The organism is Mesorhizobium sp. WSM4847 (genome assembly GCF_055811335.1).
In genome coordinates this window covers 1-113,672 of record NZ_JBVVPY010000003.1, presented here as the reverse complement: position 1 = coordinate 113,672, position 113,672 = coordinate 1, and the positions used below count along the sequence as shown (strand labels likewise).

General features: G+C 63.8%; 103 protein-coding genes, 2 tRNA genes and 1 pseudogene (1 of these 106 running past the window's edge). 57 read left to right on the top strand and 49 right to left on the bottom strand.

Features of this window, described 5'->3' with window-relative positions:
- From dapF to AC0L28_RS05070, 6 genes are all read left to right on the top strand, one after another.
- A protein-coding gene (dapF, locus tag AC0L28_RS05095; RefSeq protein WP_287067359.1) for a diaminopimelate epimerase crosses the window boundary here: on the top strand, positions 1–206 show its final stretch. Its footprint begins 679 nt before the window's first position; 206 of the gene's 885 nt are visible here — the last part of the coding sequence; its start codon lies beyond the left edge, outside the window; the stop codon is at positions 204–206.
- Positions 206–1,525: a tRNA (N(6)-L-threonylcarbamoyladenosine(37)-C(2))-methylthiotransferase MtaB gene (mtaB, locus tag AC0L28_RS05090; protein WP_287067361.1), complete on the top strand. Its 1,320-nt coding sequence runs from the start codon at positions 206–208 to the stop codon at positions 1,523–1,525. Before dapF ends, mtaB begins: the two co-directional genes overlap by 1 nt.
- 11 nt (positions 1,526–1,536) lie before the next feature.
- Positions 1,537–3,390 (top strand): signal recognition particle-docking protein FtsY, encoded by a 1,854-nt coding sequence (gene ftsY / locus AC0L28_RS05085; protein ID WP_473475993.1) that lies wholly within the window; start codon positions 1,537–1,539, stop codon positions 3,388–3,390.
- 62 nt (positions 3,391–3,452) lie between these two features.
- Positions 3,453–4,127 (top strand): septation protein A, encoded by a 675-nt coding sequence (locus tag AC0L28_RS05080; RefSeq protein ID WP_023803351.1) that lies wholly within the window; start codon positions 3,453–3,455, stop codon positions 4,125–4,127.
- An 18-nt stretch (positions 4,128–4,145) separates the two neighbouring features.
- Positions 4,146–4,766 carry a pyridoxamine 5'-phosphate oxidase family protein gene (locus tag AC0L28_RS05075; protein WP_128175362.1) on the top strand — a complete coding sequence of 207 codons (621 nt, stop codon included), beginning with the start codon at positions 4,146–4,148 and terminating at the stop codon, positions 4,764–4,766.
- Between the two features lie 39 nt (positions 4,767–4,805).
- Positions 4,806–5,339, top strand: coding sequence for an NADPH-dependent FMN reductase (locus tag AC0L28_RS05070; protein WP_287225060.1), 534 nt, complete (start codon positions 4,806–4,808; stop codon positions 5,337–5,339).
- A gap of 213 nt (positions 5,340–5,552) precedes the next feature.
- Here the strand turns inward: AC0L28_RS05070 and AC0L28_RS05065 are convergent, their stop codons facing one another.
- The gene (locus tag AC0L28_RS05065) at positions 5,553–6,467 is read right to left on the bottom strand and encodes an SMP-30/gluconolactonase/LRE family protein (RefSeq protein ID WP_128175358.1); all 915 of its coding nucleotides are present in this window, start codon (positions 6,465–6,467) and stop codon (positions 5,553–5,555) included.
- 273 nt (positions 6,468–6,740) lie between these two features.
- Here AC0L28_RS05065 and AC0L28_RS05060 point away from each other — a divergent pair, with 273 nt between their 5' ends.
- Positions 6,741–6,908 carry a hypothetical protein gene (locus tag AC0L28_RS05060; protein WP_023803346.1) on the top strand — a complete coding sequence of 56 codons (168 nt, stop codon included), beginning with the start codon at positions 6,741–6,743 and terminating at the stop codon, positions 6,906–6,908.
- Positions 6,909–6,997: 89 nt separating this feature from the next.
- On the opposite strand, the gene AC0L28_RS05055 is transcribed toward AC0L28_RS05060, so the two are convergent.
- The 4 genes from AC0L28_RS05055 to ccmA all read right to left on the bottom strand — a co-directional run bounded on the left by AC0L28_RS05055 (position 6,998) and on the right by ccmA (position 9,211).
- Positions 6,998–7,576, bottom strand: coding sequence for a DsbE family thiol:disulfide interchange protein (locus tag AC0L28_RS05055; protein ID WP_023803345.1), 579 nt, complete (start codon positions 7,574–7,576; stop codon positions 6,998–7,000).
- The gene (ccmD, locus tag AC0L28_RS05050; protein ID WP_023803344.1) at positions 7,573–7,740 is read right to left on the bottom strand and encodes a heme exporter protein CcmD; all 168 of its coding nucleotides are present in this window, start codon (positions 7,738–7,740) and stop codon (positions 7,573–7,575) included. The genes AC0L28_RS05055 and ccmD overlap by 4 nt, the downstream gene beginning before the upstream one ends.
- Before the next feature lie 150 nt (positions 7,741–7,890).
- Positions 7,891–8,556: a heme exporter protein CcmB gene (gene ccmB / locus AC0L28_RS05045; RefSeq protein ID WP_128175354.1), complete on the bottom strand. Its 666-nt coding sequence runs from the start codon at positions 8,554–8,556 to the stop codon at positions 7,891–7,893.
- 46 nt (positions 8,557–8,602) lie between these two features.
- Positions 8,603–9,211, bottom strand: coding sequence for a heme ABC exporter ATP-binding protein CcmA (gene ccmA / locus AC0L28_RS05040; RefSeq protein ID WP_128175352.1), 609 nt, complete (start codon positions 9,209–9,211; stop codon positions 8,603–8,605).
- A gap of 285 nt (positions 9,212–9,496) precedes the next feature.
- On the opposite strand from ccmA, the gene acnA reads away from it, so the two are divergent.
- Positions 9,497–12,187: an aconitate hydratase AcnA gene (acnA, locus tag AC0L28_RS05035; RefSeq protein WP_287068040.1), complete on the top strand. Its 2,691-nt coding sequence runs from the start codon at positions 9,497–9,499 to the stop codon at positions 12,185–12,187.
- A gap of 63 nt (positions 12,188–12,250) precedes the next feature.
- On the opposite strand, the gene AC0L28_RS05030 is transcribed toward acnA, so the two are convergent.
- Entirely contained in the window at positions 12,251–12,946 is a 696-nt protein-coding gene (locus tag AC0L28_RS05030; protein ID WP_473475988.1) for a ceramidase domain-containing protein, read from the bottom strand.
- Positions 12,947–13,124: 178 nt separating this feature from the next.
- On the opposite strand from AC0L28_RS05030, the gene AC0L28_RS05025 reads away from it, so the two are divergent.
- The 3 genes from AC0L28_RS05025 to AC0L28_RS05015 all read left to right on the top strand — a co-directional run bounded on the left by AC0L28_RS05025 (position 13,125) and on the right by AC0L28_RS05015 (position 14,913).
- Positions 13,125–13,919, top strand: a complete 795-nt coding sequence (locus AC0L28_RS05025) for a DUF1223 domain-containing protein (protein WP_128175346.1) — start codon at positions 13,125–13,127, stop codon at positions 13,917–13,919.
- A 198-nt stretch (positions 13,920–14,117) separates the two neighbouring features.
- Positions 14,118–14,498, top strand: a complete 381-nt coding sequence (locus AC0L28_RS05020) for a hypothetical protein (RefSeq protein WP_473475986.1) — start codon at positions 14,118–14,120, stop codon at positions 14,496–14,498.
- A gap of 28 nt (positions 14,499–14,526) precedes the next feature.
- Positions 14,527–14,913, top strand: coding sequence for a DUF2794 domain-containing protein (locus AC0L28_RS05015; RefSeq protein ID WP_023803338.1), 387 nt, complete (start codon positions 14,527–14,529; stop codon positions 14,911–14,913).
- Here AC0L28_RS05015 and AC0L28_RS05010 read toward each other — a convergent pair whose 3' ends face one another.
- The 4 genes from AC0L28_RS05010 to AC0L28_RS04995 form a co-directional block, all read right to left on the bottom strand.
- Entirely contained in the window at positions 14,914–15,486 is a 573-nt protein-coding gene (locus AC0L28_RS05010) for a GNAT family N-acetyltransferase (protein ID WP_473475984.1), read from the bottom strand.
- 117 nt (positions 15,487–15,603) lie between these two features.
- The gene (locus tag AC0L28_RS05005) at positions 15,604–16,383 is read right to left on the bottom strand and encodes a Bax inhibitor-1/YccA family protein (RefSeq protein WP_128175340.1); all 780 of its coding nucleotides are present in this window, start codon (positions 16,381–16,383) and stop codon (positions 15,604–15,606) included.
- 241 nt (positions 16,384–16,624) lie between these two features.
- A complete protein-coding gene (locus AC0L28_RS05000) occupies positions 16,625–19,174 on the bottom strand; it encodes an ABC transporter permease (RefSeq protein ID WP_287068034.1) in 2,550 nt (849 codons plus the stop codon).
- The gene (locus AC0L28_RS04995) at positions 19,174–19,884 is read right to left on the bottom strand and encodes an ABC transporter ATP-binding protein (protein ID WP_287068033.1); all 711 of its coding nucleotides are present in this window, start codon (positions 19,882–19,884) and stop codon (positions 19,174–19,176) included. The genes AC0L28_RS05000 and AC0L28_RS04995 overlap by 1 nt, the downstream gene beginning before the upstream one ends.
- Positions 19,885–19,969: 85 nt before the next feature.
- Between AC0L28_RS04995 and AC0L28_RS04990 the strand changes: the two genes are divergently transcribed.
- Both AC0L28_RS04990 and thpR read left to right on the top strand, forming a co-directional pair.
- On the top strand, positions 19,970–20,614 hold the full coding sequence (locus AC0L28_RS04990; RefSeq protein WP_473475981.1) for an arylesterase: 645 nt from the start codon (positions 19,970–19,972) through the stop codon (positions 20,612–20,614).
- A gap of 138 nt (positions 20,615–20,752) precedes the next feature.
- On the top strand, positions 20,753–21,349 hold the full coding sequence (thpR, locus tag AC0L28_RS04985) for an RNA 2',3'-cyclic phosphodiesterase (RefSeq protein ID WP_027153691.1): 597 nt from the start codon (positions 20,753–20,755) through the stop codon (positions 21,347–21,349).
- Here thpR and AC0L28_RS04980 read toward each other — a convergent pair.
- Positions 21,253–21,771 carry a low molecular weight protein-tyrosine-phosphatase gene (locus tag AC0L28_RS04980; RefSeq protein ID WP_128175331.1) on the bottom strand — a complete coding sequence of 173 codons (519 nt, stop codon included), beginning with the start codon at positions 21,769–21,771 and terminating at the stop codon, positions 21,253–21,255. The two genes, thpR and AC0L28_RS04980, sit on opposite strands and share 97 nt — an antisense overlap.
- Before the next feature lie 52 nt (positions 21,772–21,823).
- Between AC0L28_RS04980 and AC0L28_RS04975 the strand changes: the two genes are divergently transcribed.
- The 5 genes from AC0L28_RS04975 to AC0L28_RS04955 all read left to right on the top strand — a co-directional run bounded on the left by AC0L28_RS04975 (position 21,824) and on the right by AC0L28_RS04955 (position 25,202).
- Positions 21,824–22,144 (top strand): 4a-hydroxytetrahydrobiopterin dehydratase, encoded by a 321-nt coding sequence (locus AC0L28_RS04975; protein ID WP_287225069.1) that lies wholly within the window; start codon positions 21,824–21,826, stop codon positions 22,142–22,144.
- Between the two features lie 116 nt (positions 22,145–22,260).
- On the top strand, positions 22,261–22,623 hold the full coding sequence (locus AC0L28_RS04970; protein ID WP_023803329.1) for a YkvA family protein: 363 nt from the start codon (positions 22,261–22,263) through the stop codon (positions 22,621–22,623).
- Positions 22,624–22,857: 234 nt separating this feature from the next.
- Positions 22,858–23,361 (top strand): invasion associated locus B family protein, encoded by a 504-nt coding sequence (locus AC0L28_RS04965; protein WP_023803328.1) that lies wholly within the window; start codon positions 22,858–22,860, stop codon positions 23,359–23,361.
- Between the two features lie 174 nt (positions 23,362–23,535).
- Complete coding sequence (rlmN, locus tag AC0L28_RS04960; protein ID WP_473475975.1) at positions 23,536–24,771, top strand: dual-specificity RNA methyltransferase RlmN; 1,236 nt, start codon at positions 23,536–23,538, stop codon at positions 24,769–24,771.
- Positions 24,768–25,202, top strand: coding sequence for a hypothetical protein (locus tag AC0L28_RS04955; RefSeq protein WP_287225071.1), 435 nt, complete (start codon positions 24,768–24,770; stop codon positions 25,200–25,202). Before rlmN ends, AC0L28_RS04955 begins: the two co-directional genes overlap by 4 nt.
- Before the next feature lie 16 nt (positions 25,203–25,218).
- Here AC0L28_RS04955 and AC0L28_RS04950 read toward each other — a convergent pair whose 3' ends face one another.
- Positions 25,219–25,860 carry a LysE family translocator gene (locus AC0L28_RS04950; RefSeq protein ID WP_023803325.1) on the bottom strand — a complete coding sequence of 214 codons (642 nt, stop codon included), beginning with the start codon at positions 25,858–25,860 and terminating at the stop codon, positions 25,219–25,221.
- 182 nt (positions 25,861–26,042) lie between these two features.
- Between AC0L28_RS04950 and AC0L28_RS04945 the strand changes: the two genes are divergently transcribed.
- The 3 genes from AC0L28_RS04945 to leuB all read left to right on the top strand — a co-directional run bounded on the left by AC0L28_RS04945 (position 26,043) and on the right by leuB (position 29,108).
- Positions 26,043–27,266, top strand: a complete 1,224-nt coding sequence (locus AC0L28_RS04945) for an argininosuccinate synthase (protein ID WP_473475974.1) — start codon at positions 26,043–26,045, stop codon at positions 27,264–27,266.
- 118 nt (positions 27,267–27,384) lie between these two features.
- Positions 27,385–27,768 (top strand): RidA family protein, encoded by a 384-nt coding sequence (locus AC0L28_RS04940; protein ID WP_128175319.1) that lies wholly within the window; start codon positions 27,385–27,387, stop codon positions 27,766–27,768.
- Positions 27,769–28,004: 236 nt separating this feature from the next.
- Complete coding sequence (gene leuB / locus AC0L28_RS04935; RefSeq protein ID WP_473475972.1) at positions 28,005–29,108, top strand: 3-isopropylmalate dehydrogenase; 1,104 nt, start codon at positions 28,005–28,007, stop codon at positions 29,106–29,108.
- Positions 29,109–29,168: 60 nt separating this feature from the next.
- On the opposite strand, the gene AC0L28_RS04930 is transcribed toward leuB, so the two are convergent.
- Positions 29,169–29,852 (bottom strand): DUF805 domain-containing protein, encoded by a 684-nt coding sequence (locus AC0L28_RS04930; RefSeq protein WP_473475971.1) that lies wholly within the window; start codon positions 29,850–29,852, stop codon positions 29,169–29,171.
- Between the two features lie 378 nt (positions 29,853–30,230).
- On the bottom strand, positions 30,231–32,087 hold the full coding sequence (locus AC0L28_RS04925) for a DEAD/DEAH box helicase (RefSeq protein ID WP_473475969.1): 1,857 nt from the start codon (positions 32,085–32,087) through the stop codon (positions 30,231–30,233).
- Between the two features lie 455 nt (positions 32,088–32,542).
- Here AC0L28_RS04925 and AC0L28_RS04920 point away from each other — a divergent pair, with 455 nt between their 5' ends.
- The 4 genes from AC0L28_RS04920 (at position 32,543) to AC0L28_RS04905 (ending at position 35,836) form a co-directional block, all read left to right on the top strand.
- Positions 32,543–33,577 (top strand): aspartate-semialdehyde dehydrogenase, encoded by a 1,035-nt coding sequence (locus tag AC0L28_RS04920; protein WP_091592145.1) that lies wholly within the window; start codon positions 32,543–32,545, stop codon positions 33,575–33,577.
- Between the two features lie 402 nt (positions 33,578–33,979).
- Positions 33,980–34,885, top strand: coding sequence for a bestrophin family protein (locus AC0L28_RS04915; protein ID WP_023803762.1), 906 nt, complete (start codon positions 33,980–33,982; stop codon positions 34,883–34,885).
- A gap of 124 nt (positions 34,886–35,009) precedes the next feature.
- On the top strand, positions 35,010–35,420 hold the full coding sequence (locus AC0L28_RS04910; RefSeq protein ID WP_473475966.1) for a DoxX family protein: 411 nt from the start codon (positions 35,010–35,012) through the stop codon (positions 35,418–35,420).
- Positions 35,421–35,572: 152 nt separating this feature from the next.
- Positions 35,573–35,836 (top strand): YMGG-like glycine zipper-containing protein, encoded by a 264-nt coding sequence (locus AC0L28_RS04905; protein ID WP_287173062.1) that lies wholly within the window; start codon positions 35,573–35,575, stop codon positions 35,834–35,836.
- A gap of 76 nt (positions 35,837–35,912) precedes the next feature.
- On the opposite strand, the gene rpsP is transcribed toward AC0L28_RS04905, so the two are convergent.
- From rpsP to AC0L28_RS04870, 7 genes are all read right to left on the bottom strand, one after another.
- On the bottom strand, positions 35,913–36,314 hold the full coding sequence (gene rpsP / locus AC0L28_RS04900) for a 30S ribosomal protein S16 (protein ID WP_027153676.1): 402 nt from the start codon (positions 36,312–36,314) through the stop codon (positions 35,913–35,915).
- A 45-nt stretch (positions 36,315–36,359) separates the two neighbouring features.
- Positions 36,360–36,686: a chorismate mutase gene (locus tag AC0L28_RS04895; protein WP_023803766.1), complete on the bottom strand. Its 327-nt coding sequence runs from the start codon at positions 36,684–36,686 to the stop codon at positions 36,360–36,362.
- A 7-nt stretch (positions 36,687–36,693) separates the two neighbouring features.
- On the bottom strand, positions 36,694–38,322 hold the full coding sequence (gene ffh, locus AC0L28_RS04890; protein WP_473475962.1) for a signal recognition particle protein: 1,629 nt from the start codon (positions 38,320–38,322) through the stop codon (positions 36,694–36,696).
- Between the two features lie 324 nt (positions 38,323–38,646).
- The gene (locus AC0L28_RS04885; protein ID WP_473475959.1) at positions 38,647–39,609 is read right to left on the bottom strand and encodes a lysostaphin resistance A-like protein; all 963 of its coding nucleotides are present in this window, start codon (positions 39,607–39,609) and stop codon (positions 38,647–38,649) included.
- A 291-nt stretch (positions 39,610–39,900) separates the two neighbouring features.
- On the bottom strand, positions 39,901–40,500 hold the full coding sequence (locus AC0L28_RS04880; protein ID WP_473475956.1) for a DUF1236 domain-containing protein: 600 nt from the start codon (positions 40,498–40,500) through the stop codon (positions 39,901–39,903).
- A 63-nt stretch (positions 40,501–40,563) separates the two neighbouring features.
- Positions 40,564–41,658 carry a zinc-binding metallopeptidase family protein gene (locus tag AC0L28_RS04875; RefSeq protein ID WP_023803770.1) on the bottom strand — a complete coding sequence of 365 codons (1,095 nt, stop codon included), beginning with the start codon at positions 41,656–41,658 and terminating at the stop codon, positions 40,564–40,566.
- Between the two features lie 100 nt (positions 41,659–41,758).
- Positions 41,759–43,006 (bottom strand): flavin monoamine oxidase family protein, encoded by a 1,248-nt coding sequence (locus AC0L28_RS04870; protein WP_473475954.1) that lies wholly within the window; start codon positions 43,004–43,006, stop codon positions 41,759–41,761.
- 266 nt (positions 43,007–43,272) lie between these two features.
- On the opposite strand from AC0L28_RS04870, the gene AC0L28_RS04865 reads away from it, so the two are divergent.
- Positions 43,273–44,067, top strand: a complete 795-nt coding sequence (locus tag AC0L28_RS04865) for a lytic murein transglycosylase (RefSeq protein WP_023803772.1) — start codon at positions 43,273–43,275, stop codon at positions 44,065–44,067.
- Positions 44,068–44,183: 116 nt separating this feature from the next.
- Here the strand turns inward: AC0L28_RS04865 and AC0L28_RS04860 are convergent, their stop codons facing one another.
- Together AC0L28_RS04860 and leuD are read right to left on the bottom strand one after the other, a co-directional pair.
- Positions 44,184–45,113 (bottom strand): hypothetical protein, encoded by a 930-nt coding sequence (locus tag AC0L28_RS04860; RefSeq protein ID WP_023803773.1) that lies wholly within the window; start codon positions 45,111–45,113, stop codon positions 44,184–44,186.
- A 41-nt stretch (positions 45,114–45,154) separates the two neighbouring features.
- On the bottom strand, positions 45,155–45,760 hold the full coding sequence (leuD, locus tag AC0L28_RS04855; protein WP_473475952.1) for a 3-isopropylmalate dehydratase small subunit: 606 nt from the start codon (positions 45,758–45,760) through the stop codon (positions 45,155–45,157).
- A 152-nt stretch (positions 45,761–45,912) separates the two neighbouring features.
- Here leuD and AC0L28_RS04850 point away from each other — a divergent pair, with 152 nt between their 5' ends.
- The gene (locus AC0L28_RS04850) at positions 45,913–46,338 is read left to right on the top strand and encodes a GNAT family N-acetyltransferase (protein WP_473475949.1); all 426 of its coding nucleotides are present in this window, start codon (positions 45,913–45,915) and stop codon (positions 46,336–46,338) included.
- Between the two features lie 77 nt (positions 46,339–46,415).
- Here the strand turns inward: AC0L28_RS04850 and AC0L28_RS04845 are convergent, their stop codons facing one another.
- The 4 genes from AC0L28_RS04845 to AC0L28_RS04830 form a co-directional block, all read right to left on the bottom strand.
- Positions 46,416–47,582 (bottom strand): NAD(P)/FAD-dependent oxidoreductase, encoded by a 1,167-nt coding sequence (locus AC0L28_RS04845; RefSeq protein WP_473475946.1) that lies wholly within the window; start codon positions 47,580–47,582, stop codon positions 46,416–46,418.
- Positions 47,583–47,644: 62 nt separating this feature from the next.
- On the bottom strand, positions 47,645–49,141 hold the full coding sequence (locus AC0L28_RS04840) for an ATP-binding protein (RefSeq protein WP_473476271.1): 1,497 nt from the start codon (positions 49,139–49,141) through the stop codon (positions 47,645–47,647).
- Between the two features lie 59 nt (positions 49,142–49,200).
- On the bottom strand, positions 49,201–49,896 hold the full coding sequence (locus AC0L28_RS04835) for a response regulator (protein ID WP_473475944.1): 696 nt from the start codon (positions 49,894–49,896) through the stop codon (positions 49,201–49,203).
- Positions 49,897–49,899: 3 nt separating this feature from the next.
- Positions 49,900–51,456 (bottom strand): DUF4153 domain-containing protein, encoded by a 1,557-nt coding sequence (locus tag AC0L28_RS04830; RefSeq protein ID WP_473475942.1) that lies wholly within the window; start codon positions 51,454–51,456, stop codon positions 49,900–49,902.
- 562 nt (positions 51,457–52,018) lie between these two features.
- Here AC0L28_RS04830 and AC0L28_RS04825 point away from each other — a divergent pair.
- Complete coding sequence (locus AC0L28_RS04825) at positions 52,019–52,897, top strand: HpcH/HpaI aldolase/citrate lyase family protein (RefSeq protein WP_287225081.1); 879 nt, start codon at positions 52,019–52,021, stop codon at positions 52,895–52,897.
- 26 nt (positions 52,898–52,923) lie between these two features.
- Entirely contained in the window at positions 52,924–53,130 is a 207-nt protein-coding gene (locus AC0L28_RS04820) for a DUF1737 domain-containing protein (protein ID WP_023804277.1), read from the top strand.
- Between the two features lie 226 nt (positions 53,131–53,356).
- Here the strand turns inward: AC0L28_RS04820 and AC0L28_RS04815 are convergent, their stop codons facing one another.
- Positions 53,357–53,779: a metallopeptidase family protein gene (locus AC0L28_RS04815; protein WP_023802719.1), complete on the bottom strand. Its 423-nt coding sequence runs from the start codon at positions 53,777–53,779 to the stop codon at positions 53,357–53,359.
- Positions 53,780–53,952: 173 nt separating this feature from the next.
- On the opposite strand from AC0L28_RS04815, the gene AC0L28_RS04810 reads away from it, so the two are divergent.
- Genes AC0L28_RS04810 through AC0L28_RS04800 form a run of 3 tightly spaced genes read left to right on the top strand, consistent with a single transcriptional unit; the run spans position 53,953 to position 59,715 of the window.
- Positions 53,953–55,020, top strand: a complete 1,068-nt coding sequence (locus tag AC0L28_RS04810; RefSeq protein ID WP_473475939.1) for an ImuA family protein — start codon at positions 53,953–53,955, stop codon at positions 55,018–55,020.
- Positions 54,962–56,443 (top strand): DUF6504 family protein, encoded by a 1,482-nt coding sequence (locus AC0L28_RS04805; protein WP_473475937.1) that lies wholly within the window; start codon positions 54,962–54,964, stop codon positions 56,441–56,443. Before AC0L28_RS04810 ends, AC0L28_RS04805 begins: the two co-directional genes overlap by 59 nt.
- Positions 56,440–59,715, top strand: a complete 3,276-nt coding sequence (locus tag AC0L28_RS04800; RefSeq protein ID WP_473475936.1) for an error-prone DNA polymerase — start codon at positions 56,440–56,442, stop codon at positions 59,713–59,715. The genes AC0L28_RS04805 and AC0L28_RS04800 overlap by 4 nt, the downstream gene beginning before the upstream one ends.
- Before the next feature lie 37 nt (positions 59,716–59,752).
- On the opposite strand, the gene AC0L28_RS04795 is transcribed toward AC0L28_RS04800, so the two are convergent.
- From AC0L28_RS04795 to AC0L28_RS04780, 4 genes are all read right to left on the bottom strand, one after another.
- Positions 59,753–59,992 carry a Trm112 family protein gene (locus tag AC0L28_RS04795; protein ID WP_023802715.1) on the bottom strand — a complete coding sequence of 80 codons (240 nt, stop codon included), beginning with the start codon at positions 59,990–59,992 and terminating at the stop codon, positions 59,753–59,755.
- A 265-nt stretch (positions 59,993–60,257) separates the two neighbouring features.
- On the bottom strand, positions 60,258–60,929 hold the full coding sequence (locus AC0L28_RS04790; RefSeq protein ID WP_023802714.1) for an LON peptidase substrate-binding domain-containing protein: 672 nt from the start codon (positions 60,927–60,929) through the stop codon (positions 60,258–60,260).
- A gap of 166 nt (positions 60,930–61,095) precedes the next feature.
- Positions 61,096–62,094: a thioredoxin gene (gene trxA, locus AC0L28_RS04785; protein ID WP_473475934.1), complete on the bottom strand. Its 999-nt coding sequence runs from the start codon at positions 62,092–62,094 to the stop codon at positions 61,096–61,098.
- A gap of 92 nt (positions 62,095–62,186) precedes the next feature.
- Complete coding sequence (locus AC0L28_RS04780) at positions 62,187–62,684, bottom strand: prolyl-tRNA synthetase associated domain-containing protein (protein WP_473475932.1); 498 nt, start codon at positions 62,682–62,684, stop codon at positions 62,187–62,189.
- A gap of 250 nt (positions 62,685–62,934) precedes the next feature.
- Here AC0L28_RS04780 and AC0L28_RS04775 point away from each other — a divergent pair.
- Positions 62,935–63,009, top strand: a tRNA-Gly gene (locus AC0L28_RS04775).
- A gap of 374 nt (positions 63,010–63,383) precedes the next feature.
- Here AC0L28_RS04775 and AC0L28_RS04770 read toward each other — a convergent pair.
- Complete coding sequence (locus AC0L28_RS04770) at positions 63,384–64,253, bottom strand: helix-turn-helix domain-containing protein (RefSeq protein ID WP_023802711.1); 870 nt, start codon at positions 64,251–64,253, stop codon at positions 63,384–63,386.
- A gap of 106 nt (positions 64,254–64,359) precedes the next feature.
- Between AC0L28_RS04770 and AC0L28_RS04765 the strand changes: the two genes are divergently transcribed.
- From AC0L28_RS04765 to AC0L28_RS04735, 7 genes are all read left to right on the top strand, one after another.
- Positions 64,360–65,631, top strand: coding sequence for an ABC transporter substrate-binding protein (locus AC0L28_RS04765; RefSeq protein ID WP_473475929.1), 1,272 nt, complete (start codon positions 64,360–64,362; stop codon positions 65,629–65,631).
- Between the two features lie 208 nt (positions 65,632–65,839).
- On the top strand, positions 65,840–66,700 hold the full coding sequence (locus AC0L28_RS04760; RefSeq protein WP_023802709.1) for a carbohydrate ABC transporter permease: 861 nt from the start codon (positions 65,840–65,842) through the stop codon (positions 66,698–66,700).
- Positions 66,697–67,563 carry a carbohydrate ABC transporter permease gene (locus AC0L28_RS04755; RefSeq protein ID WP_023802708.1) on the top strand — a complete coding sequence of 289 codons (867 nt, stop codon included), beginning with the start codon at positions 66,697–66,699 and terminating at the stop codon, positions 67,561–67,563. Before AC0L28_RS04760 ends, AC0L28_RS04755 begins: the two co-directional genes overlap by 4 nt.
- A 7-nt stretch (positions 67,564–67,570) precedes the next feature.
- Positions 67,571–68,656: an ABC transporter ATP-binding protein gene (locus tag AC0L28_RS04750; protein ID WP_473475927.1), complete on the top strand. Its 1,086-nt coding sequence runs from the start codon at positions 67,571–67,573 to the stop codon at positions 68,654–68,656.
- Between the two features lie 124 nt (positions 68,657–68,780).
- On the top strand, positions 68,781–70,814 hold the full coding sequence (locus AC0L28_RS04745) for an aldo/keto reductase (protein ID WP_473475925.1): 2,034 nt from the start codon (positions 68,781–68,783) through the stop codon (positions 70,812–70,814).
- Positions 70,815–71,058: 244 nt separating this feature from the next.
- Positions 71,059–72,003: a MurR/RpiR family transcriptional regulator gene (locus tag AC0L28_RS04740; protein WP_473475922.1), complete on the top strand. Its 945-nt coding sequence runs from the start codon at positions 71,059–71,061 to the stop codon at positions 72,001–72,003.
- A 200-nt stretch (positions 72,004–72,203) separates the two neighbouring features.
- Positions 72,204–73,973, top strand: coding sequence for a flavin-containing monooxygenase (locus tag AC0L28_RS04735; protein ID WP_473475920.1), 1,770 nt, complete (start codon positions 72,204–72,206; stop codon positions 73,971–73,973).
- 174 nt (positions 73,974–74,147) lie between these two features.
- Here AC0L28_RS04735 and AC0L28_RS04730 read toward each other — a convergent pair whose 3' ends face one another.
- Positions 74,148–75,377 (bottom strand): amidohydrolase/deacetylase family metallohydrolase, encoded by a 1,230-nt coding sequence (locus AC0L28_RS04730; RefSeq protein ID WP_473475917.1) that lies wholly within the window; start codon positions 75,375–75,377, stop codon positions 74,148–74,150.
- 290 nt (positions 75,378–75,667) lie between these two features.
- A complete protein-coding gene (locus AC0L28_RS04725) occupies positions 75,668–76,096 on the bottom strand; it encodes an Lrp/AsnC family transcriptional regulator (RefSeq protein WP_128175259.1) in 429 nt (142 codons plus the stop codon).
- A 124-nt stretch (positions 76,097–76,220) separates the two neighbouring features.
- On the opposite strand from AC0L28_RS04725, the gene AC0L28_RS04720 reads away from it, so the two are divergent.
- A complete protein-coding gene (locus AC0L28_RS04720) occupies positions 76,221–77,324 on the top strand; it encodes a saccharopine dehydrogenase family protein (RefSeq protein ID WP_473475915.1) in 1,104 nt (367 codons plus the stop codon).
- Between the two features lie 54 nt (positions 77,325–77,378).
- Here the strand turns inward: AC0L28_RS04720 and lpdA are convergent, their stop codons facing one another.
- Together lpdA and AC0L28_RS04710 are read right to left on the bottom strand one after the other, a co-directional pair.
- Positions 77,379–78,776 (bottom strand): dihydrolipoyl dehydrogenase, encoded by a 1,398-nt coding sequence (gene lpdA / locus AC0L28_RS04715; protein WP_473476269.1) that lies wholly within the window; start codon positions 78,774–78,776, stop codon positions 77,379–77,381.
- Between the two features lie 111 nt (positions 78,777–78,887).
- Positions 78,888–79,781: pseudogene (locus tag AC0L28_RS04710) on the bottom strand (dihydrolipoamide acetyltransferase family protein); the annotation flags it as partial.
- A 345-nt stretch (positions 79,782–80,126) separates the two neighbouring features.
- On the opposite strand from AC0L28_RS04710, the gene AC0L28_RS04705 reads away from it, so the two are divergent.
- The 10 genes from AC0L28_RS04705 (at position 80,127) to AC0L28_RS04660 (ending at position 92,081) form a co-directional block, all read left to right on the top strand.
- Entirely contained in the window at positions 80,127–81,014 is an 888-nt protein-coding gene (locus AC0L28_RS04705) for a D-alanyl-D-alanine carboxypeptidase family protein (RefSeq protein ID WP_473475913.1), read from the top strand.
- A 211-nt stretch (positions 81,015–81,225) separates the two neighbouring features.
- A tRNA-Arg gene (locus AC0L28_RS04700) sits at positions 81,226–81,302 on the top strand.
- Positions 81,303–81,712: 410 nt separating this feature from the next.
- Positions 81,713–82,147, top strand: coding sequence for a hypothetical protein (locus AC0L28_RS04695; protein WP_473475911.1), 435 nt, complete (start codon positions 81,713–81,715; stop codon positions 82,145–82,147).
- Positions 82,096–86,814, top strand: a complete 4,719-nt coding sequence (locus AC0L28_RS04690) for a RecQ family ATP-dependent DNA helicase (RefSeq protein WP_473475908.1) — start codon at positions 82,096–82,098, stop codon at positions 86,812–86,814. The genes AC0L28_RS04695 and AC0L28_RS04690 overlap by 52 nt, the downstream gene beginning before the upstream one ends.
- Positions 86,815–86,884: 70 nt before the next feature.
- A complete protein-coding gene (locus AC0L28_RS04685) occupies positions 86,885–88,318 on the top strand; it encodes a DEAD/DEAH box helicase family protein (protein ID WP_473475905.1) in 1,434 nt (477 codons plus the stop codon).
- Positions 88,315–90,471 (top strand): DUF3427 domain-containing protein, encoded by a 2,157-nt coding sequence (locus AC0L28_RS04680; RefSeq protein ID WP_473475903.1) that lies wholly within the window; start codon positions 88,315–88,317, stop codon positions 90,469–90,471. The genes AC0L28_RS04685 and AC0L28_RS04680 overlap by 4 nt, the downstream gene beginning before the upstream one ends.
- 19 nt (positions 90,472–90,490) lie before the next feature.
- Positions 90,491–90,802 (top strand): hypothetical protein, encoded by a 312-nt coding sequence (locus AC0L28_RS04675; RefSeq protein ID WP_473475901.1) that lies wholly within the window; start codon positions 90,491–90,493, stop codon positions 90,800–90,802.
- A gap of 18 nt (positions 90,803–90,820) precedes the next feature.
- Positions 90,821–91,246: a hypothetical protein gene (locus AC0L28_RS04670; protein ID WP_473475899.1), complete on the top strand. Its 426-nt coding sequence runs from the start codon at positions 90,821–90,823 to the stop codon at positions 91,244–91,246.
- Positions 91,215–91,658: an HNH endonuclease gene (locus AC0L28_RS04665; protein ID WP_473475897.1), complete on the top strand. Its 444-nt coding sequence runs from the start codon at positions 91,215–91,217 to the stop codon at positions 91,656–91,658. The genes AC0L28_RS04670 and AC0L28_RS04665 overlap by 32 nt, the downstream gene beginning before the upstream one ends.
- 189 nt (positions 91,659–91,847) lie before the next feature.
- Positions 91,848–92,081 (top strand): hypothetical protein, encoded by a 234-nt coding sequence (locus AC0L28_RS04660; protein WP_473475894.1) that lies wholly within the window; start codon positions 91,848–91,850, stop codon positions 92,079–92,081.
- Between the two features lie 73 nt (positions 92,082–92,154).
- On the opposite strand, the gene AC0L28_RS04655 is transcribed toward AC0L28_RS04660, so the two are convergent.
- Entirely contained in the window at positions 92,155–92,514 is a 360-nt protein-coding gene (locus AC0L28_RS04655; protein ID WP_473475892.1) for a hypothetical protein, read from the bottom strand.
- A gap of 94 nt (positions 92,515–92,608) precedes the next feature.
- Positions 92,609–93,112 (bottom strand): MarR family winged helix-turn-helix transcriptional regulator, encoded by a 504-nt coding sequence (locus tag AC0L28_RS04650; RefSeq protein ID WP_473475890.1) that lies wholly within the window; start codon positions 93,110–93,112, stop codon positions 92,609–92,611.
- 131 nt (positions 93,113–93,243) lie between these two features.
- On the opposite strand from AC0L28_RS04650, the gene AC0L28_RS04645 reads away from it, so the two are divergent.
- A complete protein-coding gene (locus tag AC0L28_RS04645) occupies positions 93,244–93,738 on the top strand; it encodes a methyltransferase family protein (RefSeq protein WP_473475888.1) in 495 nt (164 codons plus the stop codon).
- 30 nt (positions 93,739–93,768) lie between these two features.
- On the opposite strand, the gene AC0L28_RS04640 is transcribed toward AC0L28_RS04645, so the two are convergent.
- The 10 genes from AC0L28_RS04640 to AC0L28_RS04595 all read right to left on the bottom strand — a co-directional run bounded on the left by AC0L28_RS04640 (position 93,769) and on the right by AC0L28_RS04595 (position 106,877).
- Entirely contained in the window at positions 93,769–95,601 is a 1,833-nt protein-coding gene (locus tag AC0L28_RS04640; RefSeq protein WP_473475886.1) for an ABC transporter ATP-binding protein, read from the bottom strand.
- Positions 95,598–96,542, bottom strand: coding sequence for an acetamidase/formamidase family protein (locus tag AC0L28_RS04635; RefSeq protein ID WP_473475883.1), 945 nt, complete (start codon positions 96,540–96,542; stop codon positions 95,598–95,600). Before AC0L28_RS04635 ends, AC0L28_RS04640 begins: the two co-directional genes overlap by 4 nt.
- Positions 96,532–98,175 (bottom strand): ABC transporter substrate-binding protein, encoded by a 1,644-nt coding sequence (locus tag AC0L28_RS04630; protein WP_473475881.1) that lies wholly within the window; start codon positions 98,173–98,175, stop codon positions 96,532–96,534. Before AC0L28_RS04630 ends, AC0L28_RS04635 begins: the two co-directional genes overlap by 11 nt.
- A 42-nt stretch (positions 98,176–98,217) precedes the next feature.
- A complete protein-coding gene (locus tag AC0L28_RS04625; RefSeq protein ID WP_287065098.1) occupies positions 98,218–99,138 on the bottom strand; it encodes an ABC transporter permease in 921 nt (306 codons plus the stop codon).
- Entirely contained in the window at positions 99,135–100,043 is a 909-nt protein-coding gene (locus tag AC0L28_RS04620; protein WP_473475878.1) for an ABC transporter permease, read from the bottom strand. The genes AC0L28_RS04625 and AC0L28_RS04620 overlap by 4 nt, the downstream gene beginning before the upstream one ends.
- Complete coding sequence (locus tag AC0L28_RS04615) at positions 100,021–100,620, bottom strand: ANTAR domain-containing response regulator (protein WP_473475876.1); 600 nt, start codon at positions 100,618–100,620, stop codon at positions 100,021–100,023. Before AC0L28_RS04615 ends, AC0L28_RS04620 begins: the two co-directional genes overlap by 23 nt.
- The gene (locus AC0L28_RS04610; protein WP_473475873.1) at positions 100,617–101,744 is read right to left on the bottom strand and encodes a transporter substrate-binding protein; all 1,128 of its coding nucleotides are present in this window, start codon (positions 101,742–101,744) and stop codon (positions 100,617–100,619) included. The genes AC0L28_RS04615 and AC0L28_RS04610 overlap by 4 nt, the downstream gene beginning before the upstream one ends.
- Before the next feature lie 398 nt (positions 101,745–102,142).
- Entirely contained in the window at positions 102,143–102,919 is a 777-nt protein-coding gene (locus AC0L28_RS04605; RefSeq protein WP_473475870.1) for an ABC transporter substrate-binding protein, read from the bottom strand.
- A gap of 117 nt (positions 102,920–103,036) precedes the next feature.
- Positions 103,037–104,782, bottom strand: coding sequence for a hydantoinase B/oxoprolinase family protein (locus AC0L28_RS04600; RefSeq protein WP_473475867.1), 1,746 nt, complete (start codon positions 104,780–104,782; stop codon positions 103,037–103,039).
- Position 104,783: 1 nt separating this feature from the next.
- Positions 104,784–106,877, bottom strand: a complete 2,094-nt coding sequence (locus AC0L28_RS04595; protein ID WP_473475865.1) for a hydantoinase/oxoprolinase family protein — start codon at positions 106,875–106,877, stop codon at positions 104,784–104,786.
- A gap of 233 nt (positions 106,878–107,110) precedes the next feature.
- Between AC0L28_RS04595 and AC0L28_RS04590 the strand changes: the two genes are divergently transcribed.
- From AC0L28_RS04590 to AC0L28_RS04570, 5 genes are all read left to right on the top strand, one after another.
- A complete protein-coding gene (locus tag AC0L28_RS04590) occupies positions 107,111–107,938 on the top strand; it encodes a ferredoxin--NADP reductase (protein WP_091591868.1) in 828 nt (275 codons plus the stop codon).
- A gap of 358 nt (positions 107,939–108,296) precedes the next feature.
- The gene (gene deoC, locus AC0L28_RS04585; RefSeq protein ID WP_473475862.1) at positions 108,297–109,346 is read left to right on the top strand and encodes a deoxyribose-phosphate aldolase; all 1,050 of its coding nucleotides are present in this window, start codon (positions 108,297–108,299) and stop codon (positions 109,344–109,346) included.
- Positions 109,347–109,362: 16 nt separating this feature from the next.
- On the top strand, positions 109,363–111,735 hold the full coding sequence (locus AC0L28_RS04580) for an aldehyde dehydrogenase family protein (RefSeq protein ID WP_473475860.1): 2,373 nt from the start codon (positions 109,363–109,365) through the stop codon (positions 111,733–111,735).
- 198 nt (positions 111,736–111,933) lie between these two features.
- A complete protein-coding gene (locus tag AC0L28_RS04575) occupies positions 111,934–112,665 on the top strand; it encodes an SDR family oxidoreductase (protein ID WP_473475858.1) in 732 nt (243 codons plus the stop codon).
- A gap of 31 nt (positions 112,666–112,696) precedes the next feature.
- Positions 112,697–113,542: a fumarylacetoacetate hydrolase family protein gene (locus tag AC0L28_RS04570; RefSeq protein ID WP_287176408.1), complete on the top strand. Its 846-nt coding sequence runs from the start codon at positions 112,697–112,699 to the stop codon at positions 113,540–113,542.
- The last annotated feature ends 130 nt before the right edge of the window (positions 113,543–113,672 follow it).

Sequence of the window (113,672 nt, the reverse complement as noted above, 5' to 3'; positions counted from 1 at the left end):
CGGCTTGTGCCGCCGCCGTCGCTGCCGCGCGCACCAGGCGGACCGGACGCAGCGTCTCCCTGGTGACGCCCGGAGGTGGCTCCTTGCATGTCGAGTGGCGCGGCGACGACCACGTCATCCTCACCGGCGCCGCCGAATGGGAATTTTCCGGCAGCTTCGACCCGGCGACCGGCGTGTGGGCCCGCGACACCGAAAGCGCCGCCTGATGGCTCCCCTTGCCAAGAAGGGTCCCGCTCTTCCCAAAAGCGTTGACGTCGTCACCTTCGGCTGCCGGCTGAACACCTATGAATCCGAAGTGATGCGGCGAGAGGCGGAAAGCGCCGGCCTTGGCGCGCTGGAAGGCGGCGCCATCATCTTCAACACCTGCGCCGTCACCGGCGAGGCGGTGCGCCAGGCAAAACAGTCGATCCGCAAGGCCCGCCGCGAGAATCCGGCCGCCCGCATCATCGTCACCGGCTGCGCCGCGCAGACCGAGCCGCAGAATTTCGTCGCCATGGACGAGGTCGATCTCGTCCTTGGCAACGAGGAAAAGCTGAAGGCGCATTCCTATCGCGCGCTGCCGGATTTCGGCGTCAACGACACCGAGAAGGCTCGCGTCAACGATATCTTTTCGGTGCGCGAGACGGCCGGCCACATGGTCGACGCCATCGAAGGCCGGGCGCGGGCGTTCGTCCAGGTTCAGAACGGCTGCGACCACCGCTGCACCTTCTGCATCATCCCCTATGGCCGCGGCAATTCGCGCTCGGTGCCGATGGGCGCCGTGGTCGAGCAGGTCAAGCGGCTGAGCGGCAATGGCTATGCCGAGATCGTGCTGACCGGCGTCGACATGACCAGTTTCGGCGCCGACCTGCCGGGTAGCCCGAAACTCGGCAAATTGGTCAAGACAATCCTGAAGCAGGTGCCTGACGTGAAACGCCTGCGCCTTTCCTCGATCGATTCGATCGAGGCTGACGACGATCTGCTCGACGCCATCGCCACCGAGCCCCGGCTGATGCCGCATCTGCATCTGTCGCTGCAGTCCGGTGACGACATGATCCTGAAGCGGATGAAGCGCCGGCACAACCGGGATCAGTCGATCCGTTTTTGCCAGGATTTGCGCAAATTGCGTCCCGGCATCGTCTTCGGCGCCGACATCATCGCCGGCTTCCCGACCGAGACGGAGGCCATGTTCGAAAAATCGCTGGAGATCGTCGAGGAATGCGGCCTGACGCATCTCCACGTCTTTCCGTTTTCGCCGCGCGAAGGCACCCCCGCCGCGCGCATGCCGCAGCTTCGCCGCGAACTGGTCAAGCAGCGTGCGGCACGGCTGCGCGCCGCCGGTGACGCCGCCTATCGCAGCCACCTTTCCTCGCTCGCCGGAACACGCCAGTCGATCCTGGTCGAGCGCGACGGGCTCGGCCGCACCGAAGGGTTTACGCTCGCTGCGGTCTCCGACGGTGCGGCGGGCGAAATCGTCGAGGCCGCTATCGCCGGCGATGACGGCTCGCGGCTGATCGCGGCGCCGCTTGCCGCCCGCGCCGCCTGAGACGCAAGAACATGGCTGGTTTTCTCAAGAAGATATTTTCGTTCGGCAAGAAGGAAGTGGTCGAGGAGCGGATCGACGAGACCGCACCGCTGCCGCCGATCAAATGGGACGCGCTCGAGGCACTGAAACCGGCGGCCGAGCAAGCCGTTCCGGAATTTTTGAAACGCGAAGAGCCTTGGCCCGAAGCAGAAGCTGCGCCTCCGGCACAGCCGGTGCCTGTTGAAGAGGCCGAGCCTGCTCAGCCGGAGCCTGATCCGGTCGAAGAGCCAGAGCAGATTCCGGCTGCTCCCGTCATTCCCGAGCCAACTCCGGAGCCGCAGGACGTTCCTGAGCCCGAGCAGCCGGAAATCGCCCCGAAGAAACAACCCGAACCTGCGTCCGTCGAAGCGTCCACTCAGCTTCCATCATCAGCGGCTGCCGCCCCTCATCCGCCTGCCGGCACCTTCTCCCCGTATAGGGACGGGGAGAAGGGTGCTGATCGCGCCGCCGGAACCACTCCCGCAGAGGCCGAGGAAGAAGCGGCTGCGCTGACGCCCCCCTCTCCCCGTCCTTCACGGGGAGAGGGTAAGGGTGAGGGGCAGCGCGGACCTGCGCAAGATGCCGGACCGACGGCCGAAATCCCGCCCCCCATTCGCCAGCCAGCACCGATCGAGGCGAAGCCGGTCCTTACCGAGATCGCGCCCGAACCTGAAGCCATTCCAGCGCCCCACCCTCGCCTCGATGGGGAGGGTCGCCGCGAAGCGGCGGGGTGGGGTGACAGCGCCGGCGCCAGCGCCAGTCACCCCCACCCCCGAGCTTCGCTCGGGACCTCGGCCATCGAGGCGGAGGTAAAGCGCGAGCCCGTTCCACAACCGCCGCCGGAGCCAAAGCCGGCTGCCGGCAAGGTCACCGTCGCCAAGAAGGTCGAGCAGAGAGCCGAGCCGCAGAAGGCGCCGGAAGCGGCACCGAAACGCTCGTGGTTCCAGCGCATGAAGGAGGGGCTCGCCCGCTCTTCCCGGGAACTGTCAGGCAACATCGCCGGCGTCTTCACCAAGCGCAAGCTCGACGAGGACACGCTGCAGGATCTGGAGGACGTGCTGATCCGCGCCGATCTCGGCATGGAGACGGCTTTGCGCATCACCGATTCGCTGGCTGCCAGCCGCTACGGCAAGGACGTCTCCGAGACGGAAGTCCGCGCCATCATGGCGACCGAGGTGGAGAAGGTGCTGACCCATGTCGCCTTGCCGCTGGAGCTCGACCTCAGCCACAAGCCGCATGTCATCCTTATCGTCGGCGTCAACGGCACCGGCAAGACCACGACCATCGGCAAGCTGGCGGCAAAGCTGACCGACGGCGGCCTGTCGGTGATGCTCGCCGCCGGCGACACGTTCCGTGCCGCCGCGATCGAGCAATTGAAGATCTGGGGCGAGCGCACCAGGTCGCCGGTCATCGCCTCGAAGCTTGGCGCCGACGCCGCCGGCCTCGCCTACGATGCCTTCGAACAGGCCAGGCAAGCCGGCTCCGACGTGCTGATCATCGACACCGCCGGGCGGCTGCAGAACAAGACCGAGCTGATGGCGGAACTCGAAAAGATCGTCCGGGTGCTGGGCAAGCTCGATCCGGAGGCGCCGCACACCGTGCTGCAGACGGTCGACGCCACCACCGGCCAGAACGCGCTCAACCAGGTCGAGATCTTCCGCAATGTCGCCGGCGTCAACGGCCTGGTGATGACCAAGCTGGACGGCACGGCACGCGGCGGTATTCTGGTGGCGATTGCGGCAAAGCATAAATTGCCGGTTTATTTCATCGGCGTCGGCGAACAGGTCGACGACCTCGAACCATTCTCCGCAAGCGAGTTCGCCAGGGCGATCGCTGGAGTGGCATAACAAGCTTGATCTCAGGAAGTTGCAGACTTTTTGGACAGGATCATGCGCAAGAAGGAAAGCCTATGAACCCGCGCATCCTCGAACGCGACCCGTCCGACCCGCAGAAACAGAAGAAGGAAGGCGTCAATCCGCTGCTCAAGCTGGTGCTGGAGCTCGGCCCGTTGATGGTGTTCTTCTTCGCCAACGCCCGTGGCGCATGGCTGTCGCAGAAATTTCCGGTGCTGGCCGAATTCGGCGGACCGATCTTCGTCGCCACCGGCCTGTTCATGGCCGCGACCGCGATCGCGCTGGCCGCGTCCTGGCTGCTCACCCGCACCTTGCCGATCATGCCGATGGTGTCGGGCGTCGTCGTCTTCGTCTTCGGCGCGCTGACGCTCTACCTGCAGGACGACATCTTCATCAAGATGAAGCCGACAATCGTCAACATGCTGTTCGGCGGCGTGCTGCTCGGCGGCCTGTTCTTCGGCAAGTCGCTGCTCGGCTACGTCTTCGATTCGGCCTTCAGCCTCGATGCCGAGGGCTGGAAGAAACTCACCTTCCGCTGGGGCCTGTTTTTCCTGTTCCTGGCCCTTGTCAACGAAGTGGTCTGGCGGAATTTTTCCACCGACGCCTGGGTTACCTTCAAGGTCTGGGGCATCATGCCGATCACCCTTCTTTTCACCTTCAGCCAGATGCCGCTGATCATGCGCCATTCGCTTGAAGGCAAGACCGGAACGGAAGGGAAGCCCGGCAAGTAACGATTTTAAGGAGAGGGCATGGAATTCGTCACCACGCGCGAAGAGCTGAGAACGATCTACAAGACGCCTCGGCCGACCGACGGCTCGATCCGCAAGGAACTGAAGGCGCTGGATGGCCACGGCCGTTCCTTCATCGGCAAAAGCCCCTTCGTGCTGATTGGCTCCTCGGACGGCGCCGGCAATGCCGATGTGACGCCGAAGGGCGATAGGCCGGGCTTTGCCGCCGTGCTCGACGAGAAGACCATCGCCATCCCCGACCGGCCCGGCAACAACCGGCTCGACACGCTGGAGAACATTCTTCTCAACCCTTCGGTCGGGCTGCTCTTCCTCATCCCGGGCATGAACGAGACGCTGCGCGTCAACGGCGACGCCCGCATCACCGTCGATGCGGCTTTGCGCGAGCGGCTCGCCGTCGACGGCAAGGAACCGCAAAGCGTCGTCCTGGTGACGGTCAAGGCCGCCTACATGCATTGCGCCAAGGCCTTCATGCGCTCCGATCTGTGGAAGCCGGAAACCTGGTACGACCGCGCGACGCTGCCGACGCTCGGCCAGATCCTGCGCGACCAGCTGGCGCTCGCCGATTCGGCCGAGGCGACCGACCGCTGGCTGGACGAAGAATACGAACACACCATGTGGTAGTGTGCCCGACCACGAATCGCCGAGCCCGCCTCTAAGCCTTTGCTGAACATCCTCGCCATTTCCGGCAGCCTGCGCGCCGCCTCGACCAATTCGGCCCTGGTCGCGGCGCTCGCGCAAAACGCGCCGCCGGACTGTCACGTATCCGTCTATGACGGGCTTGGCCGGCTGCCGATTTTCAATCCGGATGACGAAGGCGAGCGGACGCCACCGCAAGCATCCGCGCTGATCGACGCGGTCACCGCCGCTGACGGCGTGATCGTCTCCTGCCCTGAGTATGCCCATGGCGTACCGGGCGGGCTGAAGAACGCGCTCGACTGGCTGGTGTCGCGCGATGCAGCTGTCGGCAAGCCGGCCATGCTGGTGCACGCCTCGCCGCGCTCGCTGTTTGCCCGCGCGGCTCTGGCCGAGATCATGCGCACCATGTCTTTCGCGCTTGTTGAAGACACCGCGCTCGAAATCGCCCTGCTCGGCAAGAGGCCACCGGAGGTGGACAAAATCCTGTCGGAGCCGGCAAGCCAACTGGCAATGCACAACCCCATTTCGGCATTCGCCGATTTCATCCGGTCGCGTTAAGCGGCGGCCACCGTGCTTTCGTTATCCCGGGCGGAGCGAACGCGAAGCAAGCGTCGGCGACGAAGCCCCCAAGTGGGGGAGATGCCCGGCAGGGCAGAGCGGGGCGCTGTCCCGCAGCCTCTCGCAAATTTCCCTTCGGTCTCAACGCCGCGACATTGGTCTCGCCGACGAACCAGTCACGCGCAGCGACCTCTTCGAAGGCCCCAGGGCCGCTCAAAATGTCTTTGCGCCGTTGACCATCAGCCGGACCATGTAGAGCGACGTCGTGCCGGCGATGTAGAGGCAGTTCAGCTTGTTGCCGCCGAACACGCAATTGGCGACGACTTCCGGCACCTTGATCTTGCCGATCAGCGTCCCGTCCGGATCGTAGCAATGGATGCCGTCGGCGGCACTGGTCCAGATCCGGCCCTGGTCGTCGAGCCTGAAACCATCGAACAGGCCGGCCGTGCAATCGGCGAAGACCTTCCCGCCGGAGACCTTCTTGCCGGCCTCGTCGACATCGAACACCCGCATATGCGCCGGATTCTGCGCGCCATGCGTGCGGCCGGTATCGACGACGTAGAGCTTGCTCTCGTCGAGCGAGAAGGCAAGCCCGTTGGGCCTGATCATGTCGGTGATCACCGCTTCGATCTCGCCGGTGCCGGGGTCGGCCCGGTAGACATGGCAGGCGCCGATCTCGCTCTCGGCCTTGTCGCCCTCATAATCCGTATCGATGCCGTAGGTCGGGTCGGTGAACCAGATCGAACCATCGGACTTGACCACCGCATCGTTGGGCGAGTTCAGCCGCTTGCCGCGCCATTTGTCGGCGATGGTGGTGATCGAGCCGTCATGCTCGGTGCGGCTGACCCGGCGGCCCGAATGCTCGCAAGTGACCAGCCGGCCCTGCCGGTCGACGGTGTTGCCGTTGGAATTGCCCGACGGCTGCCGGAACACGCTGACGCTGCCGTCGGTCTCGTCGTAGCGCAGCATGCGGTTGTTGGGAATGTCGGACCAGACCACATAACGGCCGGCCGCAAACCAGGCCGGCCCTTCGGCCCACCGGCATCCGGTGAACAGCTTGTCCACCTGTGCGTTGCCGTTGAACAGCCGCGCAAAGCGTGGATCGAGAATTTCGTAGTCTTCGGCCATGGTTTTCTCCCGGGTCATGCAAATCGTTGGTGCCGGCGCGATCAAGCCAGCCGGCGATCGATATGGCAAGATCGTGTATCGGGACAGGCAATGCGGCCCTTGCTCGACTGACGGATGGAAGGGCGGGCCCATGCGCCGTTAACCGGCTATGCGCCCAGCGCAATGGTGCATTGCAACATCTTCTTTTTGCGATGCACCATAACTATGTCATGCTGCGTATCGATCAGGGAGGAACAACCTGCCGCAACAAAGCGGCACAGAAGGAACCTCGCTATGATTCTCGACAGCCTAATGAGCCGCGCTCGCACCAGCATCGCCAAGCGCCGGCAATACAACCGCCTCATCGCCGAAATCGATTCGTTTTCCAGCCGCGATCTGGCCGACATGCGCGCCGACCGCAGCGAAATGCTCTACCAGGTCCACAAGCAGGTCTACGGCTGAATCTTCGGTCGACCTATCACGTTCGTAATCCTTGGGCGTAACGACGCAAAGCGGAGTGAAGACCCAAGGATGACGAAACGGCGGGGCCATCAGCCGGGTGCTGCCAGCGCCTTCTCGATCTCCGGCAACAGCAGCGCTTGTGCTGAGCCCGGCGTCAGCGGGCCGACGTGCTTGTAGGCGATCTTGCCGTCCTTGCCGACGACGAAGGTTTCCGGCACGCCGTAGACCCCCCAGTCGATCGCCGCGCGCCCTGCCGTGTCGACGCCGATCGCCTGGAACGGGTTGCCGAGATCGCCGAGAAACCGGCGGGCGTTTTCCGGCTGGTCCTTGTAGTTGAGGGCGGCGATGACGAAGCGCTTGTCCTGCGACAGCGCCAGCAGCAGCGGATGTTCGTCGCGGCACGGCCCGCACCACGACGCGAAGACGTTGACGAGCGTGACCTTGCCGGCGAACTGCCTGGAATCGAGCCCCGGCAAATTCATGCCCTCCAGCGCCGGCAGATTGGTCTGCGGCGCCGGGAGGCCGATCAGCGCCGATGGCACTTCCGAAGTGTCGCGGCCGGACAGCAGCTGCGTCAGGAACAGCCCCGCCAGCCCGAGGAAAATCAGCAGCGGCAACAGCACGATCAGGCGGCGTGAGCGCGCCGGCGTTTCCGTCTCCATGCTCATGATTTCCCCGCCTTGTCGGAGCGCCGCCGCACGCCGGACGCTTCCAGCTCGGCGAGGTCTCGTCTGCGTGCACGCTGGTCGAGCAGGATCCAGCCGATCAGCCCGGCCAGCACCACGGCCGTGATGGCATAGGCAGCGGTCACATAGAGCGCATGCGCGCTCATAGGGGTCGCTCCTCCGGTGCAAAACCTTTCAGCCGGACCATTTCGCTTCGTTCCAACATGCCTTCCTTTAACCCTGCGCCATCGGCTTCGCAATCGACAGCAGCGCCGCAGCCTTCGACGCCCTGTAATCACCAACGATGGCCGGCCAAATCAGTCGATTCCATGGCGCAGAGCCAACGCTGCCGCAACCGGCCCCAGCACGGCAAGAAACAAGGTCAGCGCGGCAAGAATGAGGAAAGGCTGCAGAAACGGATCAGGGTTCGCCACCGCGCCATAGCTTGCCGAGACGCCGAAGATCAGCACCGGGATGGTCAGCGGCAGCACCAGCACCGAGATCAGCAGCCCGCCGCGCGGCAGTGCCACCGCCACCGCCGCACCGGCAGCGCCGATGAAGGTAATCGCCGGCGTGCCGACCAGAAGGGTCAGCGCCGTGGCGCCGATGCCGATCGGCTCCATGTTCATGAACAGGCCGAGCAGGGGTGCCGCGATGACCAGCGGCAGCACGCTTCCTGCCCAATGCGCCAGGCATTTTGTCAGCACGGTCAGCGCCAGCATCTGCCGGTCGTCGCCGAGCACCAGCAGATCGAGCGAGCCGTCTTCCCGGTCGGCCTGGAACAATCGGTCGAGACCGAGCAGGCAAGCCAGCAAGGCGCCGATCCACAGGATCGCCGGGCCGATGCGGGCAAGCAGATTGAGGTCCGGCCCGACGCCGAACGGGATCGTGGCGATCACCGCGAGAAAGAAGATCACGCCGGTCAGCGCCCCGCCGCCGGCCCGGATACTCAGGCGGATATCGCGCAGGAAGAGGGCTAGCATGGTTTTAGATGCCCTTGCCCAGGCAACCCCCTCTGTCCTGCCGACATTACCGAGTTTCCCCCATCCTCAATTCTTGTGCCCCCTCCAACCCCAGTGGCAGATGCGTCGCCGCAATAATGATTCCGCCCTCCGAACAGTGCTCCCGCATCAGCCGGCCGAATCGCTCTTCCGAAGCCTTGTCCAATCCGGCCGTCGGCTCGTCGAGCAGCCACAGCGGCCGCCGGCTGACCAGCAGTTTTGTGATCGCCGCGCGGCGGCGTTGTCCGGTGGAGAGATAGCCGAACGGCAGATGGCCGATACCGTCAAGCCCGACCATTGCCAGCGCCTCTTCGGCGCTCAAGAAATCCGCGCCCGAAAAATCGCGCCAGAAGCGCAGATTTTCCGCCACGCTCAGCGCCGTCTTCATCGCGTTCTGGTGGCCGAGATAGTGGCAGGCCGAGGCGACCGACGGAAAATCCTCACCGCCACCTTCGAGAAGCAAACGGCCTGCCACCACCGGCAGCAACCCGGCAACGACCCTGAGCAGTGTCGATTTTCCCGCGCCGTTCGGCCCGGTGACGATCAGCGCCTGGCCTTTGCCAAGGGCAAAGTCGAGGCCGGAAAAAACCGCCTCGCCGCCGCGTTCGCCGCCCAGATTTTCGGCGATCAGCCGCATTCCATGCCCGTCCCGAAAACATCGCGCCACGGCAGCTGCCGCATCGCACAAAATAGCCGTTCGACTGTCTAGAACTATTCCAGGAAATTCTCTATATGCGGGGCATCCGTGCCAGCGGTCGGCACGGGAAGCGAATTAGCGCCGAACCAGCGCACGCGCCGCCTTGAACGGCTCGGGTTGGCTGGGAACGGACAGCGGAAATGGCCGTACCCGCACCTTTGCGCGTGATTGCATGCCATCGGCGTCCGTTCCCTTTCAGGCTGAACAGACAAGGACGGATCGCACGTGTCAAAATCCCTCGATAGTTTCAATTGCCGTCGCACGCTGACCGCGGGCGGCTCCGATTATGTTTACTACGACCTCGTCGAGGCCGAGAAGAACGGCCTCACCGGCATCGCCCAACTGCCCTATTCGATGAAGGTGCTGCTGGAGAACCTATTGCGCAACGAGGACGGCCGTTCCGTCACCAAGGAGAGCATCCAGGCGGTCGCCGGCTGGCTGACCGACAGGGGCACCGCCGGGGTCGAGATCGCCTATCGCCCGGCCCGCGTGCTGATGCAGGATTTCACTGGCGTTCCGGCCGTGGTCGACCTGGCCGCCATGCGCGATGCCATGGCCTCGCTCGGCGGCGACCCGCAAAAGATCAATCCGCTGGTGCCGGTCGACCTGGTCATCGACCACTCGGTCATCGTCGATGAGTTCGGCACGCCGCTGGCTTTCGCCCGGAATGTCGAGCTTGAATACGAGCGCAACGAGGAACGCTACAAATTCTTGAAATGGGGCCAGCAGGCCTTCCGCAACTTCCGCGTCGTGCCGCCCGGCACTGGCATCTGCCACCAGGTCAATCTCGAATATCTCGGCCAGGTCGTGTGGACCAACACTGAAGGCGGCGAAACCACCGCCTATCCCGACACCTGCGTCGGCACCGATTCGCACACCACCATGATCAACGGCCTTGGCGTGCTCGGCTGGGGCGTCGGCGGCATCGAGGCCGAGGCCGCGATGCTTGGCCAGCCCGTCTCCATGCTGCTGCCCGAAGTCATCGGCTTCCGGCTCACCGGCAGGCTCAGGGAAGGCGTCACCGCCACCGATCTCGTGCTCACCGTCACGCAGATGCTGCGCAAGAAGGGCGTCGTCGGCAAGTTCGTCGAATTCTTCGGTCCTGGTCTGTCCAACATGACGCTGGCCGACCGCGCCACCATCGGCAACATGGCGCCCGAATATGGCGCGACCTGCGGCTTCTTTCCGGTCGATGGCGAAACCATCCGCTACCTCACCATGTCCGGCCGCGAGGAAAACCGCATCGCGCTGGTCGAGGCATACGCCAAGGCGCAAGGCATGTGGCGCGATACCGGGTCGGCCGATCCGGTCTTCACCGACCTGCTCGAGCTCGATCTCGGCAGTGTCGTGCCGTCGATGGCCGGACCCAAGCGTCCAGAAGGCCGGGTCGCGCTCGAAGGCATTCCGGCCGGCTTTGTCAAGGCGATGGAAACCGAATACAGGAAGGCGGTCGAAATCGACAAGCGCTATGCCGTCGAGGGCAACGACTACGACCTTGGCCATGGCGACGTCGTCATTGCCGCCATCACCTCCTGCACCAACACCTCGAACCCGAGCGTGCTGATCGGCGCCGGGTTGCTGGCACGCAACGCCAACCGGCTCGGACTCAAGCAGAAGCCGTGGGTCAAGACATCGCTGGCGCCGGGCAGCCAGGTCGTCGCCGAATATCTGGAGAAATCCGGCCTGCAGAAGGAACTGGACCAGATCGGCTTCAATCTGGTCGGCTTCGGCTGCACCACCTGCATCGGCAATTCCGGCCCGTTGCCGGCGCCGATCTCCAGAACCATCAACGACAAGGGCTTGATTGCTGCCGCGGTGCTTTCCGGCAACCGCAATTTCGAAGGCCGCGTCTCGCCCGACGTGCAGGCGAACTACCTCGCTTCGCCGCCGCTGGTCGTCGCCCACGCACTGGCCGGGACCGTGACCAAAGATCTGACCACCGAACCGCTCGGCGAGGACCGCGACGGCAACCCGGTCTACCTCAGGGACATCTGGCCGAGCTCGGTCGAGATCCAGGAGTTCATCGAGAAGAACGTGACGCGCGAACTGTTCGCCCGCAAATATGCCGACGTCTTCAAGGGCGACGAATACTGGCAGAACGTCAAGGCGCCGGAAGGCCAGACCTATTCCTGGGACAACAATTCGACCTATGTGCAGAACCCGCCCTACTTCGCTGGCATGACATCGGGCTTCGGCACGATCGGCGACATCAAGGGCGCCCGCGTGCTCGGCCTGTTCGGCGACAAGATTACCACCGACCACATCTCACCGGCCGGCTCGATCAAGGCGGCCTCGCCGGCCGGCAAGTACCTCATCGATCATGGCGTCGGCGTTGCCGACTTCAATCAATACGGCACACGGCGCGGCAATCACGAGGTGATGATGCGCGGCACCTTCGCCAATATCCGCATCCGCAACCACATGCTGGGCGAGAACGGCCGCGAGGGCGGCTACACAATCCACTATCCGTCGAAGGAAGAGAAATCGATCTACGACGCCGCCATGGAGTACAAGAAGGAAGGCGTGCCGCTGGTCATCTTCGCCGGTGTCGAATACGGCAACGGCTCGTCGCGCGACTGGGCGGCCAAAGGCACCAACCTGTTGGGTGTTCGCGCCGTCATCGCTCAGTCCTTCGAGCGCATCCACCGCTCGAACCTGGTCGGCATGGGGGTCATCCCCTTCGTCTTCGAGGAAGGCACCTCATGGGCCTCGCTCAACCTCAAGGGCGACGAACTGGTCGAAATCGACGGACTGAGCGCCATCAAGCCGCGTCAGAAGATGATCGCGAAGATCACTTATGGCGACGGCACGGTGAAGAACATTCCGATCATCTGCCGCATCGATACGCTGGACGAACTCGACTACTTCAAGAACGGCGGCATCCTGCAATATGTGCTGCGCGATCTGGCCGCATAATGTGAAGGGAATAGGGGAGTAAGGCAGTAGGGGAAAGGTCGCCTCCGCTGCCTCGTCCTACTCCTACTGCCTTACTGCCCTACTGCCATACTGCCCTAATTTCGGCCCTCCGAACCGCGCCGCCGCCGCCAGCAGCACGCCGAGCATCAGCCCGTTGAGGATGTGCCACAGGAAATGCGTGCCGAGCGGGAAGCTGCCGCAGACCAGCGGATCGATCGTCCTGAAGATGACCGACACGACGAAGATCGCCGAGCCCGCCAGATTGTACCAGCCGGCGCGGTTGCCGCTCGCCGCCACCCAGGCGCCGAAGAAGGCGAGCGCCAGGAAGGGCGGCAGGTAGCCGGTCGTGCCGTTCGATGCCTGGCGCAGCCAGTCCGGCACGGCCCAGGTCAACAACCCGGTGACGGCATAGAAGGCTAAGAAGATGGCGATCGCCTTGCCCCATTTCATAGCGAGGAAACGGCGCAGGTTGAACAGCGTGTAGGCCAGCGTGAACCCGGCGATCGGCAGCACGTCGGCCCAGACCATGGCATGGTTGGCAAAGGTGTGGAACAGCGCCGAGCCGATGCCGATCGCCACCACCCACCAGGCCAGAATTTCGGCGAAGATGCCTGTGCCGCGCCGGCGCACCTCCCGGACACCCCATAGCCCGGCGACAAGAAAAGCCATATTGGTCAGTGCGTTCACCGGTTCGGCCCAGAACTGTGGCCCGACCCGCTCGCAGTACAGGTCGACCGGCGTCAGGAGAGTTTGCCACATGCTGATTGTCGCCCGAATCGGTATCTACCTTGAAGTGTAGCCCATCCTGTTGCGCCCTTGCAGTTTGTCGCAACGGTAGAATTTCACCGCAACGTGACTTCCCGTTGACTGCCGCTTCTGCCACATATTTCGCCAACCAGAACAAAGCCGGCCATCACCGGCGGGAGTCGAAACGGCCATGACACCTCGAAGACCATTGCGGCTTGCGGCGTTTGCGCTGGCCCTCTCGGTGCTTGCCGGAGCTGGACTTGCCGCCAATGCGCTTGCCGGCGAGGCCGACCGCTCCCAGACAGATAAATCCCTGGTCGGCCAGCCCTTGGGCGTGGTCGAGCTCTTCACCAGCCAGGGCTGCAGTTCCTGCCTGCCGGCCGATGCATTTTTCGCCGAGCTTGCCGCCAAGGAGAACATCGTCGCGCTCGCCTATCACGTCGACTACTGGGATTATCTCGGTTGGAAGGACACGCTGAGCCGCAAGGAGAACACCGAGCGGCAGTATGAATATATGCGTGCCTTCGGCAGCCGCTCGGTCTATACGCCGCAGGCCGTCATCAATGGCCGCAGCCATGTCAACGGCGCCCGCCGCGAGGAAGTCGACGGCGCGCTCGCCCGCATGAAAACATCCGGCGAGGGCATGCGGGTCCCCATCGACGTCAGCCGGACCAGCGACCGCGTCATCATCGACGCCGGCGATGCCGGCAGCGGCCCCAGCGATGCCCATGTCGTCATCGTGTATTTCGACCCGCCGCAGACCATCAAGATCGGCAAGGGCGAGAACACCGGCCGCAGCATGACTTATTGGAACGCCGTCTCCGGCATCCAGACCGCCGGCATGTGGCACGGCAAGGCGCAGCGCTACGAACTGCCGATGAGCGTGATTACCAAGAAAGGCGGCTGCGCCGTGCTGCTGCAATCGGTGGGCAAGGACGGCATGCCGGGTCCCATCCTGGGCGCCGCCCTGATCCACAAGCCCTGAACGCCTCTCCTTCTCCCCTTGTGGGGCCCGAAGGGCGGGCGAGGCCCGTGATTCGCCCCGGGTGGTGGATCGGCGCGCAGCGTCGAGCGGGGTTCTGGAAGGAATGAGGCAGCGGGGCGATTTCAAGCAAATTGCCAAGCTGGAACCACCCTTCCGTCGCCTTTGGCGACACCTTCTGCCACCGAAGGGGGAGAAGGGGTGGCCGCGCGCATTCACTCGGCCAATAAAATAAAAAACCGACGTCAGCTTGCTTCTGACGCCGGTCATTTAGGTTTTGGGATCGTCGCGCTCGAGTTCTCCAAGGGAGAAACCGAGGTTGGTTCGATCCGACGCAGACCCGTGGGCGGGGGGCTTGGGGTTTACGAGCCAGTGCCGGACCGAACCGTCTCAGGCAACATCCGTAAATTCGTCGGAGATTGGGGCTTTAGCGCGGTTAAAAGAAGGCGGGATTGTGGCAAAGCATCACCAATTTCAACGGGCGTTTTTATAAACGTGACTGGACACCGCGGAAACGTTGCGCCGCCAGCCTTTCCCCAGCCGGGCTTGCAATTCCATGGCGAAAGCGCCAACTTTGATTAATGTAAGATTCATTCGAAGGGATCGAGGCATGACTGATCACGGCAGTGGGACGGAGGATGGGGACGCATCCGCAATACTGATCCCGCTGCATGAGGCAAGACGTGAACGCCTCGACCAGCCGGTGCGGTTCGACCGGCGTGAATTGGACCAGATCCTGAGGCTTTACGGGCGCATGGTCGCCGCCAATGAATGGCGCGACTACGCCATCGACCATCTTGCCGACCGCGCCGTCTTTTCCGTCTTCCGTCGCACCAGCGAGGTGCCGCTGTTCCAGATCGTCAAGGATCCGAAGCTGGCGCGCCGGCAAGGGGCTTTCGCCGTCATCGCCGCCGGCGGCCGCATCCTTAAGCGCGGCCAGGAGCTTGGCCGCGTGCTTGGCGTGTTCGACCGCACGCTGAAACTTGTCGAGGCCTAACTACTTGTTGTGCTTCCGGAATCTCCGTTCCGGCAGTGAGTTGGGATCGGGCGGAACCTGAGACCCGCCATTGATCGGCAGTTGCATGAACACCGTGTCGAGCCAGCGTCCGAGCTTGTAGCCGGAGGCTTCCAGACGGCCCGAATGGCGAAAGCCGAGCTTTTCATGCAGCCGGACCGAGGCACTGTCCGGCCGACCGTCGCCGATCACCGCGATGATCTGGCGGAAGCCCGCCGCCTCGGCCGCCGCGATCAGCCCTTGCATCAGCTTCAGCCCGATGCCATGGCCCTTGGCCTCGGGCGCGACATAGACAGAATCTTCGACGATGAACCGGTACGCAGGCCGCGCCCGGAAGGCGCCGGCATAGGCATAACCGAGCACGATGCCGGCTTTTTCCGCCACCAGATAGGGAAAGCCGCCCGCTATCAAACTGTCGAAGCGCTCGCCCATCTCGGCACGATCAGGCGGCTCCAGTTCGTAGCTCGCCGTGCCGTGGAACACCGCATCAGCATAGATGGTGGTGATCCGGTCGAGATCGGCCGCTGTCGCGCCGCGTATCGTGATGGTGCTCATAATTTATGCAAGCCGTTCATCTGCCTTCTATAACAGCAAAGGCCGGCACAGAAGGAAAGGGCGGCCGTTGGGCCGCCCTTTCCAAATTCGCTGGTCCACAGACTCAAGGGGCCGTTGTTAACGGCGATCGCCCATGAACTGCAGCAGGAACATGAACAGGTTGATGAAGTCGAGATAGAGCCTCAGCGCGCCCATGATAGCCTTGCGGCCGGCGACATCAGTCTCGTCGCCCTCGAAATACATCTCCTTGATGTTCTGCGTGTCGTAGGCGGTCAGCCCTGCGAAGATCAGCACGCCGATCGCCGAAACGGCGAAGGAAAGCGCCGACGACTGCAGGAAGATGTTGATCACACTTGCGATGATCAGACCGACCACTCCCATGATCAGGAACGAACCGAGCGCGGAAAGATCGCGCTTGGTCGTGTAGCCGTAGAGCGACAGTCCGCCAAAGGCGGCGGCGGTGGCGAAGAAGGTCTGCGAGATGCTGGCGGTGGTGTAGACCAGGAAGATCGACGACAGTGACAGGCCGACGAGGCCGGCATAGACCCAGAACGTCGTCTGCGCGGCCGAAACGCTCATCGACTGGACGCGAAACGACAGGAACAGCACCGCTGCCAGGGGGGCAAAGATCACCAGCCATTTCAGCGGCGAGCCGAAGATCGCGTAGCCGAAGGATGTCAGCATATCGCCGTTCGGCAGCGTAGCGACCGCCGAAGCCGGATCGGTGGTGGTGGCCAGCATGATCGTTCCGACCGCGGCGAGGCCGGTGATGAGGAGGCCAAGCCCCATCAGATTGTAGACCTTGATCATATAAGCGCGCAGGCCCTGGTCGATAGCAGCATCGACGCCGACGCCGGGCACGGCACGCGTCTGATAATTGCGAACGGGTTCAGCCATGGAAATCCTCATATTGCTTCTGCCCCGTCCGGTGTCCGGTCGATTTGGACCGAGGCGCCGCTGGCGGGGCTCCAGCATGCCTGCCGCGAAATATGATGGTTATTGGCGTCAAGAACAAGACCGTAACCGGGCGTAATGCTTCGTGAAGTAGCAAAAATCCGGATTTATCGGCCGTCCGAAGCCCAACATTAACAAGATTTAACCAAATCCCGGTCGCGTTGAGCTTGCCGACCCTTGCAGATCAGAGATTGCGCAGCACCGGCGCCGCCTTGTGGCCCAGCACCCGCCAGGTGCCGGCGAGGCCGATGCCGACCGTGACCAGCAAGGCAAAGACAATGGTCGCCACCGCCACATCGGGCATGAAATGCGACGGCAGCGTCATGACGCGCGCGACAACGAACCACGCCGCAATGCCGCCTGCCGCCAGCGCGAAGATCGCGGTGGCGAGGCCGATCAGCATGTATTCCAGCGAAAAGGCCGCGATCAGCGTCTTCCTGGTGGCGCCCAGCGTCTTCAGCACCACCGCATCGTGGATGCGGGCGCGGTTGCCGGCCGCCAACGCGCCGGCCAGCACCAGCACCGAGGCGATCAGCGCCACCCCAGCCGCGGCCCTGATAGCGGTGCCGAGTTGCGCCACCAGCCGGTTGACGATGTCGAGCGCGTCCTTGACCCTGACTGTCGTCACCGCGGGAAAGGCACGAGTGACAGCGTTGAGAAGACGGGCATCGTCGGCCGGCGACGCGCCCTTTTCGGTGAGCGTCGCCAGCCAGCTGTGCGGCGCGCCGGCAAATGTGCTGGGCGAAAACACCATGACGAAATTGATGCCCATCGTCTCCCACTCGACCTGGCGGAAATTGGCAATCTTCGCTGTCACGTTGCGGCCAAGCACGTTGACGGTGACGGTATCGCCGAGTTTCAGCCCGATCTCTTTGCCTTCCTCGGCCGAAAACGACACCAACGGCTCGCCGGCATAATTGTCCGGCCACCATGTCCCTTCGGTCAGCGTCGCATTCGCAGGAATTCTGGCCTCGTAGGTCAGCCCGCGATCGCCGCGCAGCACCCAGGCCCCTTCCGCCGGGACCTTGACCTTGTCGACGTCGACGCCGTTCAGCGCCATCACCCGGCCGCGCAGCATCGGCACCTTGACCAGCGTGCCTTGCGGCGCCTCCCTGCCGACCAGCGCCGAGAACGCATCGACATCGCTGCTCTGGATGTCGACGAAGAAGAAGTTCGGCGCCCGCTCCGGCAGGCTGCCGGAAATCTGCCGTCTGAGATTGCCGTCGATCAGCGCCAGCGTCACCAGAAGCGTCAGCCCCAGTCCCAGCGACAGCACCACCGACGGCGTCAAGGCGCCCGGCCGATGGATGTTGCCGATGGCGAGCCTGAGCACCGTCGAGCCAACGCGCGGGCTCCTTTTGGCGGCCCACTGCACCAACGCGCCGACAAGGCGCAGCACCAAAAAAGCAAAAATGGTGGCGCCGACGAAGATCGAGGCGATGTAGCGGTCGCCGGAAAACAGAATGGCCAGCGCCGCCAGCAGCAGCGCGATGCCGAGCGCCGCCGCCGTGTAGAGCGGGCGCGGAAAACCGCGGCCCTCAAAACCCATTTCACGAAACAGCGCCGTCGCCGGCACGTCGCGCGCCCGGCCGAGCGGCAGCAAGGCGAAAGCCAGCGTCACCAGCAGCCCGAACAGCGCCGCCATGCCGAGCGCGCCGGGATAGAATCCGCCTTCCGCCGGCACCGGAATGATCGACTGCAGCGCCGCGCTCGCCGCGAACGGCATCAGCGCGCCAAGCACGACGCCGAGCGTGATGCCAAGCACGGCGATCATCAGGATCTGCACCAGGTAGACGGCAAAGACGAAACCGCCCGAAGCTCCCAGGCTCTTGAAGGTGGCAATGACGCCGCGCTTGCCGTCGAGATAGGCGCGCACCGCATTGGCCACGCCGACGCCGCCGACCACCAGCGCCGTCAGCCCGACCAGCGTCAGGAACTGCGAAAACCGTTCGATATTGGCGGACAACGCCGGTGCTGCATTGCTGCGCGTGCGGATCGACCAGCCGGACTCGGGAAACTCCTCCGCCGCCTGATCCTGAATGGCTTTTATGCGCGTCTCGCCGGTGCCGCCGGGCAGGCGGACCTTGTAGGCGTTCTCGACCAGGCTGCCGGGCTGGATCAAACCGGAAGCGGCAAGCCCGTCCGTCGAGATCATCAGCCGCGGCGCAAAGCCGAAGCCGTCGGATACCGCGTCCGGCTCGTTGACGAGCCGGGCGCGCAGTTCGAAGGTGGCGCTGCCCAGCTTCAGCCGGTGGCCGATCCGAAGGTTCAGCCGCTCGAACAAAAGGTCGGGTGCGGCGGCGCCGAAAACACCGGATTGTTCGTCGAACAATTCCTGCTTCGACAGCACCGGCTCGGTCTGCAGCGCACCATAGAGCGGATAAGCGCCGTCGACCGCCTTGGCCTCGACCAGCGCCTGGTCGGAGCCGTCCTTGAGCCGCGCCATCGAGCGCATGTTGGCGCTGTGCGAGACCGTGCCCAGCCCGTCAAGAAAGACCTGCTCGGCCTGCGTCGCGGCGCGCTGATTGAGCTGGAAACGAAGATCGCCGCCGAGCAGCGACTGGCCTTCGTTGGCGACGCCGGCGGTAATCGCCCGGGCCACCGAATTGACACCGCCGATCGCCGCGACGCCAAGCGCAATGCAGGCAAGGAAGATCAGGAAGCCGGACAGCCCGCCGCGCATCTCGCGCAGCGAGAAGCGGAAGGCGAGCTTCAGCGTGCGCGACAGCGGCATCAGGCCGGCACCTTGCCAGGCTTTGGAACCGGTTCTGGCGCATCCTCGATCCGGCCCGACCGCATCGATACCTGCCGGGAGCAGCGTGCGGCGAGCGCCGGATCGTGGGTGACCAGCACCAGCGTCATGCCGCGCTCGGCCGCTTTGGCGAACAAAAGATCGGCTACCTGCCGTCCCGTCGCCTGGTCCAGATTGCCGGTCGGCTCGTCGGCGATCAGGATGCGCGGCGAAGGCGCCAGTGCCCGGGCGATCGCCACACGCTGCTGTTCGCCGCCGGACAATTCGCCGGGATAGTGAGTGACGCGGTCGCTCAAGCCCACCGCCTCGAGCTCCCGCGCCGCCACCCCGAACGGATCGGCATGGCCGGCTAGTTCCAGCGGCACTGCGACATTTTCGAGCGCTGTCATATTGGGAATGAGGTGGAAGGACTGGAAAACGATGCCAATGTTTCGCCCACGAAACGATGCGATCTGATCTTCGCTCTTGCCGTTCAGCAATTCGCCCGCGATTCGTACCGTACCCGAATCGACCCTTTCCAAACCGGCCAAAACCATCAGCAGCGTCGACTTTCCCGAGCCCGACGGACCGACAATGCCGGTCGCCTCGCCACTTGCCACGTCGAGGCTGACGCCCTTCAGGACATGGACGGAAGACGCTCCTTCGCCGAGCGTCAGCGATACGTTTTTCAGCGCGATGACGGCTTCTGTCAAAATAAAATCGTCCTATATGGGAAAGGGAGAGGCAGAATTCCGCCTACCGCCAGTATAATGTTCTCGGTCATATGGGGCCTGCCGCATGGCTTTCAAACACCGACTTGCCGCAGCCTTCGTGCTTTTCCTCGGAATTTGCGGCGCCATTTCTTCGGCGCGCGCCGAGCCGTTCAAGATCGTCGGCTTCGGCGACAGCCTGATGGCGGGCTTTGGCCTCGGACCGGACGAAGGCTTCACCCGGAAACTTGAGGCAGCACTCCGCGCCAAGGGCCACGATGTGACCGTCGCCAATGCCGGCGTCTCCGGCGATACGTCGAGTGGCGGCCTGTCGCGGCTCGACTGGTCGGTGCCGGACGGCACGCAGCTTGTCATTCTCGAACTCGGTGCCAACGACATGCTGCGCGGCGTTTCTCCCGATATCACCCAAAAAAATCTCGACGCCATGCTGGCGAAGCTGAAGCAGCGCAACATCGCCGTGCTGCTGGCCGGCATGCGCGCAGCCCCCAATCTCGGCGCCGACTACCAGAACGGCTTTGACGCGATCTTCCCGAAACTGGCGGAAAAACACGGCGTCCCGCTCTATCCATTCTTTCTCGACGGCGTCGTCCGCGAACCAGCTATGCAACTTGAGGACGGCCTGCACCCGAATGCCAAGGGCATCGACCGCATGGTCGAGCGCATACTGCCGGATGTCGAGAAAGCCATTGCCGTGGTTAAGGGCAACTCTTGAAGGGACCGGATTTCGATGATGCTACGCATTCCCCGCACGATTTGATTTTAGGCCAGTGCAACCAACAAACCGCTTGCCCCGCTCGATTTTCGATGATTCGCTAGGGGCAGAGTTCGATTCGAGGACAGGAGGCTTGCCATGCCGCGTCTTTTCACCGCCCTCGAAATACCGCGTGATGCTGCCCTTTCGCTGTCCCTGCTCCGGGGCGGCCTGCCCGGGGCCCGTTGGATCGACGTCGAGAACTACCATATGACGCTGCGCTTCATTGGCGATGTCGAGGGCCATGTCGCCGACGAGATCGCCAACGCGCTCGACCGTGTCCACCGCCCGTCCTTCGCGCTGACACTGTCCGGCGTCGGCGCCTTCGGCCAGAAAAAACCGCACGCGGTGTGGGCCGGCGTCTCCTTCTCGCCCGATCTTGCGGCGCTGCAAGCCGAGATCGAGCGCATCTGCCAGCGCCTCGGCATCCCCGCCGACCCGCGCAAATTCATGCCGCATGTGACGCTGGCCAGGTTGCGCAATTCGAGCCCGCTCGACGTCGCCCAGTATCTTTCGGCGCGCGGCAATTTTTCGACGCTGCCCTTCCGTGTCGGCCGCTTCGTCCTGATGTCGTCGCGCGATTCGGTCGGCGGCGGACCCTACATCGTCGAGGAGGCCTGGCCGCTGTCGGGCGCCGACAGCCGTGCCTCGAGCCGCGTCGCCAGCGCCTCCGACGCTTCGCGGATCATGCGGTAGACCGAGGCAAACGCCTCCGGCCCCTGATGATAGGGGTCCGGCACGTCGCCCACCTTTCCCTCGGCGAACTCGAGGAACAGATGGACACGGTCGCGCATGGCGGCAGGCACCAGCGCTTTAAGATCCCGAAGATTCGATCGGTCCATGGCGAGAATGAGGTCGAAACGCGAAAAATCGTCCGGCGCCAGCTTGCGCGCCGTCTGTCCGGAAATATCGACGCCGTGCCGCTTGGCGATCGAGATCGAGCGCGGGTCGGGTGCCGAACCGGCTTCCCAGTCGCTGGTCCCGGCCGAATCGAGCAGGATATCCCGATCGAGGCCGCGCTCTGCCAGGACGGCGCGCAACACGCCTTCCGCCAGTGGCGAGCGGCAGATATTGCCGAGACAGACGAAGAGAATGGATTTTATCGGCTTTGCGCTCATCGATCCGGCATTGTGCTGAAGACTGCAAATCCAGATAGCACGGGAAACGACCATGGCGAGAGAGAAACTGAGCAGTGAGGCGGTCGCCGAGGCGCTGGCCGGGCTCGACGGCTGGTCGCTGGCCAAGGATGGCGGCTCGATCACGCGCAGCTTCACCTTCAGCGATTTTTCCGAAGCCTTCGCCTTCATGACCCGCGTCGCCTTGGCGGCGGAGACGATCGACCATCACCCCGACTGGTCGAACGTCTACAACACCGTGAACGTGACGCTGAACACCCATGATGCCGGCGGCCTGACCGCGCTCGACTTCGAACTGGCCAGGACGATGACCCGCTATTTCGGTCAGGTCGTTGGAGATCTCTCGACGCCGTAGCCTGATTTTTCAGGCCGCGAAACGGCCGAGCTCTTGTAGTGGACTGGCGCTTTCACCACATTTTCCGCTGGCAGGCGCGCGTGGAACGCCATGCGCAGCCTCGTTAGGAGAGACTGATGGCGCAAAAATCAGGTTTTGATTTCTTCGGCTTTGGCGGCAAGCCGGGCGACGAGAGCGAAGTGCGCGAGAAATTCTGGCGCACGGCCAAGCGGGCTGCCCGGCAGATCCCGTTCATGGAGGAACTGGTCGCCGCCTACTACTGCGCCATGGACAAGAACACGCCGCTGCGCGCCAAGGGCATCCTGGTGGCGGCGCTGGGCTATTTCGTGCTACCGGCTGACGTCATCCCCGACTTCGTCCTCGGACTGGGCTTTACCGACGACATCGCCGTGCTGACCGCCGCGATCACCACCGTCAAAGCCCACATCACATCGGCGCATCGGCTCGCCGCCAAACAGGCGATTGCCGACAACGGCTGAGCCGGCGATAAGGCAGAAAAGTCAAACTCTTGCCGCTTTCGTGGCATCCAAGTCGCGAAAGGGACGTTGCAACTGCCACTTTCGAGCGACGGGCGCAAGGATGGCGGCGGTTTCCTGGGGTGGATGTCCTTTTCCTGAGGGAACTTCACCGTTTGGTAACCCAGATTAAATCAAAATGAAGCGACGGGCAGGACGCCGAGCCGGCCTGCCTCCGCACCATATATGGGAAAAGCGATGCGCGGATTGATTGCTACAATTTCGAGCCTGGCACTGGTGGCCATGACAGCGCCGGCTCTGGCGCAGTCGGCAACCAAGATCGGCCAGCACAATGCCTGGGGCACCTACAGCTACCAGGCGTCGGGCGGCAAGGTTTGCTATGTGTTGACCGTGCCGACCGACAAGCAGCCGCCGACGCTTGACCATGGCGACATGTTCTTCTTCGTCAGCCAGCGGCCGGGACAGCAAGTGTCTTACGAGCCGCAATTCATCGCCGGCTACAATTTCCAGGAAAACTCCAAGGCCACCGTCACCATCGACGGCAAGAGCTTTTCGATGTTCACCCGCGGCAAGTCGGCCTGGGTCGAAAACGCCGCCGAGGAGCCGGTGCTGATCGCCGCGATGAAAACCGGCAGCGACATGAAGGTGCAGGCGAAGTCCGGCCGCGGCAACACCACCACCTATGTCTTTTCGCTGAAAGGCATTTCGGCGGCGCTGTCGTCCATCGCCAAGTGCAAATAGCCAAAGCAGGGTTTGAGTGAGCGGCCGGGCCGGGCGCGGCTCTCCCTTCCCCCCTTGTGGGAAGAAGGTAAAGATCGCCCCTGCATGACTCCGCCGTCAAGCTGTGCTATGCGCCGCGCTTCATTTCGGGCACGATGCTGTAATCGGCCGTAAATCGCTTATATTGGCGCAACAATGACCCTCTCATTCGACCTTACCACTGAAGGCGCCCGTGACGCGTTGCGCGCCCGCGCCGCGCCGGCGGAAAAACCGTCGCTGATCGGCCTGACCCGCGCCGAGCTTGGCGCTGCGCTCGTTGCATCCGGCATCGTGCCGGAGCGCCAGGCAAGGATGCGCGCCCAGCAGCTCTGGCACTGGATGTATGTGCGCGGCGTCTCCGACTTTGCCGGTATGTTCAACATCTCCAAGGATCTGCGCGCCGAGCTCGACAAGCATTTTACCGTCGCCAGGCCCGAGATCGTTGAGGAGCAGATTTCCTCCGACGGCACGCGCAAATGGCTGTTTCGCTTTCCGCCGCGCGGCGCCGGCCGGCCGGTCGAGATCGAGACCGTCTACATTCCCGAAGAAGGCCGCGGCACGCTCTGCATCTCCTCACAGGTCGGTTGCACGCTGACCTGCTCCTTTTGCCACACCGGCACGCAGAAGCTGGTGCGCAACCTGACCGCGGAGGAAATCCTCGCCCAGCTTCTGACCGCCCGCGACCGGCTCGGCGATTTCCCCGACCGCGACACGCCCGATGGCGCGGTCGTTCCGGCCGAGCGCCGGAAGGTGTCCAATATCGTCATGATGGGCATGGGCGAGCCGCTCTACAATTTCGAGGCGGTGAAGAAGGCGCTGCTGATCGCGTCCGACGGCGACGGGCTTTCCCTGTCGAAGAGACGCATCACGCTGTCGACTTCCGGCGTCGTGCCGGAGATCTTCCGCACAGGCGACGAGATCGGTGTCATGCTGGCGATCTCGCTGCACGCCACCAATGACGATCTGCGCGACCTTTTGGTGCCGATCAACAAAAAATATCCCTTGAAAGAGCTGATCGCCGCCTGCCGCGCCTATCCCGGCCTGTCGAACGCCCGCCGCATCACCTTCGAATATGTGATGCTGAAGGACGTCAACGATTCGATCGAGGACGCCAAGGGACTGATCAAGCTGCTCAAAGGCATTCCGGCCAAGATCAATCTGATCCCGTTCAATCCGTGGCCGGGCACCAACTACCAGTGCTCGGACTGGGAGACCATCGAGAAATTCGCCGACTACATCAACAATGCCGGCTATGCCTCGCCGATCCGCACGCCGCGCGGCCGCGATATCCTCGCCGCCTGCGGCCAGCTCAAGTCGGAATCCGAGCGCATGCGCAAGGTCGATCGGCTCGCGCTGGAAGCAATGATGATCGCGGGGCACGGCGAGGCGTGACCCGCCTTGTCGCCTACTTCATCCGCTTCGCCATCATCCTGATCGGTTATGGCGTTGCCGCGCTGGCGGCCAGCGCTTTCCTCAACGTCATGTTCCTGGCGTCGCTGGGCTATACGCCGGAGCATGTGCAGCCGGCGGCGACGGCCTCGCTGTATTTTTCAATCCCCTTCGTTGCGCTGTTCGTCGCCTATTTCGCCTTTATGCCGGCAGCGGTGGCGATTCTCGTCTCGGAAATCCTCGGACGGCGCGACTGGCTGTTCTATGCGCTGGCGGGCGCGGTGGTCGCGGCGGTCTTCCTCGGCTTCGCCCACCAGACCGCCGACGCCAACTTCGAGATCACCGACCCGCGCGTCGTCGCTGCCGTGATCGGCAGCGGCATGGTCGGCGGCATTTTCTACTGGCTGAGCGCCGGGCGCTCGGCCGGAAGCTAGCGCCAAGCCGGAAGGTCTACTTCGCCTGGGCGGTCAGGATCTTGAGCGCGAAGGCCGAAAACACCCCGGCGAACAGATAGTCGACGGCGCGCGTCACCCGCGGGCTTGCTTTCATCGCGGCCGAGAATTTTTCTGCCGCAAAGACCATCGGCGCTGTTACCGGGATCGACAAAACGACGAACATCGCGCCGAGGAAGAACAGTTTTTCGGGCGCGTTGGGATCATGAGCCGAGACGAACTGCGGCAGGAAGGTCATGAAGAACAATATGATCTTCGGGTTGAGCAGATTGACGCCGAGCCCTGCCGCCCAGGCGCGAAACAGCGAAATCTCCGGCCCGCTCTTCTTCTCGGGCGAAAACGCCGATCCCTTGGTGATCGCTTGCCACGCCAGGAAGACGAGATAGGCAGCGCCGAAGATCTTCAGGGCCAGGAAAGACATCGGCGAGGCGACGATCAACGCCGAGATTCCTACCACCACAAGCGTGGTGTGGATCAGCGTGCCGAACAGCGCGCCGGCCATCGAGGCAAAGCCGGTGGCGCGGCCATGGCTCAGCGTGCGCGACACGAACAGCGTCATGTCGGGGCCCGGCGTGATCGCCAGGATCACGGTGGCGATGGCGAACTGGATCAGCGTGGTGGTGTCGGGAATGAAGGACATCTGCGGGCCCCTGGATAAAGAAAGCGCAGCCTATACCGCAAGCGTCTTCTCCGCACCAGCGACTGGCCGGCACAAGGGCTGATCCAGTATGCCAGCAGCGACCGAGGGACCGTTCGTCTCTTGCGCAGCCCGGAAAGGCCGTGATACCTCGCCCGCAAAGAACCCTGTCGCGGAACAGCCAAATGTCGAAAGCAAAAGCCGTCAAGAAGGTCGTGCTCGCCTATTCCGGCGGCCTTGACACCTCCATCATCCTGAAATGGCTGCAGACCGAGCTTGGCGCGGAGGTGGTCACCTTCACCGCCGATCTCGGCCAGGGCGGCGAACTGGAGCCGGCGCGGCGCAAGGCCGAGATGATGGGCATCAAGGACATCCGCATCGTCGACGTGCGCGAGGAGTTCGTCTCCGACTTCGTCTTCCCGATGTTCCGCGCCAACGCCGTCTATGAAGGCACCTATTTGCTCGGCACCTCGATCGCCCGGCCGCTGATCTCCAAGCACCTGGTCGAGATCGCAAAAGAAACCGGCGCCGATGCGATTGCGCATGGCGCCACCGGCAAGGGCAACGATCAGGTCCGTTTCGAGCTTTCGGCCTATGCGCTCAATCCCGACATCAAGGTCATCGCGCCATGGCGCGACTGGTCGTTCAAGTCGCGCACCGACCTGATCAACTTCGCCGAGCAGCACCAGATCCCGGTGCCGAAGGACAAGAAGGGCGACGCGCCGTTTTCGGTCGACGCCAATCTTCTGCATTCGTCCTCCGAAGGCAAAGTGCTGGAGGACCCGTGGAGCGAGCCGCCGGAATTCGTCCACCAGCGCACCATCTCGCCGATGGACGCGCCGGACAAGGTCACCGAGATCGAAATCGAATTCCTGAAGGGCGATCCGATCGCGCTCGACGGCAAGAAACTATCGCCGGCGACGATGCTGGCGGCGCTCAACGATCTCGGCCGCGACAACGGCATCGGCCGGCTCGACCTTGTCGAGAACCGTTTCGTCGGCATGAAATCACGCGGCGTCTACGAGACCCCCGGCGGCACCATCCTGATATCAGCCCACCGGGCGATCGAATCGATCACGCTCGACCGCGGCGCCGCCCACCTCAAGGACGAGTTCATGCCGCGCTACGCCGAGCTGATCTACAACGGCTTCTGGTTCGCGCCCGAGCGGCTGATGCTGCAGGCGATGATCGACAAGAGCCAGGAAGACGTCGAAGGCACGGTGCGGCTGAAACTCTACAAGGGCAACGTCATCGTCACCGGCCGCAAGTCGAACAAGACGCTCTATTCCGACGCGCTGGTCACCTTCGAGGACGACCGCGGCGCCTACGACCAGAAGGACGCCGAAGGCTTCATCCGCCTCAACGCGCTGAGGCTGCGGACGCTGGCGGCGCGTAATCGAAAAAGCTAGCCAGTTTCTCTGCGCAGGGAATGCACGGCTCAGATAAATGTCGATTCCGCCCCGTCTGGCCCAAAGCCAGAAGGCAAGTCTTCAGCTCAATATCGCCTGAAGCATCTCCGAGGGAACCATGCGAAAACTGATCTCCACCGGCTCGCCCTTCGAGAAGGCCGCCGGTTATTCACGCGCCGTGGTACAGGGCGACTGGTGTTTCGTTTCCGGAACGACCGGCTACGACTATGCGACCATGACAATGCCGCAGACGGTCGAAGCGCAGACGCGCAATTGCCTGGCGACGATTGCCAAGGCGTTGCAGGATGGCGGCTTCGAGATGGCCGATGTGGTGCGGGCGCATTACTACATCACCGACGCGGCTTTCGTCGACATCGTCTTTCCGCTCCTGGGCGAGGTGTTTGGCGACGTCAGGCCGGCGGCAACGATGATCGTCTGCCAGCTCAACAAGCCGGAAATGAAGATCGAGATCGAAGTGACGGCGCTCAAGCGCACGGCCTGAGCGCGGCGGCGATGCAGAAGATTGCGCGACGTCGGCGGGCGTCAAGCATCGCCAAAGATGCTCTGAACCAAAGGCTTGCGCGTGAGCCGCTTGGCGTTTAGCAAGGCCGCGGCTTACGACAGCGACGCGCGTCCTTTTGGACGCGCAAAGGACGCTGTAGAATTTTGGTTCTGCGCATGATCCTTCCGAAATCGATGCCGATTTTGGGGTCATGCGCCACAGTTAGGACGGTTCCGATGGCTTCGAAAAATCTTCTCCTGCTCGCCGGCGACGGCATCGGCCCCGAGGCGATGGCCGAGGTAAAGAAGCTGATCGCCGCCATGAACGACAAGCTCGGCAGTGGTTTCGTCACCGATGAGGGGCTGGTCGGCGGCTGCGCTTATGATGCGCATGGCGCGGCGATTTCCGATGCCGACATGGCCAAGGCGATGGCCGCCGACGCGGTGCTGTTCGGCGCCGTCGGCGGGCCGAAATGGGATGCGGTGCCGTATGAAGTGCGCCCGGAAGCCGGACTGCTGCGGCTCCGGAAGGATATGGAGCTGTTCGCCAATCTCAGACCCGCCATCTGCTATCCGGCGCTGGCGGCCTCCTCCTCGCTCAAGCAGGAGGTGGTAGAAGGGCTCGACATTCTGATCGTTCGCGAGCTCACCGGCGGCGTCTATTTCGGCGAGCCGAAGCAGATCATCGATCTCGGCAACGGCCAGAAGCGCGGCATCGACACCCAGGTCTACGACACCTTCGAGATCGAGCGCATCTCGGGCGTCGCCTTCGAGCTGGCACGCACGCGTAAGAACCACGTCACCTCGATGGAAAAGCGCAATGTGATGAAGTCGGGCGTGCTGTGGAACGAGGTCGTCACGCAGACGCACAAGGCCAGATATGGCGACGTCAAGCTCGACCACATGCTGGCCGATGCCGGCGGCATGCAGCTGGTGCGCTGGCCGAAACAATTCGACGTCATCGTCACCGACAACCTGTTCGGCGACATGCTGTCCGACATCGCCGCCATGCTGACCGGCTCGATCGGCATGCTGCCGTCGGCGTCGCTCGGCGCGCCGGATGCCAAGACGAAAAAGCGCAAGGCGCTTTACGAGCCGGTGCACGGTTCGGCGCCCGACATCGCGGGCAAGGGCATCGCCAACCCGATCGCCATGATCGCCTCCTTCGCCATGTCCATGCGCTATTCCTTCGGCATGGTGGCTGAGGCCGATCGCCTGGAAAGCGCCATCGCCGCCGTGCTCGACCAGGGCTTGCGCACTAGGGATATTCTTTCCCCTGGCATGACCGAGGTCGGCACCGCTGAGATGGGCGACGCGATCATCGCCAGATTCCTGGGCTAAGCCTGCTGGCGATCGACGTCCGCCCGGCTTCCAGTCCCTCAAAATCGCTGTGTCGACCAGCTAGGCCCTGACCCCCGCCGGCACCGGGCCCCACTGATTTTCACGGGCCTGCGTCGGGATCAGCGCGAAGACCAGGATGATCAGCCAGCCGATGGTCGGGATGAGCACCGCCAGAAAAAGCCAGCCGGTCAGGCCGATGTCGTGCAGGCGACGCACGTTCAGTCCGATCCAAGGCGGGATTGTCGCCAGCACAAACGCGCCGCAAAGACCGACCGTCGCTGCCGGCAATTCGTCAAGATCGCCCATCGCGTCGTCGATGAAGAGGCCGACGCCGACGACCACGATCAGCGCGATCGCCCAGAACAGGCAATAGCCCCAATATTCCTTGCGGCGGGCACGGCCGGCGAAATTGAAGTAATTTTCAGTCAGGCCCCGCCGGAAGTAGCTCCAAAGGTCGGTGGCGGGAGCATTCTCAGCGAAACGGCCGAAATGTTGCGGCGCCACGGGCGCATTGCCGGCCTGAGACGGGGCCACGGTTGCGTCCGTCGGACTGGCAGCCTGGACACGGATCGAAAAAACCTCGCGTGCCCGTCCGCCAGCCGGCTGGAACTCGATGGCCGTGCCCCTGCCTATCGTCGCCTCTCGGCGCAGATCCTCGCGCGCGAACGTGTAGCGGTTGCCGTCGGCCCCGGAGATGAAACCAAAACCCTGGTCCTCGTCATAGTGAAGCACTTCGCCGCGCATGTCCTGCCCCTCGTCCCGCTGGCCAGACTGTTCAAAGTTGCGGCAGACCGCAAGGGGTGCGTGCGCGGGAGCATCGCTCCAGACAAAAGATAGCGCGCCACTCGTGTTGGAGACGACCAATCGTCGAAGTCTGCGCCGCCCCTCATCGCCCTGCCGGGCACTCCCCGTATAGTGACGGGGAGAAGGACGCTGTCATCGCCGGCTTCGCCAATCGCGGGCGTCGCGGAAAGAACGCCGAGGCTGCGGCCAGCGGGCTTCTCCCCGTTAACGGGGAGAAGGTGCCGGCAGGCGGATGAGGGGCGGCGCAGACCTGAATCGATTCCCTTGGCGAGGGCCAGCCCTTGCAGGCCATGACAAGCCAACGATGCCAGCAAATCGCTAAGCCGGCCGCTTCTTCGCTTTCTTGCTCTTGGCGGGTCCGGCCTTGTCGAATTTCGGCTTGCTTGTCTTCCCGGCCCAGGGTTTTGCCTCGAATGCGGCGGGGCGCTGATCGGCTGACGGTGCGCGCTTCTCGAATTTGGGCGCGTTCTGGTCGAACGTCCGCTTGCCGCGGTGCGGCTTCTTGTCCGGCCGTGGCTCCTGATAGCCGGCCCGCGACAGGTCGGGCGTGCCGTCCAGCCGCTTCACCGCGATGTTGTTCTGCAGCTTGCGGTCCGGGCCGATCGCCTGGAGGAACCGATCGGCCCAATCCGCCGCGATCTGCACGAAAGTTTCCTCCGGCTGCATCTTGATGGCGCCGATCTCGCGCTTGGAGATGCCGCCGGTCCGGCACAGCATCGGGATCAGCCAGCGCGGCTCGGCATTCTGCCTGCGTCCCACCGACAGCGAGAACCAGACGCTGTCGCCAAAATCGTCGCGGCGGCTTGGCGCCTCGTCGCGACGGGCAGATCTGTCGCCAGAGGGCCTGTCGCCCGATGGCGTGAACGGAGCGACGTCTAGGAGATCCTCGGGCGCCGAGCGGCTGGAGCGGCACAGACGCACGAAGGCGGCGGCCACCTGATCGGGGCCGTGCTGCTGAAGAAGCGCATTGATGAAGCCGCGTTCATCATCCGTCACAGGCTCGCTGAAAACCGGGTCGGCGAGGATGCGCTCGTCGTCGCGGCGCAGGACGTCGTCGGCCGAAGGCGGGCTTGCCCAGGTCGCCGCAAGGCCAGCGCTTTGCAGCAGCCGTTCGGTGCGCCTGCGGGCATTGTTGGGCACGATCAGCGCGCTGACACCCTTGCGTCCCGCCCGTCCCGTCCGCCCGCTTCGGTGCAGCAGCGTCTCCGGATTGGTCGGCAGGTCGGCGTGGATCACCAGTTCGAGGTTGGGCAGGTCGATGCCGCGCGCCGCCACGTCGGTGGCGATGCAGACTTTTGCGCGGCCGTCGCGCATCGCCTGCAGCGCGTGGCTGCGCTCGTTCTGGCTCAGCTCGCCCGAAAGCGCAACGACGGAAAAGTTACGGTTGTTGAAGCGCGCGGTCAGGTGATTGACGGCGGCGCGCGTGTTGCAGAACACCAGTGCGTTCTTCGCCTCGTAATAGCGCAGCACGTTGATGATGGCATTTTCCCGGTCGGCCTGGGCCACGCTCAGTGCCCGGTATTCAATGTCGAGATGCTGCTTCTCCTCGCCGCCGGCCGAGATGCGCACCGCATCGCGCTGGTAGCCCTTGGCCAGCGTGGCGATGGAGCGCGGCACGGTGGCCGAAAACATCAAGGTGCGGCGCTCGGCCGGCGCGGCGTCGAGGATGAATTCCAGATCCTCGCGAAAGCCGAGATCGAGCATCTCGTCGGCCTCGTCGAGCACCACTGCCTTCAGCTCGGACATGTCGAGCGAATTGCGGGTAATGTGGTCGCGCAGCCGGCCGGGCGTGCCGACGACGATATGGGCGCCGCGCTCCAGCGTGCGGCGCTCGGTCCGCATGTCCATGCCGCCGACGCAGGACGCTATCGCTGCGCCGGTCAGTTCGTAGAGCCATTCGAGCTCGCGCGTCACCTGCAAAGCGAGCTCCCGCGTCGGTGCCACGGCCAGCGCCAGCGGTGCTGCGGCTTGGGAAAAGCGCTCGGCGCCGTCGAGAAGGGTCGGCGCCAGAGCCAGCCCGAAGGCGACGGTCTTGCCGGAGCCGGTCTGGGCGGAAACCAGCGCATCGGCCTGTCCGAGCTCGAGTACCGCCTTCTGCACCGGCGTCAGCTTGACATAGCCGCGTTTTTCCAGCGCCTTTGCCAGCGCGGGGACAAGTGCTTCGAAATTGGACATTTCACTCTTTCGGAATTCGGATTCTTTTATGCCCGGCAATGGGTCATCCGTCGGCGAGCGCCAGGAGCGCCACGAGCCAAACGATCCAATCGTTCGTACTTCGCGCCGCCGCCATTGTACAGGGCAAGCCGCCTGGCGCGTCGCGATTGACTCTTTACGCAAACCGCGTAAAAGCCGGCACCGAATGGGGTAGTTTCGATGCGCGGCCTTTTGATGGCGCTTCTTGCCTTCGACGTCCCGGGCCGCAATGCGAACCATTGGGCCGGGCGTTTCGGCGCGTCTACTCGTTCCAGCAAAACCACGTTCTTGGCCAAAAAAACCGGTAAAACGACCACTAAAACGGTCTGAATCCCTTGGCCTAACCACCCTCTCCCGGGTCCGGCCCGGGGGTTGAAACCCGCATCGGCCGGCGGGTTTTCTCCAAAAAAACCGAGCGGAGAGGACAGGAGATTTCGATGAGTTTCAAGGTTGCAATCGTCGGCGCCACGGGCAATGTGGGTCGGGAAATGCTCAACATACTGGAAGAGCGCGGCTTTCCGGTGAGCGAGGTGGTGGCGCTGGCCTCGCGGCGCAGCCAGGGCACGGAAGTGTCGTTCGGCGATCGCACGCTGAAGGTCAGGGCGCTCGACCAATATGATTTTTCCGATACCGACATCTGCATCATGTCGGCCGGCGGCAACGTTTCGAAGGAATGGTCGCCGAAGATCGGCAAGCAGGGTTGCGTCGTCATCGATAATTCGTCGGCCTTCCGCTATGACCAGGACGTGCCGCTGATCGTGCCGGAAGTGAACCCGGACGCGATTTCGCTGTTCACGCGCAAGAACATCATCGCCAACCCGAACTGCTCGACGGCGCAACTGGTCGTGGCGTTGAAGCCGCTGCATGACCTCGCCACCATCAAGCGTGTCGTCGTCGCCACCTATCAATCGGTATCCGGCGCCGGCAAGGAAGGCATGGACGAACTGTTCACGCAGACCCGCGCGGTGTTCGTCGCCGACCAGGTCGACGTCAAGAAGTTCACCAAGCGCATCGCCTTCAACGTCATCCCGCACATCGACGTCTTCCTCGACGACGGCTTCACCAAGGAAGAGTGGAAGATGGTCGCCGAGACCAAGAAGATGCTCGACCCCAAGATCAAGCTGACGGCGACCTGCGTGCGCGTGCCGGTGTTCATCGGCCATTCCGAAGCGGTCAACATCGAGTTCGAAAAGCCGATCACCGCCGAGGAAGCACGTGAGATCCTGCGCGAAGCGCCGGGCTGCCAGGTTCTCGACAAGCGCGAGGACGGCGGCTACATCACGCCGCTGGACTCGGCCGGCGAGGACGCGACCTTCATCTCGCGCATCCGCGAGGATTCGACCGTCGACAACGGCCTGTCGATGTGGATCGTCTCCGACAATCTGCGCAAGGGCGCGGCACTCAACGCGGTGCAGATCGCCGAATTGCTGATCGAGCGCGGGCTGATCCAACCGAAGAAGAAGGCGGCGTAACTTCTCGCTCACGGGCCGTATCGCCGCTGCCGCTGCGGGCCCCCGCGGGGGCGCCGGACGACCGGCGGCCCGCAGTCGCGGACTCGGCCTTCGGCCGGTTAGCTCCCTTCACCCCGTTCACGGGGGTGAGAAGCGGTCCGCGAAGCGGACGGAAAGCCAATTGCTTGGCTTTCCGAACGACGAACACCCGTAGCGACAGCGAAGGGCCGGGGTGCCGGCAGGCGGATGAGGGGCGGCACCGGCGCCTCAGTTAGGTCGCGTCGGGCCGGCATCACCTGGCCCTGCTCTGCGCTCAAACCGGCAAGACGACATCGCCATGTCGCTGGCGGCTGGGCTTGTGCGTGTATTGCGTCGCACAATGGAACCGACCAGGATCATTGCCGGTCCGTGAAAGGGGTTTCGATGATCGTTCGCCCGCGCCCGGGATTTTTGCATCTGTTCTTCATCATGCGCGGCTCGGTGGTGCCGCGCATCCTGCCGCAGATCTTCGGCTTCGGCATTTATGGCGCACTGGTGGTGCTGGCGGTCAGGGCCCTGCAGCTTGACCTCGGCAATGCCGGGCCCGCGCCGCTCGCCTTGCTCGGTGTGGCGCTGTCGATCTATCTCGGCTTCCGTAACAATGCCGCCTATGACCGCTGGTGGGAGGCGCGCAAGCTGTGGGGCCAGCTTGTGTTCGACATTCGCAATCTGGCGCGCGCCAGCACCGGGTTGATCGAGGATCGGGTCGAACTGCGCGGGCTGCTGATGGAGGCGATCGCCTTCTGTCACTTCCTGCGCGGCCTGCTTCGGCGGGTCGATGCCACGACCGAAGCACGCGCGTTCATCGATGAAGCGGCCGAAAGTGCTGCCAAGCTGGCCAACCCGCCGGACGCCATGCTGCGGCGGATGGGCGAGCGAGCCGCCGCGTTGTACAGGGCCGGCGCAATCGATGTCATGGGCTACCGCATTCTCGACGAGCGCCTGTCGCAAATCGCCGCAGCGCAGGCCGGCTGCGAGCGCATCATGGGAACACCGCTTCCGTTTGCCTACACGCTGCTGTTGCAGCGCACCGCCTATATCTTCTGCCTGCTGCTGCCGTTTGGGCTGGCCTCGACTGCCGGTTGGGCGACGCCGCTGTTCACGGCGCTGATCGCTTACACCTTTTTCGGCCTTGACGCGCTTTCGGAGGAACTCGAGGACCCGTTCGGCACCGAGGCCAACGATCTCGCCCTCGACGGTCTGTGCCGCGTCTGTGAAATCTCGGTGTTCGAGGCGCTCGGCGAAGCGCCGCCAAAAATGATCCCCGCCAAAAAATACTATTTTTCCTAGGGTTTGTTCCCGCGCTCACCGAAGCACCGTGCGCTGGAAAAATCATAAGCGTGTCGGATCGCCGCCTCACGCCGCGTCCTTGGTTCGACCCTCGCCAAGAGGGCTCGAAACAACCGGAGGACCAATGACCATGTCTCAAACAGCATCCGTCACGCCCGGCGCGCTGTGGACCGGCCGCGGGCTCAGCGCCCTCATCGTGCTGTTCATGATCTTCGACGGCGTCATCAAGCTGCCGCCGCTCGATGTCGTCACCCAGACCATGGTGCAACTCGGCTGGTCGGCCGATCCCGATGTCTCGCGCATGCTCGGCATCATCGGGCTGGTCTCGACCGCGCTCTATGCGGTGCCGCGCACCTCGGTGCTCGGCGCCGTCCTGCTCACCGCCTATCTCGGCGGCGCCATCGCGACCCACGCGCGTCTTGGCAGCCCGCTGTTCTCGCACACATTGTTCGGCGTCTATCTCGGCCTCATTCTGTGGGGCGGCCTTTTCCTGCGCAATCCCGGGGTGCGCTCGCTGATCCCGTTCAGCCGATAGCGGCGGCGTCAAAAGCCTTTCGATGGCGGTCGCGCCGCCAGAGAGGCGGCTGTCTGCCGCCACCCTTCTTCCTTGTCCTTGGATCAAATCGCCCGGTTGCGAGTTAGACGATGTGGGGCGAGGACGGAAAACCCCATTTGGGAGGAGCGACGATGAAGAAATTGGTGGTCATGATCATATTGGCAACCACGCTCGCAGCCTGTTCCCGGACAGAACAGGGCGCCGCGGTCGGTGGCCTGGGAGGCGCTGCTGTCGGCGCTGCCGTTGCAAATGACCCGGTGGAGGGAGCTGTTGTTGGTGGTGCTGTCGGCGCCGTCGCCGGCGCACTGATCGGTCGTGCGACCGAACCCGGCCGGTGCCGCTATCGCGATCGCTATGGACGCGTCTACATCGCCCGCTGCCCGGCAGGCTATTGATCGGGCCGCGTCATAGCTCCGACGAAATGAAACGGCGGGCAAAGCGCCCGCCGTTTCGTAAGCGATAAAAAGCGGATTATTCGGCGGTCGCGGCTTCCGCCTCGGCCGGCGCGGCTGCCGCGGCGGCAACAGCGGCGGCTGCATCGTCCTGCGCCTTCTTCAGAAGTGCGGCGCGCTCCTGCGCCTTCTTGCCGGGCTCGGCCTTCTTCGGATTGGAGCGGGCTTCACGCTTGGCGATGCCGGCCTCGTCGAGGAAGCGCAGCACGCGGTCGGTCGGCTGGGCGCCGTGCGAGAGCCAATGCTTGACGCGGTCGGCGTCGACCTTGACCCGCTCGCCGTCCTTGGGCAGCAGCGGGTTCCACGAGCCGAGCGACTCGATGAAACGGCCGTCGCGCGGCGAACGGGCGTCGGCGACGACGACGTGGTAATAGGGACGCTTTTTCGAGCCCGCACGGGCCAGTCGGATTTTCAATGGCATTTCTTTTCTCCTAAAAACGCTGATTTTCGGGTTTACGGCTGGTCCTCAGCCGGTTTTCGTTCCGCCGTTGGATGCGGCGATATGCTCGTGATGGCGGATCACTTCGCGGACGACGAAGTTCAGGAATTTCTCCGCGAAATCCGGGTCGAGATGGGCGTCCTTCGCCAGTTGGCGAAGGCGGGCGATCTGCTGCTGCTCGCGCGCCGGATCGGCCGGCGGCAGGCCATGCGATGCCTTCAGCTCGCCGACCGCCTTGGTGCAGCGGAAACGCTCGGCCAGCATGTGGATGAGCGCCGCGTCGATGTTGTCGATCGAGGCGCGGTAGTCGACCAGCGCCGCGCGTGCGTCGGCCATGTCCTTCTCTTCGTTCATCGCGCCCTCACTTCTTCTTGCCAGGAGCGTTCTTGCCGAGCATTGGCAGACTGCCGCCGGATCCTGGCAAACCAGGAAGCTTCATGCCGCCGGGCAGCCCAGGCAGACCACCGCCACCTGGGAGGCCACCGGGAAGACCCTTCATGCCGCCGAGACCGGCTGCCTGTGCCTGCTTCTGCAAGGCTTCGAGCTGCTTGGGGTCCATCCTGGACAGGTCCGGCATGCCGCCGCCCATCATGCCGCCCGGGCCACCCATGCCCCCTGGCATCATGCCGCCGAGTCCCATCTTCTGGGCCAGACCGCCCATCATGCCACGCATCAGGCCACCGCCTTTGCCCTTGCCGCCCATCGCTTTCATCATGTCGGCCATGCCGCGGTGCATCTTCAGGAGCTTGTTGATCTCGGCCGCATCGGTGCCGGAGCCTGCGGCGATGCGCTTCTTGCGCGAGTGCTTCAGAATATCGGGGTTGGCGCGCTCGGCCTTGGTCATCGACGAGATGATGGCGAGCTGGCGGCCGAACATCTTGTCGTCGAGACCGGCGGCAGCCATCTGGTCCTTCATCTTGCCCATGCCCGGCATCATGCCCATGATGCCGCCCATGCCGCCCATCTTCGACATCTGCTGAAGCTGGCCGGCAAGATCGTTCAGGTCGAACTTGCCCGACTGCATCTTCTTGGCCATCGCCGCCGCCTGCTCGGCGTCGATGTTTTCGGCAGCCTTTTCGACGAGGCTGATGATGTCGCCCATGCCGAGAATGCGGTCGGCGATGCGCTTGGGATGGAATTCCTCCAACCCGTCCATTTTCTCGCCGGTGCCGATCAGCTTGATCGGCTTGCCGGTGACGGCGCGCATGGAAAGTGCCGCACCACCACGGCCGTCGCCATCCATACGGGTCAGCACCAGGCCGGTGATGCCGACGCGCTCATCGAAGCTTTTTGCCAGATTGACGGCATCCTGGCCCGTCAGCGAATCGGCGACCAAAAGGATTTCGTGCGGCGACGAGACCTTCTTGATGTCGGCCATCTCGACCATCAGCGGCTCGTCTATATGGGTGCGGCCGGCGGTGTCGAGGATGACAACGTCATGGCCGCCGAGCTTTGCCGCCTGCACGGCGCGGCGGGCGATGTCGACCGGCGTCTGGCCCTCGACGATCGGCAGCGTGGCGACCTTGACCTGCTCGCCGAGCTGACGGAGCTGCTCCTGCGCGGCGGGACGCCGCGTGTCGAGCGAGGCCATCAGGACCTTCTTGTTCTGACGCTCAGTAAGACGCTTGGCGATCTTAGCCGATGTCGTGGTCTTGCCGGAACCCTGCAGGCCGACCATCATGATGACGACCGGAGCCGGTGCATTGAGGTCGATGGCGACGCCCTCGGCGCCCAGCATCCCGACCAGCTCGTCATGGACGATCTTGACGACCATCTGCCCGGGCTTGATCGACTTCAGCACGGCGGCGCCGACGGCCTTCTCGCGCACCTTGTCGGTGAAGGAACGCACCACTTCCAGCGCAACGTCGGCCTCAAGCAGCGCACGGCGCACCTCGCGCAGCGCCGCCGAGACATCGGCCTCGGACAGGGCGCCGCGGCCGGTGAGGCCGTTCAGGATCGAACCAAGACGTTCCTGTAGCGATTCAAACATTCTTCTTCCTTTTCCCTGGCACCCGGATGATGCCCGAGAGGTAATGCGTTCGCGCCCAGTATCCAACCCAAGCTGTCCAGGCAAAAGCCCAAAGCCAAAAAGCACCCGGGGGCGCACAGCGCTGCCGGATGTTGGCCTCCAGGATCGATTTACAGCACGTCGCCTCAAACAGGCTTCGGCGTCCCGGTCGGCTTGCTCGGAGGGATACTCGTCGCGGAATTCGCGGGCTGTAGACAGGAAATCGGCCGCGGAGTCAAGGTGCGGGGCCGAATACGCTGAACCGGGCCGGTTTGGTTTATGGCAGCACCACCAGCGTGATGCGCATCAGCTTGGGCCGCCGGGGTGCCAAAAATCCGGGTCGACCTTCAGCGGCGAGCGCGGGTGCAGCAGCAGCAGAACGGTCAACAGGCTGCAGACGATGCCGATCGCCGCGATGAGGACGGCATCAAGCGTCGTCCAGCCGGGGCCTTCGAGCGGCTTGGCGTTGAACAGGGCGAAGGAATTGTAGCTTTGCTGGTGCGAAATCAGCAGGAAGCCGGTCAGATTGTTGCCGAGGTGGGCGCCGAAGGCCGCGCCGAGATTGCCCGTGGCATAGACCACAAGCGTCAGGAGCAGCGCAAAAGCGGCGATCGAGGCCAGCACGCAGGCGTTGATGGCGGTCGTCGAGCCTGGGTTCCAATGCATCGCAGTGAACAGAAGTCCTGGCAGCAGCGCCCAGATGAAGGGGTTTTGAAAGCGGTTGGCCAGGCCCCTGAGGAGATAGCCGCGAAACAGCACCTCTTCGGACGAGGTCTGCAGCAGGGTCAGCGCGGCGATCGGGATCAGGAACAGCAGCCAGGACGACAGGCCGATCGCACCGCGCGCAATGTCGGGCTGCAAGAGATAGAGCAGTATCTCGGAGAGCAGCGATGTGACCAGCACCGCGGCCAATCCCCTAAAAAATCCCGAGCGCGAAACGCGGCGGCTGGTGCCGATCAGCGCCATCAGCGGCTCGCGATGGACCCAGCGCATGGCAGCCCACAGGCCGAGCCAGATTCCGGCAAAGGAGGCGAGCGCGGCAAGGATCCCGGTGGGCGAGGCCATGAAATTCTGCACCGCCCCTCCTTCCATCGGGGCGCCGGACGATGCTTGCCAGACGACGAAGAAATAGGTGCCGCCGAACAGCACGGCGACGGTCGTCGCGACCCAGAACAGGACGACGATCGCCGTTCCGAGCAGGAGCCGCGGCAGGGTCGTCTTGGCGTTGGGAGTATGCCGATAGCGCTCGAAGGCGGCAGGGTCTATCACGCGGGCTCACGGGCTGGTGCTTCGGGTCGCATGATCTATTCGATCGGGTCGTGCCGCGCAATCGTCACGGCAATCGGCGTTGGCGCCGCCCCTCACCTGCCTGCCGGCATCCTCTCCCCGTGAACGGGGAGAGGGGTGCTCTCCCAACGATTTCGCTAATCGCCAGCATTGCAGAAGAGGGCGCTTCTCCCCGTCACTATACGGGGAGAAGCGCCCGGCAGGGCGATAAGGGGCGGCGCCGACTTCGACAGTTCCGTCATTCGTCCAAGGCGATTGCCCTGTTCGGCACCGTCAGCGCTCGACGTACATGATGCGTCGGGTGCCGGGGTCGACCAGTGCCGGCTGACCGTTCACATAGACATAGCGGTAGTCATAGTCCGGAATCTCGCGCAACTCGACGGAATCGGGCAAGGTCGCGCCGGTAACCACCTCGCCCTCGAGATAAACCGGGTCGACCCGGTTGGTCTCGATGTAGGTTCGGACTTCGGCCGGCGGCCGCCTGATCGGCTCCATCGGCTCGCCAGCGACGATCGCTCCGGTATAGATGTCGGGATCGTCGACATCGGCGGGGGCTTCGACGATGGTAATGTCTGCGTCGGCCGGGCGCCGGGTCAGGACGACCTCGTTGCCGCCGAAATCGGCCGTCACATAGTCGGAATAGATCCAGCCTTGGCCATTGGCCTCGGCTATGGTGCACCATTTGCTGTTTTGGATGCAGCCATCGAGCGTTGCCGACTGGCCGGCGGCGAGCACGCCGATCACCGGGTATTGCGGCCCTGGGCCGGCGCGAATGTTAAGATCGGCGACCGCCGAAACGGCGGTATCGGCCAAGGCTGTGCCGGACATGGCGACAAGCGCTCCGGCGACAGCAGGAAACAGTATGCGCTTCATGGTTTCGCTCCGTGTTGATGGTCCCTCGCGAACGAAAACGAAACAAGACCTCATGCGTTCCGGCTAAAACGCCTCGGCCGGCTCACGTTTTGTTCCGGTTTCTTTCACGACTCCGGTCAGGAGTTCATGGACGAAGGCCAGCTTCTGTGCCGTCAGCTCCGAGATGACGAAGGGATAGAGGTCCGGCAAGCCCATGCAGCGGTTGATCGAGTTGGACGCTTCCGACAGCACCAGCCAGCGGGCCAGGATCTTTTCGAACGGTTCGGGAACGGCGGCAGGTTCCGACGGCGCCGGCTGGAGCTCGCCGCCGGTGTCGCCCCGCGACAGGTCGTTGGCCTCCATGGTTTCCAGCCGGCCGAGCGGGAAATTCAGCGCATGCACCATCTCCAGCGTATCGGTGATGTGCAGATGGTGTGCCCATGTCTCGGCCCAGTCCTCCCAGGGATGGGACGTGGCATAGGCGGAAATGTGGTCCTGCTGCCAGTCGGGCGGCGCGCCATTGGCATGGTAGGCCTTCAGCGCCTGCTCGTAATCGGCGCGCTCGTCGCCGAACAATGTGCGGAAGGCGGCAAGCCGTTGCGGGTCGTCGCGGATCAGGCGGTCCCAGTAATAGTGGCCGAGTTCATGGCGGAAATGGCCGAGCAAAGTGCGATAGTTCTCGCCCATCTCGACGCGCCGTCGTTCGCGCTCGGCCGAATCCGCCTCGGCGACATTGAGTGTGATCAGGCCGTTGTCATGGCCGGTCAGGATGCGCGCGCCACCCGGACCGCCGATCGGATCGGCAAGGAAGTCGAAGGCGAGGCCGGCCTCGTCGCCGGCGTTCCGCTTGGGCGCGACCGGCAGTCCGGCGGCTAGCAGCGAATAGATGGCCCGCTTCTTTGCCGCTTCGACGCGGATCCAGCGACGGCGGTTGCCATCGACCGAAAGGTCCGGGATCAGCTGGTTCAGCGCGCACGCGCCGCAGAAGGCATGGCCAGGTTCCGCCATCCAGTTGCAGGCGCACTCGTCGGCATTGGTGCACTGGAAAACGCCGCCGGCGCCAGACAGCACGAAGCGCGCATGCCCGGGATCGTAGAGCACGGAGCTGGCGCAGTTCAGGCACTGGGCGTTCTCGAAATAGAGGCGGTGGCCGCAATGCGGGCAATCGAAGAGCTTCATCCCAATCTCGAATCACCAGGTCTCAAATTATGTGGCCCGGATATAGTGCGCAGCGGCATATCGCCCAAACGCCTGTCGGCGGCCGGCGTTCCTGCTGTTGCTATTTTGCCGCAAGCTGGGCGGCGACCGTTCTCGCCACCGCCTCGCCCGATAGCCTGGCGCCGCCGCAGGTCTGCATCAGCGAACCGGCCAGATGCTCGCCGGCGAAGAAGATTTTTTCCGCCACCGGCTGCATCAGCGTGGCGCGCGCCTGCGAACGGCCGGGTCGGGCCGCCGCATAGGCGCCGCGCACGAACCGCTCGCCGCCCCAATTGGTCATCATGGCGCGCCCGACATGTTTTCTGACGTCGCCGCCGAAGATGGCGCACAGCCGATCGACGACGAAGTCGACGCCTGCCGCCTCGCCCGCCGCCGACATCTCCCAAGCGAAATCGCCGCCGACGAAGCCGACCATCAGGTCGAGGTCGAAGGGAAAGCAAAGGAAGTAGATGTCGTGCCTGGCCAGCCGCTCGATCAGCAGGTCGTCGAACGGCGCCAGCCCGAGCCTTGTGCCCCTGATCTCAACCGGCAGCTTGGTCAGCATGCCCATCGGCAGGTCGAAGAAGGCAGCGAAATGCCTGTCTGGCAGCGCCGGCGCGAATTCGATCTCCTCGAAGGCGAGCACCGCCGGCGAGGCGGTGACGATGACCGCCTTGGCGCGGATGATGCCGCGATCGGTGACGCAGGCGACGCCGGGCACGTCCCAGAGGATTTTCCGCACCGGCGTCGACAGCTCGACCGGCACGTCGGCGCCGAAACGGGCGACCAGCGCGCCGAACCCCTCCTTGGTGAAGTAGTTCGGATCGAGATCGGCGGCAGCCTGAAAGTCGCGGATCGATATCTCGTCCTCGTCGGCGCCAAAGTCCATCGGCCCGGCAAAGGTGGCGGCGGCGCGCGGCGCATGGCCTTTGGCGAGCAGGGCCGAAAGACGGTCGTCGTCACCAACCTTGACCTCATGCGCCGCCAGCAGCTCGAACAGCCTGATATCGGCCGCCTTCATCGCGGCCTCTTCGTCCTCGCTCGCCTTTCGGTTGCGATAGTAGAGATGATCGACATTCATGTCGTGATGATGGAGCGTCCAGCGAGCGGCTTGCGCCTCGGGAAAGTAGGGATTGCGGTCGGCCGCGTGCAGCCAGGCGCAGCCGATGTCGAAAGGAACACCGAAATGCTGGTCGCTGGTCCAGGCGCGGCCGCCGATACGGTTCATCGCTTCGACCAGCTTGAAGGAAAGGCCGGCCGCACGCAGGGTCCTGGCGGCGGAAAGTCCCGCCGAACCGGCGCCGATGACCACGACGTCAACGTCTTCCATGAATATTCTAGCCCCCCGCCACAATAATTACTTGATCGTAAGCAAGTTGTCCGGCATTCGCCAGCGCTGCGGCGAGGATGCGTAAACGAGTTCTTAGCGCATCGGCTCGAAAATCGGTGCCGATTTTCGGAAAGCACGATGCGCAGATTGTAAAGTGTTGGAGCGTACTGCGTCCAAGTGGGCGCAAATCGCTCCAACGGTGACAAGCGGGCGTTTCGCTGGCAAATTCGTATTTGGGACAAGATCCAGGCAACCAGGAGAGCAACATGGCATTTTTTGCCAAGGCAAAGATTTTAGCGGCGGCGGCATCGATGATGCTTGCGGCGGCAACAGCGGCACAGGCCGCCCAATGCGGCAAAACGGGCGCGGGCTTCGAAGCGTGGAAGGCGGAGTTCGCGCAGGAAGCAAGGGCCAGCGGTGTAGGCTCGAAGGGTCTGGCCGCTCTGGCTAGTGCGACCTACGCAAAAAGGACGATCGCCGCCGACCGCGCTATCCACAAGGCTTTCGGTGGCTCGGTGGATGCTTTCATGAAGCGCCGTGGCGCGTCCACGATCATTTCCAAGGGCCGTTCACTGAAGAAGTCGAACGCGGCGCTGTTCGACAAGATCGAACGGACCTACGGCGTGACGCCGGGTGTGTTGCTCGCCATCTGGGGGATGGAGACCGGCTTCGGTTCCTTCTTGGGCAAGCAGAATACGGTCTCTGCCATTGTAACGCTCGCCTATGATTGCCGCCGCCCGGAGTTCTTCTACCCGCATGCTGTTGCAGCCCTGAAACTGGTTGATCGCGGCGCGTTGAGCGCCTCGTCGGTCGGCGCCATGCATGGCGAGATTGGCCATACGCAGTTCCTGCCCGGAAATGTCTTGAAATACGGGGTCGGCAGCGGAAATCTGCGCGACAAGGCCACTGCGTTGGCTTCCACCGCCAACTTCCTCAAGGCTCATGGTTGGCAGGCGGGTGCCAGCGCACAGGCGAATCTCGGTGCAATTGCCGGCTGGAATGACGCGAGCAACTATCAACAGGCCATCGCCCGCATCGCCACGGCGATCGACGGCGAGTGATACAAGTCTCTATTCGACGGAAAGCCCGGCGATGCGCCGGGCTTTTTTGTCGATGGTCTGAGTACGACTGCCGCCGCTCGGCCCCGCCTTGGGAACGAAGGCATGAAGCAGAGAAGCTAGTTCGGCGAACCGAGCGCCTTGTCCATCGCTTCCCTGACCTCGGCCGGCCACGTGTTCACCGCCGGCCACGCATCCGGCTCGGGCTTGTCGCCGCGGCGGGCGAAATAGAGCTTGTGGTTGGCCGGATCGATCGCCATGAAGCCGTCGTCGCCGCCGCAATCATGCGGGATGCAGCCGCTGGCGTGGAAGACGCCCGAGGTGGTTTTCTCGGTGCCGCCGCCGACCAGCAGGCTGGTCGCCATGTCGGGCATCTCCTTGCCGAGCAGCGACGCGGCTTGCCTGTAGACGGCCTCGTTATGGAAGGCATCGACGATGCTGTCGTATTTCGCCGGGTCGACATCTTTCCAGCCTGTACCCGGCTCCGGCATGTAGGCGAGGTTGCCCGAGGTCGACAACCCGCCGGTCGGCGACCATTGCAGCGCCGGCTTCGATTCGCCCGGCAAGAGATTGGGCACGAAATAGATGGCGCCGTCGGATAGCGCGGCCGGCGGTGCGCCGCATTCGTCCTGCTCGACGGTGGTCGTTTGGATCGTGCCGCCTTCCGGCTTCCACACGATCACCTTGGCCGGACCGCATTGATTGCCGCCGTCGCCGACATCGACCAGCGCCACCGTGACGCCGCCGACCTCGACAATCCTGTCGAAGAAGACATCGTAATTGCGCGCCAGCTGCTTGCCGTCATAGGCCAGCACCTTCTCGCCATAGTCTTCCTGCTGGGTGATGGTCAGCTGCCCATTCTCGAACGGGACCGGTGCTTGGCCGTCATCCTCGGCCAGGGCCGCATTGCTCGACGCGCCCAGGTCGGCGGCCCCGCCGGACGCATCGTCAGCCGGCACGAGCACCGTGTCGGTCTGTGCATGCGCGCCAGCCACCGGCATCAGAGTCCACGCCAGCGCCCAGGCGCCGGCAAGCAGCGAACGTGTCATGCCTGTCCCTCCGTTCAGCCGCCACGAGCCCGGCCTGTCGTTCAGGCCCAGGGCCGCAGCTCGGCGTTCTTCTTCTCGAACGAGGCGATGGCGTCGGCCTTCTCCATGGTCAAGCCGATATCGTCGAGCCCGTTCAAGAGGCAGTGCCGCTTGAAGTCGTCGAGGTCGAACTTGACCACGCCGCCGTCCGGTCCGCTGATTTCCTTGGCTTCGAGGTCGATCGACAGCGTTGCGTTGGACCCGCGCGAGGCGTCGTCCATCAGCTTGTCCAGATCCTCCGGGCTGACGGTGATCGGCAGGATGCCGTTCTTGAAGCAGTTGTTGTAGAAAATGTCGGCGAACGAGGTCGAGATGACGCAGCGTATGCCGAAGTCGAGCAGCGCCCACGGCGCATGCTCGCGCGACGAGCCGCAGCCGAAATTGTCGCCGGCGACCAAGATCTGCGCCTTGCGGTAGGCCGGCTTGTTGAGCACGAAGTCGGGGTTTTCCGAGCCGTCGTCCGTGTAGCGCATTTCGGCAAACAGTCCGCTGCCGAGCCCGGTGCGCTTGATCGTCTTGAGATAATCCTTGGGAATGATCATGTCGGTGTCGACATTGACGATCGGCATCGGCGCGGCAACGCCGGTGAGCTTGGTGAATTTTTCCATAGGTCTTGCCCGTCTTCTTTTCGCTGCGGGGATGTATTGGCGCCCGGTTTACACAAAGCTGCAGGCAAATAAAAGGCGGCTGTTTTCGCAAGCTTTGGTCCTAGAGCACGGACCGCTTCAAAGTTGCCGCCCTATGGTGCACCTTGGCCGGCATGACAACACGTCCCAAAGTACTCTACGCCACCGAACCGAACCTCGACGCAGCCGAGTTCCGCCGCGTGCTGGTGGAATCCGGCCTCGGCGTCACTCGGCCCATCGATGACGACGTCCGTCTGAAGGCGATGCTTGCCAATGCAGATCTGGTGTTGACGGCGCGCCTCGATGCGCCTGGCAAGCCGCTGATTGGCCTCGCCCGAGGCATCACCGACTTCTCGTGGGTGTGCTATATTTCCGAGCTCGCCGTCTGCAAATCGGCGCAAGGGCTCGGCATCGGCAAGGGCCTGCTCGACGAAGCGCGGCGGCAGCTCGGGCCATCCGTCGCCCTGTCACTGATCTCCGTGCCCGACGCCGTCGGCTTCTACGAACGGATCGGCATGACGCGGATGGCGGACGCGTTCTGGTTTGGCCGCGAGCGCTGACGGCTGGCCTTGCGGTGCGGAACCTTTTGGTGCCGAGGGACAGCACCCAGGACAGCACCCCCCTCTGTCCGCCAGCCTCAGATCACATTCAACTCCCTGAAAGCCCGCCCCTCGGCAACGCGCTCATACCCAAACGCCGAGCAGTCCACCGTGCGGTAGCCGCCATGCACGATCAGCTCGGCCAGCGCCTTGCCGACCGCCGGCGCCTGCTGCAGGCCGTGGCCGGAAAAACCGTTGGCGAACAGGAAATTCCCGACCTGCGGATGCGGGCCGATCACCGCGTTCTGGTCGAGCGTGTTGTAGTCGTAATGACCGGCCCAGGCGCGCGTCGGCTTGATCGCCTCGAAGGCCGGAATGCGGGTCGCCAGCACCGGCCAGATTACCTCTTCGAACAGCGGCCAGTCGGGTTCGAAATCGCTGGGATCGGCGGGGTCGTCGCCCTCTTCCGGTTCGGCCCCGCCGGTGATGTAGACCGAGCCTTCCGGCCGGACATAGATGCCTGAGGGATCGACCAGCAGCGGCATGTCGTCATATTTCTCGCGCGCCTCGAAGATGAAGACATTGCGCTTGCGCGGTTCCACCGGCAGCACCAGTCCGGCCATTGCCGAGACTTTTCCGGCATTCGGCCCGGCGGCGTTGACGACGATGCCGGCATCGAGCCTTTCGCCATTGTCGAGGCTGACGCCGGTGACACGGTCGCCCTGCCGTTCGATGCCGGTCACGTCGGCGGTGATGAAATCGATCTTTTTGTCGCGCAGCGCCTTGCGGAACAGCATCAGCATGGCATGCGCGTCGAACCAGCCCTCGCCGCTGCGGCCATAGGCGCCGGCGGTGATGCCCTCGGCCGACAGCCATGCAAACCGGCGGACGAGCGCCTCCGCATCCTCAAGCACGATGTCGGCGCCCTCGGCCAACTGCGTCTGGTGGTTGGCCTCAAGGATCGGCAACCCGTTCTCGCCGGCAAGGATGAGGTAGCCGCCTTCGCGAAAGCCGATATCGGCGTCGGCCCCGAACTCTGCCGTCAGCCGCCGGAACAGTTTCAACGTGAACTGCGACAGCCGGATGTTTTCCGGAATCGAAAACTGCTGGCGGATCGAAGCGCAGGACAGTGTCGTCGCCGCATGGGCGAACTGCGGGTCGCGCTCGACCAGCGCGATCGAGCCTGAAAACCCTTCCGCGCGCAGATAATAGGCGATCGAGGAGCCGACGATGGCTCCGCCGATGATGACGACGTCGTAGCGCACTTTTCGCTTCTCCAGTTCCAAAGCATGATCCCGAAAGCCGGTTTTCGGGTTCAGGCTCCAATTCATGCAGCCGGCAAGATGATCTCGAAGCGCGCGCCGCGCTCGGAGTCAACCAGGCGGATCGTGCCATCATGCGCTTTCAGGAGGGCCAGAACGATGCCGAGGCCCATACCGGTGCCGCCGCAATCGCGGCGTGTGGTGAAGAATGGCTCGAAAATGCGCGCCCGGTTGCTGGCCGAAATGCCGGCGCCGTCGTCGCTCACTTGGATCGTCGCCCTGCCGCCTGCGCTCGCCGCCGTGATCGAGACCAGCGTCGCGCCATGCCGCGCCGAATTGTCGATGAGATTGGCCAGCACGATCGCCGCGTTCTCGGCCGAGATGCGCAGGCCGGTCTCGCCGCCGGCCTCAATACGAAGCGCCAGCCTGTCCCCGGTCGGCAACAGCGCCAGGGCCGCACTGAGCGATGTGCTTTCGCCGCTGGGCGCAAGATTTTCGGCGCGCGCCAGGTCGAGCAGACGGCGCACCAGCAGATTGAGCCGCCCGGCGTCGGTGACGATATTGTCTGAAAACCGCCGCCGCTCGGCCTCATGCATCGCGCTACCCGAATCGCGCAGCAGTTCGGCCGCCCCCTGGATCGCCGTCAGCGGCGATTTGAGCTCGTGCGAGACATGGGTGGCGAAGGTCTGGATGCTGTCGGAGCGCGCATGCAGCTTTTCGGCCATCTCGAGGAAAGCGTCGGACAGCGCTGCCATCTCGCGCGTGCCATGATGGTCGAGCGGCCTGATCGCTGCTCGATCACCGGCGGCGATCCGCTTTGTCCGCTCCATCAGCGCGTAGATCGGCCGGCTGACGGTGCGCAGGAAGATCAGGCCGATGAGCAGCGTGCCGCCGAGGATGGCGATCGCCGCCAGCACCACCTTGCCGCGCTCGCCATAAAGATGCTTGACGATGTTGTTCGGCGTCCGCGACAGATAGACGACGCCGGCGACCTTGCCGTCGACGGCGACCGGCATGGCGACGAAGACGCGGACTCTCGTTCCGCGGCTGACCGAATAGAGCGAAGGTGAAGGCTGGTTCGGAACCCTCTGCCGGAGCGCGCTGGCATAGCGGCCGGCAAGGGCTGCGCGAACCTCGCCGACGGCGCCGAGCGACAGGCCGACCTCTTCGCGTCCGGCGATGACGACGCCTTTGGGGTCGAGCAGCCGGAAGCCGGCAAGCGTGGTTTTCTGCGTCTCGGCAAGAATACCCGACAGCCGCGCGCCGATCGCCGTGAAGGCGGGATCGACGGTGGCGGCCGTCGCCGCGGGCCGTGTCGCCAGAACCCTGTCGGACGCAAGATCGAGACGCGGCTCGATCGGCCGGTAGGGAGAGTCCGGATTGTCGCTGTCGGCAGGCACGGCCGCGCCGAGCTTTTCAGCCGCGATGCCCGCGGCGCGGACCTCTTGCGCATGGATGGCGGCAAGGGCGGCGCCTTGCGCGATCAGCTCGGCCTCGGTCTGGCGGATCAGCTGGTTTTCGTAGAGCCTGAAGAAGAACAGGCCGACCAGCGGCAGCGCCATCACCATGATCAGGATGGCGACAACGATGGTGGCGAGGCGCGGGCGCCATTTCTGCGCGGTCACGCGCCGCACCGGCCGAGCCGGAAGCCGACGCCATGCACGGTCTCGATCGCGTCCGTGCAGCCGGCCGCCGCCAGCTTGGCGCGGATGTTGCGGATATGGCTGTCGACGGTGCGGTCGGCGACATGGATGTTGCCGGCATAGGCATTGGCCATCACCATCTCGCGCCCAAGCACATGCGCCGGGCGCGCCAGAAACCCTTTCAGGATGGCGAATTCGATCGAGGTCAGCACCAGCGGCCTGCCGTCGAAGCTGGCGGTGTGGCTGGCCGGCAGCAAAGCCAGCCTGCCATGCGAGAATTGCTTGTCGTCGGCCGGTTCCGCCTTTGCCGGGCGGGCGCGCCGCAGGATGACGTTGACGCGGGCGACCAGCTCGCGCGGGCTGAACGGTTTGGTGACATAGTCGTCGCCACCCATTTCGAGCCCCAGGATGCGGTCGATTTCTTCATCACGCGCCGACAGGAACAGCACCGGCACATCCGATGTGTGCCGCAGCCGCCGGCAGACCTCCAGCCCGTCCATCTCCGGCATGCCGATGTCGAGCACGACAAGGTCGGGCGCGCGGCGTTCGATCGCCCGCAAGGCGGCGGCGCCGTCGGCTACCGCATCCGTTTTCATGCCGGCCTTTTCGAGCGCGAAACAGATGATCTCGCGGATGTGCGGATCATCGTCGGCGATCAGGATGTGATGCGGCATCGATCAGCGGCCCGGCACGAAGGGTTCGGAGCCCTGAGGAACCACGAACGGGATAGACGTGTCGAGAGTGCGAAGGAGCCGCCAGTCGCGAAAGCTCCAGGCGCGCCAGTTTTCCTGGGCCGCGCGGTAGCGGGCCTCGTCCTGTCCCAGCAAACGGGCGAGTTCGCGGTAGGGGGAAAAGCTGGCCGCATTCGTCCTGGCCCGCTGCTCGAGGAAGCGATCGAGTGCCGGCCGGGCGCTGGGACCGAGCGAACGCAGGTACCAGAAATCGAGCTCGGTTCCGTGGCCGGTCATTTCGAATGAGTGCTCGACATTGTAGTTGGCGATCAGGGCGGCAAAATTGATGAACGAGCAGGCATAAAGCGTCGCCGATAGCGTCAGAAGATTGGCGGAAAGCAGCCATTCATTGGATTTTCCGAGCGCGATGCGGGCGATGATCAGGGCAAGGCCCGCCGCCACCAGCCCCATCCAGACGAAGGCGGCGACGCGCCAGTAGGTCAGCGCATAGATGCCGACATAGAGTTCAAGCCGCAGGATCGACGAGATGACCAGCACGATGTTCTGCGCCACCCAGACATAGACCAGCCGGCGGATGAACGGATCGCTGGAAGTGGCACTTCCCGGCCTGAGCGCCGCCAGCACGAAACCGGCGGCGAGCAGCGCCGTGACGATCAGCGGATAGGCGCCGCGATGCGCATAGGCGGCGTAGGTCAGCCCGTCGGGCAGGGCGATGCCGCCCCACAGATAGGTGGCGTCGAGCGCGGTCTGCATCGCGAACAGGATGTTGAAGATGACCAGCGCGCGAAGGATGGCGGCCTTGCCGAAGATGATGTCCTCGATCGCCCTGGCGGGGTTTGTCGTCGTCGTCACCGCGCTGACAGGGACAGGTGTCACCCGACGCGCAATGCGGCGCAAGAAGCGCGGCAGGCGCGGGCGCAAAAAAGCCCAGACGCCGGCAAGCACGACCAGCCAGAAGGCCAGCCGCGGCAGCTGGATGAGGTCGAGCAGTGCGTGGAGATCGATCAGCGACAGCCAGTATTCGATAACCGGATTGGCGGCGCCGAACAGCGCCAGAAACACTGCGCCCAGGGTCAGCGGCATGATCCAGACGGCGATCGCCGCGAAGCCGATGCGCCGCCGGCCAAGCCGCCGCGCCGCCTTGCGCCAGCGGACGAAATCGTGGACGAACCGAAACGGCGCTGCGAGCAGAAACAGCGCGACCTGGCCGGCAATGCGGGCAAATCCGCGCCGCAGCCGCCCGACCAGCGAAAGCGTAAAGACGGCCAGCGCCGCAAGCCCGATCGCGACGGACAGCGCGCTGACATTTTCAAGGAACGGCAGTAGCCCGACAAGCAGGGCAACGGGTTTGAACCAGGCCCGGCCGGCGCCGAGCGCCGACGGCTGGAGCGCCGCGGCCGCGGCGGCCAGCGTCATGCCGAACAGGAAGAGCGTGATGCCGACCGGCTGCCCATAGAAGAAGAAATCGGCCAGCGCGGCAAGCAGGACGGCAACGCCGAAGCGCGCGCAAGTGCCCGGCGCGGCGGTAAGCAGCGATGTCATGATCGGGTTTTCTCAGCGGCTTTGATCCGGCCGGGGGGCGGAGATTTGCGGATGAAGGGAAAGAGAGTCGCCGAACGCGGCGGATCGATGAGCCAGCAATCGTCATCGCGGAGGGGCAGGGACCAACGGGGCTTTTCGCGCTCTTGCATGCGCCCTTTTCGCCGGCCGAAATGCAGGCAGCGAGGCGGGTCCGAGGAGATTTTCCGCAATGTTGTGCAGTTTTTGTGCAGGGTCAGGAATCACTTCAGCTTTGAATCCGCCCCGTCACCCCTTCCGGGGGCTTGCGCTGCCCCTCACCTGCCTGTCAGCATCCTCTCCCCGTATAGTGACGGGGAGAGGGGTGCTCTCATCGCCGGTTTCGCCAATCACCAGCGTTGCAAGAATGGCTTCGAGGCTGCGCCAGCCCCTTCTCCCCGTCCCTATACGGGGAGAAGGGGCTGGCAGGGCGATGAGGGGCGGCGCCAACTTCGATGATTGGCTTGCGTCCAATGCAAGCTATGACTGCCCGAAGCGATTGCCCTGTGTGCTTGCTTCGATCGCCTCCAGAAGGCATAGATCAGGCATGACTGAACCCTGCCGCCCGCGCCGCTCGGTGCTTTACGTCCCGGCCTCGAACGACAAGGCGCTGGCCAAGATCTCGTCGCTGGCCTGCGATGCCGTCATCATCGATCTCGAAGATGCCGTCGCCCCGGCCGACAAGGTTTTTGCGCGCGAAAAACTGGCTGATATTTTCGCTCACCGCGCAAACCTGCGCTGCGAAATGGTCGTGCGCATCAACCCGCTCTCCAGCGAATGGGGCGCCAAGGACTTGCTGGCGGCGGCAAGCTGCGAGCCCGACGCCATCCTGCTGCCCAAGGTCGACACGCCGCGCGACGTCCTGGAAGCCGGCGACGTCCTCGACGACAATTTTTCACCCGACGCGGTGAAGCTGTGGGCGATGATCGAGACGCCCAAGGCGCTGCTCAACATCGGCCCGATTGCCGAGCTTGGCCGCGATCCGGCCTCGCGGCTGGTCTGTTTCGTTGCCGGAACGAACGACCTGGTCAAGGACACCGGCATTCTCGCTACGCCCGACCGGCGCTATCTCACGCCATGGCTGATGCAGATGGTGCTCGCAGCACGCGCCGGTGGCCTCGACCTGCTCGACGGTGTCTTCAACGATTTTCGTGATCTGGACGCTTTTGCGCGCGAATGCACGGAAGCAGCCGCCATGGGGTTCGACGGCAAATCGCTGATCCACCCGGCCCAGATCGATGCCGCAAACCGCGCCTTTGCACCATCTGCCGAAGCCGTGGCCGAGGCGCGTGCGGTCAAGGAGGCCTTCGCGCTTGCCGAAAATGCCGGCAGGCAAGTCATTGCGCTGAACGGAAAAATGCTCGAGCGGCTGCATCTGGCGCAGGCCGAGAAACTGCTGGCGAAGGCGGCCGCCAGCGCGGCATGATTGGCAACTTATCACAGGAATGAAAAATGAAACTCTACCGCTTTCTGTCCGGCCCGGACGATTCCAGCTTCTGCCACAAGGTGACGGCAGCGCTGAACAAGGGCTGGCACCTGTTCGGCTCGCCAACCTATTCCTACGACAAGCAGACCAAGGTCATGCGCTGCGGCCAGGCCGTGGTGAAGGATGTCGAGGGCCAGGAATACGGCCCTGGCACCAAGCTCAGCGATTGGTGACATCGCATCGAGCATAAACATCTTCCAGATGTCGGCGGGCCAGCACCCCCCTCTGTCCTGCCGGACATCTCCCCCTCAAGGGGGGAGATCGGATGTCGCATCGGCTTTCGCCAATCTTCAGAGTTGCAGGGTGTGCGGTGCGGGCCAAAGCTGCCAGTCTCCCCCTTGAGGGGGAGATGTCCGGCAGGACAGAGGGGGGCCGCGAAGGAATGAGACGTCGATCCCTTTACTCGGCCGCCTCTTCGATCCGCTCCATATCATCGTCCGACAGGCCGAAATGGTGGCCGATCTCGTGGATCAGCACATGGGTGACGATATCGCCCAGCGTCTCCTCGTTCTCGGCCCAGTAGTCGAGGATGGCGCGGCGGTAGAGCGTGACGCGGTTCGGCCCCTCGCCGGTCTGCGGATTCCAGCGCTCGGCGATGCCGCGCCCCTCGAACAGGCCGAGCAGGTCGAAAGGCGTTTCCAGCGACAGGTCGTCCATGATTTCGTCGGTCGGGAATTCGGCGATCTGGATGACGATCTCGCCGGTCAGCTTGCGAAACTCCTCCGGCAGATGGGCGTAAGCTTCTAGCGCCAGGAACTCCATTTCCTCCATCGACGGCGAAAGCTCGTCGTGCCAGGTACGGGTTTTGTAGATGCGGGCCATGCTTTGTCCTTCTGATCCCGGCATATAGGCTTTCGCGCCGGACTCGGCAATTAGCCGGGTTGCCGCCTTTCCCTGACAGGAATAAATTCCCCATGACTCCGCTTGACTCTTCGGCCGCCCTCTGGAATCTATTAGAACATAACAGGAACAATTGTGAGTGGAAGCTGACCGTCATGGCGACAAGCGCCGTGGCGCGGGAGACTGTTTTTGCCCTGCGCCGCCAGATCGCGAAGATCGAGGGAACGCTGCCCGAGCGCCTGCAGGCGCCGGCCGCAGCCCCCGTTGATGCGCCCCGGAATCCAACAGCTGATGTCACGCCCCAGGATCCAACAGCTGATGTCACGCCCAAAAATCTGACAATCGTCCGCCGCGGCCTCGCCGTGGCGCCGCCCGATGCGTTTCTGCGCACCGGCGCCGAAGATCTCGATACTGCGCTCGGCGGCGGCCTGCCGAAGGCGGCGCTGAGCGAGATCCATGGCGCCGCGACCCGCGATGCCGGGGCCGTCGCCGGCTTCGCCCTGTCGCTCGTCAGCCTGATCCTCAAACAGGGGCCGCGACTGCCGGTCCTGTGGATCGGCACCGCGGAAATCTTCCGCGAGGCCGGCTTCCCCTATGCCACAGGACTTCATCGCCTTTTCGGCATCGAGCCGGAGCAATTGCTGTTTTCCGAGGCGCCAAGGCTCCTCGATGCGCTGTGGACCGCCGAGGAGGCCGCCCGGATGACGGCGCTCGCCGCCGTCATCCTCGAAATCCGCGGCAGTCCGCAGCGGCTGGACCTCACCGCGACGCGGCGGCTGCACGCCCGGGCACAGAGCGCCGGCCGGCCGGTGTTTTTGCTGCGCCAGGCCGGCGAACCCGAGCCGACGGCGGCACCCGTCCGCCTCGTCCTGTCGGCGGCGCCGTCGGCACCACGCCAGACGATCGCCGGGCCGCTCGCCGGCTCGATCGGCCGTCCCGCCTTCACCGTCAGCATCGGCAAGAGCCGCACCGCCTTGCCAGGACAATTCACACTGGAGTGGAACCCCGATGAACGCAGTTTCGAGGAAAGAAGGGCCGGGGAAAGACGGCAAGAACGGGCAGCGAATCCTGTCCCTGTGGTTTCCGCATCTCGCCGCGGAAAGGATCCTGCGCCAGCGTCTGGGGCGGTCCTGGCGTTCGCGGCCGTCGGATCACCTGCCGCTGGTGATCAGCCATCGCCAGGCGAACGCGCAGCGCATCGCCGCCCTCGACGAGCGGGCTGAGGCGCTTCATCTGAAGCGCGGCATGGGCATAGCCGACGCGCGCGCCATGCATCCGTCGATCGACGTCGTGGAAGCCGATCCCGAGGGCGACCGCCGCCTGCTCGAAAGCCTCGCCGACTGGTGCGACCGCTACACCCCGCTGGTGGCGATCGACGCAGCCGATGGCCTGTTCCTCGACGTCACCGGCTGCACCCATCTTTTCGGCGGCGAACGGGCGATGCTGGACGACATCCTGTCGCGCTTTTTCCATCAGGGTTTCGATGTCCGCGCCGGCCTTGCCGCCACACCAGGTGCAGCCTGGGCGGCAGCGCGGTTTTCTGGTGATCGCATCGTCCCCGGTGGCGAGGAGGAGGCGCTTCTCGCACCCTTGCCGCTGACGGCGCTGCGCATCGAGCCTGACATCCGCGCCAGCCTGGAAAGCGTCGGCCTGCGCACGGCGGGCGCCGTCATGGCAGCACCGCGCGCGCCGCTCGCCCGCCGCTTCGGCAGATCGCTGCTTTTGCGCCTCGACCAGGCAGTCGGCCGCCTCGACGAGGCGGTGTCGCCGCGCCTGCCGGTGGCGCCGCTTTCGGTCGAACGCTATCTCGCAGAACCCATCATGCTGACTGACGAAATAGAGCGGCTGGTGAAAATGCTGGCGACGACATTGAAGGCGGACCTCGAGCGCCGCGGCGAGGGCGCAAGAAGGCTGGCGCTGCTGCTTTTCCGCGTCGACGGCGCCGTCAGCCGCATCGCCGTCGGCACCTCGCGGCCGTTGCGCGAGCCGCTGCTGATCCAGAAATTGTTCCACGAGAGGCTTGCCGCGCTCGAACAGGACATCGATGCCGGCTATGGCTTCGATCTCGTGCGCCTCTCGGTGCTGTCGGCCGCGGCCTCCGACATGCAGCAGGCGGATCTGACCGGCGAGACGCGCGATGACGGCGCCGACATCGCCCTTTTCGCCGACCGCATCCGCGCCCGGCTCGGTGACAGCGCGGTTTTGAAACCGGTTGCCGTCGAGAGTCATCTGCCCGAGCGCGCCGTCGCCACGCATTCCTATGCGGAGGCGCCGCAAAGGGTCTCTGCGCCGAAGAAGCCGGACAAGACGCCGGGCAAGATGAAAGACACTAGGCCTGTCTTGCGGCCGGAACGGCCGATCCGGCTGTTCCGCTCGCCCGAGCCGATCGAGGTGCCGGCCACCGAAATGCCTGAAGGACCGCCGCTGAACTTCCGCTGGCGGCGCGCGCTCTACCGGGTGGCGCGCGCCGAAGGGCCGGAACGCATCGCCGCGGAATGGTGGCGGGAGGCAGCGGGGCAGGAAGCGACCCGGGATTATTTCCGCATCGAGGATAGCGACGGCCGCCGTTACTGGCTTTATCGCCAGGGGCTCTACGGCGCCTCGCAGGCGGCGCCGCGCTGGTTCATGCACGGGGTCTTCGCATGAATGCGCTGGCGGTCGTTCCCTACGCCGAATTCGGCATCCAGTCGAATTTCTCGTTCCTGCGCGGCGCCTCGAAACCGGAGGAGCTGGTGGTCGCGGCAAAGTTTTTGGGCTTTTCGTCGATCGGGCTTGCCGACCGCAACACGGTGGCTGGCGTCGTGCGCGCCTGGCAACAGGCCAAGGTGGAAGGTCTTTCCTGTCATCCCGGCTGCCGCCTGGTTTTTTGTGATGGCACGCCCGACGTTCTCGCCTATCCGCAGGACCGCAAGGGCTGGGGCCATCTGTGCCGCATGCTGACGCAGGCCAATATGCGCGACGACAGCGAAAAGGGCGCACCGCTGCTCTATCGCGACGACCTTTTCGAATGGGGCGATCGCATGTCGCTGGCGATCCTGCCGGATTTGTCGGCGCCGGCGCAGGATCTCAGGCTGATCAGCCGCCTGAAAGATCGCTTCGGCAAGACCCTGCGGCTTGCCGTTTCGCCGGATTATCACGGCAACGACCGCTACCGTGTCGAGCAGGCGGCTGCCATGGCCGAGGCATCAGGCATTCCGCTGATGGCGACCAACGACGTTCTTTACCATACGTCCGAACGGCGCCGGTTGCAGGACGTGCTGACGGCGATCCGCCTCAACGTGCCTGTTGCCGAAGCCGGGCTGGAACTGGCGGCCAATGCCGAGCGCCATTTGAAGCCGCCAATGGAGATGGCGCGGCTGTTCCGGCGGCATCCGCAGGCACTGGCGCAAACGCAGCACTTTGCCGGCGAATTGAGCTTCTCTCTCAGTGACCTCCAATACAACTATCCCGACGAACCGACGGAATCGGGCCTCGGGCCCCAGGCCGAACTGGAAAGGCTGGCTCTGGAGGGAGCCGCGATACGCTACCCCTCGGGCGTTCCCGCCGATGTGACCAGGCGCATCCGCGAAGAACTCGCTTTGATCGAGCGCCTGAATTACGCGCGCTATTTCCTGACAGTCTACGACATCGTCAAATTTGCCCGCAGCCAGGGCATACTCTGCCAGGGACGTGGCTCCGCGGCCAACTCGGTGGTCTGCTATTGCATCGGCATCACCGAAGTGGGGCCTGAGCGGATCGATTCGCTTTTCGAGCGTTTCATTTCCGAGGAAAGAAACGAGCCGCCCGACATCGATGTCGACTTCGAGCATGAAAGGCGCGAGGAGGTCATCCAGTATATCTACTCGAAATACAGCGCCAAGCGCACCGCGCTTGCCGCGGCCGTCGTCAGCTACCGGGGCCGGTCGGCGATGCGCGAAGTGGCCAAGGCGATGGGCCTGTCGGACGATGTCAGGAGCGCGCTGTCCAGCTCGATCTGGGGCTGGTCGACCTCGGAGCTCGGCGAAAAGGAGACCAGGGCCGGCGGCCTCGATCAGACCGATCCGTCGACAAGGCAGGTGATCGAATGCGCCAACGAGATCATGGGCTTTCCCCGTCATCTGTCGCAGCATGTCGGCGGCTTCGTCATCACCAGGGACCGGCTCGACGAGATCGTGCCCATCATCAAGACGGCGATGGACGAACGCAAGATGGTCGAGTGGGACAAGGACGATCTCGACGCGGTGAAAATCCTGAAAGTCGACGTGCTGGCGCTCGGCATGCTGACCTGCCTGCAGCGCGCCTTCACGCTGCTTGAGGATCATTATCCCGATGCGCGGGATGATTTTGGCCGGCCCTATGTGCTGGCCACCCTCCCTGCCGAGGACAAACATGTCTACGACATGATCTGCCGCGCCGACACGATCGGCGTCTTCCAGATCGAATCGCGCGCCCAGATGTCGATGCTGCCGCGGCTCAGGCCGAAAACATTCTATGACCTCGTCATCGAGGTGGCGATCGTGCGGCCCGGCCCGATCCAGGGCGACATGGTCCACCCCTATCTGCGCCGCCGGCAAGGCAAGGAAAAGCCCGAATATCCCAAGCCGGAACTGGAAGAGATACTCGGCAGGACGCTGGGCGTGCCGCTGTTCCAGGAACAGGCGATGAAGATCGCCATCGTCGCCGGCGGCTTCAGGCCGGGCGAGGCCGATGAACTGCGCCGCGCCATGGCCACCTTCAAGCGCACCGGCACGATCGGCAATTATCGCAGGCGGATGGTCGACGGCATGATTTTGCGGGGTTACGAAAAGGACTTCGCCGAGCGCTGCTTCAAGCAGATCGAGGGTTTTGGCGAATATGGCTTTCCCGAAAGCCATGCCGCCTCCTTCGCCCTGCTGGTCTATGCCTCCTGCTGGTTCAAGACCTTCTATCCCGACGTGTTCTGCGCCGCGATCCTGAATTCCCAGCCGATGGGATTTTATCAGCCGGCTCAGCTTGTCCGCGACGCGCGCGACCATGGCGTTGAAATCCGCGAGGTCGACGTCAATTTTTCCGGTTGGGATTGCGCGCTGGAAGAAGTGCCTTTCGATCCAACCCGCATTCTCGACCGCCATGCCCAGATGCGCGGCGTCATCCGGACCAATCATGCCGTCCGGCTGGGTTTTCGCCAGGTCAAGGGCCTGTCGAAGGAGCGCATGGAGGTGTTTGTCGCCAGACGCGGCGACCGCTACGCATCCGTTCGCGATGTCTGGCTGCGCTCGGGCCTCTACGTCAACGAGATCGAGAAGCTGGCGCAAGCCGACGCTTTCCGTTCGCTCGGCCTCGACCGCCGCGACGCCCTGTGGGCGGTCCGCGCGCTCGACGGCAGGAGTGCCACGGAGACCCTGCCGCTGTTCGACCGACCTGAGATCCGCTTGCGCGATCTCGAGCCCGAGACCAGGCTGCCGACAATGCCGCTCGGCGAGCACGTCGTCCACGACTACCGCTCGCTCGGCCTGTCGCTGAAGGCGCATCCGCTTGCCTTTCTGCGCCAGCGGCTCGACCGTTCCGGCGTCACCCCCAATGCGCGCCTCGGCCAGGTTCGGGACGGCAAGCGCGTTTCGGTCGCCGGCCTTGTCCTGGTGCGGCAGCGGCCGGGTAACGCCAAAGCGATTTTCCTGACGCTGGAAGACGAGCAGGCGGTCGCCAACGTCATTTTTTGGGAAAGAACCTTCAACCGCTACCGGCCCATTGTCATGGGCGCGCGGCTGGTCCGCGTCACCGGCAAACTGCAGTCGGAATCGGACGTCATCCACATCGTCGCCGAGAAGGTCGAGGACCTGACACCCTGGCTGTCCGTGCTTTTGCAGGAGAAGCCCGATGTCCCTGTCGTGCAAAACGACCGGCAGGACATCGCGGGGAAGGCAGAAAGGGTCATGCCCAAGGGGCGCAATTTTCAATAGGGGATGTGTCGGCGGGACAGCGAAGGATCACCACGCTTCAGGACGGCCCACCCAACCGCGGCGGCGGCAATCCGTCGTCGAAGGGGAGCGAGCGTGCCTCCGAAGGCAGCATGATCGGAATGCCGTCACGCACCGGATAGGCAAGCCGCGCGACCCTCGAGATGAGCTCGCCGCGCTCCGGATCCCAGCTAAGCGGACCCTTGGTCAGCGGACAGGCCAGCAATTCCAGCAGCTTGGGATCGACATTGACCTTCTTTCCCTCACGCCCGTCCACCATTTTTGCCAGTCCTCTCGTTCGTCCTCAGTCTTCGTGCGTTGACGCTGCCCCTCACCTGCCTGCCGGCATCCTCTCCCCGTATAGTGACGGGGAGAGGGACGCTCTCATCGATGGTTTCGCCAATCACCCGCGTTGCAGAACGTCCGCCAAGGCTGCCGAAAGCCCCTTCTCCCCGTCCCTATACGGGGAGAAGTGCCCGGCAGGGCGATGAGGGGCGGCGCCGACTTCCGCAATTGGCTTAGTCCCAGCGTTCCTTTTACTTTGCCTACTGCAAACTCGAGCCGAAATCCTCGTTTTCGCGTGCCAGCGCCATTTCGGTGATGGCGATCAGCGTTTCGGCGCGTGTCTTCAGGTCCGCCGCTTCGAGCAGCGCCTGTTTCTCGGCCGGCCCGTAGGGAGCCATCATCGACAGCGCATTGACCAGCATGGCGTTTTCGGCGCGGCTGACGCTTTCCCAGTCGGCTTCAAGATCGTTGGCCTGCAAATAGGCGCGAAATGCCTTGAGCAGCGCCGGCCGGTCGATCTCGGCCTCCGCCTGATCTTCGTCGAGATCGGTGAGAAAGGGCGCAAACCGGCACTGGCGGAAGGGCGTCTTGACCGCAAGCTCCTGCACGATGCGGAACCGGCACACGCCTTGCAGCGAAATCAGGTAGCGGCCGTCGCCGCTCTCGGAAAGCGCGATGATGCGTCCGGCGCAGCCGACATTGCAAAGCGCCGGCTCGCCGTCGGCACGCCGCGCGCCGTCGAGGCTGGGCTGTATGACGCCGATCAGCCGCGGTCCGGCGATCGCCTCGTCCACCATCTCCAGATAGCGCGGCTCGAAAATGTTGAGCGGCATGCGGCCGCCCGGCAGCAGCAAGGCGCCTTCAAGCGGGAAGATCGGCACCGTCGGCGGGAAATCCGTATCGAGCCGGTAATGCGCGTTTCCCGCCTGCACGTCAAACCTCCGCTCGCTCCCTCAAGAAGCGCATCAAGCCCGCCCATCCCTTAGCAACCTGGCGCAAAATCGTCACCAGGCGAAGAACGGATCGGTCAGGCCTCCTAATCTGGCGCAGCCGTCGCCGACCGCAAGACCGTCACGCAAAAACAGCTTGAGGCTGCGCTCAGGAAAACAGCAGCGACGACAATTTGCGCCGCGCCGCCAGCGTTGCCTCGTCGGTCATGCCCCATGCCTCGAAGAACTGCAGCAACTGCGTCTTGGCGCCGTCGTCGTTCCACGAGCGATCGGCCTTGACGATCGCCAGCAGATTGTCGGCTGCGGCCATGCGCTCGCCGTTGGCGTTCTGGATCATAGCAAGCTCGAAACGTGCCTGATGATCCCCGGGGTTCTCAGCCAGGCGTCGCTCGAGCTCGGCCGGATTGCCAAGTGCTGCCGCCTGCGCAGCAAGCGCCATCTTGGCGCGCAGCGCGGCGAGCGGCGGCGCATCCTTCTTGGCCTCCGGCGCCCGCGCCAGCACGGCTTCGGCGCCCTCGGCATCGCCGGCCTCGAACAGCAGATCGCCCAGCCCGGCAATGGCCTCGATCGTCTCCGGCGCCTGTTCCAGGATCGCGTCGTAAATATCCGCTGCGGTCTGCACATCGCCGGCGGCGCGCGCCTCCGCGGCCGCGGCAAGCGCCTCGGCCACCTGCGGCGCACCATTCTTGTTGCCGCCGACCTTCTGGATGAACGCGGCGATCTGGCTCTCGGGAATAGCGCCCATGAAGCCGTCGACCGGCTGGCCGTCCCTGAACGCGATGACCGCCGGTATCGACTGGATGCCGAGCTGTCCGGCGATCGAAGGATGGTCGTCGATGTTCATCTTGACCAGCTTGACCTTGCCGCCGGCGGCGGTGACCGCCTTTTCCAGCAGCGGCGTCAGCTGCTTGCAGGGCCCGCACCATGGCGCCCAGAAATCGACCAGCACCGGCTGACGGCGCGATTCCTGGATGACGTCGGCGGCAAATGCTGCGGTCGTCGTCTCCTTGATGACGTCGACGGCGACAGGCGGGTCGCCAAGCGCGACTTTCGCGGGGCTGGCGTCAGTGCCGCCATACTGCACACTGGTGGCATACTGTCCGCCATTGCCGCCAAATGGGCCGCCAAATTGATTGTTGTCGCTCATCTCGTGCCCTTTCGGTCGCCGCCCGGCCGCCAGCCCGGCGCAACATCCTTAATTCTCACTCAGAAGTCGGTTTATCGTCATCCATGTGGCGATCATGCCGTGACTTTCAAGATAACAGCATCATGCCCGGTTGCCTCGACGAATTTGACCAGGTCGGCGGCGGCGATCGATGTCGTCGCCTCGTTGGTTAGCGGATGGGCGTTGATGACGGCATGGCGCATCAACTCCTGGTCGAGAACGACCTTGACCCGCAACTGCCTATCGTTGATCAAGCCGAACACGGTGACCGCACCCGGAACGACGCCGAGAAGCTCCATCAGCATCTCCGGCTTGCCGAAGGAAACGCGCCCGGCGGCGCCGATGATTTGGTGGATCTGCTTGAGATCGACCACCGCCTCCTCATCGACGCTGACCAGGAAGAAATTGTCCTTCCTGTCCTTGAGGAACAGGTTCTTGGTGTGCCCGCCGGCGATTTCCCCGCGCAGCGCCTGCGAATCGGCGACCGTGAACAGCGGCGGATGGCGCAGGGTCGAGACCTCGATCCCGAGATCGGCGAGAAAGGCGAAAAGCTCGGCTTCGGTTTTCGGCATGTCGTTTCTTGTCGGACCTTCTGTTGTTGCGGTTTGGCTTGTTGTCGCGGTTCGGATCATGCCGTTTACGGCCAATGACGCCGCCGAGACAAGACCGTTGCGCAGCAAGGCTGCCGATTGCGTTCCTGTCCGGGCCAGGGAAGGCTCGTTTACGTCGCCGGGTGCGGCCCAAAAAACCTGCGATTTCCCTGTTGCAATCGCCGCGCCCTTCAGCCATATAGGCTCGGCTTGCGGCCCAAAAGCCGCGCGAGCGGGTGTAGCTCAGGGGTAGAGCACAACCTTGCCAAGGTTGGGGTCGAGCGTTCGAATCGCTTCACCCGCTCCAGTTTCCCGGAAGGGGAATCAAGCATCGAAAAGCCGCGGTTCGCCGCGGCTTTTTCGCGTTTGGGCTGCACGGCACCAGCCAGCCGACGCCGAATAAAATTGCAAATCATGTGTGCGCGGCGGCGCATCGTAGCATCGAGATTCTTGGTCAGTTGGCGGGCTCCTTCATCTGTTCGGCCGATGCTGTGGGTCAAGAAAAGGCCGACATTCGAGTCCGATCCTAAGGGATCCCCTGGAACGGTCCTGCCCCTACAGACGGTCCAGAGAGCACCACCGGCCTCAGGGCCGGTGGTGCATTGTTGCGTGGGCGCCAAACCAAACCGTGACCGCCTTGGTGTTCGGCGCCGGGTCCCCCAGCCATGTCCTGTGCATCGACTATCGGGCGCCCGCGCCTCTGCGAAAATCCGACGGCGACATGCCGGCCAGCTTGCGGAACGACTTGTTGAAGGCGCTGAGCGAGCCGAAGCCGGAGTCCATGGCGACGCGCAGCACGTTGGCGTCCTGGTGCATCAGCAGCGCCTGGGCGTAGCTGAGCCGCAACAAATTGACATACTCGTTGAGCGTCATGCCGGTCGACTTCTTGAAAACGCTCATGGCGTATTTGGGATGGATGTCGGCCGCCGCCGCGATGTCGACGCAGTCGATGTCGTAGAGGAAATTCTCGGCGATGAAGTCGCACATGCGCCCGACATTGCGCAGCGATTGCTGGTCGAAGGGGCTGCCTGCTTCCTGCTCGATCGGCGTTTCGGGTACCAGCCGGTAGGGTTCGAAGCGCACCCGCTCCAGCCGCAGCAAGAGTTCGTTGACGGCGTGCTCGGCCTTGCCCGCATCGCCCGAGCGGACGTAGCGGTTCCAGCGCTCGAAATTGTCGCTGTCGGACCGGTCGGTGGCATTGGTCACCAATGTCGCGCCGGTCATCAGCCGGTTGCGGACGTCGGCGGGCAGGTGCAGCCGGAAGAAGTGCACCAGCGGCAGATGCGCGCCGGCATAGACGGCATCGTCCGACGCATCGTCCATCTGGTGCGGCAGGCCGCCCCAGAACAGGCACATGTCGCCGGCCGAAAGCGCGATCTCGTGCTCGTCCATGCGGTAGTGCACGGCGCCGCGGACGATGAAATTCACCTCGACCTGGGCATGCCAATGCGGCTTCAGCATCACCAGGGGCTGGGTGTGAAACATCTGCAGCAGCAGCGGCAGACCCTCCACGCTGCTGGCGCCGGGCTGGTAAAACGGCCTTTCCAGCATCTTACTTTCCGCCCATTCTTTATTCCCTTTGTCGCGGACAAGCGTTCGCCAGCGCCTAGTCTAGCCATGCTCGCGAAGAGAGAGCAAATGAAATGGGAGGATTTCAATGCGCATCACACTGACCTGCGCCGCGTTCGCGCTTGCCCTGGGCTCAGCCCCGGCCTTTGCGCAATCCGGCGAAATCACGATCTGGAGCTGGAACGTCGCCGCTTCGTCGCTGAAGGCCACCATAGAAGGTTTTAACAAGCAGTTCCCCGACATCAAGGTCACGGTCCAGGATCTCGGCAACCAGCCGACCTATGACAAGTCGATCGCCGGCTGCGCCGCCGGCGGAGAGGGGCTGCCGGACATCGTGACGATCGAGAACGGTGAGGCCGAGAACTACTGGAGCCAGTTCCCGGACTGCTTCGTCGACCTCCATACGCTCGGCTATACCGCCGAAGACCAGGCAAAATTCCCCGATTTCAAGCGCACCGAGCTCGAAGTGGAAGACAAGGCCTATGCGATGCCGTGGGATTCCGGCCCGGTGGCGATGTACTATCGCCGCGACTTCTATGAGAAGGCCGGCGTCGACCCGACCTCGATCAAGACCTGGGACGATTTCATTGCCGCCGGCAAGAAGATCCAGGAGGCCAATCCCGGCGTGACCATGACCAACGCCGATTTCAACGGCGACTCCGAATTCTTCCGCATGATCGCCAACGAGCAGGGCTGCGCCTATTTCGCCGCCGACGGGCAGTCGATCACCGTCAACCAGCCGGGCTGCGTGGCGTCGATGACCAAGATCAAGGAGATGAAGGACGCCGGCATCATCACCTCGGCCGATTGGGGCACCAAGATCACCAACAACACCGCCGACAAGGTCGCCAGCCAGATGTATGGCGGCTGGTACGAGGGCACCATACGCACCGAGTCGCCCGACGGCAGCGGCAAATGGGGCGTCTACCTGATGCCGAGCCTCACCGCCGACGGCCCGCGCGCCGCCAATCTCGGCGGTTCCTCGCTCGCCATCACCTCGGTGTCGAACAACAAGGAAGCCGCCTACGCCTACCTGAAATATTCGCTCGCGACCAATGAGGGCCAGATAGCGATGCTGATGGGTTTTGGCCTGGTGCCGTCGCTGATCTCGGCGCTCGACGACCCCTATGTCTCCGAAGGCCAGCCCTATTGGGGCGGCCAGGCGGTGTGGAAGGACATTCTTGGCACCTTGCCGAAAGTCGTCCCCAGCCGCGGCACGCCGTTCCAGAGCGACGCGGAAATCATCGTCCGCGCAGTGCAGACCAAATATCTCGGCGGCGGCTACCCCGACGCCAAGGCGGCGCTCGACGATGCCGCAAGCCAGATCGCCTCGGCGACCGGCCTGCCGGTCGAAGAGTGATCTGAACGCGACTCCCCTTCTCCCCTTGTAGGAGAAGGTGGCCTCGCGAAGCGAGGTCGGATGAGGGGTGTTCCAGGGAACACCAACGTCTCATTCCGTCCAGCACCCCTCATCCGTCTTGGCGCTGCGCGCCAATCCACCTTCTCCCACAAGGGGAGAAGGCAAGGCAGGCCGGTGAACCTAGAAACGGGAAGCGAAGGAGGCAACGATGCGCTATCAGAACGCCACGGCGTACCGCTTCCTCGCGCCGTATCTGCTGATCTTCTCGATCTTCTGGCTGTGGCCGATCATCAACTCCTTCCTGATCTCCTTCCAGGCGACGCGCACCGTGCCGTGGCGGTTCGCGCCGACCTTCAACTGGGGCCGGCTGATCGGCGACCCGGCCTTTTTCAACGCCTTGAAGAACACGCTGCTCATCCTCGTCATCCAGGTGCCGGTGATGATCACTTTGGCGATCGTCATGGCGGTGCTGCTCAATTCGCCGCTGCTCAAGGCCCGTGGCCTGTTCCGCTTCGCCTTTTTCGCCCCGGTCGTGGTCGGCGAAGTCGCCTATTCGGCGGTGTTCCGGCTGATGTTCAATCTCGACTACGGCATCATCAACAAGCTGCTGAACAGCGTCGGCCTGCCGCGTATCGACTGGTTTTCCAACGTCACCCCGGCGATGGCGGTGATCATGATCGCGGTGACCTGGCGCTGGGCCGGCTACAACGCCATCATCCTGCTCGCCGGCTTGCAGTCCATCCCCCAGGATGTCTATGAGGCGGCGACGCTGGACCGCGTCAGCAAGCTCAAGCAGTTCTTCTACATCACCCTGCCGCTGCTCAAGCCGATCATCGTGTTCTGCGCCGTGCTGTCGATCATCGGCACCATGCAGCTGTTCACCGAACCGTTCCTGATCACCGAGCGCGGCGGGCCGGGCGGCGGCACCGAAACGCTCGGGCTGCTGCTTTACCGCCAGGGTTTCAGGTCGCTCAATTTCGGCTACGCCTCGGCCATCGCCTACACCATGGCCGGGCTGGCGATCGCCATCTCGCTGGTGCAACTGTGGCTGACGAGGGAGCCGAAATGAGCTCACGTTCCGCTTCGAGCCGTTCCTCCTCCAGCCGCTCCTCCTCCAGATTGGGACGCAGCATCGCGCTGCATCTCTTCCTGACGCCGCTGGCGCTGATCTGGCTGTTTCCGCTGTGGATGATGGTGATCTTCTCGACCATGCCCGACAGGGGCATTTTCAGCCCCAGCATCGAGCTTTTGCCGCACGGCAGCTTCCTCGACAACGTCAACAACCTGCAGCGCGACACCAATTTCATCGGCGCCATCGGCATCTCGGTCTCGGTGGCGGTGACCTATACGTTCCTGTCGGTGCTGCTCACCTCGATGGCCGGCTGGGCGCTGGCGCGCTACCAGTTCTTCGGCAAGGGCGTTGTCGTCGCCATCATCCTCGGCACCATCACGCTGCCCTATGCTGTCGTGCTGATCCCGCAATTCATCATGGTGGCGCGCGATTTCAAGCTCGCCAACACCTGGGTGGCGCTGATCGTGCCGCCGCTGTTCAATTCGCTCGGCGTGCTGTTCATGCGGCAGAGCTTCTCGATGATGCCGGGCGATCTGTTCGATGCCGCTCGCGTCGAGGGGGTCAAGGAATGGCGGATCTTCCTGTTCGTAGCGCTGCCGCTGGCGCGGCCGATGCTGGCGGCGCTCGCCATCATCCTGTTCCTTGCCTCCTGGAACAATTATCTCTGGCCGCTGCTGATCAATTCCAAGCCCGGCGCGATGACGGCGCCGGTGGCGCTCGGCACGCTGATCGGCCTCACCAAAGTGTCGTGGGGCGGCATCATGGCGGGCGCCGTGATGCTCACCGTGCCGATGCTCGTCGTGTTCGTGCTCTTGCAGCGCCATTTCGTCGCCGGCATTGCCGCCGGCGCCATCAAATAGGATCAGCATGGGAGCGGTCACACTCAAAAATGTCGTCAAGCGCTTCGGCGTCTTCGAGATCGTTCACGGCGCGAACATCGACGTCGAGGACGGCGAATTCGTCGTCTTCGTCGGCCCCTCCGGCTGCGGCAAGTCCACGCTGCTCAGGATGATCGCCGGGCTCGAGGACATCAGCGGCGGCGAGATCGCCATCGGCGGCAAGGTAGTGAACAATGTGGAGCCGGCCGACCGCGGCATCGCCATGGTGTTCCAGTCCTACGCGCTCTATCCGCACATGAGCGTCGAGCAGAATCTGAGTTTTGGGCTCAGGATGAACGGCAACCCGAAAGCTGACACCGAGCGGCGGGTGAAGCGGGCCGCCGAGATCCTGCGCATCGCCGAGCTGATGAAGCGGCGCCCGCGGCAATTGTCGGGCGGCCAGCGCCAGCGCGTCGCCATCGGCCGCGCCATCGTGCGCGAGCCGCAAGTGTTCCTGTTCGACGAGCCGCTGAGCAATCTCGACGCCGAGCTCAGGGTGCAGATGCGGGTCGAGATCTCGCGCCTGCACAAGGAGCTCGGCGTTACCATGATCTATGTGACGCATGACCAGACCGAAGCGATGACGCTGGCCGACAGGATTGTCGTGCTCAACGCCGGCAATATCGAGCAGATCGGCGCGCCGCTCGATCTCTATGACGACCCCGCCAACCGCTTCGTCGCCGGTTTCGTCGGCTCGCCGAAGATGAATTTTCTGGCGGCACAAGTGGTCGGCAACGACGGCAATGCAACGCTCCTCGAACTCGCCAACCATGGCGGCGCTCGGCTGCAGAAACCGCTGTCGGGCGCCCCGCCTGCGGTCGGCGCCGAGGTCGTGCTCGGTGTGCGGCCGGAGCATTTCTTCGAGGCCGGCGAAGGCGATTGCGACATCGCCGTCAAGGCCGATGTCGCCGAGCACCTCGGATCGGTGAGCTACATTTATGCCAATGCCGGACCAGAGGAACTGATCATGGAGCGCGAGGCGTCGCGGCAGCGGGCGACTGGCGACCACATGGTGGTGTCGATCAAGGCTGGCCAATCGCTTCTCTTCGACAAGTCAGGTGCTCGCATTCGCTAGTGCCCAAAAGCATGCCCTCGGGCGTGAACCGCGCAGCGGTTTGGGACAACGCCATGCACACCAAGACACGCAATTTTTCTTTCACCAACTCGCGACGCCGAGGCGACCCCAAGGAGATCCAGGAATGACGTCCGAACCACAAAAAATCCGCTGGGGCATTCTCGGGCCCGGCACCATCGCCAAGGCCTTTGCCGGCGGCGTCGCCCATTCGCGCACCGGCACATTGGTCGCCATTGGTGCGCGCAATCCCGGCAAATCAGGCCTCGCTGAAAACTTCCCCGGTGCCCGCATCCTCGACGGCTACGAGGCTCTGCTCACCGATCCGGACGTCGACGCAGTCTACATTTCGACGCCGCATCCCAGCCATGCCGAATGGGCGATCAAGGCGGCCGAGGCCGGAAAACATGTGCTTTGCGAAAAGCCGATGGGGCTCACCGCTTTCGAGGCCGACGCGATGATCCATGCAGCGCGCAGGGCCGGCACCTTTCTCGGCGAGGCCTTCATGTACCGGCTGCATCCGCAGACGGCAAAGCTGGTCGACCTCGTCAGGTCCGGCGCAATCGGCGAGGTACGCATGGTGAAATCGAGCTTCGGCTTCGCCATGCCTGGCTTCATGCCGGAGCACCGGCTTTATGCCAACGATCTCGCCGGCGGCGGCATTCTCGACGTCGGCGGCTACCCCGTTTCGATGGCGCGGCTGATTGCCGGGGCCGCATCGGGAAAGCCTTTCGCCGAGTCGGACAAGGTGGCGGGTGCGGCGCATCTCGGCCAGTCCGGCGTCGACGAATGGGCGTCGGCGCTGCTGCATTTTCCCAACGGCATCGTCGCCGAAGTCTCCTGCGGGATTTCGCTCGCCCAGGACAATGTCCTGCGCATCCTTGGTACCAAAGGCCGCATCGAGGTCGCGGATTTCTGGTATGCGAGCGGCAGGGAAGGCGGCACCGGCGAGATCCGCATCATCCGTTCAGGCGGTGAGGAGGTGGTCGAGGTCAGGGAAGACCGCTGGCTCTACGCTTTCGAGGTCGACGCCGCCGGCGAGGCGATCCTGGCCGGAAAGCAGGAGTTTGCCTGGCCGGGCATGGGCTGGGCCGACAGTCTCGGCAATCTGCGTGTGCTCGACAAATGGCGTGCCGCCATCGGGCTCGAATACGAGATCGAAAAACCCGAAAAACGCGTCGACACCATTTCTGGCCGGCGGCTGCGCTCCGGCGGCACCATCATTGCGAAGCGCGAAATTCCGGGCCTGCCGCGGCGGGCCTCGTGCCTGGCGCTCGGCTTCGAGGATTTTCGCACCTTCTCCTCCGGCATGATCCTGCTCGATGCCTATTTCGAAGCCGGCGGCAACGTCTTCGACACGGCCTTCATCTATGGCAGCGGCTACACCGAAACGCTGCTCGGCCAATGGTTGAAGAACCGCGGCGTGCGTGAGCACTCGGTGGTCATCGGCAAGGGCGCGCACACCCCGCTCTGCTATCCCGATGTGATCGGCAGGCAGCTCACCCAGTCGCTCGACCGGCTGCAGACCGATCATGTCGATGTCTATTTCATGCACCGCGACGATCCCGACGTGCCGGTCGACGAATTCGTCGACGCGATGGATCAAGAGGTCAGGACTGGCCGCATTCGCGGTCCGTTCGGCGGCTCGAACTGGACGAAGGAACGAATGGACGAGGCGATTGCCTATGCCGAACGGACCGGCAAGCAGAAGCCTGGCGCGCTTTCGAACAATTTTTCGCTGGCCGAGATGCTGGTGCCGATCTGGCCGGGTTGCGTCACCTCGTCCAGCGACGAATGGAAGGCCTGGCTGACCGCCCGGCAGATGCCCAATTTCGCCTGGTCGAGCCAGGGAAGGGGTTTCTTCACCGGCCGCGCCGGGCGCGACCAGCGTGACAATGAAGAGCTGGTCCGGGTCTGGTACTCGGAGAAAAATTTCGGCCGTCGCGACCGGGCGATCGAGCTCGCCAACAGGCTGGGCAAGAGCCCGATCCATGTCGCGCTCGCCTACGTCCTGGCCCAGCCGTTCCCGTCCGTCCCGCTGATCGGACCGCGCACGCTCGACGAACTGGAGGACAGTCTGCAGGCCCTCGACATTGCGCTTTCGCCCGACGACATCGCGTGGCTGGATGGCGGTTCGGATCAGCATCGACGCACGGGCTGAGGGGGCATCGCTGCCCTTTCCTTCTCCCACAGGGGGAGAAGGGGAGTCGCGCGTCCCGTAACTCTCCGACTTGCGGTCGAACGGCGACCACGGCTCTAATCATCGGGATCGTTCGCACTGCGCTTACATTGTTGTTTAAATTTGCTTTTCTATTTCTTGAAAAGCTTGTTTCTTTCCTACATACTTCGCAAACTGGCCGCGCAAATACGGTAGAGGTCGAGTCCACGAACGGCAGGGATGAGTCATGACCGAAGCAGACGGCCAAGGACGGCCGACCTCGGGCGACGAAGCCGATGGACGCGATCATGTCAGGCGCATCCCCGACATCATTTCGCTGGTGAAGGACTCTTACGGTGAATTGCGCCCGGCGGAGCGGCGCGTCGCCGATGTCGTGCTCGACGACGTCAAATTCGCGGTCGACGCCTCCAATGCCGTGCTCGCCCAGCGCGCCCAGGTCAGCGAACCCACGGTAACCCGGTTCTGCCGCGCCATCGGCTGCGAAGGGGTTCGCGATTTCAAGCTGAAGCTGGCGCAGAGCCTGGTCGTCGGCGCGCTCTATCTGAGCAAGCCGCCGCCGGTGAGCAGCGACAATGGCATGCCGTTCTGGAATGCCGTGTTCGGCGAGGCCCGCCGGGCGCTGCAGGAGGCCGAACGGCAGCTTGATCCGGCGCAGCTGGTGAAAGCCGCCGAGCTCATCGCCAATGCGCGCCAGGTCACGGTGTTCGGCCTCGGCGGCAGCTCGTCGGCGCTGGCGCAGGAAACCCAGTACCGGCTGTTCCGCTACGGCATCACCGTCGTCGCCCAATGCGACCCCTATCTGATGCGGATGACCGCCTCGACCCTGAAGCCCGGCGACCTGGTGATCGCCATTTCGGCGACCGGACGCACCCGCGAAGTGATCGAGGCCGTCGAGCTCGCCAAGCATTACCGCGCCAACGCGATTGGCGTGACCGCGCCCGACACCGAGCTTGCCCGCGCCTGCGACGTCAGGCTGACGGTGGCGGTGCCCGAATATCCCGACACGCTGAAGCCGACCGCCTCGCGCTTCGCCTTTCTGGCCGCGATCGACCTGATGGCGGTGGCGGCCGCCTACAAGCTCGACGGCTCGGCCCGCGAAACGGTCCGCCGCATCAAATACAACGCCCAGATCCACAGGACGGGCAAGGAGATGGAGCCGCTGGGAGATTGAGGCCTGGTTAAGGGGCGTTTGCGCTACCCCTCACCCCTGCCCTCTCCCCGTGAAAAACGGGGAGAGGGGGTCGCCAGCGCTGGAGCTTGTCCCTTCTCCCGTTGTTCACGGGGAGAAGGTGCCGGCAGGCGGATGAGGGGCAGCGCCGAGTTCGACAATTGACGACCCAATCCGGATTCGCCGACTCGAAGGAGAAGAAAATGCTCGACATGGCACCCTCAAAACAGGCGGCCAGCTGGCTTTCCTCTCTCTCCCCCGCGCTCGAGGCGGGCGACGCCGCGGCCGCGACCGATCTGTTCGTCGAGGATTGCTACTGGCGTGACCTGCTGACCTTCACCTGGAACATCAAGACGATGGAAGGCCGCGCGGCGATCCGCGACATGCTGGATGCCACTCTGGCGGCGACCAGGCCGACTGCCTGGCAGCTCACTGGCGAAGCAAGCTCGCACGAAGGCACGATAGAAGCCTGGTTCAGCTTCGAGACGTCATCGTCGTGGGGCCAGGGCATCATGCGCTTGGCAGACGGCAGATGCCGGACGCTATTCACGGCGATGAGCGACCTCAAGGGTTTTGAGGAGCGCAAGGGACCGGCGCGGCCGCTGGGTGTCCGCCACCAGGCCGATCCGGACCGCGAGACCTGGGCCGAGGCGAGGGCGCGCGAGGCGCGTGATCTCGGTGCCATTGAGCAGCCCTATTGCCTGGTCATCGGCGGCGGCCAGGGCGGCATCATGCTGGGCGCACGGCTGCGGCAGCTCGGCGTGCCGGCCATCGTCATCGAGAAGAATGCGCAGGCCGGCGATTCTTGGCGCAACCGCTATCGCTCGCTCGTGCTGCACGATCCGGTCTGGTACGACCATCTGCCCTACATCCCGTTTCCGGAAAACTGGCCGGTGTTCACGCCCAAGGACAAGATGGGCGACTGGCTGGAAATGTACACGCGCGTCATGGAGCTCAATTACTGGACCTCCACCAGATGCGTCAGCGCCAGCTACGACGAAGCCGAAAAAATCTGGACGGTCGAGGTCGATCGCGCCGGCGAGCGCATCACGCTGATGCCAAAACACATCGTCTTTGCGACCGGCGCCTATGGCCCGCCGCGGCAGATCGACCTCCCGGGCGCCGCTGCGTTCCAGGGCGAGATCCTGCATTCCAGCCAGTATTTTAGCGGCGAGAAATTCCGCGGCAGGCGCGTCGCGGTCATCGGCGCGGCAAGCTCGGGGCACGATGTCGCCGTCGACCTCTGGGAGAGCGGCGCTGCGGTGACGATGATCCAGCGCTCGCCGACGACGGTGGTGAAGTCAGACACGCTGATGGAGGTCGGCTTCGAGATCTTTTCGGAAAAGGCGCTGGCCCGCGGCATCACCACCGAAAAGGCCGACATGATCGTCGCCTCGACGCCGTTCGCGCTGCTGCCGCAAACCCAGCGCGCGCTGTACGACATCATCAAGGCGCGCGACGCGGCCTTCTACGACCGCTTGCGCGGCGCCGGATTCGCCATCGATTTCGGCGACGACGAGACCGGGCTGCTGATGAAGGCCTACCGCACCGGCTCGGGTTACTATATCGACGTCGGCGCGTCCGATCTGATCATCGACGGCGCGATCGGCATCCGCAGCGGCGTCGAGATCAAGTCGCTGACGCCAACCGGAATCCTGTTCGACGACGGCAGCGAACTGGCGGCCGACGCGATCATCTCCTGCACCGGCTACCAGTCGATGAACGAGACCGTGGCGGCGATCGTCTCACGCGACGTCGCCGACGAGGTCGGGCCGTGCTGGGGGATTGGCTCGGGCGTGAAAGGCGACCCGGGACCATGGCAAGGCGAATTGCGCAACATGTGGAAGCCGACGGCGCAGGAAGCGCTGTGGTTCCACGGCGGCAATCTGGCGCTGTCGCGCTTTTACTCGAAATATGTGGCGCTTCAGATCAAGGCGCGGATGGAAGGGATGGCGACGCCGGTCTATGGGTAGCAGCGCTCCTCTCCTTCTCCCCTTGTGGGAGAAGGTAGATTGGCGCGCAGCGCCAAGACGGATGAGGGTGTTGGACGGAGTGAGGCGTTGGTGTTCTCTGGAGCACCCCTCATCCGACCGAGCTTCGCTCGGCCACCTTCTCCCACAAGGGGAGAAGGAAGAGCCGCCCAGCCTTCACCCACGCCCGAAATGCCGGCTCACCACATCGACATGCGTCTCATGCGCATGCGCTTCGTAGCGGTCGGTATCGCCAAAATCGTTAGCCGCTTCGTTCGGCCACCAGGTGCCGCCGATCACGATGCCGTCCGAGACCAGCCGCTGCTCGGCGACCAGCGACGCGCCGACCGCGTCGACAAAGGTAAAACGGCCCGGACGCAGCCGCAGCACTGCGATGTCGCCGACTGCACCGATCTTAAGCGTGCCAAGCTCGGGCCTTGCGATCGCCTCGGCCGGCCGTTGGGTCGCCGCGCGCAGCACCTCGACCAGCGGCATGCCGAGCGCCAGCAATTTCGACATGCACACCAGAATGTCGAAGGCCGGACCGTCGACGCAGTAGAGATGCACGTCGCTGCTGATCACGTCAGGCGCCAGCCCTTCGCTGAGCATCGCCCTGGCAACCGAGAAATCGAACGAGCCCATGCCGTGGCCGATGTCGAAGATGACGCCGCGCTCGCGCGCCAGCCGCATGTCGGGCCGGACCGCGCCCGAGGCGAAGACCGGCGCGTTGGGAAACGGCCGGAAGCAGTGGGTGAGAATGTCGCCCTTGCGCAGCCGCGGCAGGACTTCCGAACGGCCTGGCGGCGGCTCGTCGATATGCGCCATCAGCGGCAGGCCGGCCTGGTCGGCAGCCTCGAGCGCCAGATCGACCGGCGCGATGCCGCTGCTGCCGCCGGCATGGCGACCCGAGCGTACTTTTACGCCGACGACCACGTCTGCGTGCTCGCGCACCGCCGCCACCGTCTCGCGCGGTTCGCAGAGCCGCAGATCGCTGCACTCGCCAACCGAAACGGTCTGCGAGAAGCCAAAAATGCCGGCAAAGGAAATGTTGACATAGGCCAGGATGCGGAGCTTCGAGCGCTCGATGACGTGGCGGCGAAAGCCGAGGAGGTTGCCGGCGCCAGCGCTTCCGGCGTCGATGAAGGTTGTGGTGCCGCTTTTTGCAGCGAGGCGGTCGGCATCGACGCCAAGCGAGGTGCCGCCCCAATAGACGTGGCTGTGCAGGTCGATGAGGCCGGGCGCGACGATGGACCCCGTCGCATCGATGACGCGCGCGGCGCGCTCGAAGGGAATGTCGGGATCGATCGCGGCGATGCGGCCGTTGGCGATGGCCAGATCGCGTTGCGCATCGAGGCCGGATGCCGGATCGATGAGGCGGCCGCCCTTCAGCAGGAGATCAAATTGCATCGCGTCCGGCTCCTGTCTGTTCTCGTTCAACCCGGCCTGTCCGCGCAATTCTCATACAGGCCATGTCAGAAAGCAACATTTTTTCGGACTTCATGTTGCTTTATTACAGGAGCGTCGCAAGCGTAAGCGTAGCGCCAGAAATTGCCGATCTCCCCCCAAGTGGGGGAGATGCCAAGTTTTGGCAAAGAGGGCAGGACAGAGGGGGCGCTGTCCCGCCGACTTTCCGCAAGGTTCTGCCCGGCAGCAGCATTTTGGAAGGAGGGAAGCGGTGCCATGCTCCGCCAAGCCACTCACCGGTCGATCCGCGTCGACAGGATGATCGACGACGATGTCCGCTCGACCCCGTCCATCGCGCCGATCTCATCGAGAAGCGTGTCGAGGTCCTTGATCGACGGCGCGTCGACGACGACGATCATGTCGAAATTGCCGCTCACCGAATGCAGCGTCCGCACCGGCGGCAGCGCCTGCAGGCTGCGCACCACCTTGTCGGCAAGCTTGGGCGTGACGGTGAGCAGGACATGCGCCCGCACCAGTCCCTGTTCGTAGTCGGGTGAAAGTCGGACGCCATAGCCGGTGATGATGCCGCGCTGTTCCAGCCGCTCGATCCGGCTCTGCACCGTCGTCCTCGACACGCCGAGCCGCCGCGCCAGTTCGGCCGTCGAGGCGCGCGCATTCGCGCGCAGCAGGGAGAGCAGGGCCTGTTCGGCGTTGCTAAGCACTTTCGACGAACCTCATCGGCATACTGTCCAATTTGGCACTTCGTTTTGAACAGTTCAACACTTCCTTTCGACAGGCAAGCTGCGATTCTCTCCGCTCTGTGAAAGGCAAGGCGAGGGAACTGTCATGAAGGACATCATAATTGTCGGTGCCGGCAAGATCGGCTCGACCATCGCCGAGATGCTGGCTTCCACCGGCGACTATCACATAACCCTCGTCGACCGCTTGGCCGCACAGCTCGGCGCGGCCGAACTGCCTGAAACGGTCGAGACGCTGGAACTCGACATCGAAGCCGCCGGCACGCTCGAATCGGCCCTGGCCGGCAAGTTCGCGGTGCTCAGCGCCGCGCCCTTCCACCTGACCACGCGCATCGCCGAAGCGGCGGCCAGCGCCGGTGTGCATTATCTCGACCTGACCGAGGACGTCGTCGCGACCCGGCGCGTCAGGCAATTGGCGCGTACCGCCGACAGCGCCTTCATCCCGCAATGCGGGCTGGCGCCGGGCTTCATCTCGATCGTCGCCAATGATCTCGCCAGCCGCTTCGACACGCTGGAAAGCGTGCGCATGCGGGTCGGCGCGCTGCCGCAGTACCCGTCGAATGCGCTGAACTACAATCTGACATGGAGCACGGACGGCGTCATCAACGAATATTGCGAGCCTTGCGAGGCGATCGTAGAAGGCGAACTGATCGAGGTACCGCCGCTGGAGGAGCGCGAGGAATTCTCGCTCGACGGCGTCACCTACGAGGCGTTCAACACCTCGGGCGGGCTCGGCACGCTGGCCGAAACCCTGAAGGGCAAGGTGCGCACGCTGAACTATCGTACCATCCGCTACCCCGGCCATGCCGCGATCATGAAGGCGTTGCTCAACGATCTCGGCCTGCGCCACCGCCGCGACGTGCTGAAAGACATTTTTGAGAGCGCCCTGCCGGCGACGCTGCAGGACGTCGTCATCGTCTTCGTCACCGTCAGCGGCCGCAAGAACGGCCGCCTGCTGCAGGAAACGTACGCCAACAAGATCTACGCCAAGCGCGTCGGCGACAAGGTGCGCAGCGCCATCCAGATCACCACCGCCTCCGCCATCTGCGCTGTGCTCGACATGCTGGCCGACGGCAGCTTGCCCGCGCAGGGTTTTATCAAGCAGGAAGACATCGCGCTCGACGCGTTCCTCGCCAACCGCTTCGGCCGCGCCTATGCGCAGCACGAGATGGTTAGCCGGCTTGCCGGGTGAGCTGTGTAATCTCCCCCTCAAGGGGGGAGATCACCCGCTCAGCCACCCCGCCTCTCAGACATGCAACACCCGCCCAAGCGCCTTCAGCGCCGCCTCCTGAAAACCCTCGCCCTGTGTCGGATGGGCATGGATGGTGCCGGCGATATCCTCCAGCCGCGCGCCCATTTCCAGCGCCAGGCCAAACGCCGTCGACAGTTCCGACACGCCCTGGCCGACCGCCTGGATGCCGAGCACCAAATGATTGTCGGCGCGGGCGACAACTCGGACGAAGCCATCCTCACTCATCTTGGTCATCGCGCGGCCGTTGGCGGCGAACGGAAACAGCCCGACCTTGATCTCGCCGCCGAGCCTCTTGGCCTCCTCCGGCGACAGGCCGGCGGTGATCAGCTCCGGATCGGTGAAGCAGATGGCGGGAATTGAGCGCTTGTCCCAGCTGCGCTTGTGGCCGGCGACGATCTCGGCGACCATTTCGCCTTGCGCCATCGCCCGGTGCGCCAGCATCGGCTCGCCGGTGACGTCGCCAATGGCAAAGATGCCGCGCATCGAGGTGCGGCACTGGTCGTCGATGCGGATGAATTTGCCCGCCATGTCGAGGTCGATCTGCTCCAGCCCCCAGTCTTCGACAACCGGCTTGCGCCCGACGGTGACCAGGATCCTGTCGGCGGGGATTTTGGCATTCTTGCCGGTCGTCGTTTCGACCAGCAAGGCATCGCCCTTGCCCGACAGGCCCTTGGCCTTGGCGTTCACGAGCACCTCGATGCCGAGCTCGGTGAGCCGCTTCACCACCGGCCGGGTCAGCTCGGCATCATATTGCGCCAGCACGCGCGGCAAGGACTCGACCACGCTCACCTTGGCGCCCAGCTTGGCGAAGGCGATGCCGAGCTCGAGCCCGATATAGCCGCCACCGACGACGGCAAGCCTTTCCGGCACTTCGCTCAGCTCCAGCGCTTCGGTGGACGAGATTACCGGCCCACCGAACGGCAGTGACGGCAGCTCGACCGCCGCCGAGCCGGTCGCGATCACCACCATCTCGGCGCGGACGACCTGCATGCCAGTCTCGGTCTGGACCTCGACGGTCTTGCCGTCACGGAATTTCGCCCAGCCATGCACGGTCTTGACCCCGGCCTTCTTGAGCAGGCCGGCAACGCCGCTGTTAAGCCGGCTAACTATACCGTCCTTCCAGGCGATGGTCGCTTCGAGATCAATCGACGGTGTGGCGATTGAAATGCCGAGCGGGCTCTTGCCGCTCGCCATGTGCGAGATTTTTTCGAACTCCTCGGCCGCATGGATCAGCGCCTTGGACGGAATGCAGCCGACATTGAGGCAGGTACCGCCCGGCTTGCCGAACTCGACGATAACCGTGTCGATGCCGAGCTGGCCGGCGCGAATGGCGCAGACATAGCCGCCCGGACCGGCGCCGATGACGAGCAGCTTGCAGGATATTTCCTTCATCATGGCACCCTGGTTGGTCGAGCCGGCGGGAGATGTCCGGCAGGACAGAGGGGGGCGCGAAGGATCGCTACTGCTCTCATTCTGCGCCCCTGCGATCCCCTGTTCATCATCTCAATCCACAAAAATCAGCGCCGGGGTCTCCAGCAGCGTCTTGATCCGCTGGATAAACACCGCGGCGTCCCAGCCGTCGATGACGCGGTGATCGAAGCTGGAGGACAGGTTCATCACCTTGCGCGGCATGAACTGGGTGCCGTCCCACACCGGCCGCACCATCATCTTGTTGACGCCGAGGATCGCCACTTCCGGATGATTGATCACCGGCGTCGTCGCCACGCCGCCCATGGCGCCGAGCGAGGTGATGGTGATCGTCGATCCCGACAGTTCGTCGCGCGCCGCCGTGCCTGACCTGGCCGCCTCGGCGAGCCTGAAAACCTCGGCGGCGCAGTCCCAGATGTCGCGTGCCTCGGCGTGCTTGACCACCGGCACCACCAGCCCCGAAGGCGTCTGCGCGGCAATGCCGATATGGACGCCGCCATGCTGGTGGACGATGCCGGCCTCGTCGTCGAACAGCGCGTTGATTTTGGGCTGGTCGGCGATCGCCTTGACCATCGCCCGCATCAGGAACGGCAGCAGCGTCAGCTTCGGCCGCTCCACGCCGCCGAGCTTCTCCTTGTTGAGCGCCGCGCGCAAATCCTCCAATGCCGTGACGTCGATCTCCTCGACATAGGTTATGTGCGGGATGCGCGACTTGGCCAGCGCCATCTTCTCGGCGATCTTGCGCCTGAGCCCGATGATCTTGATGTCCTCGACGGCCTCGTTGCGGGCGAGGCCGGAGACCTTCGCAAGCTGCGGTCCGCGCGCCAGGAAGGCGTGGATGTCCTCGTGGAGAATGCGGCCGGCCGGGCCGCTTCCCCTGACCTGTCGGAGATCGACGCCGGCCTCCTTTGCCCTGAGGCGGACGGCCGGCGACGCCAGCGGCCTTTCACCTTCGGGACGCGGCGCGGCGACGGGCGCAGGACCCCCACCCCTAACCCCTCCCCACAAGGGGGAGGGAGACTTCCGTTGGCGCTGACCTCGGCAAATTGCCTGCCTTCCGGCGCGCGCCAACGGGAAAGTAAAGGCGCGCGGCAGCGTTCCCTCCCCCTTGTGGGGAGGGTTAGGGTGGGGGTCCATCGTAAAGCGAAAGCCCCGACTTTCCACCGAGATAGACCTGCCGTAAACGAGAGAGAAAGAAGCTGCCGCAATGCCGGCGCCCCTCGCGATTGCCGTGAACACCGGCATTAACCAAATGGACGGCACCATTGGGTTAGGCTAGTTTCCCACTCGTCTCAGCAACAGCTTACCTTCAGAATGTCCAAACCGCGCCACTTTCCGCTCATCAAAAAATTTGTCGCGGCGTTTGCGCTGCTGCTGCTGGTTGCCGGCTGCGCGACGACGCCGACGGAGACCATGCTGGCGGTGCCGGCGCCGGCGCAGAAATATGCGGCTGTCGTCGTCGACGGCAGCAGCGGCAGGACGCTGTTCGAGGCCAATTCGACGGCGCCGCGCTATCCGGCGTCGCTGACCAAGATGATGACGCTCTACCTGCTGTTCGAGGCGCTGGAGCAGGGCCGCGTCAGCAAGACGACGCTGATCCCGGTCTCGGCCAACGCCGCCAGGCAGCCGCCGACCAAGCTGCGCTTCAGGCGCGGCGAGACGATCGACGTCGATTCGGCGATCCGGGCGATCACCGTCAAATCGGCCAATGACGTGGCGGTCGCCGTCGCCGAATATCTCGGCGGCAGCGAACAGGCGTTTGCCGCGATGATGACGGCCAAAGCGCGCCAGATCGGCATGCGCAGCACCGTCTTCCGCAACGCCTCGGGCCTGCCGGACGCCGGCCAGCTGACGACGGCGCGCGACATGGCGGTGCTCGGCACGGCGCTGCGCGCCCGTTTCCCGCAGCATTTCCACTATTTCTCGGAAAGCGACTTCATGTTCCGGGGCAGGCTGGTGCGCGGCCACAACGACATGCTCGGCCGCGTCCGCGGCGTCAACGGCATCAAGACAGGCTATATCAGAGCCTCTGGCTTCAACATCGTCACCTCCTACGATGCCGACGGCCGCCGGCTCATCCTCGTGGTGATGGGCGCCGACAGCGCGCGCCAGCGCAACGACCATGTCGAAGCGCTGATCCAGCGCAACCTGTCGCCGGCATCGAACACGACGATGCGGCTGCTGTACGCCGGGGAGCAGTGAGGGGCGGACGAAGAGCCAGGGCTCTTCGAATGACGAACACCCTGAGCCTGCGAGGCCGCGCAGCGATCGGATGCGGCGCGGACCGATGGCCAAGCGGGACAACTTTCCAGCGCCTGCCACTTGCCCGTTGAAGCCTGCGCCTGCTTCCGCTAAGAAGCCGTGGCTGGCCGGTTCACCGGCTGGTTCGTTTTCCGGATCGTCGATCCTGAAGGCACCCGTAGCTCAGCTGGATAGAGCGCTGCCCTCCGAAGGCAGAGGTCACAGGTTCGAATCCTGTCGGGTGCGCCAATAAATTCAAATGCTTAAGTAAGATCGACCCAGAGTTCCCACAGACGATTCCCACAGTGAGGGGCCGGGTTCTTCAAGGCCCTAGTCTTGAAAACTGGCGTGGGTGCAAGTCCACATGGGCTCAAATCCACCCCATTCGCCATTCCCAACGGCATGGGACGACAGTTGCTGCTGCACCCTTTTTTGGGACATCCGAAACCCGTTCGCACGCCATACGCATATCGGAGCGAATGCCCCTGACGATAAAATCGGTCCCGGGGCCGAACCGGCCGGTCCGACCCAAAGTGAAACGCGGCACCGGAAAGTTAGCTTTCAGTCAAAGTTATCGCTGTAAGATGAACATTGATCTTTTGCCGAGCGCCCATTCATGATCGCTGAGCGGATCATATCGTGCGAACTTTTGTTGGAATATGATCGAACTTTTCAAGCCCTTCTTGCAGCGCTGTGTCTCGGTCGATCTGGAAGTGGATCCAGCAACGGCTACAGTCTTCGCTTTTGCAGCGGTCCGCGATGATTCTTCTATCTCCATCGTGGCAAAGAAACGCGATGTGGTTGCAGCCCTCGATCGTCTGGAAGCAGAGTTATCTGAGACCCAACATCTGATCGGCCATAACATCATCCGGCATGACCTGCCTCATCTGGCCGCCATGCGGCGTCGTCTAGCGAATATTGTTCGATCGCCGATCGATACCTTGTGGATCAATCCTCTCGCGTTTCCGCGTAATCCCTATCATCACCTGGTCAAGCACTACCACGATGGCCGCTTGCAAGCGGCCATGTCAACGATCCGGAAATGGATGCGCGGCTGGTGTTCCAGGTGCTGCGCAATCAGCTTGCAGCTTTGACACAGCAGAATGCCGACCAGCCCGATGCCGTGGCAGCCTTCCATTTCCTTACCACGAGAATGGAAAACCCAGGTGGGTTCGACGCAGTGTTCCAGGAGGTTCGCGGAGCTCCTGCACCGGGTCCTCTTGCGGCGAGAGAAGCGATTTCCCGGCTGCTGGCGGGGCGTGCCTGCGAGAGGCGGGTCGAGCAGACGCTGAGCCGCCTTTCGAACCCGCAGCTCGGATGGCCCATGGCCTATGCTTTGTCCTGGATCCTGGTCGCGGGCGGGGATTCCGTCATGCCGCCCTGGGTGCGGGCGCAATTCCGCGAGGCTGCACTGATCGTGCGGCACCTGCGCGATACCAATTGCGAAAGCCCGGATTGCGCCTGGTGCAGCGAGAAAAACGACCCGGTCCGCGCGCTGTCGCGCTGGTTCGGGTTCAATGCCTTCCGCGCGGAGCCGGTGGACGATATAGGCCGCCCCCTGCAGGAGCGAATCGTCGATGAGGCGATGCGCGGGGCGAGCGTCCTCGGGATTCTGCCGACCGGCACCGGCAAATCGGTCTGCTACCAAATTCCCGCCCTGTCGAAATTCGACAAGACTGGGGCGCTGACAGTAGTGATCTCTCCGCTGGTCGCGCTGATGGCCGATCAGGTGCAGGGCATGGCGCGGGCGGGCATTTCCTCGGCCGTAACCGTCAACGGAATGCTATCGATGCCCGAGCGGCAGGATGCGCTGGACCGTGTGCGTATGGGCGAGGCGGCAATGCTGCTGATCTCGCCCGAGCAATTGCGCAGCAACTCGGTCCGCTCGGTTCTGGCACAGCGTGAAATCGGACTCTGGGTACTGGACGAGGCGCATTGCGTGTCGAAATGGGGCCACGATTTCCGGCCCGACTACCGCTATGTCAGCCGCTTTATCAAGGAATCCTTCCCCGATGAGGCGTCTGCTCCGGTGCTCTGCCTGACCGCCACCGCCAAGCCCGAAGTGGTGCGCGACATCTGCAACCATTTCCAGGCACGTCTGAAGCGCGAACTGATGCTGCTGGACGGCGGCGCGGTGCGCACCAATCTCAGTTTCGAGGTACGGCCGACGCAGCGCGGCACCAAGCTGACCGACATCCTCGATGTAATCGAGTCCAAACTCCCACAGGATGAAGCCTCGGGTGCAGTGGTCTATTGCGCCACCCGCAGCGAGACGCAACGCGTCGCCGATTTCCTCAAGCAGCAGGGTCTGTCGGCGGAACGGTTCCACGCTGGTCTGATGCCCGAGGAAAAGCGCGACATTCAGGAACGCTTCCGCATCGGCGAGTTGCGGATCATCGCAGCGACCAACGCTTTCGGCATGGGGATCGACAAGCCCGATATCCGGCTGGTGGTGCATGGCGACATTCCGGGGTCATTGGAAAACTACCTACAGGAAGCTGGGCGGGCTGGCCGCGACCGCGCCCATGCCAATTGCGTCCTGCTGTTCGCCACCGAGGATGTCGAGCGGCAGTTCTCGCTTTCGGCCCGCTCGCGCCTGGCTCGGCACGAAATTGGTGCAATCCTCAAGGCCCTGCGGCGGTTGGACGAGCGAATGAAGAAAACCGGCACCGTAGTCGCCACCTCGGGCGAAGTCGTGCGAGCCGAACGCGATCAGGAGTTCGAGCGCGACAGTGCCACCGACGACACGAGGGTGAAGACCGCGGTGTCCTGGCTGGAAGAAGCCACACTGCTGAGCCGCGAGGAGAACCGGGTTCAAGTCTTCCCCTCGTTCCTCAGGGTCCGCAATCTGGAAGAAGTCGAGGCGATCCTGGCCAGGGCCGCCATCACCGGGACCCGTCGCAAGCAGCTTCTTGATATCACTCGCCACCTGATGAATGCGCCCGCCGATCAGGGCATTTCCACCGATGAGCTGGCCGGGGTCAGCGGATTGACAGGGGGTATGCTTAACAAGGCCATGGCCGATCTCGAGGCGCTTGGGATCTCCCGCAACGACATCGTGGTCACAGTCTTTGTTCATGTCGCCGTCAAGGGTCATTCGCAGCATCGCCTGGTGCAGACCGCACAGCTTGAAACCGCCTTGATCGCCCTGATGCGTGAGGCCGCCCCTGATGCCGAAGGTGCCGAAGGCATTCCCTTGCATCTGGCCGAAACCTGTCAGGCGCTCCGCAATCGGGGGCACAGCGCTGTGCGACCCGACATCGTGGAAAAGCTGCTGCGTAGCCTGGGTCGTGACGGGCGCGATCAGGATGGTGGCAAGGGCAATCTTCGGCTGCGCAAGGCTTCGCGCAACACATTGATGGTGACGCTGCAGCGGACTTGGCAGGCCCTTGAACAGACCGCTAGCTTGAGGCGGCAGGGAAGCGAACTGTTGCTGGGGCATCTTCTGGACAAGCTACCGAAGGGCAACCACGGCAAGGATATCCAGGTCGAAACCACTATGGGCGATCTGCTCGCCACCCTGACGGGAGACGCACTCCTACGCGGCAGTGGTATTCAGGACGTGACCAAGCTGATGGACCGTGCACTTCTGTGGCTGCACGAGCAGGAGGTGGTGACGCTGGGCAGGGGGCTGACGATCTTCAGGCAGGCGATGACTGTCCATCTGACCCCCTCGGGCGGCTTGTTCACAGTGAAGGATTTTTTACCGCTCGAGGAACATTACGCCGAGCAAACGATCCAAACCCATGTAATGGCGGCCTATGCCGAAAAAGGCCTTGCTGCGATGGATCAGGCGGAGCGGCTGTCCGAGGACTACTTCGTGCTCGAGCGCGACGCCTTCCTGCGCCGCTGGATGCCGGGAAAGGGCTTCGAGCTCCGGCGCCAGACGACAGGGGCCTCATGGAACAAGATCGTTGAGGCGCTGAACAATCCGGTTCAGCAAAAGATCGTCAAGGACGACGACGAAAAGTCCAGTGTGTTGGTCCTGGCCGGTCCGGGTTCAGGTAAGACCAGGGTTTTGGTGCATCGCATCGCCTACCTGATTCGAGTCCGGCGCGAGGAGCCCCGTGGCATCCTCGTTCTGACTTACAACCGTCATGCCGCGGCCGAGATACGCATCCGGCTGCGGCACCTGATCGGCGATGACGCGAATGCAGTGACCATTTCCACATGCCACGCCCTCGCGATGCGGCTGGTGGGAGCAAGCTTTGCCGGAACTGCGAATGAGACGAAGCACGACTTCGACGGGATCGTCATGGAGGCAGTGCGCCTGTTGAACGGCGAAGGGCTGAGCAGGCTCGAGGCGGAGGCGCAACGGGAAACGGTGATCCAGGGCTATCGCTGGATTCTGGTGGACGAGTACCAGGATATCGGCCCTGAGGAATACGCACTGATCTCCGCCATTGCGGGCCGTTCACTGGGCGACAAGGAGCTTCAACTCAGCCTTTTTGCGGTGGGTGATGACGACCAGAACATCTACGCCTTCGCTGGGGCGTCCATCCGCTTCATCCGCCAGTTCGAAACCGACTATGGTGCAAGACCGGAATTCCTGATCGAGAACTACCGCGCGACCGGACATATCATCGCCGCAGCCAACGCAGTCATTGTGCCAGCCGCTGACCGCATGAAGACCGGTCACGACATTGCTATCGATCGCAAGCGCAGCAAGACGCCGCCTGGTGGTGAGATGGCGGCGCTCGATCCCGTGGCACAAGGGCGGGTGCAGGTGCTGGACTGTCCATCCGGTGATGTGGCGCAGGCGATGGCCGCGGTGGATGAACTGGTCCGGCTGTCGCGCCTTGATTCGGAGTGGAGCTGGTCGCGTGCCGCGATTATCGCGCGCGAATGGCGGCGGCTGGCGCCTGTGCGGGCCTATGCCGAAGCGCTTGGCATTCCGGTGGAGATGGCGAATGAGAGCCTGCCCAGCATTTGGCGCCTGCGCGAGATGCAGCAGTTTATCGACACTCTGCGCCGCGATGGTACCCGTCTGCTGGGCGTCCGTGATCTGGTGGACGTGCTGAACGCGATACAGTCAAACCGCTGGACGGATCTGATCGCCGAAGGCATCGCCACGCTTGCGAAAGAGCTGGCCAACAAAACCATGCCTGTTCCGGACGTACTGGAGTGGTTCGCCGAATGGGCCCATGATGCTCGTAGCGAGCAGCGCGCCCTGCTGCTGCTGACGGCACATCGATCGAAAGGACTTGAGTTCAATGATGTCGTCATCCTGAATGGCGGCTGGGACAGGCCCTCCAAAGGCGAGGACCCCGATGCGCCGCGCCGCCTGTTCTATGTCGCCATGACGCGAGCGCGACGCAGCCTCGCCATCATCGCCAACGGGCAGCACCCGTTCGTCAAGCAGGATAAAGAGCATGTGCTGCGTCGAGCTGCGCCGGACGTCGCAGACAGCGTTGCCCTTCCGACGGCACTGTACCAGGTGCCAGACCTAAAGACCGTAGACCTGTCATGGGCAGGGCGTCTCAGGCCGGACCATCCCTCCCTCGCCGCCATCTCGACGGCAAAAGTGGGAGACCCGATCCACATCGTGCGCGATGGCCCGTCCTGGATGATGCAGGATGAGAAGGCGCAAGCACTCGGACGCATGGCCAAAAGCTGGTCGCCTCCCCAAGGCCTTAGCTTCGTGCGCGGCGAGGTCGGCGCCATCGTGCGCTGGCGCAAATCCGACAGTCAGGAAGAGTTCAGGGTGCACCTTCACCGCGATGTCTGGGAAGTGGCGGTGCCAGAGCTTGTATTCGGCTGATAGTTTGCCTTTAGGTACGGCGTACTTCCTTGAGGCTGTAGCTACTGACCGGGACTGCAAAGGGGGAATCTTGAGAAGCCAGACGGATTGTCCGTTCTGCTCAATCGATGCGGCTCACATCGTCTTTGCAGACGAATTCATCTTTGCGTTTTGGGACGGCTACCCTGTTTCTGCAGGTCACCTCCTGATTGTGCCGCGGCGCCACGTGGCCGAATGGGGCGACCTGGAGGAACAGGAAAGGGCGGCGGTCACTGGTGCCATTGACCGTGCGATGGGCCTAATCCGGTCGCGGCATGGTGCCGACGGGTTCAACGTTGGCTTCAATCACGGGCCGGCGGCCGGGCAGACAGTGTTTCATTTCCACCTGCATGTGATCCCCAGGCGAACAGGCGACGTGGCGGATCCCCGAGGCGGTGTTCGGCATGTCATCCCGACCAAAGCGAACTATCTCGCCGAACGGGAAACATCTTCGCTTTCGGCATCGCCGACTACGTCGCCTACGGACTCGCCAGCAGCGACCATCGACCAGCGGCGGCTTGTTACAGGTGGCGACGATCCGCTCTTACCGCACCTGATCACCCAGATGGATCAAGCAGATCGATGTGAAATCGCGGTCGCTTTTTTGCTGGACAGCGGTGCGCGACTTGTTCTCAACCACCTTGAAGATCTTCTCGCTCGCGGCGGCACTGCGCGTGTATTGGTCGGCGACTATCTAGATGTGACGGACCCCGTCGCTCTGCGCAGGCTTGCGGACCTTGATGGGAACCTAGATCTCCGAGTTTACCAGTCAGGAAACGAACGGGGCTTTCACCTCAAATCTTATACATTCCTCTCCGGCGCTGAGGGCGTCTCCTTCGTTGGAAGCTCGAACATTTCCGAGCCGGCACTGACGACGTCGATCGAGTGGAATTATAAAGTCATCTCTAGCCCCGATGTCGTCGGTTTCGGCCAGATTCGCCAGGCCTTTGACATCCTATTCCACGCTCCCGCCACCGCTGCAGTTACGCCGGCCTGGGTTGACGCTTACGAACGCCGGCGTGTTACTGATCCCTACCGCAATCCCGATGGCACAGGGGCGGAAGTCGAATATGAGGCACCGCAACCTAAACCCCAACCGCACGCTATCCAACAACGCGCGCTGATCGCCCTGGAACAAAGCCGCGAGGATGGTTTCTCGGCTGGCCTTGTGGTCCTCGCTACCGGTCTCGGTAAAACATGGCTCGCCGCGTTTGACAGCGACCGCGTAGAGTTTCAGCGCATCCTTTTCGTGGCTCACCGCGAGGAGATCCTGTTTCAGGCAATTGAGACTTTCCGGAACGTCCGCCCCACTGCGCGGATCGGTAGACTTGCTGGCGACACACGAGAAACCGACGCCGATTTTGTCTTCGCTTCTGTCCAAACGCTGGGACGAATCGCCCACCTATCTCGCTTTGCGCCGGACGAATTTGACTACATCGTGATCGACGAATCCATCACGCCGCCGCCAGCACTTACCGGCGCGTGATCGATCATTTTCGGCCGAAGTTTTTACTCGGCCTCACGGCCACACCAGAACGCACGGATGGGGCAGATCTGCTGGCTCTTTGCCAGGAGAACCTCGTCTACGAGGCAGGCATCCATATTGGCATTGAGACTGGCCGCCTCTGTCCGTTCCATTATTTTGGCGTCCCGGACGATGTGGACTATTCCAACATCCCGTGGCGAAGCGCGAAATTCGACCCCGAAGCCCTCGAGGCTGCCGTCGCGACCGAGGCACGCGCCCGAAACGCATTGGAACAATTCCGAGCCAAAGGCGGAAGTCGATGTATTGGCTTCTGTTGCTCGCAGCGGCATGCCGACTTTATGGCCGCCTTCTTTGTCCGGGAAGGTCTACGGGCTGTCGCGGTTCACGCTGGCCCAACCAGCGCACCCCGAACGACGTCGCTCAAGCGACTCGCAGACGGCGAACTTGATGTGATCTTTGCCGTCGACATGTTCAACGAGGGTGTGGACGTGCCGGCGATCGACACGGTGATGATGCTTCGCCCGACCGAGTCGACAGTCATCTGGATGCAGCAACTAGGACGTGGCCTGCGTGTCGCAGATGACAAGGAGCGTCTGACTGTCATTGACTACATCGGCAACCATCGCGCCTTCCTCATGAAGCTTCGTGCCCTTGCGGCCCTCATGAATCGTGAGGCTGAGAGCAAGGGCAGGCTTCGCGAGATGTTGGAGGAGATTCTACGGGCAACAATTGCACTGCCGTCTGGGTGCGAAATCACCTACGATCTCGCTGCCGTGGATATCCTGCAGAACTTACTCCGCCCTGCTGCGACAGAAACGGCGTTGGAATCCTACTATCGCGATTTCGAGGAGCGGCATGGCGTGAGGCCTAATGCGGTTGAGGTATTCCATGCTGGTCTCAACCCGCGGAGCAATAGCGAGGGTTCCTGGCTGGGTTTTGTTGAGCGGATGGGCGGTCTCTCTGCTGACGAAAGAGCAGCCCTCACCGAAGCGCGAGATTTTTTCGTTGCGATCGAGAAGACCGAGACAACCCGTAGCTACAAAATTGCACTGCTGCTCGCACTGTTCGACAAAAATGAGGTCACTACAGAGATCGGGATCGACGATCTATCACGCCGCGTCGCAGCGTTGGTCCGTCGAATTCACAAGCTGGATCAGGACTTCTCTGTCGATCTTGACGACCTGGCCGCTGTTCGGCGGCTGCTCGTTCGCAATCCAATCGAGGCATTCGTGAATGCAAAGGGGACCGGAGGCGTCGCCTATTTCCGCTTCGAGAACGATTTATTCAGGTTTGCATTTGATCCACCGGTCGGGCCCGGCTTCGGTGAATTGCTTCGCGAAGTTGCTGATTGGCGCCTCGCCCAGTATCTCACGCGAAGCGGTCGACCGAATGACGTTGTCTGCCGCGTGTTGCGCAATACCAATGGCAGGCCGATTTTGTTCCTGCCGAGCACGGATCATACAAAACTCGCTGAAGGACCGATCGAGGTAGAAGCGGATGGTCGCCGCTTGGAGGCAACAGTTGCGAAGATTGCCATCAACGTGGTCCGTGATCAGGGTTCGGATGTAAATCTGCTTCCGGAAATTCTGACTGGTTGGTTTGGTCCAGAGGTAGGCCAACCTGGTCGCAGCGACCGGGTACGTCTCAGCTTGCGCGGCGACATTATGGTGATGGAGCCGATAGGAACGGTTGGCCAAGCAGGAGACGGCTTGCGCGCATGGGAGCGTTATTCCCGCGAAGCAATAGGTCCCGCATTCGGCTTGACCTTCGACCAGGCCACCTGGAATGCCGGCTTCGTTCCGAAGCCTGGGCATCTATTTTTGCTGGTCACGCTGGCCAAGGAAGGCATGAGCGACGAACATCAATACGCCGATCACTTTCTGTCGGACGAAGAGTTCTCGTGGCAGAGTCAGAACACTACTACGCAAGATTCGAAGAGAGGCCAAATGATACGCAACCATCACGCGCTGGGCCTGCACGTTCATCTGTTGGTACGTCCCACGAAAAAGATCGGGGCGCAGCCCACGCCATTTACCTACTGCGGCGAAGTTGATTTTGCTGGCTGGGAGGGCGAAGCTCCCATCACCGTGCGATGGAAGCTTCGGGAAGGGGTTCCACCGTCACTACGCGCTCAGCTCAAAGTTCCGTCGTAACCCGAAGCAAGTCCAGGGGATGGAGGAGTACGGCTACAGGAAGTCCGACGGCGCGCGCTATAGCGCGTTCGTGCACGGTGCCGAGGGGAAGGCGTTTTCCTGCCTGAAGGACGACCGCTTGCGCAATGTCACGAAACGGCTCGCGACAGAAAACGTGACAGTGCTCGAACTTGCCGCCACGGCCCATTGGCTGGCGGAGTTCGAAAAGGTCGATGACTGGAAAGCTGAGATACGCCGCCGCAAGGGCTCGAAAACCGACAATGGGCGATTGGAGGAGGCAACGAAACTTCTTGCGGAAGTCGGGCTTCCGCCAGCTGTCGAAGCCTCGTGAACTGTAGCCTTCCGCTAAGTGGGCGGCTTCTCCATCCTTTCGCTTGAGGCTGAACGACCTCGAATTCCGGGCTTTTGTGGCCGCGAGCCAATGCCTTTGATCGAAACACCCCAAAGCTTCGTCGTTGCAGAGGAATGCCGCAAGGTTGCCTGGCAGAACGGCTTCCGCCGCACCTTGGGCGAAGTTGAGGGATGGGCCGGCTTTGGTTCCACCACCGCCAAAGGAACCATCCGTCTCGCCGCCGCGGGGCAGAACGGTCCGTGGTGCCTGGCCCTCGATCATGCCGGCGTGGTCGAGGAACTCCAAGAGAATCGCGCCGACATGCCAGGACCCAGCCTGGCCCGCTACGCATTCGCGCGGCTTTCCGAACTCTACCCGGTCCTGGAAAAAGGTCTATCATCTAGGCGTGTCCTTGCCGGACGCACCGCTCGAGGCCTTTCGTGACGCGACCCGCGACTTGCCCAGGACGACCGAAGCCGAGAGACTGGTCATTCAGCGCATCGGCCAGGACATCTTCCGCGACCGGCTGTTGGCCTACTGGCAAGGTCGTTGTCCGCTGACGGGCATCACCGACACGGCCCTGATGCGGGCCTCGCACATCATCCCGTGGAAGGATTGCCAGACAGACGCCGAGCGGCTGGACGTGCACAACGGCCTGCTGCTCTCGGCGCTGTGGGACGCCGCATTCGACCAGGGTCTCGTGACCTTCAATAACGAGGGCAGTCCTGAGTTCTCGCCTGAATTGAGCGAGGTAGCGCGCGCCGAGCTGCGCTGGCTGGATCCTCTTCAGCTGACGGAAAAACACGAGCAACGCCTTGCCTGGCACCGGGCGTATCAGTTCAGACGAGGCTCGTGACAGGCCGCGATTAGGCGCGCTTCTCTGTCTAAGTCTACATCACGACTGACCGGTCACCGTAGCAACCAGGATTAGCGTCCTAGCAAGCCAAGAGGCGGGCGGCCACCTGCGATCAACGAGTTCGGGATAGTCTGGAACCCAATCGGCTTGGAATGCCTTGTTCGTCGATAAATCTCGAAAGGAGACCCCATGCCCGCACCTGAGGAAATGGATGTCGTCCTCGAAAAGCTGCCTTTGAGGATCGGCGCCTATGTACCCGACGACTTGCTGGAAGACTGGTTCGCGCCGGGAACGGGCATGAACCCGGTCAGCCCGGCAGCGCTGACGGCCGCCAAGACTTACGGATGGCGCTTCGAATGCGAGTTCAAGCATTATCCCGAACGGATGGAGGGCGTGTTCTGGAAATGGGTGCCGGCGATCTGATCCGCACAATTTGCATCGGCCCCTTGGCTCTTCAGTGATCGAGGTTGCCCCGCGATCGCTCTCCCTGACCGCGTCAGCCTATCGGCGTCTTTCCGGTTCCGCCGCATTCGGGGCAGGTGCGGCCGTCGATCATGCCTGTCCCGGCGCAGCGGCGACAGATAATCACGCCGGCGCCGGGAATGCCTGCCGCGTCGGGATTGGCTTCGCCAAATTGCCCGGGTTTGCCTTGCAACTGCTTTCCTAGCCGGGCGGCAGCCTCGTCGACTTCAAGCGGCGTGCTGCTGTCATCAGGTTCGCCGGATATGGTTTCGTTGCGCGGCCGGTCGTTCGTGCCGGTGGTTCTTCTGAGCCATTGCAGTACTCTTTTTGCGGTGGCGCAGCTCTCAACTTTGCGGTTCGAACGCCTCAACTCCGCAGAGGTTCCGGTTGGCAATCGTCCGCCGGCGGGGCGGGTGGAAGCGGCAAACGGTCGGCGAGTTCATCGCTCAAGCATCGGCGATCGCTTCAATGGCTTCACAGCCTTTCCATCAGCCCAGCCGCTCCGACCGCAGTTTCACATCGTCGCTCAGCTGCCGCACGATATCGGCGGTCTTGCGGATGTCGGCTTCGTCGAGAGCGACGCCCATGGTCGAGGCGATCGCCAGGAGCTGGGCGTTGAGCTCGCCGTAGCGCGCGGCGCCTTTGCGCGTCAGCTGCACAAGCTTCGAGCGCCGGTGTTTTGGATTGTCGATGAATTCGACCAGCCCCTCGGCCGCAAGCTCATCCGCCAGCCGCTGCATGCGCTGACGGCTGGTGGGCCGCATCTGGGCGATCTGCGGCACGGTGAGCGGACCAAGCAGCGCGAGGCTTCGCATGAAGCCGAACGCACCGCCGCCCCAACTGGTGATGAGCCCTGTCTTCTGGCCGAGAGCGCGTATTCTGAAGAAGCACTGGGCCACTTCGAGCATCAGCTCGGTGATCGCCTCGGCCTTGCCGTCAACGATGGGGTCCGTCCGCGTCGTTCGGTCAGTCCGGTGTCGTGCCGACGCCATCGCTTTCTTTCCCCTTTTCCGTGCCAATTTCTGCGATTGACACCACAGTTGTCAACTTCTAGAATGACACCTTGGTTGTCATCATTAGGCGGCATGGGGCTTCGTAGCCCTAGGCATCTGCGGGAGCAGGCATGGCAATGGACCCGGCTGGGCAAACCGACACCGAAACCGCAGGCGTCATCGCGAGACCGCCTCTGCTCTTTCTTGCTGCTCTGCTGATCGGCTTCGTCCTTGATCGCCTGCTGCGCTTGTCGTTCCCGATTCCCAGGAATGACCTGGTCACCTGGATCATCGGCGGCTCGCTGATCGTGATCGGTTTTGTGGTTTTCGCCGCGGGCATTCGCAACTTCACCCGCGCGACGACGCCGGTGCCGACGAATGAGCCGACGCGCGTGCTGGTGACGACCGGCATCCACGGCTGGACGCGCAATCCGATCTATCTCGGCATGTTCCTCATCTATGGCGGCATCGGGGTGGCCGCGCAGAATATCTGGATCCTTGTCCTCACGCTGCCGCTTGCGATCCTGATCCGCTACGGCGTCGTCGCGCGTGAGGAGGCCTATCTCGAACGGCGTTTCGGCGATGTGTATCGCGGCTACCGGCGAAGCGTGCGGCGGTGGCTCTGAGCGTCGCAAGAATGCCGACAGTTGCGCACGTCAGGAAACCGCAACGAGATGACCGTTGCCAAGATCCCTCAGGGCCAGTTTCGGCGGCTCTTCGCCGATTTTTCGGGTCGGGCTCGGAATCTCCTGATCGAGACGCGCGAAACGCGGCCGGCGTCTTGCCGGATCGGGCACCGGCACGGCTTCGATCAAGCGCTTCGTGTAGGGATGGCGCGGGTTCGAAAAGACCTGGTCGCGGGTGCCCATTTCGACGATCTGGCCGAGATACATGACGGCGACACGATCGGAAATGTTCTCGACCACCGCCATGTCGTGCGAGATGAACAGATAGGCGATGCCGAATTCGCGCTGCAGTTCCTTCAACAGGTCGAGCACGCGGGCCTGCACCGACACGTCGAGCGCCGAAACGCTTTCGTCGGCGATGATCAGCTTGGGCCTGAGCGCCAGCGCGCGGGCGATGCAGATGCGCTGGCGCTGGCCGCCCGAGAATTCGTGCGGATAGAGCTCCATCTGATCGGCCGAGAGACCGACGCGTTCAAACAGCGCCGCCACAAGCTGGCTACGCTCTTCCTTCGAAGCGATGCCATGGATCAACAGCGGCTCGGCAACGAGGTCGCCGACGCGCATGCGCGGGTCGAGCGAGGCATAGGGATCCTGAAAAATCATCTGCACGTCGCGGCGAACCGCCTTGCGCTGGTCGCGGCCAAGGCCCGCCAGATTGCGCCCGCCGATGACGATATCGCCGTGGTAGGGCACAAGCCCGGCCAGCGCCTTGGCGGTGGTCGACTTGCCGCAGCCGGATTCGCCGACCAGCGCCAGCGTCTCGTGCGGCGCGATCGAAAAGCTGACGCCTTCGACGGCGTGGACACGGCGGTTCACTTGGCCGAAGAAGCCACCGCGCAGGTCGAAATGGACATGCAGATCGTTAACCACCGCCACGCTTCTGGGCATTTCCGCTTCGACGGATTTTTGTTCGGCGGATTTTTGGCGGCCGACGCCGGTACCAATGCGCGGCACGGCGGCGAGCAGTTCACGCGTATAGTCGGCTTGCGGGCGGGCAAAGATATCGGCGGCTGTTCCCTGCTCGACCATGCGGCCGTGCCGCATGATGACGACGCGATCGGCCATTTCGGCAACCACGCCCATGTCGTGGGTGATGAGGATGACGCTGGTGCCGTGTTCGCGCTGCAGATCGCGCAACAGTTCCAGCACCTCGCCTTGCACGGTGACGTCGAGCGCCGTCGTCGGCTCGTCGGCGATCAGCACATCCGGTTTCAGCGCCAGCGCCATGGCGATCATCACGCGCTGGCGCATACCGCCGGACAGTTCGTGCGGAAACTGTCTTAGCCGGCTTTCGGCTTCCGAGATGCGGACGGCCTTCAGCGCCTCGACGGCGCGCCGGCGGGCCTCGGCACGCGACAGGCCGGTATGGGCCTCGATGGACTCGACCAGCTGCCGGCCGATCGACAGCACCGGATTGAGCGAGGTCATCGGCTCCTGGAAGATCATCGCGATGCGGTCGCCGCGAATACGGCGCATCCGACGCTCATCGAGCACCGCCAGATCGATGTCACCTCGATCGATATCGTGAAGCCGGATCGTGCCGGATTCTATGCGGGCTGCAGGCTGCGGCAGCAACTGCATGATCGCCAGCGCGGTCATCGATTTGCCGGAACCGGATTCGCCGGCAATGCAAAGCGTCTCGCCGCGCGCAAGCGAGAACGACAGGTCTGATACCACCGGCCGCTCGCCGTCTTCGCCGCGCACGCTGACGGAGAGGTCGGAGATTTCCAGCACCGGACCAGCCGTGACCGAAACGGCCGGGGCGGCAACCCCGGTCCGCTTGCTGGTTGCGCCTTTGCTCATTCGAAGACGCAGCGCGGGAAGTAGAACGACACCACCCAGTTCGGCATGTCGACGATCTCGCTGATCCTGAGATCGCCGCAGACCGAAACCAGCATATAGGCCTCGACCGGGTCCATTGCGTAGCGGCCGGCAAGCAGGTCGATCATCTGGGAGACCGCTTCCCTGGCGCCCGTCATCAGGTCCGGTCCGATGCCGGTCGTCACCTCATAGCCCTTGGCATCGAGATGGCGCGTCACCGGGCCAGGCGTGGTGAAGCGCGGTGTCTTCAACCGCGCATTTTTAACCAGGTCGAGCTTGAGCACGACATCCATCGGGCTTTCAATCGCCGTGCCGCACACTTCGCCGTCGCCCTGCGCGGCATGCGTATCGCCGACCGAAAACAGCGCACCGGCGACCTCCACCGGCAGATAGAGCGTGATGCCCGCCGCGAGATCGCGGATGTCGAGATTGCCACCGACGCGCCTTGGCGGCACCACCGAGTGGAGACCCATTTCAGCCGGCGCGTTGCCGATGGTGCCGGCAAAGGGTTTTAGCGGCACCCGCGCATGCTTGCCGAACAGCGCCGGCTCGAGCGAGGCGGCGTCGTATGTCCAAATGTTCAGCGCCGGCTCCGGAAAATCGTCGGCGAGCAGCCCGAACCCCGGAATGTTCGCCGTCCAGCCGAAGCCGGACGGCTTGAACATCTCAATTGTGATCTTCAGCGCGTCGCCCGGCTCAGCCCCGTCGACATAGATGGGCCCGGTGACGGGATTCACCTTGGCGAAGTCGAGCAAAGCGACGTCGTCCACAGTGCTGTCCAGCGTCAACTGGCCTCCGGACGAGTCCAGGCACTGAAACTCGATCGTCGAACCGGGCGCCACCCGCTCAGTCGGGACAAAGGAATTGTCCCAGCCGAAATGGTGATGGCGCCCGTGGATGGTGTAGTCGCAGTTATTGCACATCGGTCACATACACATTGTCGTAGTTGATCGGGATATGGACAGGGTCGACATAGAGATTGTCGGCGCCGCCCATCCGGGGCGATTTCATGGTGAAGCGCTGCTCGTTGAAGACTGGCACCCAGGGCGCGTCTTCCATGATCTTGCCGTAGATCGCGCTCCACATCCTGGCACGTTCGCCTGATTTGGCCGGATCGACGATCGAGTCAGCCTCCGCCGCCTTGGCGTCGAGATCCTTGTTGCAGTACCACGACCAGTTCCAGCCGCCCGGAACCGCGCCGGCGCAGCTGAGGATCGGCCCGTAGAAATTCGACGGATCGGGGAAATCGGCGATCCAGGCCATGCCGCCGGACCAGATCATCGGCGCGCCGGCCTTGTCGCCGCCGGCCGCGATGACATTGGCCTGCGCCAGCGACTGGATGCTGGCCTTGATGCCGACTGCCGCCAGGTCCTGCTGGATCGCCTGGGCAATGCGCGGGTTGGGATCGGTGTTCATGGCGAACAGCTGGGTGTCGAAACCATCGGGATGACCGGCCTCGGCAAGCAAAGCCTTGGCCTTGGCCACGTCATAGGGATAGCCCTTGAATTCCTTGTCGTAGCCGGGCATCGACGGCGGCAGCGGCTGGTTGGCCGGCACCGCACGGTTGTTGATCAGCTGGACGATACGGTCCTTGTTGATCGCCATGTTGACCGCTTGCCGCACCTTCACATTGTCGAAAGGCGCCATGGTGGTGTTCATGGTGATGTAGCCGGTGTGCAACTGGCCGCCCTCGACGACACGGGCCTTCTGCTCGGGATCGGCCATCACCTCCTGGAACTTGGCCGGCGGAATAACGTCGCCGAGCACGTCGATCTCGCCCTTCTGCAGCCGCAGCAGCGCCACGATCGGCTCCTGCCCGATCTCGAAGCTGACCTTGTCGAGATGCGGCAGGCCCTTGTGCCAGTAATCCGGGTTGCGCTCGAAGACGACGCGCTGGCCGAGCGTCCATTCGGCGAACTTGAAAGCCCCGGTGCCGACCGGATGCTTGCCAAAATCCGCGCCGTATTTCTCGACCTCCTCTTTCGGCACGACATGCGAGAAGTTGATGGCCATGACATGCAGGAAGGTGGCGTCGGGCCGGGTCAGTTCGAACTTGATGGTGTAGGGGTCGACGACGGTGACGCCCGCCAGGCTTTCCGCCTTGCCTGCAGCGACATCCTCATGGCCCTTGATCGAGCCAAAGAAGCCGGCGCCCGGGCTCTGCGTCTTCGGATTGGTGACGCGATCGAGCGAATATTTCACGTCGTCGGCAGTCATCTCGCGGCCATTGTGGAACTTCACCCCTTGGCGCAGCTTGAAGGTGAAGGTCTTGCCGTCGGGCGCAATCTCGTAGCTCTCGGCGAGGTCGGGCCGCAGATTGGTGGTGCCCGGCTCGTAGTCCATCAGCCCGTCGAACAGGCTCTTGATCATCGACCAGTTCTGCCAGTCATAGCCGATGGCCGGATCGAGCGTGGCGACGTCGTCCTTGTAGGTGATGGTGATCGCGCCGCCCGGCTTGGCGTTCGGATCGACGACGTCTTCGGCGCGGGCGCTTGTCATGCCGAGCATCAGCGCGAGCGCCGATACCGCAACGGTGGAGGTCAAGAATTTCTTCATCTCATGTTCCCTTTCTCTGGTTGTTACCGGTCTTTTTTGCCTTCATCTGAGCTTGATGCGCGGGTCGATGAACGGTGCGACGGTGTCGGCCAGGAGATTGCCGAGCACGATGGCGAAGGCCGAAACCAGGGTGACGCCCATGATGATCGGAATGTCGACGCGCTGGATGGCCTGCCAGGCAAGCTGGCCGATGCCGGGCCAGCCGAACACGCTTTCGACCACTACGATGCCGCCCATGAAGATGCCGATGTCGATGCCGATCATGGCGATGACCGGCAGGATGGCGTTGGGCAGTGCATGGCGGAAGATGATGGCGCCGCGCGCAAGGCCCTTGGCGCGGGCGGTCCGCATATAATCCTGGCGCAGCACGTCGATCATCGACGAGCGCATCATGCGGGCGTACCAGCCGGCGCCGAGTATTCCCATGGTCAGGGACGGCAGCACCAGATGGCGCCAGGTGCCGTAGCCGCCGATCGGAAACCAGCCGAGCTGCACGGCGAATACGTAAAGGAGCAGCAGGCCGACGACGAACTGCGGCGCCGAGACGCCGACAAAGGACGCGACCATCAGCGTCTGGTCGGTGGCGGTGCCGCGCCTGACGGCGGCAACAAGGCCCATCGTCAGGCCGATCGCCAGCTCGCAAAGGATGGCGCCGACCATCAAAAGCAGGCTTGCCGGCAGCCGCGAGACGATGAGCTCCGTGACCTCGGAACGCTGGATGTAGGAGCGGCCGAGATCGCCGCTGAGCAGGCTGATCAGATAGTGCCAGTACTGGATGAAGAAGGGCTGATCGAGGCCGAGCTGCCGGCGGATGTTCTCGACCGTTTCGGGCGTGGCACTGCGGCCGGCGATCTGGCGGACGGGGTCGGCGGGCAGCAGGTAGAGCAGTGCAAAGGTGATCAATGAGACGCCGAGCAGGATGAGCACGGACTGGATAACGCGGCGGCCGAGATAGGCGATCATGCCCGGCCCCTTTGCGTCGGATCGAGGATGTCGCGCAGCGCATCGCCGATGAGGTTGAAGGCCAGCGCCAGCGCCAGGATCGCCGCACCCGGAAAGAAGACCAGCCAGGGTGCTGCCTGGAAATAAGTCTGGTTCTCGAAAATGATGTTGCCCCAGGATGCGGTCGGCGGCTGCACGCCGATGCCGAGATAACTGAGCGTTGCTTCGAGCAGCACCGTGGTCGAGATGCCGAGCGTGCCCCAGACGATGATCGTCGGCAGCAGATGCGGCAGGATATGGCGAAACAGGATGCGTGGCGCGCTGGCCCCGATGGTGCGCTCGGCGTCGATGAACTCGCGCTCGGCGAGCGAGCTGGTCTCGGTGTAGATAACCCGCGCGGTCTGCACCCAGTTCACCAGTGCGATCACCATGGCGACGATCCACAGGCTCGGCTGGAGCACCGCCGCCAGGCAGATGGCGAGCAGCAGCGCCGGAAAGGCCATCATCAGATCGGTGAAGCGCATCAGCGCGCCACCGATCCAGCCGCGGAAATAGCCCGCGGTGACGCCAACCAGCGTGCCGATCAGAAGCGCCACGCCGTTGGCGACGATGCCGATGATCAGCGAGGTGCGTGCGCCGAAAAGGATGCGGGTCAGCAGATCGCGGCCGAGCAGATCCGTGCCCAGCCAGAAGCTGGCATTCGGCGGCAAGGGCGCGCCTTCAAGCGTCAGCCCGTCGAACATCTGCTCGTTCGGATCGTAGCCCGTCAGCCACGGCGCCAGGACGGCGCCGGCCACGACGACGGCAACGATCACCAGGCCGATCAATGCCAGGGGACGCTTGACCAGGCGCCGCCAGACGCCGGCGCGCGGCCTGGCCGGCATGCGCCCGGTTGCCGGAAGGTCAGGCGCGATGGGACTGGTCATCGCCGCCTTCTTCCGTCATCGCCACGATCCTGCGCGCGGCCTCCTCGACACTGATCCGCCAGCTCATCGCCAGCGACCGCAGCTGCGCGTAGGCGCGGCCGTCCTCGGCGCCTTTCGACAAGGCCTCCACCGCGCGCACGATGGTCTGGCGCTCCGCGACGCGCAGGCGAAGCGACGATATCTCGCTTGCCAAAAGCTTGCGCGCCTCGAAACTCTGCCGCGCGATCAAAAGGGCGCTGTAGACGCCGGCATTGCCGACCGGCTTCAGCAACTGGGCGTCGGCCTTGTGCGACAGCGCCCACTCGATGCGGCCCGGCGCTTCGGAGCCGATCAGCGCGACCAGCGGCATCGGCGCCTCGCCGGGCGCCCAGGGGAATTGTTCGTCGAAGCCGAGATCGGCATCGAAGAAGACGAAATCCGCCGCCAGCGCCTCGGCCGGCAGTTCCGGCCAGCAGCCGACCGTCTCGAGGCCGATGGCCGACAGTTGCCGCGTGATCGCCTGCACCGTCGGATGCGGACGATGCAGGACAAAGGCCTTGGCGCCGCCGAGATTCGGGATGCGCGGGACCTTGCTCACGAGACCACCCTCAGGCGTGGGCGGCCGAATGTCTCGGTCCGGTCATAGCGGGACAGATAGGGATCGGGCGCGACACCCTTGGTCACCGTGACGGCATTGAACGCGGTGCCCTCGATGCGCCCGATCTGCACCGGCAAGGTGGCGTGCTGGGTTTGCGGATCGATGGAGATGTCGCCGAGCGGGGTTCGAAACGAGGTTCCGGCAAAGGCCTGGGAAAGGTCCGGCCATTGTGCGCCGGGATTGCGGGCGAGGATTACGGCAAGCGTCCGCACCGAGGCATAGGCCGCTGCCTCGAAGGACGAGGCTGGCATGATGGAGGGCGCCGAATCGCCCTGGCGATCCGCTGCCGAGATGTCGTGAAAGTACGGCCCGACGGAAAGGTGGCCATTGCCCGCCCCGTTGAGCGCCGGCAACTCGCATTCGGTGAGATTGCAGGACAAGATCGGGCAGCGCTCCGGCCTGAAATGCGGGTCGCGTTCGGCGAGCTCGGCATAAGCCGCGATGAAGGCATAGGACGAGGAGCCGATCAGGTTGTTCAAGATGAAATCCGGCCGGGTCGCCTGGATCTCGGCGATCAGCCTGGAGACATCGACCTCGCCGAGCGGCAGATAGCGCTCGCCCAAAACCTTGCCGCCGGCGTCTGCGATCAGGTCGCGGGCGACACGGTTGGTCTCCCAGCCCCAGATGTAGTTCGAGCCGAGCAGGAAACCGTTGGCGCCGAAGCGCGGCACGACATGGGCCAGCAGCGGAACGAGATGCTGGTTCGGGCAAGCATGCATGTAGACGACATGCTCGTTCGCTTCGAAGCCCTCATAGGGACAGGCATACCAGAGCGTGCCGCCGGCGCGCTCGAGGATCGGGATGACCTCCTTGCGGCTCCATGACGTGATGCAGCCAATGATGTGGCGCGCGCCGCTGTTGGCGAGAATGTCGGCGCAGCCCGTCGCGTAGCCATCGATGTTGCCTTGCGGGTCGCGCTCGACCGGAACGAATTCGATCGGGATGGCGGGATCGGCGTTGACATCGGCGATGGCCGTCATCGCACCCGAACGGCAGGATTCGGACAGCAGGCGGTAGTTGCCCGACCGCGAGTAAAGGATGCCGATTTCAATACGCCGTCCCAAGCAAATCCCCAAAATAACAATGCCCCGCAGCCGCCGCCGCGGAAGGCGAGGCATACGAGGCATTTTTGCCGCCCGGCGGTCGGAGCCGGTATTTTCCCCAATAGCGTATTCGGTACGGCGGGTCAGTCAAGCGGGAAAAGTGAAGGCCGGCCCAACGATGCTGCTGTAGAAGGGGGAGCGCCGTTCGGGCTTCACCAATTGTCGATGTTGGCGCTGCCCCTCATCGCCCTGCCGGGCACTTCTCCCCGTATAGTGACGGGGAGAAGGACGCCGTCACCGAGGATTTCGCCAATCGGCAGCGGTGCAGGAAATCCCCTTCTCCCCGTCACTATACGGGGAGAAGGTGCCGGCAGGCGGATGAGGGGCAGCGCAAACCTGAGGCGATTGCCCGGGACTCGCTACTCGCCGTAGACGTCGAAGGCAAAATACCTGTCGTTGATTTCCTTGTATTTGCCGTTGGCGCGCAGCGCGTCGATCGCCGCGTCGAGCTTTTGGGTCAGTTCCTTGTTGCCCTTCTGCAGCGCGATGCCGACGCCGGGGCCGTGGATGGCCGGGTCGGGGGCCAGGGTGCCGAGCAGCTTGCAGCAGGCGCCCTCGGGCTTGTTTAGCCATTCGGTCAGCAGGATCGAGCCGTCCATCACCGCGTCGAGGCGGCCGTTGACCATGTCGGTGCGGGCGTCGTCGCCGGTCGGATACGGTCTTATGGTCGAGCCGGCGTATTTCTGCTCGGCGAAATTCTGGTGGATCGTCGCGCTCTGCACGCCGAGCGCCTTGCCTTTGAGGTCCTCGGGCGAGGTGCCGGTGACGGTCGAATCCTTCGGCACCGCGATGGCCGGCGGCGTCTGGTAGTATTTGTGGGTGAAGTCGACCTTCTCGGCGCGTTCCGGCGTGATGGTGATGTTGATGATGGCATCGAACTTGCCGGCCTGCAGCGCCGGGATCGAGCCGTCGAAATCCTGCACGACGAACTCGCACTCGGTCTTCATCTCGGCGCACAGCGCCTTGCCGAGATCGATGTCGAAGCCGCCCAGCGTGCCGTCGGCATTGGCATAGTTGAAAGGCGGATAGGCGCCCTCGGTGCCAAGCCTGAGTTTCTTGTCCTGGGCAGAGGCAGCGCCGGTGGCGAGCGTCATGGCGACGGAAGCGGCAGCCAAGAAACGACCGAAAAGGCGCATGATCCAGATCCCCGTTGATGGGAGCCGAGTCTACGGGGTTTTGTTGGCGCGGCGGAGACGGAAACGACATGCGCGGCGGCGATCACGGCGCGGCAAGGCCGATTGGGGCTTCGGCAGTCAGCCGGCTGCTCGTGCCCGCTCGGTGGCGGCTCGGTCGACTGTCGACCCGTCCGCGGAAAGGGCAACGCCAAATTTCTCGCTGGCCTGTTCGGGCGTATAGTACCCCAGCCTGACATCCCGCAGCACCAGTTCCGGATCGCGCTTCAGGGGATCACCATAGCCGCCGCCGCCCGGCGTGCCGACGCGCACGCGGTCGCCGGCCTTCAGCGCGATATCCTGCTCCTTGGAGAGGTGCGGCGGCACATGTTGCTTGCCGTCGCGAAAAACGGTCACCGTGTTGACCGCGCCGTCCTTGCCGCCGAGCGCGCCTTGCGGGCCGAAACGGCCATGGTCCATGACGAAGGAGGCGCGGGCGTCGCCGCGCAGGATCTCGACCTCATAGGCGAGGCCAAAACCGCCGCGATGCCTGCCGGCGCCGCCCGAGCCTTCGCGCAGGGCATAATGGCGGTAGAGCACCGGAAACGCCTGTTCCATGATCTCGACCGGCGGCGATTTTGAAATGCCGATGGTCGAGCAGCCATTGGTCAGGCCGTCGTGACCGGCATTGCCGCCATAGCCGCCGCCGGAGATCTGGTACATGACATAGTCGCGGCCGCGGGCCGGGTCGTTGCCGCCGAGCGCGAAATTGCCGCTGGAGCCGGCCGGGGCCGCCGTCACCTTGTCCGGCAGCGCCTGCACCATCGCCGCGAACACCGCCTCGGCAATGCGCTGCGAAACCTCGGCAGCGCAGCCCGACACCGGGCGCGGATATTTGGCGTCGAGGAAAGTGCCTTCCGGCCGCTTGACGATCAGCGGCTCGAAGGCACCGGCGCTGATCGGCACATGAGGGAAAATATGGCGCATAGCGAGATAGACCGAGGACAAGGTCGTCGCCAGAACGCTGTTCATCGGCCCGGCGCAAGGTTTTGACGAGCCTGAAAAATCGAAGCTGAGCGTGTCGCCGTGTTTCTCCACCGCAAGCGCGATGGTCAGGGGTTCGTTGACCACTCCGTCGGAATCGACGAAAGCCTGCGAGCGATAGATGCCGTCGGGAATGACTGATATGTTGGCGCGCATCTGTTCGGCGGCGCGGCGGCGCAGTTCGGCGATCGCCTCCACGACCGTTTCACTTCCGTAACGATCCAGGATTCCATTGAGACGGTCCTGGCCGATCAGCAGTGCCGCCGCCTGCGCACGGATGTCGCCGATGCGCTGGTCGGCAACCCGGATGTTCGAGCAGATGATGGCGTAGATCTCGCGATCGAGCACGCCCTGCTTGAACAGTTTCACCGGCGGCAGCCGCAGGCCTTCCTGCTCGACCGCCGTTGCCGAGGCGGAAAAGCCGCCCGGCACCGAGCCGCCGATGTCGGGCCAGTGACCGGTGTTCGACAGCCAGCAGAAAATCTTTCCGTCTCTGTAGACCGGCATGGCGAAGCGCACATCCATCAGATGGGTGCCGCCGAGATAGGGGTCGTTGACGATGTAGATATCGCCTGGCTCGGGCGGCAGGCAGCGGCCGTCGGCGATCATCTCGATCACCGTTTTGGTCGAATACTGCATGACGCCGACGAACACCGGCAGGCCCTGGCTGCCTTGCGCGATCAGCGAACCATCGACGGCCGAATAGATGCCGTCGGAGCGATCGTTGGCCTCGGCAATGACAGGCGAGAAGGCAGCGCGCGAAAAGGTCAGGTCCATCTCGTCGCAGACCTGCTGCAGCGCTGCCTGGATGACCGAAAGCGTAATGGCGTCGAGCTTTTGCATCTCAGGCCCTCCACTCAATGCCAATGTCGATGATGATGTTGCCGTCGGCGTCCGATCGCGCCCGGTCGCCGGGCTCAAGCACGGTGGTGGCGTCCATCTGTTCGAGGATCGCCGGCCCTTCTATGACGGCGTCGAGCGGCAGCTTTTCCCTGCTGTAGACAGGCGTGTCGTGCCAGTGTCCGCCATACCAGACCGGCCGGATCTCGCGGCGCGCCTCATCAAGCGTTTTGGTGCGGCCAGCCGGGTCGATCAGCCGCGACAGGTCGATCGCCGGCCGCACGCCGGTGACCGAGGTGTTGAGGTTGACCAGATTGGCGCGGATTTCCGGCAATTCGACCTTGAAGCGGGCGAAATAGGCTTTTTCGAACAGCTGCTGCAGGACGGCGCGCGTCACCGAAGACGACGGCAGCGGCACGTTGATGATATGGGTCTGGCCAACGAACTGCATGTCGGCGGAATGGCTGACGCGGATCGTCTCCGGCTTTACCGCTTCCTTGCCGATCAGCTCCTCGCCTTCGTTTCGGTGCCGTTCCAATATCGCGTGAAGCTGGATTTCATCAAGACCGGCCACCGGCTGGTTGACGGTGTTGACAAAGTCATGCCTGAGATCGGCGACGACGCAGCCGAGCGCATTGGTGATGCCCGGCCGCGCCGGCACCAGCACTTTTGGCAGGCCGAGCTCGCGCGCCAAAGCTGTCGCATGCAGCGGCCCGGCGCCGCCGAAGGCGAACAGCGCGAAATCGCGCGGGTCGTGGCCGCGCGACACCGAAACCATGCGGATGGCGCCGGCCATCTTGATGTTGCCGAGCCGCAGCACCGCGCCCGCCGCCTCGACGCCGGACAGGCCGGCGGGGCGGCCGATCCTGTCCTCGAAGATGCCGGTGACGTGTTCTGATGTGACCGGGTTCTCGACGGCAAGCAGTTTTTTCGGCGCCAGCCGGCCGAGCACCAGATTGGCGTCGGTGATGGTCGGCTCGCGGCCGCCGCGGCCGTAGCAGATCGGCCCGGGATTGGCGCCGGCGCTTTCCGGGCCGATCTGGATCAGGCCTGCCGCATCGACGCGGGCGATCGAGCCGCCGCCGGCGCCGACCGTGTGCACCGCCACCATCGGCACATGGATCGGCATTGCATATTCGATCTCGATCTCGTTCGACACCGCCGGTTCGGCATTGCGGATCAGCGCCACGTCGGTCGAGGTGCCGCCCATGTCGTAGGTGACCAGATTTTCGAAGCCGGCGCGTTTTCCGGTATAGGCGGCGGCGATGACGCCGGAGGCCGGGCCGGACATCACGGTCTTGGCCGATTCACGGGTGACAAAGCGGGCCGAGATCATGCCGCCATTGCCGTTCATGATCAGGAAGTCGCGGGCGTAGCCTTTTGATGCCAATTCCTTGCGCAGCCGCTCGACATAGCGCTCGAGGATCGGCTGCACCGAGGCGTTGACCGAAGCGGTGACGCCGCGCTCGAATTCGCGCGCTTCCGACAGCAGCGCATGGCCTGTCGTGATGTAGCTGTTCGGCCAAAGCGCGGCGGCGATCTCGGCGGCGCGCCGTTCATGCGCCGGATTGGCGTAGGAATGCAAAAAGTGGATGACGAGTGATTCGCAGCCGGCCGCGATCAGTTGTGAGACCGCCGCGCGCATCTCGGCTTCGTCGAGCGGAATGCGCACCGCGCCCGAGGCTTCGACGCGCTCCGACACTTCGAGCCGCAGGTTGCGCGGAATGATCGGGACGAAGCTGCCGGTCATGCCATAGGCCTGCGGCCGCGTCCGCCGGCCAAGCTCGATGACATCGCGAAAGCCGCGCGTGGTGATCATGCCGGTCCTGGCCAGCCGGCGCTCGACCACTGCGTTGGTGGTGGTGGTCGTGCCGTGCACGATGAGGTCGATGCCGCGGATGGGAAAACCGGTGGCGTCGAGCGCCGAAACGACGCCGAAGGCCTGATTGTCGATGGTGGTCGGGGTCTTGGCGATATGCACCTTGCCACCGTGACGCCCGTCGATCAGAAGCAGGTCGGTAAAGGTTCCGCCGACATCGATGCCGGCGACGACGCTGCCCGAGGAATCCAGCGTCTGCGCCGAAAAATTCTCTTCCATTGTCGAAACCCGAAATGTCAGGACTACAGATATGTCTCAGTTTGGAAAGGTGTTTCAGCCTGGCGTCTTGACGCAAATATCATTTGTATACTAATAAATTCCGGACACAAGAGCTTACCGCTTGGCAGTGTGCGAACGGCACGCCGGAACCTGATCGGTTCGGGCGCGCAGGAGAAAGTTTGGCGTCAGCGCCCTCGGGTTGGCCAGAAGGTTAGGCCAGAAGGTTAGGTTTGATGAACACCACATCCGCGCTCAACACCGCCGGCGCCCGGCCGCTGCAGTTCCCGATTCCGGCCAATGTCTATGCCGAAACCGTCGTCTCGGTGAAGCACTATACCGACCGGCTGTTTTCGTTCCGCATCACCCGGCCGCAGTCGCTGCGTTTCCGCTCCGGCGAATTCGTCATGATCGGCCTGCCCAATGCCGAGAAGCCGGTGTTCCGCGCCTATTCGATCGCCAGCCCGGCCTGGGACGACGAGCTGGAATTCTTCTCGATCAAGGTGCCGGACGGCCCGCTGACGTCTGAGCTGCAAAAAATCGAGATCGGCGACACCGTCATCATGCGGCAAAAATCGACCGGCACGCTGGTGGTCGACGCGTTGACCCCGGCCAAGCGCCTGTTCATGATCTCGACCGGCACCGGCATCGCGCCCTTCGCCAGCCTGCTGCGCGATCCCGACACTTTTGAGAAATTCGAGCAGGTCGTGCTGACCCACACCTGCCGCGACAATGCCGAACTGACCTACGGCCAGGAGCTGGTTGCAGAGCTGGAGAACGACCCGCTGATCGGCGAGCTGACCGGCGGCCGCGTCACGCTCTACAATTCGACGACGCGCGAAACCTCCGAGCGCATGGGCCGCATCACCGCGCTGATCGGCTCGGGAAAATTCTATGCCGATCTCGGCATCGACAAGCTCGATCCGGAGACCGACCGCATCATGATCTGCGGCTCGATGCACATGCTCAGGGATGTCAAGGAACTGGCCGAAAGCCTCGGCTTCGAGGAAGGCTCGCTGCATCATCCGGCAAGCTTCGTCGTTGAACGCGCGTTTGTCGGGTAGGGTCTCGACACAGTTCGGTCGAGCGCCACGACGGTGCTGAACCTTTGACGCCGGCGGGACAGCGCCCCCCTCTGTCCTGCCGGACATCTCCCCCACTTGGGGGGAGATCGGCTGTGATCCCGGCTTTCGCCAATTGTCTAAGTTGCAGGATTGAGCGGAGCGGCCAAGCTGCCAATCTCCCCCCTCGTGGGGGAGATGTCCGGCAGGACAGAGGGGGGCGCCAAGGATCGCTGCGGATCAGCATTTTATCCTGAGCCGCCGCGCTGTTGGGATTTTTCCGCTATGACCGCCTGAAGGACTCGTGAAGCGCTGCTTCACGGTCTATCTTCGGCACAAGTCGTCGAACAAAGGGCAGGAGATGAGCAGCACAATTCGCGAGGCCGAGCTCGGACCTTCCAAGATCACGCCGCTGCCGGCGCGTGCCGCCGCCAATGCGCCGGCGCCGCAAGCGCACGGCATTGCCCGCAACCCCGGCATGAAGCTCGATCTCGGCTTCATGGAATCGATGCGCAGCGTCAACCGCTCGGCGCTGGAACGGCGTGTCGCCAGCCTGACCAAGCGGCGCTCGATCAAGGCCGACAACCAGGCCGCCTGGCTGCTGCGCGCCGTCGCCTGCATGGACCTGACGACGCTGAACTCGAACGACACCGACGAGCGCGTGCGGCGGCTGTGCGCCAAGGCGGTCAATCCGTTCCGCCGCGACATCGTCGAAGGGCTTGGTATTACTGGCGAGAAGATCCGCCCGGCGGCAGTCTGCGTCTATCATCCCTTCGTCGCCACCGCCGTCGATGCGCTGCGCGGCAGCGGCATCCATGTCGCCGCCGTTTCCACCGCCTTCCCGCACGGCCTCACGCCACTGTCGACGCGGCTGCAGGAGATCGAAGCGTCGGTGAGCGACGGCGCCGACGAGATCGACGTGGTCATTCCGCGCGGCCTGGTCTTTGCCGCGAAATGGCAGGAACTCTATAGCGAAATCGTCTCGATGCGCGCCGCCTGCGGCGAGGCGCATCTGAAGGTCATTCTCGGCACCGGCGACCTCGCCACGCTGCGCAACGTCATGCTCGCCTCAATGGTGGCGATGATGGCCGGCGCCGATTTCATAAAAACCTCGACCGGCAAGGAAAGCGTCAACGCGACATTGCCGGTCGGCCTCGCCATGGTGCGCGCCATCCGCGCCTATTTCGAGGAGACCGGCTATCTCATCGGCTTCAAGCCGGCCGGCGGCATTTCAACGGCAAAGGCGTCGCTAGACTGGCTGGTGCTGATGAAGGAAGAACTCGGCCGGCGATGGCTGGAGCCGGACCTGTTCCGCTTCGGTGCATCGAGCCTTCTGACCGACATCGAGCGCCAGCTCGAACATCATCTGACTGGTCATTATTCGGCCAATCATCGCCACGCGATGGCGTGACTATCGGGAGCGCTCCATGAACATTCTCGAACGCTATCATGCCATGGACTACGGTCCGGCGCCGGAGGCCCGCAACGAGGCCGATGCCTGGCTTGCGGCGCGTGATTTTTCGAAAGCGCTGTTCATCGGCGGCGACTGGAAGGCGGCCGCCAGCGGCAAGACTTTTGATACCAGCGACCCGTCTTCAGGAAAATTGCTGGCCAAGGTGTCGGATGCCGGTGCTGCCGATATCGATGCGGCGGTTTCGGCCGCGACAAAAGCGTTGCCGAAATGGAGCGCCAGCTCCGGCTACAGCCGTGCAAAGGTGCTCTATGCCATCGGCCGCGCCATGCAGCGCCACCAGCGGCTGTTTGCGGTGCTGGAATCGATCGACAACGGCAAGCCGATCCGCGAAAGCCGCGACATCGACGTGCCGCTGGCGATCCGCCATTTCATCCATCATGCCGGCTGGGCGCAGGCGCTGGACAGGGATTTCGCCAGCCATAAGGGCGTCGGCGTCGTCGGCCAGATCATCCCGTGGAATTTCCCGCTGTTGATGCTGGCCTGGAAGATCGCGCCGGCGCTCGCCGCCGGCTGCACGGTGGTGCTCAAGCCGGCCGAGTTCACGCCGCTCACCGCCATCCTGTTCGCCGAGATTTGTCAGCGCGCCGGCGTGCCGAAGGGTGTCGTCAACATCGTCCAGGGCGGGCCGGAGGCAGGCGCGGCAATCGTCAACCATCCCGGCGTCCAAAAAATCGCCTTCACCGGCTCGTCCGAGGTCGGCAAGATCATCCGCAAGGCCACTGCCGGGTCGGGCAAAAAAATATCGCTGGAGCTTGGCGGCAAGTCGGCCTTCGTCGTCTTCGAGGATGCCGACCTCGACAGCGCCGTCGAGGGACTGGTCGACGGCATCTGGTTCAACCAGGGCCAGGTCTGCTGTGCCGGCTCGCGGCTTCTGGTGCAGGAGGGCATCGCCGAGGCCTTCATCGCCAAGGTCAAGGCGCGGATGAGCCGGCTGCGCGTCGGCAGCCCGCTCGACAAGAACACCGATATCGGGCCGCTGGTCGACCTGACCCAGCTCGATCGCGTCAAGGGCCTGGTCGCCGAAGGCGCCAAACAGGGCGCCGTCTGCTGGCAGCCCGACGTGGCGCTGCCGTCCTCCGGCTATTACCATTTGCCGACGCTGGCGACAGGCGTTTCGCCGGCCAACGTTCTGGCGCAGGAAGAGGTGTTCGGCCCGGTGCTGGCGACCATGACCTTCCGCAACACCGAGGAAGCGGTCGAGCTCGCCAACAACGCGCGCTACGGCCTGGCCGCCTCGGTGTGGAGCGAGAACGTCAACCTTGCGCTGCACGTCGCGCCGCAATTGAAGGCCGGCGTCGTCTGGGTCAACGGCACCAACATGTTCGACGCCGCCTGCGGCTTTGGCGGCTATCGCGAAAGCGGTTTCGGCCGCGAAGGCGGGCGCGAGGGCATGCTCGAATATCTCTTTGCAAAACTGCCGCTCGGCCCGGCCATCAAGCCGGCAGCGGCTTCGACACAACCTGTCGAGCGGGCGGAAGGCGACGCCATCGACCGCACGGCAAAGCTGTTCATCGGCGGCAAGCAGGTCAGGCCGGACGGCAATTATTCGCTTGATATAGCCACTGCCAAGGGCAAGCTTGCCGGCGAGGTCGGGCTCGGCAGCCGCAAGGATGTTCGCGATGCCGTCGCGGCTGCACGTGCCTGCAAGGCCTGGCCGGAGGCGACTGCCTACAACCGCAGCCAGGTGCTGTATTATGTGGCCGAAAATCTTTCGGGCCGTGCCGGAGAATTCGCGGCGCGTTTAACGGAGCTGACAGGCGCCACCGCCAAGGCCGCGCGAGACGAGGTCGAGCAATCGATCGAGCGGCTGTTCCTCTATGCCGGCCTGGCCGACAAGTTCGAGGGCCGCGTGCACCAGCCGCCGGCCCGCGCCGTCACGCTGGCGCTGCATGAGCCGGTCGGCGTCGTCGGCATCGTGGCGTCCGACAATGCGCCGCTGCTTGGCCTGATCTCGCTGGTGGCGCCGGCGCTGGCGATGGGCAACACCGTGGTCGCGGTGCCGTCGGAAAAATATCCGCTGCTTGCCACCGATCTCTACCAGGTCATCGAATATTCCGACGTTCCGGCCGGCGCCATCAACATCGTCACCGGCCGCACCGCCGAGCTCGCCGGCGTGCTGGCCAGGCATGACGATGTCGACGGGCTGTGGCTGTTCGCCGATGCCGAGACCTGCGCCAGGGCCGAAGCCGACTCCGTCGGCAATCTCAAGCGCGTCTGGACCGGCAATGGCCGCAGCCTCGACTGGACGTCGACCGAGGCCGCCGGCGATGCGTTGCTGCGCCGTGCCGTCGAGGTCAAGAACGTCTGGGTGCCCTACGGCGACTGAGCGTGCGTAGATTGCAATTGTCGACGTCGGCGCCGCCCCTTATTGCCCTGCCGGGCATTTCTCCCCGTATAGTGACGGGGAGAAAGACGCTGCCTCGGCGCCGGGCTTGACGGGCCAAAAGATGTTCTTTACCGAGAAAAAACATTTGCCGCCCCTAGGCGAATAGCACCCGGGCGGCGACAGAGGGAGAAAAAAAGCATGGCGGATCTGGCAGGCAAGATCGTTGTCGTCACGGCGGCGGCACAAGGCATCGGCCGGGCGAGCGCGCTGGCTTTCGCCAAGGCGGGCGCTGTCGTCCACGCCACCGACATCAACGAGGTGCTGCTCGCCGACCTCGGCAAGATTGCTGGCATCAAAACGCGCAAGCTCGACGTGTTGAACGACCAGGCGGTCGAGAACGCCTTCGCCGAGATCGGCGCTGTCGACGTGCTGTTCAACTGCGCCGGCTTCGTCCACTCCGGCTCGATCCTCGAGATGAAGGACGCCGATCTCGATTTTGCCTATGATCTCAACGTCCGCTCGATGATCCGCACCATCCGCGCCGTGCTGCCCGGCATGCTGGAGCGCGGCGACGGCTCGATCATCAACATGGCGTCGCTGGCCGGCTCGACCAAGGGCGTGCCCAACCGCTTCGTCTATGGGCTGACCAAGGCTGCGGTCATCGGCCTGACCAAATCGGTCGCTGCCGACTATGTCGGCAAGGGCATACGCTGCAACGCCATCTGCCCGGGCACCGTCGAAAGCCCCTCGCTGGAGGACCGCATGCATGCGCAGGGCGACTACGAGGCGGCCCGCGCCGCCTTCATCGCCCGCCAGCCGATGGGCCGCCTCGGCACAGCAGAGGAAATCGCCGATCTCGCCGTCTATCTGGCTGGAGCCACCTATACGTCGGGGCAGGCTTATAATATCGACGGTGGCTGGTCGATCTAAGAGGCCTCCGGCCGCAACCAGGAGAAAAAGAATGAAACTGCTGCGCTATGGCGAAGCGGGGAGCGAACGCCCCGGCCTGCTCGATGCGGATGGGACGATCCGCGACCTCTCCGCCCATGTCACCGACATTGCCGGCAAGGCGCTCGACCCGGCATCGCTCGAAAAATTGTCGAAGCTCGATCCGAAATCGCTGCCGGCGGTTTCCGGCAATCCGCGCATCGGCGCCTGCGTTGCCGGCACCGGCAAATTCATCTGCATCGGCCTCAACTATTCCGACCACGCCGCCGAGACCGGCGCCACCGTGCCGCCGGAGCCGATCATCTTCATGAAGGCAAGCTCGGCCATCGTCGGGCCTGACGACGACGTGCTGATCCCGCGCGGCTCGGTCAAGACCGACTGGGAAGTCGAGCTTGGCGTGGTCATCGGCAAGACCGCGAAATATGTAACCGAGGCCGAGGCGCTAAATTATGTCGCCGGCTACTGCGTCGCGCATGACGTGTCCGAGCGCGCCTTCCAGGCCGAGCGCCAGGGCCAGTGGACCAAGGGCAAGTCCTGCGACACGTTCGGGCCGATCGGCCCGTGGCTGGTGACCAAGGACGAGGTCCAGGACCCGCAGAACATTCCGATGTGGCTGAAGGTCAACGGCAAGACGATGCAGAACGGCTCGACCAAGACCATGGTCTATGGCGTCGCCTACCTGGTTTCCTATCTCAGCCAGTTCATGTCGCTGCATCCGGGCGACATCATCTCGACCGGCACGCCGCCCGGCGTCGGGCTGGGCATGAAGCCGCCGGTGTTCCTGAAGCCCGGCGACGTCGTCGAGCTCGGCATCGAAGGGCTGGGCATGCAGAAGCAGACGTTCAAGGCGGACGAGTAGCGGCGCTCTGCCTTCTCCCCTTGTGGGGGAAGGTGGATCGGCGCGCAGCGCCGAGACGGTTGAGCAACCGTGCTTCAAACGGAAGCCGGATTCCAGGGTTTGTTGGTGCGCACCATAGCGTTGAGGGTTG

What these genes read in the sequence shown, in the direction of transcription:
- AC0L28_RS04630 (WP_473475881.1), bottom strand. Translation starts at nt 98,175, where the DNA reads ATGAAGAAATTCTTGACCTCCACCGTTGCGGTATCGGCGCTCGCGCTG.
- AC0L28_RS04895 (WP_023803766.1), bottom strand. Translation starts at nt 36,686, where the DNA reads ATGAACGAAGAGAAGGACATGGCCGACGCACGCGCGGCGCTGGTCGAC.
- AC0L28_RS04835 (WP_473475944.1), bottom strand. Translation starts at nt 49,896, where the DNA reads ATGCCGCATCACATCCTGATCGCCGACGATGATCCGCACATCCGCGAG.
- AC0L28_RS04950 (WP_023803325.1), bottom strand. Translation starts at nt 25,860, where the DNA reads ATGTCCTTCATTCCCGACACCACCACGCTGATCCAGTTCGCCATCGCC.
- AC0L28_RS04595 (WP_473475865.1), bottom strand. Translation starts at nt 106,877, where the DNA reads ATGGAAGAGAATTTTTCGGCGCAGACGCTGGATTCCTCGGGCAGCGTC.
- AC0L28_RS05065 (WP_128175358.1), bottom strand. Translation starts at nt 6,467, where the DNA reads ATGGCCGAAGACTACGAAATTCTCGATCCACGCTTTGCGCGGCTGTTC.
- AC0L28_RS04755 (WP_023802708.1), top strand. Translation starts at nt 66,697, where the DNA reads ATGAGCTCACGTTCCGCTTCGAGCCGTTCCTCCTCCAGCCGCTCCTCC.
- AC0L28_RS04815 (WP_023802719.1), bottom strand. Translation starts at nt 53,779, where the DNA reads ATGGCCCGCATCTACAAAACCCGTACCTGGCACGACGAGCTTTCGCCG.
- AC0L28_RS04730 (WP_473475917.1), bottom strand. Translation starts at nt 75,377, where the DNA reads ATGCAATTTGATCTCCTGCTGAAGGGCGGCCGCCTCATCGATCCGGCA.
- AC0L28_RS04735 (WP_473475920.1), top strand. Translation starts at nt 72,204, where the DNA reads ATGCTCGACATGGCACCCTCAAAACAGGCGGCCAGCTGGCTTTCCTCT.
- AC0L28_RS05080 (WP_023803351.1), top strand. Translation starts at nt 3,453, where the DNA reads ATGAACCCGCGCATCCTCGAACGCGACCCGTCCGACCCGCAGAAACAG.
- AC0L28_RS04945 (WP_473475974.1), top strand. Translation starts at nt 26,043, where the DNA reads ATGTCGAAAGCAAAAGCCGTCAAGAAGGTCGTGCTCGCCTATTCCGGC.
- AC0L28_RS05015 (WP_023803338.1), top strand. Translation starts at nt 14,527, where the DNA reads ATGACTGATCACGGCAGTGGGACGGAGGATGGGGACGCATCCGCAATA.
- ftsY (WP_473475993.1), top strand. Translation starts at nt 1,537, where the DNA reads ATGGCTGGTTTTCTCAAGAAGATATTTTCGTTCGGCAAGAAGGAAGTG.
- AC0L28_RS04695 (WP_473475911.1), top strand. Translation starts at nt 81,713, where the DNA reads ATGATCGAACTTTTCAAGCCCTTCTTGCAGCGCTGTGTCTCGGTCGAT.
- AC0L28_RS04925 (WP_473475969.1), bottom strand. Translation starts at nt 32,087, where the DNA reads ATGTCCAATTTCGAAGCACTTGTCCCCGCGCTGGCAAAGGCGCTGGAA.
- deoC (WP_473475862.1), top strand. Translation starts at nt 108,297, where the DNA reads ATGAGCAGCACAATTCGCGAGGCCGAGCTCGGACCTTCCAAGATCACG.
- AC0L28_RS04940 (WP_128175319.1), top strand. Translation starts at nt 27,385, where the DNA reads ATGCGAAAACTGATCTCCACCGGCTCGCCCTTCGAGAAGGCCGCCGGT.
- AC0L28_RS04795 (WP_023802715.1), bottom strand. Translation starts at nt 59,992, where the DNA reads ATGGTGGACGGGCGTGAGGGAAAGAAGGTCAATGTCGATCCCAAGCTG.
- AC0L28_RS04690 (WP_473475908.1), top strand. Translation starts at nt 82,096, where the DNA reads ATGGATGCGCGGCTGGTGTTCCAGGTGCTGCGCAATCAGCTTGCAGCT.
- AC0L28_RS05000 (WP_287068034.1), bottom strand. Translation starts at nt 19,174, where the DNA reads ATGCCGCTGTCGCGCACGCTGAAGCTCGCCTTCCGCTTCTCGCTGCGC.
- AC0L28_RS04990 (WP_473475981.1), top strand. Translation starts at nt 19,970, where the DNA reads ATGGCTTTCAAACACCGACTTGCCGCAGCCTTCGTGCTTTTCCTCGGA.
- ccmD (WP_023803344.1), bottom strand. Translation starts at nt 7,740, where the DNA reads ATGAGCGCGCATGCGCTCTATGTGACCGCTGCCTATGCCATCACGGCC.
- AC0L28_RS04780 (WP_473475932.1), bottom strand. Translation starts at nt 62,684, where the DNA reads ATGCCGAAAACCGAAGCCGAGCTTTTCGCCTTTCTCGCCGATCTCGGG.
- AC0L28_RS04650 (WP_473475890.1), bottom strand. Translation starts at nt 93,112, where the DNA reads ATGGCGTCGGCACGACACCGGACTGACCGAACGACGCGGACGGACCCC.
- AC0L28_RS04915 (WP_023803762.1), top strand. Translation starts at nt 33,980, where the DNA reads ATGATCGTTCGCCCGCGCCCGGGATTTTTGCATCTGTTCTTCATCATG.
- AC0L28_RS04965 (WP_023803328.1), top strand. Translation starts at nt 22,858, where the DNA reads ATGCGCGGATTGATTGCTACAATTTCGAGCCTGGCACTGGTGGCCATG.
- leuB (WP_473475972.1), top strand. Translation starts at nt 28,005, where the DNA reads ATGGCTTCGAAAAATCTTCTCCTGCTCGCCGGCGACGGCATCGGCCCC.
- rpsP (WP_027153676.1), bottom strand. Translation starts at nt 36,314, where the DNA reads ATGCCATTGAAAATCCGACTGGCCCGTGCGGGCTCGAAAAAGCGTCCC.
- ffh (WP_473475962.1), bottom strand. Translation starts at nt 38,322, where the DNA reads ATGTTTGAATCGCTACAGGAACGTCTTGGTTCGATCCTGAACGGCCTC.
- AC0L28_RS04970 (WP_023803329.1), top strand. Translation starts at nt 22,261, where the DNA reads ATGGCGCAAAAATCAGGTTTTGATTTCTTCGGCTTTGGCGGCAAGCCG.
- AC0L28_RS04750 (WP_473475927.1), top strand. Translation starts at nt 67,571, where the DNA reads ATGGGAGCGGTCACACTCAAAAATGTCGTCAAGCGCTTCGGCGTCTTC.
- AC0L28_RS04865 (WP_023803772.1), top strand. Translation starts at nt 43,273, where the DNA reads ATGGCATTTTTTGCCAAGGCAAAGATTTTAGCGGCGGCGGCATCGATG.
- mtaB (WP_287067361.1), top strand. Translation starts at nt 206, where the DNA reads ATGGCTCCCCTTGCCAAGAAGGGTCCCGCTCTTCCCAAAAGCGTTGAC.
- AC0L28_RS04570 (WP_287176408.1), top strand. Translation starts at nt 112,697, where the DNA reads ATGAAACTGCTGCGCTATGGCGAAGCGGGGAGCGAACGCCCCGGCCTG.
- AC0L28_RS04660 (WP_473475894.1), top strand. Translation starts at nt 91,848, where the DNA reads ATGCCCGCACCTGAGGAAATGGATGTCGTCCTCGAAAAGCTGCCTTTG.
- AC0L28_RS04840 (WP_473476271.1), bottom strand. Translation starts at nt 49,141, where the DNA reads ATGGCGCTGCCGCTGGTCGGCCTGTTCTTCTTCAGGCTCTACGAAAAC.
- AC0L28_RS04820 (WP_023804277.1), top strand. Translation starts at nt 52,924, where the DNA reads ATGAAACTCTACCGCTTTCTGTCCGGCCCGGACGATTCCAGCTTCTGC.
- AC0L28_RS04635 (WP_473475883.1), bottom strand. Translation starts at nt 96,542, where the DNA reads ATGTGCAATAACTGCGACTACACCATCCACGGGCGCCATCACCATTTC.
- AC0L28_RS05025 (WP_128175346.1), top strand. Translation starts at nt 13,125, where the DNA reads ATGACACCTCGAAGACCATTGCGGCTTGCGGCGTTTGCGCTGGCCCTC.
- AC0L28_RS04830 (WP_473475942.1), bottom strand. Translation starts at nt 51,456, where the DNA reads ATGACATCGCTGCTTACCGCCGCGCCGGGCACTTGCGCGCGCTTCGGC.
- AC0L28_RS04810 (WP_473475939.1), top strand. Translation starts at nt 53,953, where the DNA reads ATGGCGACAAGCGCCGTGGCGCGGGAGACTGTTTTTGCCCTGCGCCGC.
- AC0L28_RS04590 (WP_091591868.1), top strand. Translation starts at nt 107,111, where the DNA reads ATGAACACCACATCCGCGCTCAACACCGCCGGCGCCCGGCCGCTGCAG.
- ccmB (WP_128175354.1), bottom strand. Translation starts at nt 8,556, where the DNA reads ATGCTAGCCCTCTTCCTGCGCGATATCCGCCTGAGTATCCGGGCCGGC.
- thpR (WP_027153691.1), top strand. Translation starts at nt 20,753, where the DNA reads ATGCCGCGTCTTTTCACCGCCCTCGAAATACCGCGTGATGCTGCCCTT.
- AC0L28_RS05055 (WP_023803345.1), bottom strand. Translation starts at nt 7,576, where the DNA reads ATGAGCATGGAGACGGAAACGCCGGCGCGCTCACGCCGCCTGATCGTG.
- AC0L28_RS04675 (WP_473475901.1), top strand. Translation starts at nt 90,491, where the DNA reads ATGGAGGAGTACGGCTACAGGAAGTCCGACGGCGCGCGCTATAGCGCG.
- AC0L28_RS04880 (WP_473475956.1), bottom strand. Translation starts at nt 40,500, where the DNA reads ATGAAGCGCATACTGTTTCCTGCTGTCGCCGGAGCGCTTGTCGCCATG.
- AC0L28_RS04745 (WP_473475925.1), top strand. Translation starts at nt 68,781, where the DNA reads ATGACGTCCGAACCACAAAAAATCCGCTGGGGCATTCTCGGGCCCGGC.
- AC0L28_RS04910 (WP_473475966.1), top strand. Translation starts at nt 35,010, where the DNA reads ATGACCATGTCTCAAACAGCATCCGTCACGCCCGGCGCGCTGTGGACC.
- AC0L28_RS04760 (WP_023802709.1), top strand. Translation starts at nt 65,840, where the DNA reads ATGCGCTATCAGAACGCCACGGCGTACCGCTTCCTCGCGCCGTATCTG.
- AC0L28_RS05005 (WP_128175340.1), bottom strand. Translation starts at nt 16,383, where the DNA reads ATGGCTGAACCCGTTCGCAATTATCAGACGCGTGCCGTGCCCGGCGTC.
- AC0L28_RS05060 (WP_023803346.1), top strand. Translation starts at nt 6,741, where the DNA reads ATGATTCTCGACAGCCTAATGAGCCGCGCTCGCACCAGCATCGCCAAG.
- AC0L28_RS04930 (WP_473475971.1), bottom strand. Translation starts at nt 29,852, where the DNA reads ATGCGCGGCGAAGTGCTTCACTATGACGAGGACCAGGGTTTTGGTTTC.
- AC0L28_RS04920 (WP_091592145.1), top strand. Translation starts at nt 32,543, where the DNA reads ATGAGTTTCAAGGTTGCAATCGTCGGCGCCACGGGCAATGTGGGTCGG.
- AC0L28_RS04575 (WP_473475858.1), top strand. Translation starts at nt 111,934, where the DNA reads ATGGCGGATCTGGCAGGCAAGATCGTTGTCGTCACGGCGGCGGCACAA.
- lpdA (WP_473476269.1), bottom strand. Translation starts at nt 78,776, where the DNA reads ATGAAGGAAATATCCTGCAAGCTGCTCGTCATCGGCGCCGGTCCGGGC.
- AC0L28_RS04800 (WP_473475936.1), top strand. Translation starts at nt 56,440, where the DNA reads ATGAATGCGCTGGCGGTCGTTCCCTACGCCGAATTCGGCATCCAGTCG.
- AC0L28_RS04620 (WP_473475878.1), bottom strand. Translation starts at nt 100,043, where the DNA reads ATGACCAGTCCCATCGCGCCTGACCTTCCGGCAACCGGGCGCATGCCG.
- AC0L28_RS05075 (WP_128175362.1), top strand. Translation starts at nt 4,146, where the DNA reads ATGGAATTCGTCACCACGCGCGAAGAGCTGAGAACGATCTACAAGACG.
- rlmN (WP_473475975.1), top strand. Translation starts at nt 23,536, where the DNA reads ATGACCCTCTCATTCGACCTTACCACTGAAGGCGCCCGTGACGCGTTG.
- AC0L28_RS04825 (WP_287225081.1), top strand. Translation starts at nt 52,019, where the DNA reads ATGACTGAACCCTGCCGCCCGCGCCGCTCGGTGCTTTACGTCCCGGCC.
- AC0L28_RS04720 (WP_473475915.1), top strand. Translation starts at nt 76,221, where the DNA reads ATGAAGGACATCATAATTGTCGGTGCCGGCAAGATCGGCTCGACCATC.
- AC0L28_RS05030 (WP_473475988.1), bottom strand. Translation starts at nt 12,946, where the DNA reads ATGTGGCAAACTCTCCTGACGCCGGTCGACCTGTACTGCGAGCGGGTC.
- AC0L28_RS04850 (WP_473475949.1), top strand. Translation starts at nt 45,913, where the DNA reads ATGACAACACGTCCCAAAGTACTCTACGCCACCGAACCGAACCTCGAC.
- AC0L28_RS04980 (WP_128175331.1), bottom strand. Translation starts at nt 21,771, where the DNA reads ATGAGCGCAAAGCCGATAAAATCCATTCTCTTCGTCTGTCTCGGCAAT.
- AC0L28_RS04645 (WP_473475888.1), top strand. Translation starts at nt 93,244, where the DNA reads ATGGCAATGGACCCGGCTGGGCAAACCGACACCGAAACCGCAGGCGTC.
- AC0L28_RS04765 (WP_473475929.1), top strand. Translation starts at nt 64,360, where the DNA reads ATGCGCATCACACTGACCTGCGCCGCGTTCGCGCTTGCCCTGGGCTCA.
- AC0L28_RS05010 (WP_473475984.1), bottom strand. Translation starts at nt 15,486, where the DNA reads ATGAGCACCATCACGATACGCGGCGCGACAGCGGCCGATCTCGACCGG.
- AC0L28_RS04640 (WP_473475886.1), bottom strand. Translation starts at nt 95,601, where the DNA reads ATGAGCAAAGGCGCAACCAGCAAGCGGACCGGGGTTGCCGCCCCGGCC.
- trxA (WP_473475934.1), bottom strand. Translation starts at nt 62,094, where the DNA reads ATGAGCGACAACAATCAATTTGGCGGCCCATTTGGCGGCAATGGCGGA.
- AC0L28_RS04600 (WP_473475867.1), bottom strand. Translation starts at nt 104,782, where the DNA reads ATGCAAAAGCTCGACGCCATTACGCTTTCGGTCATCCAGGCAGCGCTG.
- AC0L28_RS04975 (WP_287225069.1), top strand. Translation starts at nt 21,824, where the DNA reads ATGGCGAGAGAGAAACTGAGCAGTGAGGCGGTCGCCGAGGCGCTGGCC.
- ccmA (WP_128175352.1), bottom strand. Translation starts at nt 9,211, where the DNA reads ATGCGGCTGATCGCCGAAAATCTGGGCGGCGAACGCGGCGGCGAGGCG.
- AC0L28_RS04740 (WP_473475922.1), top strand. Translation starts at nt 71,059, where the DNA reads ATGACCGAAGCAGACGGCCAAGGACGGCCGACCTCGGGCGACGAAGCC.
- AC0L28_RS04605 (WP_473475870.1), bottom strand. Translation starts at nt 102,919, where the DNA reads ATGCGCCTTTTCGGTCGTTTCTTGGCTGCCGCTTCCGTCGCCATGACG.
- AC0L28_RS04770 (WP_023802711.1), bottom strand. Translation starts at nt 64,253, where the DNA reads ATGCTGGAAAGGCCGTTTTACCAGCCCGGCGCCAGCAGCGTGGAGGGT.
- AC0L28_RS04875 (WP_023803770.1), bottom strand. Translation starts at nt 41,658, where the DNA reads ATGAAGCTCTTCGATTGCCCGCATTGCGGCCACCGCCTCTATTTCGAG.
- AC0L28_RS04625 (WP_287065098.1), bottom strand. Translation starts at nt 99,138, where the DNA reads ATGATCGCCTATCTCGGCCGCCGCGTTATCCAGTCCGTGCTCATCCTG.
- leuD (WP_473475952.1), bottom strand. Translation starts at nt 45,760, where the DNA reads ATGGAAAAATTCACCAAGCTCACCGGCGTTGCCGCGCCGATGCCGATC.
- AC0L28_RS04860 (WP_023803773.1), bottom strand. Translation starts at nt 45,113, where the DNA reads ATGACACGTTCGCTGCTTGCCGGCGCCTGGGCGCTGGCGTGGACTCTG.
- AC0L28_RS04705 (WP_473475913.1), top strand. Translation starts at nt 80,127, where the DNA reads ATGTCCAAACCGCGCCACTTTCCGCTCATCAAAAAATTTGTCGCGGCG.
- AC0L28_RS04905 (WP_287173062.1), top strand. Translation starts at nt 35,573, where the DNA reads ATGAAGAAATTGGTGGTCATGATCATATTGGCAACCACGCTCGCAGCC.
- AC0L28_RS04580 (WP_473475860.1), top strand. Translation starts at nt 109,363, where the DNA reads ATGAACATTCTCGAACGCTATCATGCCATGGACTACGGTCCGGCGCCG.
- AC0L28_RS04870 (WP_473475954.1), bottom strand. Translation starts at nt 43,006, where the DNA reads ATGGAAGACGTTGACGTCGTGGTCATCGGCGCCGGTTCGGCGGGACTT.